72 protein-coding genes and 3 pseudogenes are annotated in these 86980 nt (G+C 45.2%); 34 read left to right on the top strand and 41 right to left on the bottom strand.

Annotated features, from left to right (window positions below):
• The 3 genes and pseudogenes from ftsY to ftsX all read left to right on the top strand — a co-directional run.
• Window positions 1–1186: pseudogene (gene ftsY / locus KUL49_RS15975) on the top strand (signal recognition particle-docking protein FtsY); the annotation flags it as partial.
• Between the two features lie 26 nt (window positions 1187–1212).
• A complete protein-coding gene (gene ftsE / locus KUL49_RS15970; RefSeq protein WP_131137920.1) occupies window positions 1213–1926 on the top strand; it encodes a cell division ATP-binding protein FtsE in 714 nt (237 codons plus the stop codon).
• Window positions 1923–2903 (top strand): permease-like cell division protein FtsX, encoded by a 981-nt coding sequence (gene ftsX, locus KUL49_RS15965; protein WP_061096014.1) that lies wholly within the window; start codon window positions 1923–1925, stop codon window positions 2901–2903. Before ftsE ends, ftsX begins: the two co-directional genes overlap by 4 nt.
• A 98-nt stretch (window positions 2904–3001) precedes the next feature.
• Here the strand turns inward: ftsX and KUL49_RS15960 are convergent, their stop codons facing one another.
• Window positions 3002–4237, bottom strand: a complete 1236-nt coding sequence (locus tag KUL49_RS15960) for an EAL and HDOD domain-containing protein (RefSeq protein WP_039226795.1) — start codon at window positions 4235–4237, stop codon at window positions 3002–3004.
• 196 nt (window positions 4238–4433) lie between these two features.
• Complete coding sequence (locus KUL49_RS15955; RefSeq protein ID WP_014950988.1) at window positions 4434–5660, bottom strand: EAL and HDOD domain-containing protein; 1227 nt, start codon at window positions 5658–5660, stop codon at window positions 4434–4436.
• A gap of 604 nt (window positions 5661–6264) precedes the next feature.
• Between KUL49_RS15955 and rpoH the strand changes: the two genes are divergently transcribed.
• Window positions 6265–7119, top strand: coding sequence for an RNA polymerase sigma factor RpoH (rpoH, locus tag KUL49_RS15950; protein WP_014950987.1), 855 nt, complete (start codon window positions 6265–6267; stop codon window positions 7117–7119).
• Window positions 7120–7248: 129 nt separating this feature from the next.
• Here the strand turns inward: rpoH and KUL49_RS15945 are convergent, their stop codons facing one another.
• The 3 genes from KUL49_RS15945 to pip form a co-directional block, all read right to left on the bottom strand.
• Entirely contained in the window at window positions 7249–8163 is a 915-nt protein-coding gene (locus KUL49_RS15945; protein ID WP_014950986.1) for a bifunctional GNAT family N-acetyltransferase/hotdog fold thioesterase, read from the bottom strand.
• 115 nt (window positions 8164–8278) lie between these two features.
• Window positions 8279–8716: a D-aminoacyl-tRNA deacylase gene (gene dtd / locus KUL49_RS15940; protein WP_039226792.1), complete on the bottom strand. Its 438-nt coding sequence runs from the start codon at window positions 8714–8716 to the stop codon at window positions 8279–8281.
• On the bottom strand, window positions 8713–9690 hold the full coding sequence (pip, locus tag KUL49_RS15935) for a prolyl aminopeptidase (protein ID WP_039226790.1): 978 nt from the start codon (window positions 9688–9690) through the stop codon (window positions 8713–8715). Before pip ends, dtd begins: the two co-directional genes overlap by 4 nt.
• A 188-nt stretch (window positions 9691–9878) precedes the next feature.
• Here pip and KUL49_RS15930 point away from each other — a divergent pair, with 188 nt between their 5' ends.
• Window positions 9879–10121, top strand: coding sequence for a hypothetical protein (locus KUL49_RS15930; protein ID WP_014950983.1), 243 nt, complete (start codon window positions 9879–9881; stop codon window positions 10119–10121).
• Window positions 10118–10756 carry a DUF2959 domain-containing protein gene (locus KUL49_RS15925; protein WP_014950982.1) on the top strand — a complete coding sequence of 213 codons (639 nt, stop codon included), beginning with the start codon at window positions 10118–10120 and terminating at the stop codon, window positions 10754–10756. The genes KUL49_RS15930 and KUL49_RS15925 overlap by 4 nt, the downstream gene beginning before the upstream one ends.
• A 68-nt stretch (window positions 10757–10824) precedes the next feature.
• On the opposite strand, the gene KUL49_RS15920 is transcribed toward KUL49_RS15925, so the two are convergent.
• Both KUL49_RS15920 and metF read right to left on the bottom strand, forming a co-directional pair.
• The gene (locus tag KUL49_RS15920) at window positions 10825–11709 is read right to left on the bottom strand and encodes a virulence factor BrkB family protein (RefSeq protein WP_014950981.1); all 885 of its coding nucleotides are present in this window, start codon (window positions 11707–11709) and stop codon (window positions 10825–10827) included.
• A 225-nt stretch (window positions 11710–11934) separates the two neighbouring features.
• Window positions 11935–12822 (bottom strand): methylenetetrahydrofolate reductase, encoded by an 888-nt coding sequence (gene metF / locus KUL49_RS15915; RefSeq protein WP_014950980.1) that lies wholly within the window; start codon window positions 12820–12822, stop codon window positions 11935–11937.
• Between the two features lie 161 nt (window positions 12823–12983).
• Between metF and metJ the strand changes: the two genes are divergently transcribed.
• Window positions 12984–13316, top strand: coding sequence for a met regulon transcriptional regulator MetJ (gene metJ, locus KUL49_RS15910; RefSeq protein ID WP_014950979.1), 333 nt, complete (start codon window positions 12984–12986; stop codon window positions 13314–13316).
• A gap of 163 nt (window positions 13317–13479) precedes the next feature.
• Here the strand turns inward: metJ and KUL49_RS15905 are convergent, their stop codons facing one another.
• Entirely contained in the window at window positions 13480–14715 is a 1236-nt protein-coding gene (locus KUL49_RS15905) for a malic enzyme-like NAD(P)-binding protein (protein WP_014950978.1), read from the bottom strand.
• A gap of 679 nt (window positions 14716–15394) precedes the next feature.
• Here KUL49_RS15905 and KUL49_RS15900 point away from each other — a divergent pair.
• Window positions 15395–15712: a hypothetical protein gene (locus KUL49_RS15900; protein ID WP_039226843.1), complete on the top strand. Its 318-nt coding sequence runs from the start codon at window positions 15395–15397 to the stop codon at window positions 15710–15712.
• Between the two features lie 205 nt (window positions 15713–15917).
• On the opposite strand, the gene rpmE is transcribed toward KUL49_RS15900, so the two are convergent.
• Complete coding sequence (rpmE, locus tag KUL49_RS15890) at window positions 15918–16130, bottom strand: 50S ribosomal protein L31 (protein ID WP_014977577.1); 213 nt, start codon at window positions 16128–16130, stop codon at window positions 15918–15920.
• 448 nt (window positions 16131–16578) lie between these two features.
• On the opposite strand from rpmE, the gene priA reads away from it, so the two are divergent.
• The 3 genes and pseudogenes from priA to KUL49_RS15875 all read left to right on the top strand — a co-directional run bounded on the left by priA (window position 16579) and on the right by KUL49_RS15875 (window position 20317).
• Window positions 16579–18768: a primosomal protein N' gene (gene priA, locus KUL49_RS15885; protein WP_131137918.1), complete on the top strand. Its 2190-nt coding sequence runs from the start codon at window positions 16579–16581 to the stop codon at window positions 18766–18768.
• A 131-nt stretch (window positions 18769–18899) separates the two neighbouring features.
• A pseudogene (locus tag KUL49_RS15880) lies at window positions 18900–19491 on the top strand (SPOR domain-containing protein).
• Window positions 19492–19576: 85 nt separating this feature from the next.
• On the top strand, window positions 19577–20317 hold the full coding sequence (locus KUL49_RS15875) for a hypothetical protein (RefSeq protein WP_131137917.1): 741 nt from the start codon (window positions 19577–19579) through the stop codon (window positions 20315–20317).
• Here the strand turns inward: KUL49_RS15875 and KUL49_RS15870 are convergent.
• On the bottom strand, window positions 20314–20934 hold the full coding sequence (locus tag KUL49_RS15870; protein ID WP_242633857.1) for a DUF1294 domain-containing protein: 621 nt from the start codon (window positions 20932–20934) through the stop codon (window positions 20314–20316). The two genes, KUL49_RS15875 and KUL49_RS15870, sit on opposite strands and share 4 nt — an antisense overlap.
• A 304-nt stretch (window positions 20935–21238) precedes the next feature.
• On the opposite strand from KUL49_RS15870, the gene hslV reads away from it, so the two are divergent.
• A complete protein-coding gene (gene hslV / locus KUL49_RS15865) occupies window positions 21239–21763 on the top strand; it encodes an ATP-dependent protease subunit HslV (RefSeq protein ID WP_014950969.1) in 525 nt (174 codons plus the stop codon).
• Between the two features lie 82 nt (window positions 21764–21845).
• Window positions 21846–23174, top strand: a complete 1329-nt coding sequence (gene hslU / locus KUL49_RS15860) for an HslU--HslV peptidase ATPase subunit (RefSeq protein WP_014950968.1) — start codon at window positions 21846–21848, stop codon at window positions 23172–23174.
• Window positions 23175–23269: 95 nt separating this feature from the next.
• On the opposite strand, the gene KUL49_RS21460 is transcribed toward hslU, so the two are convergent.
• The 7 genes and pseudogenes from KUL49_RS21460 to KUL49_RS15825 form a co-directional block, all read right to left on the bottom strand.
• The gene (locus tag KUL49_RS21460) at window positions 23270–23713 is read right to left on the bottom strand and encodes a DNA-binding transcriptional regulator (protein ID WP_014950967.1); all 444 of its coding nucleotides are present in this window, start codon (window positions 23711–23713) and stop codon (window positions 23270–23272) included.
• 30 nt (window positions 23714–23743) lie between these two features.
• Window positions 23744–23998: pseudogene (locus KUL49_RS21535) on the bottom strand (DUF4258 domain-containing protein); the annotation flags it as partial.
• 197 nt (window positions 23999–24195) lie between these two features.
• Window positions 24196–25197 (bottom strand): RimK family alpha-L-glutamate ligase, encoded by a 1002-nt coding sequence (locus KUL49_RS15845; RefSeq protein WP_131137916.1) that lies wholly within the window; start codon window positions 25195–25197, stop codon window positions 24196–24198.
• 110 nt (window positions 25198–25307) lie between these two features.
• Window positions 25308–25514, bottom strand: a complete 207-nt coding sequence (locus tag KUL49_RS15840) for a hypothetical protein (protein WP_014950964.1) — start codon at window positions 25512–25514, stop codon at window positions 25308–25310.
• A gap of 47 nt (window positions 25515–25561) precedes the next feature.
• On the bottom strand, window positions 25562–25873 hold the full coding sequence (locus KUL49_RS15835; protein ID WP_014950963.1) for a helix-turn-helix transcriptional regulator: 312 nt from the start codon (window positions 25871–25873) through the stop codon (window positions 25562–25564).
• Complete coding sequence (locus KUL49_RS15830) at window positions 25870–28137, bottom strand: peptidase domain-containing ABC transporter (RefSeq protein ID WP_131137915.1); 2268 nt, start codon at window positions 28135–28137, stop codon at window positions 25870–25872. The genes KUL49_RS15835 and KUL49_RS15830 overlap by 4 nt, the downstream gene beginning before the upstream one ends.
• Before the next feature lie 2 nt (window positions 28138–28139).
• The gene (locus tag KUL49_RS15825) at window positions 28140–29393 is read right to left on the bottom strand and encodes an HlyD family secretion protein (RefSeq protein WP_075177843.1); all 1254 of its coding nucleotides are present in this window, start codon (window positions 29391–29393) and stop codon (window positions 28140–28142) included.
• 418 nt (window positions 29394–29811) lie between these two features.
• Here KUL49_RS15825 and KUL49_RS15820 point away from each other — a divergent pair, with 418 nt between their 5' ends.
• Complete coding sequence (locus tag KUL49_RS15820) at window positions 29812–31356, top strand: hydroxymethylglutaryl-CoA reductase (RefSeq protein WP_039226763.1); 1545 nt, start codon at window positions 29812–29814, stop codon at window positions 31354–31356.
• Between the two features lie 38 nt (window positions 31357–31394).
• On the opposite strand, the gene KUL49_RS15815 is transcribed toward KUL49_RS15820, so the two are convergent.
• The 8 genes from KUL49_RS15815 to KUL49_RS15780 all read right to left on the bottom strand — a co-directional run bounded on the left by KUL49_RS15815 (window position 31395) and on the right by KUL49_RS15780 (window position 43232).
• Window positions 31395–32345 carry a VWA domain-containing protein gene (locus KUL49_RS15815; RefSeq protein ID WP_014977566.1) on the bottom strand — a complete coding sequence of 317 codons (951 nt, stop codon included), beginning with the start codon at window positions 32343–32345 and terminating at the stop codon, window positions 31395–31397.
• Window positions 32345–33403, bottom strand: coding sequence for a vWA domain-containing protein (locus tag KUL49_RS15810; protein ID WP_039234006.1), 1059 nt, complete (start codon window positions 33401–33403; stop codon window positions 32345–32347). Before KUL49_RS15810 ends, KUL49_RS15815 begins: the two co-directional genes overlap by 1 nt.
• A gap of 15 nt (window positions 33404–33418) precedes the next feature.
• The gene (locus KUL49_RS15805) at window positions 33419–34189 is read right to left on the bottom strand and encodes a MotA/TolQ/ExbB proton channel family protein (protein WP_014977564.1); all 771 of its coding nucleotides are present in this window, start codon (window positions 34187–34189) and stop codon (window positions 33419–33421) included.
• A 125-nt stretch (window positions 34190–34314) separates the two neighbouring features.
• Window positions 34315–36297: an SUMF1/EgtB/PvdO family nonheme iron enzyme gene (locus KUL49_RS15800; protein ID WP_131137914.1), complete on the bottom strand. Its 1983-nt coding sequence runs from the start codon at window positions 36295–36297 to the stop codon at window positions 34315–34317.
• 11 nt (window positions 36298–36308) lie between these two features.
• Window positions 36309–37757 (bottom strand): hypothetical protein, encoded by a 1449-nt coding sequence (locus KUL49_RS15795; RefSeq protein ID WP_131137913.1) that lies wholly within the window; start codon window positions 37755–37757, stop codon window positions 36309–36311.
• Between the two features lie 77 nt (window positions 37758–37834).
• Window positions 37835–39091, bottom strand: a complete 1257-nt coding sequence (locus KUL49_RS15790; RefSeq protein WP_014950954.1) for a hypothetical protein — start codon at window positions 39089–39091, stop codon at window positions 37835–37837.
• A gap of 22 nt (window positions 39092–39113) precedes the next feature.
• Window positions 39114–39659, bottom strand: a complete 546-nt coding sequence (locus KUL49_RS15785; RefSeq protein WP_039233996.1) for a hypothetical protein — start codon at window positions 39657–39659, stop codon at window positions 39114–39116.
• Between the two features lie 237 nt (window positions 39660–39896).
• Window positions 39897–43232, bottom strand: a complete 3336-nt coding sequence (locus KUL49_RS15780; protein WP_131137912.1) for an amidohydrolase family protein — start codon at window positions 43230–43232, stop codon at window positions 39897–39899.
• Window positions 43233–43402: 170 nt separating this feature from the next.
• Here KUL49_RS15780 and KUL49_RS15775 point away from each other — a divergent pair, with 170 nt between their 5' ends.
• The 3 genes from KUL49_RS15775 (at window position 43403) to KUL49_RS15765 (ending at window position 49117) form a co-directional block, all read left to right on the top strand.
• Window positions 43403–44533: a PepSY domain-containing protein gene (locus KUL49_RS15775; protein WP_131137911.1), complete on the top strand. Its 1131-nt coding sequence runs from the start codon at window positions 43403–43405 to the stop codon at window positions 44531–44533.
• Window positions 44534–44622: 89 nt separating this feature from the next.
• Window positions 44623–46740 carry a TonB-dependent receptor gene (locus tag KUL49_RS15770; protein ID WP_131137910.1) on the top strand — a complete coding sequence of 706 codons (2118 nt, stop codon included), beginning with the start codon at window positions 44623–44625 and terminating at the stop codon, window positions 46738–46740.
• Window positions 46741–46870: 130 nt separating this feature from the next.
• Window positions 46871–49117 carry a molybdopterin oxidoreductase family protein gene (locus tag KUL49_RS15765; RefSeq protein WP_131137909.1) on the top strand — a complete coding sequence of 749 codons (2247 nt, stop codon included), beginning with the start codon at window positions 46871–46873 and terminating at the stop codon, window positions 49115–49117.
• 76 nt (window positions 49118–49193) lie between these two features.
• Here the strand turns inward: KUL49_RS15765 and gorA are convergent, their stop codons facing one another.
• The 5 genes from gorA to KUL49_RS15740 all read right to left on the bottom strand — a co-directional run bounded on the left by gorA (window position 49194) and on the right by KUL49_RS15740 (window position 55252).
• Window positions 49194–50543, bottom strand: a complete 1350-nt coding sequence (gorA, locus tag KUL49_RS15760) for a glutathione-disulfide reductase (RefSeq protein WP_131137908.1) — start codon at window positions 50541–50543, stop codon at window positions 49194–49196.
• A 244-nt stretch (window positions 50544–50787) separates the two neighbouring features.
• Window positions 50788–52095: a response regulator gene (locus KUL49_RS15755; protein ID WP_014977555.1), complete on the bottom strand. Its 1308-nt coding sequence runs from the start codon at window positions 52093–52095 to the stop codon at window positions 50788–50790.
• Window positions 52096–52165: 70 nt separating this feature from the next.
• Window positions 52166–53833, bottom strand: a complete 1668-nt coding sequence (locus KUL49_RS15750) for an ATP-binding protein (RefSeq protein WP_014977554.1) — start codon at window positions 53831–53833, stop codon at window positions 52166–52168.
• A 10-nt stretch (window positions 53834–53843) separates the two neighbouring features.
• A complete protein-coding gene (locus KUL49_RS15745; protein WP_131137907.1) occupies window positions 53844–54668 on the bottom strand; it encodes a phosphate/phosphite/phosphonate ABC transporter substrate-binding protein in 825 nt (274 codons plus the stop codon).
• 23 nt (window positions 54669–54691) lie between these two features.
• Window positions 54692–55252, bottom strand: coding sequence for a response regulator (locus KUL49_RS15740; RefSeq protein WP_014977552.1), 561 nt, complete (start codon window positions 55250–55252; stop codon window positions 54692–54694).
• 316 nt (window positions 55253–55568) lie between these two features.
• Between KUL49_RS15740 and prlC the strand changes: the two genes are divergently transcribed.
• The 10 genes from prlC (at window position 55569) to KUL49_RS15690 (ending at window position 65554) form a co-directional block, all read left to right on the top strand.
• Complete coding sequence (gene prlC, locus KUL49_RS15735) at window positions 55569–57605, top strand: oligopeptidase A (protein WP_131137906.1); 2037 nt, start codon at window positions 55569–55571, stop codon at window positions 57603–57605.
• A gap of 6 nt (window positions 57606–57611) precedes the next feature.
• The gene (locus KUL49_RS15730) at window positions 57612–58313 is read left to right on the top strand and encodes a DNA-3-methyladenine glycosylase I (protein ID WP_101566075.1); all 702 of its coding nucleotides are present in this window, start codon (window positions 57612–57614) and stop codon (window positions 58311–58313) included.
• Between the two features lie 172 nt (window positions 58314–58485).
• Window positions 58486–59283, top strand: coding sequence for a bifunctional demethylmenaquinone methyltransferase/2-methoxy-6-polyprenyl-1,4-benzoquinol methylase UbiE (gene ubiE, locus KUL49_RS15725; protein ID WP_131137905.1), 798 nt, complete (start codon window positions 58486–58488; stop codon window positions 59281–59283).
• Complete coding sequence (locus tag KUL49_RS15720) at window positions 59283–59918, top strand: SCP2 domain-containing protein (RefSeq protein WP_131137904.1); 636 nt, start codon at window positions 59283–59285, stop codon at window positions 59916–59918. Before ubiE ends, KUL49_RS15720 begins: the two co-directional genes overlap by 1 nt.
• Window positions 59919–59941: 23 nt before the next feature.
• Complete coding sequence (gene ubiB, locus KUL49_RS15715) at window positions 59942–61570, top strand: ubiquinone biosynthesis regulatory protein kinase UbiB (protein WP_039226723.1); 1629 nt, start codon at window positions 59942–59944, stop codon at window positions 61568–61570.
• 293 nt (window positions 61571–61863) lie between these two features.
• Window positions 61864–62073 (top strand): cold-shock protein, encoded by a 210-nt coding sequence (locus KUL49_RS15710; RefSeq protein WP_012519905.1) that lies wholly within the window; start codon window positions 61864–61866, stop codon window positions 62071–62073.
• A gap of 395 nt (window positions 62074–62468) precedes the next feature.
• A complete protein-coding gene (locus KUL49_RS15705) occupies window positions 62469–63113 on the top strand; it encodes a hypothetical protein (protein WP_131137903.1) in 645 nt (214 codons plus the stop codon).
• Window positions 63114–63231: 118 nt separating this feature from the next.
• The gene (locus tag KUL49_RS15700) at window positions 63232–63714 is read left to right on the top strand and encodes an Lrp/AsnC family transcriptional regulator (RefSeq protein ID WP_080752387.1); all 483 of its coding nucleotides are present in this window, start codon (window positions 63232–63234) and stop codon (window positions 63712–63714) included.
• Between the two features lie 245 nt (window positions 63715–63959).
• Complete coding sequence (locus KUL49_RS20855) at window positions 63960–65228, top strand: methyl-accepting chemotaxis protein (RefSeq protein WP_131137902.1); 1269 nt, start codon at window positions 63960–63962, stop codon at window positions 65226–65228.
• Window positions 65228–65554, top strand: coding sequence for a hypothetical protein (locus KUL49_RS15690; RefSeq protein WP_131137901.1), 327 nt, complete (start codon window positions 65228–65230; stop codon window positions 65552–65554). The genes KUL49_RS20855 and KUL49_RS15690 overlap by 1 nt, the downstream gene beginning before the upstream one ends.
• 34 nt (window positions 65555–65588) lie before the next feature.
• On the opposite strand, the gene KUL49_RS20850 is transcribed toward KUL49_RS15690, so the two are convergent.
• The 4 genes from KUL49_RS20850 to KUL49_RS15675 form a co-directional block, all read right to left on the bottom strand.
• Entirely contained in the window at window positions 65589–65753 is a 165-nt protein-coding gene (locus tag KUL49_RS20850) for a hypothetical protein (RefSeq protein WP_014950935.1), read from the bottom strand.
• Between the two features lie 374 nt (window positions 65754–66127).
• Complete coding sequence (locus KUL49_RS15685; RefSeq protein ID WP_131137900.1) at window positions 66128–67135, bottom strand: cytochrome d ubiquinol oxidase subunit II; 1008 nt, start codon at window positions 67133–67135, stop codon at window positions 66128–66130.
• An 11-nt stretch (window positions 67136–67146) separates the two neighbouring features.
• Window positions 67147–68520, bottom strand: a complete 1374-nt coding sequence (locus tag KUL49_RS15680; protein ID WP_014980453.1) for a cytochrome ubiquinol oxidase subunit I — start codon at window positions 68518–68520, stop codon at window positions 67147–67149.
• A gap of 11 nt (window positions 68521–68531) precedes the next feature.
• Entirely contained in the window at window positions 68532–69089 is a 558-nt protein-coding gene (locus KUL49_RS15675) for a GbsR/MarR family transcriptional regulator (protein WP_014999724.1), read from the bottom strand.
• Window positions 69090–69315: 226 nt separating this feature from the next.
• Between KUL49_RS15675 and KUL49_RS15670 the strand changes: the two genes are divergently transcribed.
• On the top strand, window positions 69316–72039 hold the full coding sequence (locus KUL49_RS15670) for an ATP-binding protein (RefSeq protein WP_131137899.1): 2724 nt from the start codon (window positions 69316–69318) through the stop codon (window positions 72037–72039).
• A 234-nt stretch (window positions 72040–72273) separates the two neighbouring features.
• Here the strand turns inward: KUL49_RS15670 and KUL49_RS15665 are convergent, their stop codons facing one another.
• The 4 genes from KUL49_RS15665 to ubiD all read right to left on the bottom strand — a co-directional run bounded on the left by KUL49_RS15665 (window position 72274) and on the right by ubiD (window position 77456).
• Entirely contained in the window at window positions 72274–73299 is a 1026-nt protein-coding gene (locus tag KUL49_RS15665; protein ID WP_131137898.1) for an ABC transporter substrate-binding protein, read from the bottom strand.
• 280 nt (window positions 73300–73579) lie between these two features.
• Window positions 73580–74998, bottom strand: coding sequence for a M28 family metallopeptidase (locus KUL49_RS15660; protein WP_131137897.1), 1419 nt, complete (start codon window positions 74996–74998; stop codon window positions 73580–73582).
• A 197-nt stretch (window positions 74999–75195) separates the two neighbouring features.
• Window positions 75196–75891 carry an NAD(P)H-flavin reductase gene (fre, locus tag KUL49_RS15655; protein ID WP_049586742.1) on the bottom strand — a complete coding sequence of 232 codons (696 nt, stop codon included), beginning with the start codon at window positions 75889–75891 and terminating at the stop codon, window positions 75196–75198.
• Between the two features lie 98 nt (window positions 75892–75989).
• A complete protein-coding gene (gene ubiD / locus KUL49_RS15650; RefSeq protein ID WP_131137896.1) occupies window positions 75990–77456 on the bottom strand; it encodes a 4-hydroxy-3-polyprenylbenzoate decarboxylase in 1467 nt (488 codons plus the stop codon).
• Between the two features lie 294 nt (window positions 77457–77750).
• Here ubiD and KUL49_RS15645 point away from each other — a divergent pair, with 294 nt between their 5' ends.
• Entirely contained in the window at window positions 77751–78002 is a 252-nt protein-coding gene (locus tag KUL49_RS15645) for a TIGR02647 family protein (protein WP_014950925.1), read from the top strand.
• Between the two features lie 178 nt (window positions 78003–78180).
• Window positions 78181–78825: a tetratricopeptide repeat protein gene (locus KUL49_RS15640; RefSeq protein ID WP_131137895.1), complete on the top strand. Its 645-nt coding sequence runs from the start codon at window positions 78181–78183 to the stop codon at window positions 78823–78825.
• Between the two features lie 59 nt (window positions 78826–78884).
• Here the strand turns inward: KUL49_RS15640 and KUL49_RS15635 are convergent, their stop codons facing one another.
• Together KUL49_RS15635 and KUL49_RS15630 are read right to left on the bottom strand one after the other, a co-directional pair.
• The gene (locus tag KUL49_RS15635; RefSeq protein ID WP_131137894.1) at window positions 78885–79454 is read right to left on the bottom strand and encodes a cytochrome b/b6 domain-containing protein; all 570 of its coding nucleotides are present in this window, start codon (window positions 79452–79454) and stop codon (window positions 78885–78887) included.
• A 101-nt stretch (window positions 79455–79555) separates the two neighbouring features.
• Complete coding sequence (locus KUL49_RS15630; protein ID WP_014950922.1) at window positions 79556–79837, bottom strand: PepSY domain-containing protein; 282 nt, start codon at window positions 79835–79837, stop codon at window positions 79556–79558.
• Between the two features lie 312 nt (window positions 79838–80149).
• Here KUL49_RS15630 and KUL49_RS15625 point away from each other — a divergent pair, with 312 nt between their 5' ends.
• From KUL49_RS15625 to KUL49_RS15615, 3 genes are all read left to right on the top strand, one after another.
• Window positions 80150–82513 (top strand): TonB-dependent receptor, encoded by a 2364-nt coding sequence (locus KUL49_RS15625; RefSeq protein ID WP_131137893.1) that lies wholly within the window; start codon window positions 80150–80152, stop codon window positions 82511–82513.
• Between the two features lie 232 nt (window positions 82514–82745).
• Entirely contained in the window at window positions 82746–82994 is a 249-nt protein-coding gene (locus tag KUL49_RS15620) for a CopG family ribbon-helix-helix protein (protein WP_131137892.1), read from the top strand.
• Window positions 82975–83271: a type II toxin-antitoxin system RelE/ParE family toxin gene (locus KUL49_RS15615; protein WP_131137891.1), complete on the top strand. Its 297-nt coding sequence runs from the start codon at window positions 82975–82977 to the stop codon at window positions 83269–83271. The genes KUL49_RS15620 and KUL49_RS15615 overlap by 20 nt, the downstream gene beginning before the upstream one ends.
• A gap of 125 nt (window positions 83272–83396) precedes the next feature.
• Here the strand turns inward: KUL49_RS15615 and KUL49_RS15610 are convergent, their stop codons facing one another.
• Entirely contained in the window at window positions 83397–85115 is a 1719-nt protein-coding gene (locus tag KUL49_RS15610) for an alkaline phosphatase (RefSeq protein ID WP_131137890.1), read from the bottom strand.
• Window positions 85116–85422: 307 nt separating this feature from the next.
• On the opposite strand from KUL49_RS15610, the gene KUL49_RS15605 reads away from it, so the two are divergent.
• The coding region (locus KUL49_RS15605) for a ribonuclease R family protein (protein ID WP_131137889.1) at window positions 85423–86980 on the top strand (1558 nt) is incomplete at its 3' end.

Genomic DNA, 86980 nt, shown 5'->3' with positions numbered 1-86980 from the left:
CAAGCGGAAGAAGAAGCGCGTGCAAAGGCAAAGGCTGAAGCACAGGCGAAAGGCGCAAGCGGAAGAAGAGGCTCGCGCAAAGGCAGAAGCTGAAGCACAGGCGAAGGCTAAAGCGGAAGAAGAGGCTCGCGCTAAGGCAGAAGCTGAAGCGCAGGCGAAGGCTAAAGCGGAAGAAGAGGCTCGCGCTAAAGCAGAAGCACAGGCTAAAGCCAAAGCCGAAGAAAAGCCTAAAGAGAAAAAGTCGTTATTTGCACGTTTAAAAGAAAGCCTATCTCGTACAAAAGAAAACCTAGGCAGTGGTATTGTTAGCCTGTTTAAAGGCAAAACCATCGATGACGAGCTGTACGAAGATCTTGAAACACAACTGTTAGTTGCTGACGTGGGCATGGATACTACGCAAAAAATCATCGATCACCTAACCGATAGTGCTTCTCGAAAAGATTTAAAAGATGCCGAAGCCTTGCTGGAGATCATGAAGCAGCAAATGTCGGGCATGTTGTCTCAAGTGAATCAGCCTCTGTCAGAAGTGATGCAGGCCCATGATTCCAGTGAAGGTCCGTTCGTTATCTTAATGGTTGGCGTAAATGGCGTAGGTAAAACCACGACTATTGGTAAGCTGGCTAAGCAGTTCCAGCAAGAAGGTAAGAAAGTGATGCTTGCTGCGGGTGATACCTTTAGAGCGGCGGCGGTTGAACAGCTTCAAGTATGGGGCGAGCGCAACGATATTCCGGTTATCGCACAGCACACTGGCGCTGACAGTGCATCGGTACTTTACGATGCACTAGAAGCAGCAAAATCGCGCGGCACAGATATCCTTATTGCCGACACGGCAGGGCGTTTGCAAAATAAGAACAACTTGATGGAAGAGCTTAAGAAAGTGGTTCGCGTAATGAAGAAAATCAATCCGAATGCGCCTCACGAAGTTATGCTTACATTGGATGCAGGTACTGGGCAAAACGCTATTAGCCAAGCCAAGTTGTTTAACGAAGCCGTGGGCTTAACAGGCATCACACTAACCAAGTTAGACGGTACAGCGAAAGGCGGCGTTATATTCTCTATTGCCGATAAGTTTAAAATTCCTATAAGGTATATAGGTGTTGGCGAAAGTATCGATGATTTACGCCAGTTTGACGGACAAGAATTTATTGATGCGTTGTTTAGCGAAATGGACACACCTGAAAGCTAAAACCAGCAAAGCGGTAGGGAAAGATAATGATAAAGTTTGAGCAGGTAAGCAAAACCTATCCGGGCGGACAACGTGCGCTAAGCAAGGTGAATTTTCATATTGCGCCGGGTGAAATGGCCTTTTTAACAGGGCATTCTGGCGCAGGAAAAAGCACGCTACTTAAACTTATCAGCCTAATGGAGCGCCCAACAGTAGGGCGCGTTCTTATTAATGGCCACGACCTTAACGCTATTACCCGTCGAGATATTGCCTATATACGCCGCGATATCGGCATGATCTTCCAAAGTCACCAGCTGCTGATGGACAAGTCGGTTTTTGACAACGTGGCGTTACCGCTAGTCATTGAGGGTTACACCCACAAAGAAATTCGCAAGCGCGTAGAAGCTGCACTTGAAATGGTAGGCTTAAGAGACAAAGCGCGTTGCCTTCCCATTACGTTATCAGGGGGGGAGCAGCAGCGAGTAAATATTGCTCGAGCTGTCGTAAACAAGCCGCCGTTATTGCTGGCAGACGAACCGACCGGTAACCTCGACCCCAAGCTTTCCATGGAAATCATTCGCCTTTTTGAAGACTTCAATCAAGCGGGCGTGTCAGTACTTATTGCAACCCATGATTTAGGGCTGATTGCTCGCATGCGTTATCGCACGTTGACCCTCAAAAATGGTCAAATGATCACCGATGGCCTTACTGACGACCTTGATGGCACAAGTTCAGCCAGCAGTGAAGGAGACTGGTCATGAGCATTTTGTTTAAAGGACGTGCAAAAGGGGCGTCTTCTGCCAAAGTAGGCTTTGTCCAATCTATTGTGATGTTCTTTGTCAGCCATGTACGCCAAGCGCTGGCGAGTCTTGGAGAGCTGTGGCGTCAGCCGCTGGCATCTTTAATGACTATTGGGGTACTAGGCCTGAGTATTACGCTACCTAGTACGCTTTATATCATGGTGAAAAATACTGAGAAAATTACAGCAGGCTGGGATCAGGCGTCAGAAATATCTCTGTTTTTAAAGCCAGATATCAACGCGGCAAGTTCGCAACAGCTGGTGGCACGATTAAACAGCTGGTCTGAAATAGACAGCGTTGTTTATATTCCAGCGGATGATGCGCTTAAAGAATTTCAGCACTTGTCAGGGTTGGGCGATGCCATCGCCTATCTAGAGAAAAACCCACTGCCTGATGTAGTGCTAGTAACGCCAAACGAAAAACACGCGTCGCCGACGGCAGCGAAAGCACTACTAGATAAACTGCGACAGCAGCGTGAAGTTGATATAGGTAAACTGGATATCGAATGGTTAGAGCGTTTATATGCCGTTATCGATATTGCCAGAGACTTGGTTACGCTAATAGGATTACTACTTTTCATCGCCGTTGTACTAATTATTGGTAACACCATTCGTCTGAATATTTTGAACAAGTATGACGAAATCGTAGTGATGAAGCTGGTTGGCGCAACCGATGCGTTTATCCATCGCCCGTTTTTATATACAGGCTTCTGGTATGGCCTATTGGGCGGACTAATGGCGTGGTTTGCCGTTATTATCATACTATGGTGGATGGATAGCAGCATCACTACGTTTGCCGCTATGTATCAGAAGGATTTCAACATTACCGGATTAACCGGTTCGGCATTGCTGACTATGCTGGGACTATCGGTGCTGCTTGGTTTACTGGGCTCACTTATCTCTGTGCAGCGTCATGTAAGGGAAATAGAGCCCAAGTAGTCGTAGACGTGAGTATATTCACACGCCTACAGTGCGAAATATATAGGTGCACTGTATGACGTTATTGGCGGTAAGTAGGCGTGTTCTTAGTTTTGTACTTAAGCTATCGCACGGGGATAGTGTGAGGAGATAGCGCTGCGCACTCCATTGCCCCAAATGATGGCTTGGTTATACAGCATATGCAGCTGCTTCTGGTCAATATTAAGCACTTTAGCTTGTTTTATGACATTCATCCAAAGGGCGCTTTCAAAGGCGCGAACCAAAGTCATATAGCTGTTCATTTCTAAGTTCTTGCCAAGTAGTGCATCGTTAACCTCATCGGAAAGCGGCAGCTGCTTTACAATGTCTGTCATAGACTGATCAAGTAACCCTTCAAGAAGCGAAAATAAACCAACCAAAAAGGAGATGGGCGGATTATTTCTAAGACCTCTACGCTCAGCAAGTAAGTCGAAAAACTTAGCGCGAACTAAAGACATATGAATGATTTCAAGGGGCTTTTCATCGCCTAAGTTCGTTAAACTTAATAAAGCGATGAATTTCTTAATCTCTACTTCACCCATGTAATTAAGCGCGTGCTTTAGCGATGTAATTTTGTAACGCTTATTAATAGTGGGGTTATTGATAAACTTCAGCAATAAGAAGCTTAAGGTGGCGTCTCGCTCTATAATTTGGCTGATACGGTCTATGTCAAAGTCGCTGCTAGAGCTTTCGCCCATCAAATCAACAATGTTCATTTTAGACGCAGGAAGCTGTCGTAGAATACGTGCTTCCGGTTGCGAGAAAAAATAACCCTGGAAGAAGTCGAAACCCAAATCTACGCACGTTGAAAAATTATCTTGCGTATCAACCTGTTCCGCCACTAATTGCACGTTCGCATCGTGATAGCGCGGAATGTGCTTTTCAATGGTTTCAAAGCGGGTTTTTGTCACATCGACTTTCACAATATCGATAAGAGGAAATATGTCGTGTTTTGAACCCACCATCATAGGGTCATCGATAGCTAGCTTAAAGCCAAGTTGCTTTATGTGCTGGCATGCTTCGAATAGTCCGCTGGTGTTGTCGGATGGATCAGCCAGTTCAACCACTACCGACTCAGGGTTAAGCGATGTAGGAAAGCGCGAAATAATTGTATCTGACGAGAACGTGATAAAAGACGTTTTTTCGCCGCTGATATCATCAAGCCCAAGTGGATGGAAGTGCTCAGAAATATACTTAGCTTTCTCTTCGTTATGTTCCGGATAAGCACCAGACTTGCCATCTCTGAACAGAAGCTCATAGGCGAAAACACTTTTGCTTTTATCTAAAATAGGCTGGCGAGCTATAAACGCGAACATAATCTATTCCTGATACAACACGGTTAAGGTTATTTTTATTGTTATATTTAGAGGCTTAGCTAGCGCTACGTCACACGCTAAGGTTAGGTGTTCTTTAATGTGTAATCCAAAAGAACTGACCCTAGTCTATGATATGTAAGCGCAATCTAACAACTATTCAACGATTAATTTCACATCAACTGGCGTAATCGTAGGCTTAGTTGTCGTTCAAAGCGGCCTTATGAATGTGTTTAGCCCACTTTATCGCTTCGTTGTAATAACTATGCAGAAGACTCTGTTTAACACCATACTTTGTTGCGAATTGCTGAATGCCCGTCCATTTAGCTCTTTCAAAGAATTGTGACAGCGTCAGGCAGTTGCGAAGCACACCAGGGCTTCCGCACAGGGCATCTTTAACGTCGTCACTAATTGGAACCTTGCTGACCAAATCGTCAATTCGCTGTTCCATCATGGCATCAAGCAAAGAAAGCAGGCCAGTAAGAAAACCTTTTAACGGGTCATCGGCACCTTTAAGCTGGGTGTAGACCAGTTCACAGAACTTTGCGCGAACAAGCGCCATTTGCATTAGCTCAGTAGGCTGACCATCGCTTAGGTTTGCAAGAGCCAGCAGTGATATGAACTTCTTCACTTCTACTTCGCCCATAAAGGTTAACGCGTGTTTAAGTGACGTTATTTTATGTCGCTTGTTGACCAGAGGATTGTTGATAAACCGCAGCAGCAAGTAGGTAAGCGAGGGATCTCGTTCAATGATTTTGTTTACTTCATCGAAATTAAGCTTTGCCTGGCTACTTAGCGTAAGTAACTCCATCATAGTTAGGCTGCTGGGCCCTAACTTTCTGTGCCTTACGATTTCGGGTTTAGCTAGAAAGTATCCTTGGAAATAGTCGAAACCCATATCTTTGAATTTATTGAATTCTTCATAGGTCTCAATTTTTTCTGCAACCAACTGTATTTTGTTCGACTTGAAGCGTTCGACAAGGGCGGGAATTTTTTCGTGGGGGATCTCTGTAATGTCAATTTTGACTATGCTGGTAAATGGAATGAATGCTTCCCACTTCCCTTTCATGTCATAGTCGTCAAGAGCAATAGGATAGCCAAGACCTCGAATATGTTTGCAAGCGGCTACCAGCGCATCATCAACGTCAACGGTTTCTACAATCTCAATGACCACTTTGCTTGCATCCAGAGAGGTCGGAAAACGAAACATAAGTGTGTCGCGGTGAAAGTTGATGAAGGCTTTCTTATCTCCGGTTATCTCCTCAATACCTAAGCTTAAATGGGTAGAGGTAAGAATTTTCGAGGTAGCCTCGTCAGGAGGTATATCGGGAAAGCAGTTATCTTCTCCAACACGAAAAAGTAGTTCGTAGGCGTAAACTTCTCTGTTTACATTAAATATGGGCTGTCTAGCGACGTAAGCAAACATCAAGATCCTCTTTGCTTCACTTGCCTTACTCCTTTCCTTAAGTATTTCCCTTCCAGTCTTTTATAATTGTTGTCTGGAAAATGCTGTACAGCGGTTGTAGTGCAAAATCGATTAATTCAATCTATTATTTTCAGTTTCCAGCCAGAAAAGCAAGGTATAAGATGACATATACAAGGTTTATATACTGTATTGACGCGTAGGCACCTTGCTGCCTTATCTTAGAGATAGTGGAAATCTTATGTTTCGGGTAACTAGCGTGTAATAAATAAGCGTTGGATTTCATACCAGTGAGATTAGCCTTCACTTTGGTATGTGTAATTAAAGTATAATGATGTAGTGGTTAAATGACCGACCCAAAGGCACGACGCCAGAAAGTGCAGCGTGTCATTCGATGTGAAGTCGATAGTCTAGGCTTAGTGTTTGCGGTGAATGCATTCGTAAATGGACCGCAAGCTTTAAAGTTGAACTTTTTTTCTTAATTTAGGTCTTGATATTGTAGAAATAGTCACTATACCTACATATCGGTTAGACTTCATATCTTAATTAGGTCTCGCGCAGCTTCGGTTACTTTGCTAATATGAAGCGGCAATAAATGAGGTGAACAATGAGCAACAATTTGCAATCTATGGCCCTGTCAGTGCCACACAGCGGTAGCATTGAAGGCTACATCCAAGCTGTAAGCAGCATTGATATGCTTAGCGCTGAGGAAGAGCGCGAGTTGGCAGTGCGCCTTCGCGAAGACGAAGACTTACAAGCCGCTCGTAAGCTAGTAATGTCACATCTTCGTTTTGTAGTGCACATTGCAAAATCTTACTCAGGTTATGGCTTACCACAAGCCGACTTAATTCAAGAAGGTAATATCGGTCTGATGAAAGCCGTTAAGCGTTTCGACCCAACAGTGGGCGTACGTTTGGTTTCTTTCGCGGTACATTGGATCAAAGCAGAAATTCATGAGTTTGTACTTAAAAACTGGCGAATAGTGAAAGTTGCGACAACCAAAGCGCAGCGCAAACTGTTCTTTAACCTTCGTAAGGCGAAGAAGCGTCTTGGTTGGTTTACTCATGACGAAGTGCAAACAGTAGCGAACGAATTGGGTGTGAGTACAAAAGAAGTGCTTCAAATGGAAGCGCGTATGAGCTCTCAAGACCAAGCGTTCGATTTAACTGCGGACGAAGATGAAACAGGTAACTTTGCGCCAGTTCAGTATTTAGAAGACAAATCTTCAGATGTTGAAACTGACGTAATTAACAACGACTGGGATACAGCGGCGAGCAAGCGCTTGTACTCAGCGATTAAAACGCTAGACGAGCGTAGCCAAGATATCATCGAAACTCGTTGGTTAGCAGACAACAAGATTACTCTGCAAGACTTAGCTGATAAATATCAGGTTTCTGCAGAGCGTGTTCGTCAAATTGAAAAGAACGCGATGAAAAAGCTTCAAGCAGCTATGGTCGCGTAGTACACGCAGTGCATAGCTTACAAATAGCTTAACGACGAAAAAAGCGCCTTAACGGCGCTTTTTTTATGAGTGGATTTTTGTTCTTAGTGACGGCTCGTACGAATTAGTGATGATCGCTAATCCGTAACGCTACTCTTCTTCATTTTTAGAGGGAGGAAGTACGTAGAATACCCCTTCAAATTCCGCCACAGGGGTGTCGCCATCTAAAATTGCCACACTCAGCTCAAACCTTGCCTTGTTGTCGTTCTCTAGCGGCTTGAATTTTCCAGACAAGGTTTCAATATTACAGATTGCCCTTGGTTTCATCGTGATGGGTTTGTGGTAATGAATATCACCATCGCCCAATACAATGTCACCGTCTAATCCACGCTCTTTAAGCTGCAGGTAAATCATGCCCCAGCCAGTTAGTGTAGCTAAAGAAAAAATACTGCCAGCAAACATAGTGCCGTGAATATTGATGTTTTTGTTTAATGATGCACGGGTTTCAAGCGTGCGGCCTGTGTACTGGTAAAGCTTAATTCCCATGTGCTCGGTAATGGGAATGGTCTCAGACCATGTCTCTTGCAGCGATTTACACCACTTAGGGTGAAGTACCAATGTGTTGTTTTCAGTGAACTTCTTGACCATTTGTTGACGTTTAAGCATGCCTAGCTCGTTAGGCGCTTCACGCTCAACTTCAAAGCCACATGCGCTAAAAAAGTCGATAGATATTTCGCGGCTGTTCGTTACAGCGCGCTCGGCGCCCAAGTCTTTCGCAACGTTTTCGAGTGCGGCCATGATCATTTGGCCTAAGCCCTTGCGTTGATGGCCTGGGTGAACCGCAATATGACGAATTTGTGCCTCTTCGGCTGTGTTCAAATGCACACGGCCGCAAGCTACAATTTCGCCATTTCGGTTAGTAATAATACGGTGCTCTGCGACTTGTTCATATTCGTCTTTTTCAGAGCCTGGAGGGAAATTCCATGGCTGGCGTAAGTGTTCCCACCGAAAATGAAAATAGGCTTCAAACTCGGCATCGCTTTTTGGTGTGACTACCTTGTACACAATAAACCGGCCTTCTTAAATGAATGAACGAGTATTTAAACGTAAGAATACATGCGGTACAAGCTTAATTATGTAAGCAAGTTTGGGATGCTGACGAAGCGTACGATTTTACCCGCTAAACGCTAAATTGAAAGGTGACGGGGCCGTCATTAATTAGGCCTACTTGCATATCAGCGCCGAACTCGCCGGTGGCCACCACCATACCTTTATTTTTTAGAGACTGAACGAACTTTTCATAAATGGCTTGGCCGTGTTCTGGCGATGCACCGCGTGAAAAACCAGGACGATTACCTTTCTGCGTATCGGCTACGAGTGTGAACTGAGAGACCACCAGTATTTCGCCTCCCACTTGCTCAACATTTAGATTCATTTTTCCGTCTTCGTCACTGAACATGCGATATCGACAGAGCTTATTTGCTAGTTTCTCTATTTCCGCGTCACCGTCTTCTTTCTCAACACCCAAGAGCACCAACATGCCTTTACCAATTTCGCCGATAACATTACCGGCAACGGTGACATTGGCTTCCGATACGCGTTGAATTAGTCCTATCACTTCGACGACTCCTGAATAAAGCGAGACATGTCGCGGGTAGCACGGCAGAGCGCGTAACCTATACTAGGCTCGGAAGTACTGTGCCCCGCGTCGGGGATAATTTGTAGCTGACTTTGAGGCCACGCTTTGTGAAGTGCCTCCGCCGCTTCTGTTTTGCAGATCATGTCGTAACGACCATGTACAATTGTTCCAGGAATATGACTTATTTTGCTAATGTTTTCAAGAATATAGTTTTCATCTAGAAAACATTGATTAGATAGGAAATGGCATTCCAATGTGGCTAAACAGGTGACCAGCTGCATAGGGTAATTAGTTGTCGAGTCACCCACACCAGGTGGTAGCGTTATACGGGAAAGTCTCTCTTCCCATTGGTACCATCTTTTAAGCGCTGAATGTCTTAGTACATCATTGCTAGAACGCACCATTGCGCTATAGAAATCACAGACTGAATTAGAGGTCACAGGCTTAGGCACATCTTTTGTAAATTTCCGGTAATACTCGGGAAATAACTGAGCTGCACAGCCATTTGGCGATAAAAACCAATCCCTGTCTTCCTGTCGAGCTAAAAATACGCCACGTAGAATGAGTCCTGTCACTCGCGGCGTGTACTTTAACGCGTAGAGCAGGGCGAGTGTCGAACCCCACGAACCGCCAAACAAGAGAAATTTTGGAATTGAAAGGTGTGTACGCAATGCTTCGATATCTTCAACATTCGACCACGTGTCGTTATTTAGCGTGTCAGCTATAGGCGTAGAGCGGCCGCAACCACGTTGCTCATAGCCGATAATGCGATACTTATTGCTGTCAAAAAAGCATTTGTAATTAGGGGGTAAGCCTGCACCTGGACCTCCGTGAATAAAGAGTACGGGGATGCCGTTTGGATTACCACTTTGCTCGAAGTAAAGCGAATGCCCACTTCCCACTTCGATAAATCCATTTTCATAGTAGGTAACATCGGGGTAAAGTCGTTTCATTTTGTTTCTGCGCGTTGTGTGAGTGCCTGTTTTAGTTTAGTTTATTGTTATACAAACGGTTGCGTGCTGACTGCTTCAACGCTGTTTATGCTTGTAAAATAAGCGATAAATCTTAAGTGTATACTATAGAACAAGTGTCATTACGTGCTAGCTAATCATATTATAGTCATAAATGCGAGGATGTTTATATGGCAGGTCAAGGATCGGGCGGTAATGTAATCGCCGCAATTTGTAACTTCTTTATTCCTGGTTTAGGTCATTTGGTTCAAGGCAGAATACTGGGCGCGCTGTTCTATTTCATTACCGTAGGCGTGTGCTATGCCCTGGCTGCGACCGTCGTTCTTGCTATCGTATTCTGGCCATTAGGTGCCATTTTGCATCTAATCAGTATTATAAGCGCAGCGCGCTTTAGAGGTGGAGTAACCGCATGAAGCTACTTGCATCAGCATTTGTTGCTATGCTTGCCCTTAGTGGGTGTCAGTCTGCATATTACGCAGCATGGGAAAAGGTGGGCGTTGAAAAGCGTGATATCTTAGTAGACCGCGTTGAAAACGCGAAAGAATCACAAGAAGACGCTCAAGAGCAGTTTAATTCGGCGCTGGAGGCATTCAGCGCGGCCGTTGCATTTGATGGCGGTGAGCTTGAAGATGTTTACAATCGATTAAACGGTCAGTACGAAGATAGTGTTGCCGCCTCGGAAGAAGTGAGTTCACGTATAGACAAGGTGGAAAGTGTAGCTGAGGCTTTATTCGATGAATGGTCTGAAGAGCTAGAGAAGTATGAGAACGCATCGCTGAAGCGAGATAGTGCGGCGAAGCTTCGCGAAACTAAACGTCGTTACGCTTCACTAATGACGGCTATGCGCAAAGCGGAAAGTAAAATGCCGCCGGTATTAAGCGCGCTTCAAGATAATGTGCTGTACTTGAAGCACAATTTAAATGCCAGCGCGATAGGCGCGCTGCAGGGCGAGCTCTCTACTATCGAGAACAACGTCGCTCAGCTTATCAGACAAATGAATTCTGCTATTGCAGAGTCTGATGCGTTTATTTCTTCAATGAAAAACTAGCTTTTAAGCAGTAATATATAGAGAGGGAGCGAGAAGCTCCCTTTTTTATTTTAAACCTGAAGGGCTGGTTATTCTTGAGGTACCTTGCGGGGTTCGTTTTCTGCTTTTCGGTTTTCAAACGCTTCACCCAGGCTGCAGGTAAATTCAGCACCAAACAGCACAATTATCCACGACAAATATACCCATAAAAACAGAATAGGTACCACTGCAAGCGCGCCGTAAATAAGTTCGTACGAAGGAAAGTTCGTAACATATAGCGCAAAGCCTGACTTGGTAATTTCAAAAGCGATAGTAGCCACGATAGCGCCCACCAGTGCGTGACGAGCAAAGACCCTTCTATTAGGAACCACCATGTATAAAATGGTGAAAGCAAGCATGGCTGCGCCGCTTGGTACAAGGCTGAGTAAGAAAGTACCAAGACCTGGTGTGTATTCTTCGGTGAATGCCGCTAATCCAGTCAAATAAGAACTGACCACCACACTGGAGCCGATTAACATAGGACCAAGAGTGATCACCATCCAGTAAATAGCAAAGGTATACACAATCGGTCTGTCACTTTGCGTACGCCAAATTCTATTCAGGGTTTTATCTACGTTTGATATAAGCATTAACGCAACGACCAGCAGAGACAAAATACCAATAGCACTCATTTGTGAGGCATTGCCTACGAAATCGGTCATGTATTTATGCACCACATCACTGGCGGTAGGAACAAAGTTGCTAAAAACAAAATGTTCGAGCTTGCTTCTCACAGATGCAAAGGCAGGAAAAGCCGACATAATGGTAAAGGTCACCATGATAAATGGTACTAAAGATAACAACGTTACATAAGCTAAGTGCCCAGCAGAGATAGTAATATTGTCTTCTCTACAGCGCTTTATGAAGATGCTAAAGAGATCTCTAACCTGAGGAGTAACATTGTCATATAAGGCTTTAACCTTGTCTAAATCCACTCAATTTCTCCTGACGATACCGTGTAAATGGTAAACAGCGCGGTCTTATCTATGCGGACTGTTATAAAGCATCGATAGTTCATTACATGTTATATCAGATGGTAACTGCGGGCGGCCTTGGTGGCAAAGTTTAATGCAGGCTTTATACAATAAAGGCGCATTGACTGCGCCTTTTGTGGAGTACTTCGTTAAAAAACGTAAGCACGGTCCTGATTGTCGTATGTATTAAGCGCCTGAACGCACGCCGAGCATGTGGCAGATGGCGTAGCTTAATTCACTACGGTTCAACGTATAGAAATGGAAGTGTTTTACCCCTTCTTTAGCGAGTACTTTAACTTGGTCCATAGCAATGTTAGCGCCTATAAGATTACGGGTAGCTTGGTCGTCGGCATCAAGGCCGTCGAACATTTTGTGTAACCATCCCGGCACATGAACATTTGTGAACCCCGCAAATTTCACCAGTGTTTGGTAGTTGGTTACCGGCAAAATACCCGGAACGATATCTAAGTCGACACCCGCTGCGGCTGCACGGTCTCTAAATCGAAGGTACACACTCGTATCGAAAAAGAACTGGGTTATCGCTTCTGTGGCACCTGCTTCTGCTTTGCGCTTAAGGTTTAGTAAATCAAACTGCGCATTTGGTGCTTCAGGGTGCTTCTCTGGATAGGCAGCAACAGAAATATCAAAATCGGCAACGTCTTTTAGCAAGGCAACAAGATCAGAGGCATACATCTCTGTCTTTTCTACTCCTGGCGGTAAATCGCCACGAAGCGCAACAATACGGCGAATACCTGAGTCCCAGTAGTCTTTTGCAATTTGCTTAAGCTCATCACGGCTAGCATCAACACAGGTCAAGTGAGGAACCGCCGCGACACCGGTTTGCTGCTGAATGCGTTTTACTACGTCGTGGGTTCTGTCACGCTCACCGCTATTCGCGCCGTAGGTTACCGACATGTAGCTTGGCTTTAGTGGCGCTAGACGTTCAACTGACTTCCACAGGGTCTGTTCCATGGCTTCCGTTTTAGGCGGAAAGAATTCAAAAGATACATCAATATCACGCAGTTCCGACAGGGACTGGTTTAATGCATCGATACCTTGTGCGTAAGAAACCATGGCTTTTTCTCTCAAAAATGTATTCTTATAGACGTTTAGACGTCTAAATTAAAGAATATATGTCTAGACGTCAAGAGGTTTACACTGCTCAATTGACCTTTTCGTGAACTTGTTTAGAATTTCTCTTCATAACATAAAAAAGAGTAGACCGAGTTAGTACAATGGCAGAATGGAACGGTAAATATATTCACCCCTACGCAGAGCATGGCAAGAAGAGCGAACAGGTAAAGAAAGTCACTGTCTCTATACCTATTAATGTGCTTAAGGCGCTTACTGATGAGCGTACTCGCCGCCAAATCAATAATCTGCGTCACGCCACTAATTCAGAATTGTTGTGCGAAGCATTTTTGCATGCGTTTACCGGTCAACCATTGCCTAACGATGATGACCTGCGCAAAGACAATCCTAATCGCGTACCGGCTGAAGCAAGACGCATTATGGAAGAAATGGGCATTGATCCAAGCTTCGAAAACGATGTGTCGGAAGACGACTGATATTTGGTATTAAAGAGAAACGGCGCTTTGTTGTAAGTTATTGCTAGTTGATAACCTACAACACGGCGCCGTTTTTTATGTACTTGTATTCTCTAAGCGCACTTTTTAGCAAATAAAGGTTGAGCACTAGCCCCTCCATTTTTTTGCCTAATGCGCCAGAATTTTATTCTTCTGGGCTTTCAGGCACGCGTGCAACACCAGATTCAATCGCAGCCTTAGATACGGCGGTAGCAATACGCTCGCATAAACGCGGGTCCATAGGTTTAGGAATAATGTACTCCTTACCAAATGTCAGACTAGTACTCTTACTGGCAGCTAGTACTTCTTCTGGTACAGGCTCCTTCGTGATAGCACGAAGGGCTTCTACTGCCGCTACTTTCATTTCATCGTTAATGGCCGTTGCACGAACATCTAGTGCGCCACGGAAAATAAACGGGAAACACAGTACGTTGTTAACCTGGTTAGGGTAGTCCGAGCGTCCGGTAGCCATAATAAGATCTTTACGTACTTCGTGAGCAAGTTCAGGCTTTATCTCAGGGTCTGGGTTAGAACATGCAAATACAATTGGGTTTTCAGCCATCAAGGCCAGTGTTTCTGGTGGTAAAACATCCGGTCCAGACACACCAACAAAAATATCCGCACCTTCCATTACGTCTTCAAGCGTACGCTTGTCAGTATTGTTAGCAAATAGCTTTTTGTGCTCAGTTAAGTCTTCGCGACGAGTATGGATAACGCCTTTTCTGTCTAGCATATAAATACGCTCACGCTGGGCACCACACTTAATAAGCAGTTCCATACAAGCGACCGCTGCTGCACCGGCACCCATACACACAATTTTAGCGCTCTCTATGCTTTTACCCTGAATTTCCAGAGCATTAAGCATGCCCGCTGCAGTTACAATAGCGGTACCGTGCTGATCATCATGAAATACCGGAATCTTACAGCGCTTAATTAGCTCTTGTTCAATCTCAAAGCATTCAGGCGCTTTAATGTCTTCTAAGTTAATGCCGCCAAATGTGTCAGCGATATTCGCTACTGTATTAATGAACTCTTCGGTTGTACGATGCTTCACTTCAATGTCAATGGCATCCAGGCCAGCAAAGCGTTTAAACAGAAGGGCTTTACCTTCCATAACAGGTTTCGATGCCAGTGGGCCTAGGTTACCCAACCCTAAAATTGCGGTTCCGTTACTGATAACGGCAACCAGGTTTCCTTTACCCGTGTACTTATAGGCGTTATCTGCATCTTCAGCAATTTCTCTGACCGGCTCGGCAACGCCTGGGCTGTAGGCAAGAGCAAGGTCATCGACGCTGTCTGCTGGCTTAGATAACTCTACGCGGATTTTTCCAGGTGTGGGTTTGGCGTGATAGTCGAGTGCGCGTTGTCTAAAATCTGACATGTAAAAAGGTATCCTTAGATGTAGGGTTCATCGGTGTTTTCGTTCACGCTCTGTAGCTATTTTATTGTCGTTATAGTTATAGGTAGATAAACGTAAGCGCGTTACAACCAAGTAATGACAAAAGTGATTATAAATAGTTGTTAGCACTAGGGCTTGTTGATCTTTGTTTTACAGCAATCATCAATAGGCCCCAAGGTGGCATGTGGAAAAGCAGACTAGGCGTTAACCTTTACTGATTTTGTTCACATACCTTAATGGATACAAGCCTCTGGTTTATGTACCCAAAAGCGCCATAAGTCTTGAAAGCAATGCATTATTCACAGAATTAATGCTCACTATCAAAGTGCCGATCGCAACTCTAACACAGCCAATCACTGTGTACATATCTGATCAGAATTCTCATATACCAATGTAGGTTAGGCGTACTAATTAGACCAGTAAAATGGGGCTATAATTGCCATTCATGCTATTTATTTTGACTTGTCATAACATTCTGTAGGTCTATTGTGTGGAGGATAAAAACAAAGCTATCAAAGGGATCTACGTTCTCATAAATGCATTGGACAGAAACCCAAATCAGGAAAATAGAACGAAGGGAGACACCTCGTTAATTCTCCATCCAATATTTCTGATACAATCCTGTGAAAGCCCACTCAAAATTCGCGCTGAAGGCGAGGATATGACAGAAAGAAAACTAATAACCGTGCTAACCGATGTGTGCGAAAGCGTAAAATCTACCAATAATGGATTTGTTTGGCTAACTCACGTAGGGCATTGGAGAGCGCCGCAAGTGATTGCCGTGTTTAATACTGAGCAGGAGAAGCAGCGGGCGTTAACTAATGGTTGGGATATAGACTTCATAAACCAAGTGAATATTGCTTTAGCGTCAATTAAGTCAGCACCCGTTGGTATTTATTTTGATAGCGAAGAAGAGTGTAAGAAAGTGAGTGGCGGCAATTGGGATAGGCATTTATCTAATGTTAAAAACCTTCACTGAGTTCAGGTTACGCTGAATGTTGCAAATTAAGCTAAAAACGTTTTCAGAAAGGCGAGTTGCAGGGCTTGTTACACTGGCTAGGTACTGGCCTGACGTAGGATAACGGCGGTAAAGCGCTGTTTGGCACACCTTGTTTGTGTGAAGCGTGAATTTTAAGCAATAAAAAAGCGCCATAAAGGCGCTTTTTTCGAACTCGATATCAGGCTTACTTTTTGCCCAATGCACCGAAACGCTTCTTGAAGCGATCAACACGACCACCAGTGTCAACGTTACGTTGCTTACCAGTGTAGAATGGGTGACACGAAGAACATACGTCTAGGTTGATGTCTTTACCAAGCGTAGAGCGAATGTTCATTACGTTACCACATGAGCAAGTTGCTGTGATTGCTTCGTATTTTGGGTGGATATCTTGTTTCATTGGGTTACCTCACATAATAAGGCCGTATCGCTATACAACCCGAAGTCGCACACCATACGTTACTTAATTCAAATGATAAGTCGTTCAAAGAACAGCCTATCGCAAAAGAGCGGCGCATAATAAAGGATGGCAGGGCCTTGATCAAGCGGTTTTTGGCCAAATGCTAAACAAGAGAGCTAGACAAGGCAGCCGTATAAAAAGGTAGCCGTATAAAAAGGCCAAACAAAAAACATTCCTTTTATGCTTACCTGTAAAGTATGTTTAAATATTTGTCTTTCAAGACTGGGCCAGATGCTCTAGTGGCAAAATGTGTAGCTAGCTGTTAGCAGCTCAACTTGCTGTAACGTATAGGTCTGCAAGAAGCCTCAGTATAATTAGTTTCAACATAAGAAGCTTAGTAAGCGCATTACGCGCTGTAACAATCGTCAAATAAGGTAGAACCTTCGCAATGGCCTTTATCCAAGTTGCCGTGCCAGTGCCACTGCGCCAACTTTTCACGTATACCCACGATAACGCACTAAGTGCGGGTGTAAGAGTGGTTGTGCCTTTCGGTCCGCGCAAACTTGTGGGCGTAGTTGTTGAAACCCTACACAAACCTGAAAGCGACATTGAAAACTCCAACAAGCTAAAAGCCATTGAGTCGGTACTGGACGATAGCCCTATTATAGATGGGGTGTTGTTGAAAATGGCCCAATGGCTGTGGCAGTACTATCATCATGCGCCGGGTGAAGTGCTACACGCCATGCTGCCTGTCTTATTACGCAAAGGCGAGTCAGCAGCGCCAACACCCCAAGACATGTTAATGCTTACCGAAGAAGGTAAGCAAACGACTGCAGACACGTTATCGCGGGCGCCTAAACAACAAGCCTGTTTTACTGCACTGGCCGGTGGTGCCTTATTAGCGTCCCAAGCGCGCAAGCAGTATGGCGCACCTGCGGTCAAAGCACTTGTCGAAAAGTCATTGATAAGCATTGAAGAAGTCGCGCCTGAATTTAAGTCAGGCAGTTGGCTTGCCTCGTTATCGGTGTCTGAAAAGCCAATTCCAGATACTGAGCAGTCGGTTGCCATTGCCGCACTTAATCGTCAGCAGGGCAATTTCGCTGTAAGTTTGCTTGAAGGGGTTACCGGTAGCGGTAAAACGGAAGTGTACCTTCAAGCCATCGAACCCTTACTGCGCGACGGAAAACAAGTGCTTATACTTGTGCCAGAAATTGGGCTTACGCCGCAAACGGTGTCACGTTTTGAAAAGCGCTTTGGTATTGCAGTGGGCGTTTTACACTCTCAGCTTTCTGATAAAGAACGGCTACAGGTGTGGCAGCGAGCAAGAGCTGGTGAACTCGGGATAATCATCGGTACCCGCTCGGCTATTTTCACGCCGCTGCACAACCCCGGCATGCTGATTGTGGATGAAGAGCACGACGAGTCTTTTAAACAACAAGATGGACTTCGCTATCACGCCCGTGACCTAGCAGCCATGCGGGCTAAGCAGCACAATATTCCTCTTTTATTAGGCAGCGCCACGCCCGCACTCGAAACACTTAATAATGCGCTAAGCGGTCGCTATGCCCATTTGCAGTTAACTAAGCGAGCGGGAGGGGCGAAAAGCACGTATCAGCATGTGTTGGACGCGCGTGACCAACCCATTCACTACGGTATTTCGCAAGGCTTGCTAACGATAATGCGCCAGCATATCAACGCGGGAAATCAGGTATTGGTGTTTGTGAATCGCAGAGGCTATGCGCCAGCGCTGCTTTGCCATCACTGCGGCGAAACCGTCATGTGTAAGCGTTGTGACCGCCCGTATACGGTGCATAAAGCGCAGAACCGTTTGCAGTGTCATCACTGCGGCAGCATGCGCTCAATGCCATCAAACTGCGAAGCGTGCCATCACAATGAATTAGTTACGGCGGGTACGGGCACCGAGCAAGTCGAGCAAGGTCTTACAAGCTTATTTCCCGGTGTTAAGCAGGTACGAATAGACAGCGATACCGTGCGGGGCAAAGACAAACTGCACCAGACGCTAGAAGCAATAAACCGCCAAGAGTACCAGCTGCTGGTAGGTACCCAAATACTATCAAAAGGTCACCATTTTCCGCATGTAACCTTAGTGGCGGTGCTAGATTGTGATGGCGCACTTTTTAGTGCCGATTTTAGAGCACCAGAAAAGCTCGCTCAGCTTGTAACTCAGCTTGCAGGAAGAGCAGGGCGCGCTAGTAAACCCGGTGAAATGTGGCTGCAAACTCACAATCCCCACCATCCTTTGCTACAAGATTTAGTACATAACGGCTATGGGCATTTCGCCAGACACGCTTTAATGGAGCGAAAAGCGGCAGGGCTTCCCCCTTTTATTAGCCAGTTTGTCATTCGCGCAGAAGCGACCGACAGCAGTTTGGCCTATCGCTTTTTACAAGACAGCAAGCAAGTATTTCACCAGCAGCATGCTATTGCGTTAAATGGCCCGTTTCCTTGTTTGATTGAAAAGCGGCAAGGCAGGTTTCGGTTTATGCTGGTATGCAGTCATGAAAAGCGTGCGCCGCTTCACAATGCGCTGCGTTTGGCGCTGCCATTTTTACAGGCGTTGCCACAGGCAATGAAGGTAAGGTGGTCGATAGATATTGATCCTACCGATTTCAGTTAGCTTGTTGGGTAGCAATACGTTAAAATTTCTGCAGGATTGAAGTGCAGGAAAGCTGCTGCTTCATAAAGATTTGGTATATGACGTTTTCTTACGCATACAAACAACGATAACAAGTAGGAATATTGCCGACTATGGCTCAACGCGATTATGTCTCTCGTGGACGCTCTCCTCAAAAAAAGAAGCCTGCTGGTAAAGGTAGAAAAACCGGCCAGAAGCGCTCAATCAAATGCGCAATCTAACGCCCCGGTTTCTGGAAAACTTCCTATTGTGCGCCTTGTTGGCGTATTCGCATTGGTGATTGGCTTTGGTGCATTTTTGTGGTCAATAAAAGACAATGTAGAAGACGACGTGGATACACAAGCTTCACGACCTGTAGCTCCTACAGAAGAGACGTTACCTGAGCTTCCTGAAGAAGAATGGGAGTACATTAAGACCCTTCCAGGATATGAAGTAGAAGTTGAGGTCAAAGAGCAAGAAAAATCTGACAAACGCTATTTAATGCAGTGCGCCTCGTTTAGAACCCGCGCGCAGGCTGAAGAGATGAAAGCCAAAATTGCATTCCAAGGTTTAGAGGCGCTTATCAGACACAGCACTGGCAGCAACGGCGATTGGTTCCGCGTTATTCTGGGCCCTTACGAGTCTAAGCGTGATGCAGAAAAAGCCAAGCACAGTCTGCGTAAAGTGAACATTGCGACATGCCAAATTTGGTACTGGAATTTGTAGCAGTTTATTGTAGGTAACACTTAATGCGGTGCATATGGCGCTGAAATAGCGCGTAGAGAAAGAATGCGTTTACAAGGAAGTATCAATGAGTATTGCCATCACCGAACAACCAAATTACGCCGCTTATAGCATAGAAGAGCTTGAGGACGTTCTGGAAAATATTGATAAGCAGGCCTTTCCAGAACGCTATCAGGCAGCAAAAAATGAGCTCGCTGCTAAGCGGGCAACGCTGCCACCTGAGAATAATACGGATAGCGCCCTTCAAGAAGAGTATTTTACTCGACCTAAGTGGTCTGAGCTTCATCCAATAACACGTATCAGTAACGGTACTTTTTTAGTACTTATTGGCGCAATGTTCGTAAGTGTTTTAACCGATTTTATTGTGATCAATTCTTGGCTAGACAATTCGAATTGGGCCATCGTACTTCTCACTGTTGTTTATAGCGCCTTTTATTACCTCACTATTTTTGTTGATAAACGATACGCGCAGTATGTAACTAAAGATTTGCGTGGAAAAATGACGTTATTTGGCATGCCGCTATTAGCCTTTTTCTTGTGGTTTAGTTTTGTTGATACGGCATTGCCCTACACGCTTCACTTAGCGTCCGATAAACAAGAAACAGAAAGAAAATTTGCTTATGAAAAAGGAAGCGGCTCTAAGCACTGTCGACATCCACTTTTGCTAAAAGAGAACGGTCCCCTGTCTGATGGGCGATTATGCTTAAGGGAAAGTGAGCACAAACGCCTACCGAATAAAGGATGGGTGTATGTTAAGGGCTACGAAAGTGGTTTTGGTTTTTACATTGAAGGGTATCGATTTCGCTAAATTTCAACCATGAATGCCTGCGTATTAATCACTTCAAATGCAATTAGCCCAAGCAAAATGAGATTAACCAAAACCGTTACCCAATAAACTCTCATAAATGACGATTTACTACGCTTATGTTTAAAAATCTGTTGGGCTAGCAATGCACCAGGCCAACCTCCCAATAAGCTTAATATATGCAGTTTTGCCTCTGAAACTCGCCGTTTTTCCTTTTTTGCAGCCGATTTGTCTATGCCGTAAAACAGTATGGTAAGCAAACTTACCGCGCCATAAACGATAGATACTATAAACGGTAGCCGACCTGACAATGTAAATAACGCAAGTGCACCGGAGAAAATACTCAGTACGATAACATTACGTTTTCTTTGCGAGGTTGGCTTATTGGCGCGTAAACGTTTTGCTTTGTGATCCTTGAGTAAGCTGATGTTGCAGGCGCGGTGATTACCATTTCTATCCTGCTCAACTTCATAAACAATAATGTCGCCATTAACAGGGCGCCTAGAGCGTTGTTTAAACGCTTTGATATGAGTAAACGCGCGCGTGCCTCCACCGTTAGGCTCTACAAAACCATAACCTTTAGCATCATCCCACTGTTGAATTCTTCCCTGATACTTCACTACCACTCCTTTAAAAACCATAATGTAGCGTCTTCATTGCTGCTACTTTATCTGTGCTCTATCACCTAGGCATTATTTCACTTGGCCATAGAGTGTGTTGGCGAGAGTATGCACTCAATAAATGGTGTATTCAATACACTAGCGAACACGCTAAGCCCATATAGTAGGCAGCTCAGAGCGCACATTCTTTTGTATTACCCTTGAAATTAAAAAGCCTTCCCCCACTTATTTGTTATTGAATTTGAACGCTGCTGCCTTTGCTAGACGAAAAACGCAGCAGCGCCCAGCCAAACGGGGAATTAACGTGACAACGATTGTATCTGTACGACGTGGGAATCAAGTGGTAATGGCCGGTGACGGACAGGTATCACTGGGCAATACCGTAATGAAAGGTAATGCGCGCAAAGTGCGCCGTTTATACCACGACAAGATTTTAGCGGGCTTTGCTGGTGGCACGGCCGACGCATTTACGCTGTTTGAGCGCTTTGAAGCAAAGCTTGAAGCCCACCAAGGCCATTTGACCAAAGCGGCAGTAGAGCTCGCCAAAGATTGGCGGACTGACAGGGCGCTTCGCAAACTAGAGGCATTGCTTGCCGTAGCAGACGAAACCGCATCGTTTATCATTACCGGTAATGGTGATGTTGTACAGCCAGAACAAGATCTTATTGCGATTGGCTCTGGTGGTAACTACGCGCAAGCCGCAGCTACTGCACTACTTGAAAATACAGAACTAAGCGCGAAAGAAATTGCTGAAAAAGCGTTGACCATAGCGGGTGATATTTGCGTATTCACTAACCATAGCCAAACGGTTGATGTACTAGATTACTAAGTAATAGCTGAGTGCTGTTATCGGCTTGCTGTCGCTCGTATGAATTTGAGTACAGCAAGCGCTGTTAGAAAAGGGTTTATTCATGTCTGAAATGACACCAAGAGAAATTGTTCACGAGTTAGACCGACATATTATTGGTCAACAAGATGCCAAGCGCGCTGTATCTATTGCACTTCGAAATCGCTGGCGTCGTATGCAGCTTGAACCTGAGCTGCGCCAAGAAGTTACGCCAAAAAATATTTTGATGATTGGCCCTACGGGTGTGGGTAAAACTGAAATAGCCCGCCGTTTAGCAAAACTTGCCAACGCGCCGTTCATTAAAGTTGAAGCGACTAAGTTCACTGAAGTGGGCTATGTAGGTAAAGAAGTTGAGACCATCATTCGTGATCTTGCTGATATTGCGGTGAAGATGACGAAAGAAAATGAAATGAAAAAGGTGAAATTCCGCGCAGAAGAAGCAGCGGAAGAGCGCATTTTAGACGTTTTGCTGCCTCCACCAGAAGATGCATGGGGTAATAAGGAAAACGTTGAAGATCGCGGTACGCGCCAAGCGTTTCGTAAAAAGCTTCGTCAGGGCGACTTAGACGACAAAGAAATTGAAATTGATGTGGCACTTCCGCAGGTGGGCGTAGAAATTATGGCGCCTCCAGGTATGGAAGAAATGACCAATCAGCTTCAGGGCATGTTCCAGAACTTGTCGGGTTCGCAAAAGAAAAAGAAGAAGCTGAAAATTAAAGAAGCGTTCAAACTACTTATTGAAGAAGAGGCTGCACGCCTTGTGAATCAAGAAGATTTGAAAGAAAAAGCCATTGAGTCGGTAGAGCAGCACGGTATTGTGTTTATCGACGAAATTGACAAAATCTGTAAGCGTGAGGGCAACTCGTCGGCCGATGTGTCTCGCGAAGGTGTTCAGCGTGACTTGCTTCCACTTGTGGAAGGTTCAACGGTATCGACAAAACACGGCATGGTTAAAACTGACCATATCTTGTTTATCGCTTCGGGTGCATTCCAAATGAGCAAGCCGTCTGACCTTATTCCAGAGCTTCAGGGGCGTCTTCCAATTCGCGTTGAGCTATCTGCCCTTAAAGTCGGTGACTTCAAGCGCATTCTTACCGAGCCGAATGCGTCATTAACTCACCAGTACATTGCGCTAATGAAGACAGAAGGCGTGGATATTAGTTTCGACGATTCTGGTATTCAGCGTATAGCCGAAGCGGCATGGCAGGTGAATGAGCGCACTGAAAATATTGGTGCCCGCCGTTTGCACACCGTCCTAGAGCGCCTTATGGAAGACATCTCGTTTGACGCCTCTGAAAAGAGCGGTGAGTCGTTCGTGATTGATGCAGACTACGTTAACAGCCACCTAGAAACCTTGGTAGATAACGAAGATCTGTCGCGCTTTATCTTGTAATTTAGCGCTAAGTAGAAGTTTTCCCGTTAGTTGATATGTTCAACTAACCCTTCTACATGAACAAGAATTAAAAAGCCGACGTTAAGTCGGCTTTTTTACCATTCTACTTTTTCCCAATGGTCTTCGACTTCTTCAAGACGAATTATTTTTGCAGCTTCTTCCGCTTGGGTATTTGCTAGTAAATCAAGAAAGTAACTTACGGGATTATTCTTCTCTTGGCTTTCCATGTATAAGGCTCTTAAGGCAGCATCTGTTGTCCGTGGAATTTTTGTTTGACCTTTCTCATAACGCGCAATGGTCTGTTCATCAACACCAAAACGATTCGCCAGCATTTTTTGAGAAACATTTAGTTCTACACGTAAGAATTTAAACTCATCATGAGCAAGAGGCTTGTTGGTATTAACAATTGTCTGTGCTATCGCACTATGAAGACCGTTCATATCGTCAATGCTTGTATATTCTTCACCGTCTACAACTTCAACGGTAACACCGTTTTTCAGGTATACATTTGATAACCCGCTTTCAGTGTAATGGTACATTTTACCCTCTCTACTTATCCATACAGTAATTAGAAATGACATTGGACTATCATGATGATTTTTAAGTGCAACAGTGAGTTCGATAACTTTGCCCGCAGCTAAACCTTTCAAATTAAATTTCCAGTCTCCAGAAATATCAAGATATGGCCCCTCTCTAAATACTGAGTGCTTACTTTTTAATAAAGTGATCACCTGACCTGTAGTGATTCCTCGCTCATGCATGCGCTGTTTAACATGTTTAGTCCACCGAATCCGGTGAGTATAGTTTTCTGCGAGGTCATTCATTATTTTTCTGGCAGTTTCCTCTGTAAGAGGGAATTCATTAATTCCTTGGGGATTGTGATTAGCCATGAATGCCTTTTGAAATTCATCCTATCATATTGATAGGATGTTGGGGTATTGTCAATGATTGCGTAAAGGCTTCTAAACAATCGCAAATTTGTTTTGGAAACCCAATTAGCCTCTAAACGTCCTGCTTGCTACTACGAAGTCTTTACCAGCAGTGCTACCAATTTTTCTGTTATATCTAGACCGGTATCGTTCTCTACTTTTAGGAAGTAAGGGCTGGGGTTTGCCTCTAGAAAAAAGTATTTTCCCTTCGCACTTTTACGCCAGTCGATTGCACACCAGTGCATACCTAATGCTTTGCATATTTTGATAGCTAACTGCTTAACGTCGCTGGGCACTAGGGTCACCGATATGCTCGCATTGTCGTCATTCCTGTAATCTAATTCACTTGAGTCGATTTGTACGCTGAGTACGTCATTGCCAAGCACATAGCTTCGTACATTCACACCCGCTATATATTTTTGAAAGGTAACAGGGCGCTCACCTAAAAGCGTATTAAGTAGTGGGCGCATGTTTGGTTGTTTATTCACAAACTGTGCGGTACGACCGCCGCGTACGGGCTTGTAAATAACGTCTCGCATATTGCTACAAAACTGCGAAGCAACCTCGGGTGCATTGCCAACAAAGGTGTAGGGAATATGTGCTCCTAGTTTGCCAGCAATACGCGATTGATAAGGTTTACACTGGTGGCTTCGAACAGCGTCGATAGAGTTCACCCATTTAATGTCGCCATAGCTGAACCAGCAAAGTAGCGTACTTGCTCGCTCTTGCTCAACCCACCCTGCGTTTTCTAGCAAAGTAGATTCACCATCATGAGGTCTATCACCTTGTGTTTGAGCATCTGCACTGGCATCGTTTTTAGCATTATCACGAGGGGCTTTTAGCGGTATGCCAGGTAGGTACTCATGCCAATAAGCGGCCTGGGTATTCGAGAACGTAACTCTAGGTTGGTCGCAAAGTGAAGGCGAATTGAAATGAATTAGCCCGTCATCGAAGTCAGGGTCATAGCTGATCTTCCAAGTAGAACCAAAATGTTGCGTATTGGCGAAATAAAAGGGCGTGTTATTTTGGTGAAGTGCTTTGGCTATATGTTGAATTTGTGGGTCTTGCTCACTGCCTAGTAGTGCGACGTGCATTTGCGTTCCTTGCTAGCGTTGTAAGTGTTCAAAGAATCTAGTAGCCCTTAAAGCAACACATGGGATACTGCCTAAACCGTATCCATGTGTTGACTTTGATAAGCGGTAAGTTACGACAAAATATCAGGTAGTTTGCCGCCGCCTTCACCAATAGCCATGGTTATGTAAACGGGCTCTTTAGGTGTTGGACCGACTACCGGCACACTTTCACTTAGGCGAGCTCGTAGTCCGCCGGATACCTCAAATAGCTGAGATTCAGCAACGGTAGCAAGCTTAGAATTTGCTGGTTGGTTCTGAGTTAATGGATGGTTTTTCATAATGTACGCTCCTTGTAGTGGCGTGGTGAGTAATGAAGTGGACACGCTTACAGCGAAGCCACTTCTTGGTAAAGGGTTCTAAAACAGCAGGCAATAAGCACAGAACGGTTGCTAATGTTGAGCTTTTTGTAAATGTTGGCGCAGTGAAATTTGACGGTCCTTTCACTGATGAATAGCTCTGAGGCAATAACCTTATTTGAGCGTCCTTCCATTATTTTGTGTGCAACTTGTAGTTCGCGTTTTGATAAACAGTCAATGGGGATAACGCTGTTCCGAGCGGTAATGCCGTTCGCATCTATTTGCATGCGTTCAGCTGCTGTCATCAATACTGCGGGTTCTCTGATTTCATGTGTTTTCATAGTGTTTCTCCGTGTTTACCTGATGTTGCGCTTCCTGTTACTTCAGTGGGAGGGCATAGATGTAAGTTGCCGTTTTCCAGACGATAAACCTTGTCTGCCATGGCAATTGATTGAGGGCGATGTGCCACAATAATTCGCGTCATATTTAGAGACTTAAGGTGATGATTTATCTGAGCCTCGTTTTCCATATCTAGGTGACTGCTTGCTTCGTCTAAAAATAAAATGTCTGGCTCTTGGTAAAGCGCTCTTGCAAGAAGCAGACGCTGTTTTTGACCACCACTTAAGCTGCTACCCATATCACCGACCAAGGAGTGGTATTGCATAGGCATCTGCATGATGTCTTCATGGATACAGGCAAGCTGAGCGACGTAAACCATTTTCTTGAGGTCGGGAGCTTCTTCAAAACAACAGATATTTTGCGCGATGGTGCCGCTTAAACAGGTATCCTCCTGAAGCACTGACGCGATGACTGGGTTTGTAGAGCTTGGGTGTTCGATATTGCCTTCTGAAACAGGGTACAGTCCCATCAGGCACTTAAGCATTGTGCTTTTTCCACAGCCGCTATCGCCTGTGATTGCGACGATCTCTCCGCGATGTACCGAGAACATTAGATTTTTAAACACCCACGCATTGGTTTCACTGTAGCGATAACTGAGCGCCGTCGCTTTAAGCGCTACAGGGCGAGTTTTGGCATCAAGAAGCGAGGGCGTACTTGCGCCATCAGGCGTTAAAACGTTAGGTGCAAGTGAGTTGGACGTGGATGAGTTGGGGACGTCTGCATAACTAAAATGAACGTTTTGTTTTTCAAATGTATCGTCCTTAGCTTTTAACGACAGAGGCTTATGCTGTGATGGTGTAAGTAAAATGTCGCTTAAGCGGTTGAAGTGAACACCTAACATACTAAGCTCAATCAGCTTGTTAACCACGCCATCTAATGCGCTGACAAAGCGAGCTTTGTACGCCATAAATGCCAGCAGCATCCCTATCGAAAGGGTTCCTTCCATAACCAGGCTGGCACCAATATACACAACGACCAAATTTTCAGCGCCAAACAATAGCTGATTGGTCAGTGCGCTGCCTATGTTGATTTTTCCAAGAGTGATGTCTTTGTTTAGCGTGGCGACAAGCTTGTTTTGCCACTGCCCGTGGCGCTGTACTTCTTGGCTGTATACGCGAATAGGTAGGATAGCGCGTACGCTTTCCATAAAGTGACTTTGTTCTAATGCTGCAAGCGCAATGCGTTCAGTGGTAAGACGTTTAATAAACGGCAGCAGTCCAAGACGAACGGCGAGGTAGGCAAGCATGATTGCCACTACAACAAGCGTGAGTTTGTGAGAATATAAAATCATTACTGCTAGTGTGATCACTGCCATAAGCCCGTCTAACAGCGCAGTAACCAGGCCAGTGGTTAGGAACTCACGAATACTCGCCAGTGAGCCAAAGCGGGATACCACATCGCCAATATGTCGCTTGTCGAAGTAGTCCAACGGAAGCGATAATAAGTGCTTAAATACCGACGCCGACATTTGAAGCTGAAGGCGAGACGACACCGACAGAATAACGAACTTTCTTATCCCGCTAGTAAAAGTTTCTATTATTAGTAGCAGGGCAAACCCTATTGCCAGCGCTTTCAGTAATGCATCGTTGTTGTAAATCAATACATCATCTACGACTGTTTGCATGTAATAGGGTGAAGCAAGTGCAAATAACTGCAACACAATCGATAACGCGAAAAGGGTTAGAAGATTGCGCTTAAACCCTGTTGTTCGAGTGAAGAATTGACTAAGACCCAAACGTGGCGCGGACTTCTTGGGACTAAATGTGTCGCTAGGCGTGACCTCAAGTGCAATACCGGTAATGTACTTCGACGCCTCAGAATAAGTGAGTTTTCTTTCTCCAAGCGCGGGGTCGTGAATGGTAAGGGTTTTTCCCTTCACTTTAGTTAACACAACAAAGTGATTCATGTTCCAATGTAGAATTGCAGGGCAAGATAATTGCGCTAAGTGCTCCATTTCTATCTTGATGGCGCGGGTTTGGAAACCCAAATCACTGGCAATGCGCATTACGTCTTTTAACGTAGTGCCTCGTAGCGACACAGACACAGTCTGACGTAGAGCATTTAGATCACGTTTATCAGAATAGTACTGCGCAATCATAGTCATACAAGCAAGTCCACACTCAGCTGCTTCGCTTTGCAGTACAACGGGCACACGCTTTTTTGTATAAAGGATTTGCGTTGAAAGTGGGTGTGTAATGTTCATCATGATTACAGCTTCCCAGTAATGCTATACAGTGGTTCCATTAACCACTCCATCAACGTACGTTGACTTAAATCTACGTCTGCAGAAAATGTCATCCCAGCTTTCAGTGAAATATTGTTTCCATAAGCCAATATTTCTTTTGTATTTAGCGTTGCAGTAACAAGATAAGCGGGTTCACTAATAGAAATAGGGATGTCGGTAAGCTCACCAGGTAGCACCAACGAAGGTGAAATGTTCACTATCTCCCCTGACTGCACACCAAATTTTTGATAAGGAAATGCGTCGTATCGAATATGCAGGGCTTGGCCTTTGCGTAAAAATCCAGCAGACCGCACGGGAACTGCAATACGCGCTTGAATGTCGGCATTTTTAGGCAGTAAGGTAAGAAGCGGGCGAGAGCTATCGATGGTATATCCCGCCTTTACTTGAAGGCCGGATATCACGCCATTGTGAGGCGCATAAATCGTTTCTTCTGCGTTACTCTTGTGACTTACTATTTGCTGCGTGAGATCGCTCAAGGTGTTCTCCACGTTTGCCATTTCATTGGCCTGCTGTTGAGGCAAAGTGGCAAGTTCATGGTGGAGAGCAGCGATATTCGCCTTTTCGTCATTTTGGTCTTTTTGGGCCAACGTAAGCTGTTGTTCGGCGGTCAATCTTTGTAGCGTATGGTTTTCATAGTCTGCTTGGCTAATGTGCCCTTGATTAAGTAAGGTTTGCGCTTTCTCCCACTGCTTTAGTGCTAGTGCCCACTGGGTTTGCGACAATTCAACGATGGCGTCTAAAGCCGTTAATGCTCGTTTGGCTTGGCTCAGTTGTTCTTCTAAGCCTTGTCGCTGCGCTCTATGCAACACATCAAGACGTTGAATACTTTGACGTGTTCGATGCTGCTTTGCTTCAAGCTCAGCGAGCAACTGCGTGCTAACTTTATTACCTGATGCATCATCGCTACTGTAGTTGATCTTAATTAGCGGCGCGCCCTTACTCACTAATTGACCTTCACTGACCAATACATCAAGTACTTTGCCGCGCCTTGCATCGGCATAGAGCTTAAAAACGCCATGATTGGGTTCCAGCCATCCACTCACTGATGCCTTTCGTGCGTAGCTTCCCGTATTTAGATAAATAATCACTGCCAAAATCCAGACCACAAGCAGGCCAGCTATTGCAGAATAAACAGGTTTTGGGGTCATTAAAAAACGTCCATCAACAGCATTTGATTGCTCATCAATGACTTCCTTTCTAAACAGTCCTGTTCTCATCTCCATTCCTTTTTTGTTTATGCATTTGCGTTGCGGTGCTTATCTAACTTTGTTTGGGTCACGTTAAAGGTATCTGGCCGCCACTTCCGTTTAGGCTTTTTCTCCTTGGCATCACAGTCCTTGACGCCTCCGTTTTGTTACTACCAGATACCTTGTGGTCAACATTACTGCGGTGACGGTGTTCACTTTAGGTGGGTTGGGAACTTGATGAATTACTGCTAAGGTCTATATTTCAGTAGCACACGGTTTCACTGGTGTTGGCGCATTTTTGAAAGCGGCTGGCTCAAATTTAGAAGTGATTCAGACACAAATAATTGCCAGTAAAATACAAAGAAGTCATAGAACTGTATAAAGAATGTGCTATAAAAAACAAAGGAATATGAAAATAACACGGTAAGAACACACAGAAGGAAGCCTCATGTTTGTGCCCAGCATACTTTTAAAGCAACTCTATACACGCGCAAGTCTTACGAAGACAGATAAAGGCTTATCTTTTTCTCTGAAAAACAGATTGAAAGACGCAACCATTAAAGAAGTAAAGTGGATATCTCTTGATGGCGAAAAAATTCCAGAGCATAAAATTTCACTCCAGTTAACTCCCGACTCCAGTATTTCCGTAGAAGCATTAAATAAATCAGACGGAGAGCCCTTTGGCTTGCGTCAAACCATTACCGTGCATTTAGATATTGATGAAGCGCCGTGCCCAGAAAAGCGAAAACTGGGTATTTGCTTTTCTGCTTCGCCTTTTGGAAAGCTTAAATTTGAAGTGGAAGACAATATTACTGCGCCAGGACAACGCAGCGCTTTTATTCCTCGTGACGACATGGATGACTACGGCGAAAGTATTATTAAAACACGCCAAGAATATTTCGAAAGCGCCACCGGAAAGAAAATTGATCACGTAGGTAAGTACTCAATCGATCCGCAAGCACTTAAGGGGAATATTGAGCATTTTATTGGCGTGGCGCAGGTTCCTATCGGTATTGCAGGGCCGTTGAAGATAAACGGAGAGCATGCACAAGGGGAGTTTGTCGTGCCGTTAGCGACAACCGAAGGTACACTGGTGGCATCGTATAACCGAGGCATGAAGCTGCTTAACATGAGCGGTGGCGTAACGGCAACGGTCGTCGACGATGCTATGCAGCGAGCCCCTGTATTTATTTTTGAAAATGCACGGGGTGCTAGAGATTTCGTTAAATGGATTAAAGCAAACTTTGAAAAGATTAAGGAAGAAGCAGAAGCGACCTCAAGTATTGCTAAGCTGACGTATATCGACCATTTCCTATCGAATAAATTTGCGTTTTTGCGTTTTAACTTTAAGACCGGTGACGCAGCGGGTCAAAACATGGTTGGCCGTGCTACCTTCGCAGCATGCGGGTGGATACTTGATCATTATGAGGGGATAGAGAATTTCTACCTTGAGTCTAACTTTGCTACAGACAAAAAGGCCTCTCAAATAAACATTATGCGTACCCGTGGTAAACGGGTGACAGCTGAAGCCACTATTAAACGCGAACATTTATTAGAAGTAATGCGCGTAGACCCCAAACAGATAGATTATCACGGCCGTGTAGCTGGCGTAGGATCTTTCTTGTCTGGTGTGAATAACACGGGTCTGCATTCACCAAACGGTATTACTGCTATGTTTATCGCCACAGGGCAGGATGTTGCAAACGTATCTGAATCGTCGGCGGCAATGATGTATTCAGAATTAACAGACGACGGTGACCTGTACGTGTCTATTACCATTCCATCGCTCATCGTAGCGACGTATGGCGGTGGTACAGGAATAGGTACACAGCGCGAGTGCTTAGAGTTGCTGGATTGCTACGGGCGAGATCGCGTGTATAAATTTGCAGAAATTGTGGCGTCTGTGGTGTTGGCTGGAGAGATATCACTAGCATCAGCCATTAGTTCGTCAGACTGGGTGTCGTCACACGAACAGTATGGCCGAAACAGATAAAGCCTTGGCCAACGAGGCGATTCATCGGCCAATAGAGACTAAAAATATTGGCCGATGAAAGCGCCGCGGTTTCGCTTCGCTACCGCCTGCATAAATGCACTAAAGCGCTGTGCGTTTCCATTACTTCGGCTAAAGCCTACGCCGTGTATACGAATAACAGGCTGTCCATTGGCACCTTGGTTAGCTTGGGTAATCTGACTTACAATCTGATCTAAATTCGGCCTTTGATAATCATCACCAAACACATAAAGACTCACGCGCCCCTTGGTGTTTTTATACAGCTTGATGGCTTTAAGGATCCCCGCTTCAGGCTGACTCGCCCCTCCTTTAAAGCTCTTCATTTGGCTCATTGCGGTATCTCTCATTGTTTGTCTGTCATCTAGCCATTGCCCAGCTCTACTGGAAAACATAAAGCTTCCGTCAGCAGACATAATCTGAAAACCTTTCATTTTAGGATGGTTTTTTAAAATGTCGTTTACGATGGTGATCACGCGATTCCAACCACTGCCAGAGGACATGGAACCCGAGTTATCGATAGCAAAAATAACGTACTCAGCATCGGTGGGAATTCCACCAACATCATCGTCAGGGGTATCTGTCGGATTCGGCGTATTTAACATAGCGGTTGCTTGGCGTATTTCGTTACGCAGCGACGAAGCTTTGTCTTTCAGTTGATTAATGGTTTGTTGTGCGCGTGGTATCGATGAGTCTAAATTGTCTTTCTGTTCCGTGACGGAAGCAGTTTTGCTTTGTGCTGCTTTCAGTTCTTGTTGCTTATCTGACAACGCGCCTTTGAGCGTTTCCACATCTACTTGAGCCTGTAATACCTGGTCAATAAGAACGCTTACGTTACTAGGGCCGCGCTCGGTGTCTTCAGTGCCGTTTTTGGCCAGAAGCACCAGCATGACTACGGCGCCGAAAGCACAGGAAATTATGTCGAGAAAGGCAATGTTGAATACCTCAACGGGAGCTCGTTGAATTTTGCGCATTAAGGCCACTCCGGAGCAGGTGATAGGAAAGTGCCGCTTGTTGCGCGGGTCCATTCCCAGTACATAGGTGAAGCAAAAGGATCGCCCTCAATGGGCAGCAAAATCACATTGTAATGCACGCCTTTCTTAGCGCGCTTAACGGTTTCAACAAATAAGGTCTTACGGCAATCTGATGAAATTGACTTTTTACTGCTAATGAAGCTTTTGCAGCTCATAGGTAGTCCGTCACCCAAGGTAGGAAGGCCATCGGTGACAATATACACATCGGTGATGTTTGGGTTAGCCTTAAATAAAATGCTTAAACCTTCTTGAAGGTTTGTTCCTCCATTGGGGACGACAGCACCGAGGTCTTTAACTATTGCGTTCATCGAACCGCTGACTTTGGCACTATTTACATCACGAAGGCCTAGTGTGGTAGCGGTGTCTGAAAAAGTCACTACGGTGACTCTTGATTCTAAAGGAACACGCGCGAGCATCCATTGGGCTACCCGTTTGGTGCGTATCCACTTCGGCGTAGAGACTTTCTGGCTATCACTCAACGCTAACTTGCCTAAAATATCCACCAAGTTATCGCCCATCATTGACGCACTTTTGTCAATTAGCAGACCTATTTCTGGGCCTTCTATTTTCATGCCAGTGATGTAGTTCTGTTCGCCGGTACCTTGCATTTGAATGTTGGCTGACTTTTCTACTTCTTTAGACAATGCGGCTAGCTGGTTTTCAAGATCAGCCACTACTGCCATTTCTGTAGACATGTCTTGCAGTAGTTTTGACTGGTCTTGCGTTGTATCTGCTTGCGCTTGCTGAGCATCGTCTTGCTTCGCCGACTCAAGGGCAATTTTATCGTTTAACTCGTCAATCGACTTTTTGAGTTTTTGTTGTTCTTGCTCTGCGGCGGCGAGTTCCAGCTCTAATTTTTCTTTCTCTTCAGTTGGTGTAGGTGTAAACGCTTTAAAGTCGACCAGAATGAAAATAAGAATAACCGCGCCAAGGCCACAGGCCATAACGTCTAAAAACGCCAGGTTAAATCCGTCTTCGGCTTTACGCACTTTAGGCATTACTGTCTCGCCTAATTAGTTGTGAAGGTGTGACAGAAGGTGGTGTTCACAAGACTCTTGTGTGCGAATTACCATAGTGTCTTGGCGACCATTTAACAGGTGCATTAACAACATTAGAATAAGCGATATAAAAAGCGCGACGAGCGTAGAGTTGAACGCAACGCCTAGCGAAGCCGTCATTCCCGCTATATCACCATCTAGGGCTGCGTCTGCTTGCGCAAGGGCTGCGCCAATACCGCGAACAGTGCCAACGAAACCAATCGAAGGAATAGCCCAGATTATGTAGCGAATCACGTTATTACCACTTTCAAGCTGAGCAGCAATATTTTCTACCGAAGCGTGGATTGCATCGGCAGCATGCTGCACGTTCTGTGTGTTTTTAAAGCGTCTAATGCAGTTTATCCACGTGCTGTATGCGGGGGTGTCGCTATAAGATGAAGACGAAAGCTCATCTAACGCTTTATCTACATTTAGTGGCGTATCTTTGTTGTGCTCAGGCAGTAAGTCTCGTGAGTAAATCTCTTCTTCATCCAGCAGCTTCCAAAGTTTGTAAACCATTAGGAAAATGCAAAACAGCATCAGCGAGATACAAACCTGTTGCTCGATATCTTTAAGAATAACCCAGAAAGAGGATAGGGATGCTGTGCCAGCCGTTGCCATGACTTTTTCGGCTGCGGGGCGAATGACACCGGCAAATAGGAAATGTACCAAGGCAAATATAAATAGAAAGACCCCGCCACTTACAAGAAAGCTGGGGTTCATTGACAACGTATTCTCTTTATTCATCATCATTCCTTGATAGTTAAATGTTAGTTGGAAAGTCTTGCGGCGAATCTAACGATACAAAGTACGCACTTGCGGTGCCCGCAATGGCCAACAATACTGCAGCAATGATCAGTTTCTTTTTCATATTAATTCTCGTATCTCGCTATGCGAAAGCCTATATCGTCAGCAGGTTCAGTCTCACCGCTGCGCACGCTTGCGCGAATATTTTTAAGCCGACCCGTTTGAAACGACGCGCCTTTTACTACGTGTTTACCTTGTCCAACAGGGCCTAGGTAGTCGGCAAAAGTACCAGACTGGTTTGATGGTGAATTCTGGTAAACATCGTGGACCCACTCACGCACATTGCCATCTAAATCGTAGAATCCACCGCGTTCAGCTTTGAACGAACCAACAGGGGCTTTGTCGGCAAATCCGTCATCGTAGTCTTTTAAAATAAAGGTCTGTTTCCCAATTAGCGACGCATCAGCGAAGTTGCCTTGCTTATCGCGAAGCCTAAATTGATTACCCCAAACAAAGATTGTTGGTGATGCTCGGCGATTCATTTTTGCAACGAATTCCCACTCGGCTTCCGTAGGTAAACGATAGCCTTTCGAGGTTTTATCAATACCGGTTACTCTGCCATTTTGAACAACATAAAACGGTGTTAATCCTTCCTTCTCGCTTAGCCAATTTGTAAACGCAACCGCATCACTCCACGAAACATTCGTGATCGGTAGCTTGCTGCTAGGCCCTTTCCCTGCGAACGCGGCGAACTGCGCCTGAGTAACCTCGTGATTAGACATCCAGAATTTACGCGAAAAAGATACGTCTCTTTGCGTTTCATTACGCTGGCGATCCTTTTCGTTTGCAGGGGAGCCCATAGTGAAGGCTTTGGGTGTAACAAGCGAAAGTTGAATACCCAGTGTATTTGCAAAAAGCGGCTTACCTTCACGCCGTCTTGCTTCAAACTCTGTAAGCATATCAGCGTGTACTTTCACCGGCTTGTTTGCACTAGGTGTAATAGTCTTGGTAACACTGCGATATCCTTCACGTTCGAATGTTACTGTGTGCGGTAAAGCTTGAAGCGTTAAATTAAGCGGCGTTTGACCTTTAGACGAACCGTCGATGAAAACTTTTGCACTTAACGACGCGCTTATATTCACTTGTCCTCGCTCTTCTTGAAGGTTGAACGTAAGCGCTTTGTTCTCGCCGGGAGCTAGCGTGATCCGCTGGCTTTGTGAAATAAATCCGGTTTTTTCATACTTGACGATATGTGGCGTATTCGCATCCACACGAGATCTTGTATCAGTCGGTTTATTATTTACTGTAAGTACGCCGCCCTGAGGGTCTGTCGAAACTGTTATCTGTGCTTGAAGGGGTTGAAGGTTGTAGTTTCTTGTCGGGTTAGGGCGTTGGCTAGTGACTTCAATGGTGTCTTCCAATGGCTCTAGCCCTGACTTCGTCACGACAATTTCGTACTTACCGCCATTCATATTAATAGAAAGTGGCGTGACACCCATATCTTTACCGTCAAGGGAGACATTGGCACCAGAAGGGCTTGAGTTTATGCTAATTGCGCCCTTAACTGGAGAAAGTGAAATAACTTGTTCAATTTCCTGCGCGATATCTGCATCAAATTGGATCTCACCCGTTTCATAATGCGGATGACTGGCGCTCGCTCTGTAGCTGCCCTTTTTTAATTCCGTTACGTAGGTTCTCGATACCGCTACTTTCTCAGCGTTTAAATGCCAGGTTATTTCACTCAACGAAGGGGAGGTTGATAGGGTGACTTTTGCCGGTAAAGGAACGAGCGTAACATTAATAGTGCTTGGCGAGTTGTTGTTAATAACAACCGTGGCGTCTTGATATTTTGGGGCCGAAACCTGGACTTCAGCATGGCTACCAAACACGTAAAGCTTGTCACTAATGAACATCGCACTACCACTTAAAACAGCAAATTGCGGATTTTGTGCTGCACGTTCTGGAGAAACTGCAAAGGCATAACCTTTGGTAAGAAACAGCCAGCCAAAATAAACAACGAGAACGGCGGCCAGTCCTATTAATGAAGCTATAGCAACGCCCTTTCTTCGCTTCTTTCCTTTGGCAATGGCGTCATCAATACTGCTCACTAGATAGGTCCTTATACTTTTTCAGTACATACAACATGTACTGATAGGTTGGTGTCTGACGGTGAAACTACAATCTCTTGAATGGTTGAGCGATAACCCTCGCGGCTACCTTCAATGCGATATGTACCAGGTTTCAGCTGTATGGTTTTTGTTTTTACTTCCCCCACGAGGCCTACTCCAAGTACCTTAATATAGGTATCGTTATCCGACGTTATTGTTACGGAACGGGGCTGATTGATATTGTCGATCACTTGCTCAAGCGAAGATATTTGGGCACGCAGTTTTGCGCTCTTTTCTGCATGTGAACCTGCTCGCGCAATGTCTTTAAGGGCTAGATTTCTGACGTTGGTATCCGATAAACGTTCTGGCCGCCTTTGGTAAGCGCTCAAGCTTTTTTCTGCATCGAGTATGGCTTCGGCATTTTGTTTTGCCTCAAGTAAAGCAGGGCTGGCTGGAAAGCTAGCGAGGCCTTTATTAGCTAGCAGCTTTACGGTTTGCCATTCATCTGCGCTGACAAACAAGGCGACATGATTTTCAATTTTCTGCTGCTCTTGTGAAGCAATTAAAGACGCGAGCTTTTTACTAATGGTGGCAAGCTCACTGCTTGAAGCTTTTAGGCTCTTGGCGTCATTTAGGAATTCTGCGGCAGCAGGGTAGTCACCTTGCTCGATAGCTCGATTTGCCTGAGCTAGCAGCGTATCAAATCGGCTGTCTTGCAATTGCCGGTTAATAGCATCAAGTGCTTGCTGTGCGTCCTTACGGGCAGGATCTAACTGTACTATTTTTGCGTACGCTTCGCGCTGTTTGCTGATGTTGTTTTCGACCTTACCAATGCGTGCCTGCTCGTAGGCGTCTTGCACCTCGTCAAATACATCAATGCGTTGCTGCAAAATGTTAGCTTTTTCGAAATCAGGGTTTATCGTTAACGACGTTTTGTTTAGGTTAAACGCGCTTGAAATATTCCCGTTATTGAAGGCAAGGAGGGCGTCTTCATAAGGTTGAGTGTAGGCGTTTTCGTAGTCAGTATTTATTGTGTCAACTGAGCTCTTTATATCATCCAGTGCATTCATAACTGCGCTGTAGTTGGACGCGCCATATTCATTAAACGCGCTATTCAACTTGCGCTCAACTTCACTCGCTTTTTCTAGGAACATCTGGGAGTGTGAAACGCGACTAACCAAGTCGTTTACACTTTGTTTTGACTCGCTAAGCGCCATTTGAAGGGCTTTTCGTTCTTCTTCATTAACTTCCGCAACGGGTGTGGATTTTGCGGTTTGGGGTACTGCTGTTGTGTCATCCGTGGCGTCCGTAACGTTCGATGTGACAGTAGGCATATATGAGATAAGGAGCACGCCTGCGACGCCTATCAACATGACCAGTGAAAAACCGAGCAGTGACTTTTTTATGAGTGCCTTTTTCTTTGCTCTGCTTTGCTCTATTTGTTGCTCAACGCTTGGCATGCGTAACCCTTTACTCTCTAACTTAACAATAGAATAGATATCTTATTTAATGGTTTTGATAACACCAACGACTGGGCTTATAGCGCAGTCATTGGTGTGGATTCCATGTCATAGATATCTTTAAGGCGAGCGCGAAGCTGGTAGTATTGTTCGCTTGCTGTGCCTTGAAGCTCAATTCGTTGATTGTCTATTTCAACAATTTGATCGGCTACCTGAATATCAAGGTTTTGACCCATTTCATCGAATAGATCCCGTTGGGCGTGAAGCTCTTTGTTAGTTTTGATTGCTTCGCTCAGTGTACCAATTGCGGCAATACCAGCACCTGCAGCGGCTACTTGACCAGCCGTTGAGCTAGAGTTAGAGCCTAAAAGCACTGACGCGACTGCGAATAACCCTGCCGTGACTTGTTGTGTGGTGCGCTCTGCTTCAAGTTCTCTGATTTTCTTGGCTTCAGGAAGTGTCTCTTTCTGGTACTTACGGTATGGCTCTTCAGTGGTTACCCAAAAAGAATCATAGGTTTCTTGAAGGCTATCTATAAATTGTTCATCTTTTGCCTGTATGGCGCGCACGCGACGAAGCATTGGATCGCTATCTGAAGGCGCACTTACTAGCTCAATCTCACCTCTTCTGCCTTGAGTAAGGTATTGGCTAAACGACTCAGGGCTATACATTTGTGCGTAGCGCAGGTCTGACACCATTTGCACTTCTTGCTTGTAGGCATCGGATTTCTTTATAAGCAAATCATAAACGAATTTTGCAATTTGCTCGAAAACTGGGCCGTTAGGGTTTTCGCCGCGAGACATGGCATCGCGATACCAGCCTTCACTTACGCGGTATTCAAATTCTTCTTCACCCCATACTGTGTTTTTAGCGTCCATCACTTTCACGCCAATTTCTACAGTTTCAGTATCTGAGTAATTAATTTTGCCCAGCACGTAAACATCGGCAAGTGCAGAAGCATCTGGCGTTACGTTAATGCTGCCGAAAGATTTGGTTTCACCTAGGGCTTCTTTGGTTGCTATCGCAAAGCGGTTAGCTTCTAAGCGACGCACTTGAGGCCAAATCCCTTCCTCTTCTATTTCATCGTAATCGATAGTGCCATCACGTTCTGTTGGAAAGCCCGGGTCAAATACAGGTATGGCAACATCCATGTAAATTTCGGAGTTGTAGTTGTAGGTATTTTTTTGTGCGCCTAACGCCTGACCGCCTCCTGGGCCTACCATAGATGGTCCTACACTGGTGACATTAGTCTGCGTTGAGCCACATCCGCTCAAGAGTATAAACGATGCTGTTGCGACCACGGTAAATAGGGCCTTGGGTTTAAATGAAGACATATCCTTTCCTTCCTCTGATTTTTTATTTACAACCGTATTGCTCTTTTAATGCTTGGAAATGCGCCTTTTCAGACTCAGTTGTTGCTCCTTGCAAGCCGGCAATTACGGCGTCACATACCGCTGAACTTCCACCTTTCGCTTGTCCTCCAACAGACTGTTTTGAAGGATCTGAACTTGAAGTGGTTGTTTGTGTATTCGTCGATGATTCTTGAGACTCAGTGCTGCTTTGTGAGCTAGACTGCCCAGCGCCTGCCCCCGAAGATGATGTGCTCGAGGTATTACCCGCACCAGCGCCTTGCCCTGTACCTTGACCCGCCGCGCTAGCTACGCTTTGTGCGCTCGATTGCGCCGCTGCGTTCATGCATTCTTCGCTTTGGTTTAGCGCGCCAAATAAGGAGTCGTCTAACGCTTGTATTTTCTCCGCTTCTGTCATCGTAGATAGATCTTGTTCGCCAAAATCGAGAACAGCGCAATCTTGATAATAGGTAGGGGCTTCGCTCGTTTGAGCGCCAGCTGAAGCAAAAATGAGTGCGTTAAGCAGTAATGCTAGTGGCAAATAATACTGCATGGCGAATAAGTCCTTTTAATCTGATTTGGGGTGGTTCATATATTACCCTCCATCCTTAACGCAGTTATACCACTCTTTTACTTAAGACTAAACTCAGTTTTAAACATGCACAGGTAAGTTTTCATATTCAGAAAATAAAAAGCCGACGAAACAGGAAGCTTTCGTCGGCTTTAGCGTTGGGTTAATTAAGGCCTACTAGTTTATGTTATTTATTACTACAGGCCTTTGGACGCAGAATTAATGCTCCCAATGATAGTGGTGCGCTTTCGCTTCCACATCATCTGCCGTTTGTTGCGGCATAAAGGTGGCATTGTCTTGTTCAAAGAAGAACGGTTTGCGTTTTTTCTTACTGCCCACTTCGTTCATGGTGGCCGACTCGTATACGCGTCCATTTAGTACAGTGTATTCTACGAATTCACTCTTTCTAATGTCACTTAATACGTCGCCATCAATCACCACTAGGTCAGCAAGTTTACCTTTTTCGATACTGCCCAAATCTTTGCCCATACCTAGGTGTTTCGCGCCATCAATAGTACCGCCGCGTAGCGCTTCCCAAGGCGTAAAGCCGCCTTGTTCCATGATCCACAGCTCCCAGTGAGCAGCTAAGCCTTCACGCTGTCCGTGAGCACCAATATGTACACTGACCCCATTATCTCGGAGCTCTTTGGCGTAGCTTGCTACGTTTTGGTGGTTGTACTGATTTTCTGGCGCAGTAGGTCTGCGGATCGCACGGCTATCTAGAATAGTCGACGGCGTATAACGAAGAAGACGCGGGTTCTTCCAGACTTCAGTTTTGTCGTACCAGTACTCTTCACCCATCATGCCGCCGTACGACACAACAAAGGTCGGCGTATAGCCAAACTCAGTGGCTTTCCACAGTTGAGTGACGTCGCTGTAGCCTTTTTCCACAGGAATGCTGTGCTCAAGACCCGTATGGCCATCTACCAACATAGTCAGATTCTGCTGAAGCTTACCGCCTCCTTCAGGCACTACCATCATCTCTTGATTTTTTGCTGCCCACAGCACTTGCTGACGCTGGTCACGACGCGGCTGATTGTAGCTTTTCACTGAAATAGCACCGGCTTCTTTCAAGCGCTCTACGTGGAAATAGGCATCTTCATAATTGTTGATAATCGCTTTGTAACCTAGTCCTTCTGCACCGTATAAAATCGTGCCGGTGGAGTAGATACGTGGCGCAACAATATCGCCTTTACGCTGTAATTCTGCCGCAGCAAAAATTTCTGTCGTGTCGTTTGAAGGATCATGAATGGTTGTTACGCCGAACGACACATTCGAGTACTGACTCCAGTTTTGCTGAGGAATAATCTCATTGCGGCCCTGCGAGCCGTGAGCGTGCGCATCAACAAGCCCTGGGATAATGGTTTTCCCCGTGGTGTCTATTTTCATTGCATCATCAGGAATGGTCACATCACCACGTTTACCCACTGCTTCAATGCGGTTGTCTTTAATCAGCACAACGCCATCTTCGATCACCTCTTGGGTGTTGTCGGCATCGCGCATGGTTACCACTTTACCGCCAACCAAAGCTTTGTAACCAGATGGCTTGTCAGCTTTAGTGGTAAACGACAAATCCATACCTTCAGCTACCGGCTCAGGCAGCGTTTCCCTTGCGCCATCAACAAAGGCAAAGGCTTCATCGAGTGAACGGCTAAATAGCGTAGGGCCGTTAAACCAGCTAAGGGTTCTATTGTCAGGCGACCACGTTAAGTATTCACCTGCACGGCTTGAGAGCTGCGTTACCGGCAGTGAGGTCATGTTCGGGCCTATGGTGATGCGCTTGCCATTTTCGACAAACGGCGCCACGTACGTTTTGAACTGGTAAACAAACGCAACCCATTTCTTATCGTGTGAAAGTTTGTACTCACTTACTTTATCTGCACCGTAAAGGTGAGTTCGCTTGTCGTTACCCTTAAGGTTAACGCTTGAAAGCTGGGTTTCGTAGTAAGCTTCGCCGCCCGCTGATTCGGTGAAATACACTCGGTCGTCGTTACCCGCGAAATGCGCGTTGTAGCCGCCCTCAGAGACTTTTTCTACGGTGTCTTCTTCAAGATCTGCTACGTAAATTCCTGGCTCAACCGAGTATTTGGGGTCTAATAAGTAGCCGCCCGTAAACTTGCGGAAGACGACTTTCTCGCCATCGGCAGAGAACGACGGCTCAATGTAGTGACCTGGCTGCTGGGTAATAACCTTTCCTTTCCCGCCACGAGCAGAAACCACGCGAACGGTGCCTAGGTCTTGGTCATTCCATGTCGTATAAACAATCGACTTTCCGTCGTTAGAGAAGCGCGGATAGTATTCGTCATGGTCGTTTTGTTTCGTTAAACGCTTAATTTTGCCAGATTTAACGTCGCGTACATAAAGTTTACCTAACGCTTGGAAGAGTACGGATTTACCGTTGGGCGACATTTGAGACCAGCGGATCATGCGAACGTTAAATTCATCAGGTGCGACATCTACGTTAAAGCGTAACGCATCGGCAAATTTCACCGTGCCTTCAACGGTCACGTCCATGGTGCTGGTGGTTTTATCTTTCACGTTGATAGTGTGGAACTTACCGCCTGTCCAATATACGATTTCGCTGCTGTCTGGCATCCAGTCGAAGTAGGCAAAGTAACCTTCCGAACCAAAGCCTTCCTGCATATCTCGCTCTAGTTCTAACGTCAGTGGTGTTTCTACACCTGTCTTGATGTCTTTAATGAAAAGCGCGGTTCTATCTTTAACGCGACGCACAAAAGCGATGTATTTACCGTCAGGTGAAGGCGTAGGAACCACAGCGCCGCCCGTACCGCTAATATAGCGGCTCTCTTCGCCGGTTTCGCGGTCGTAGCGAGTGATAGCAAAAATGCCTTCTAACGGGTCGCGGTTATATTCAAAGCGGGCGCCCGGAACCGTATTTTCGGTAAAGTAAATATACTTGCCGTCATGAGAGAATACAGGGTCAGCAATGTTTTGTTGGTCGCGCTTTCCGCTGTTACGAGCTTTAATTTGTAGGCCGTCACCACCTGATTTGTGGTACATCCAAATCTCGCCCGCAGGAATACTACGGCTAGACATGATGCCTTTGGTTACCACTAGGTATTCGCCGTCTGGGCTCCATTTAGGAGAGTGGATAAGATTGCTTTTCTCTTTGGTTACCTGACGAAGATTACTACCGTCAATGTCCATAACCCATACGTTACTTAACCCATCTTTATCCGAGATAAATGCGATCTGTTTACCGTCTGGAGAAATTGAAGGGTGAATATTCCATGCGAAGTCTTGGGTCAGCGGGGTCGCATCGCCACCACTCATGCTCACTTTGTACAAGTCACCCAGCATGTCAAAAACCATAAACTCGCCGTTTGGTGCAACGTCTAAGCTAGACCACGTGGTTTCGTTTGTTTTGATAGTGACTTCGTTTAATGCATAAGGTGGGTTGCTGACTTCCCACGTTTCAAGCTCGGATTCTGTTGTTTCTTCACTGTCGTTTTGGGCGTATAAAGTAGGTGCGACGCCCAAGCCCAGGGCGCTTACTAGCGTGATGGCCAGTAAACTTTTCTTTGTCGTTATCATAATTGTGTTTCCAACCGCTTGTTATTTATTTTCTGTCTACATCAGAGTACATGACTTAACATGAAGATACGTACTCTTGAATTGTAAAACTAAGGTTAATCTTACTGCAAAGTAGGATAGATTCATTTAGCTTATGCGATTGTAAGCACGATTTTAGCGTTTAACTTTCATTGACCAATTTTCGAGAATCGTTACTATTCGCGTTTATTTCGCAATTTGTGAGCGCTGTTTTGAAACTTTGGGTACGACGACTGCACCTTCTATTAGCGCTGGTATGTGGGTTATTTATTATTTGCCTTAGCATCACCGGTGCATTGCTAATTTATGCAAAAGATATCCAAACCTTTGTCCAACCAGAGAAGTGGACCATAGAATCTCACGAATCGCCCTTACCCCTTTCTTACATAGTGAATGCGCTGGAAGACGAGACGGGTCAGAAAGTCGAGCTTTTAATGCCCGAGTCAGACCCTGAGCTCGCTTGGCAAGGGAAGCTCAACAATGGCGAATACGTAAGCGTAAACCCCAACTCTGCCGAAATACTTCATAGATACGATTATTACAGTACGTTTTATGGGTTCACCATGGCTATCCATCGATGGCTGTTGTATCAAGATGGTGACAACGAAAAGCCACTTAGAAATTGGGTGTCTGTTAGTGCCTTAGTTCTACTTCTTGAAGTAATTGTGGGTTTTTACCTTTGGGTAAAGCCAAAAAATAGAATAAAACGCCTTGCGATTAAACGCCGCGCCAAGTTTCGAATTCTCATGTATCAACTTCATACAGTGCTGGGCGTTTATTTGGCTATACCACTAATACTCATCGCTTTTAGTGGCATGGCGTTTAATTGGAAAAGCGCTACGCAGCAGGTGGTGGAAACCGTTACTTTTTCAAAAGTTGAGAAAAGGCCAGTACCTGAACCGTTATCCCCCGATGCTAGTAGTGCTTCAGTGGCTATCGATACATCTTATCAAAACGCCATAGCGGTGTTTCCCAATGCGTCACTATTTCGCATTTACTTCCCAAAAAATTCAGGCGAACACTTAGGTTTCAGAATGCAAAACCCCGGCGAGTCTCACGCCTACAGCTGGGTTTGGACAAACCCTCAAAATGGAGAAATAACGGGTTATTACGATGCATCAAAAGCGAACGTAGCGACGCAGATTTGGAACTTCAAATACAAGTTTCACATTGGTGATTTCGCGGGCCCATTGCTTGAATTTATCTGGTTATTTATCGCATTACTCCCAGCGTTTTTTACGATAACAGGGTTTTACTTTTGGTATAAACGCCATTTTAGATAATGAGAATAATTTTCATTATCTTTACATTGCTCTTCTACACCTTTAGTATAACGCGCCTTTCGTAACTTTATTTTCTTAAAAGAGTTTTCATGTTTAGACCATCGCTCACGCTCATTGCCTTAGCCGTTAGTGCGCCTTCTTTTGCTAATGATGCCCAAAAGGATATGGAACGTATTATCGTTTCTGGAAGCCGTGTTATTGAAAGTATTGATGAAGTACCAGCGTCAATCACCGTTATTTCAAGAAAGCAGATTGAAGATCACCTGAAGGTAAACCCCGAGTTACAGAGCTTGTTAGCGCAGATGGTGCCGGGCTTAGCTCCAGATACAGGTAGTTCGAGCAATACTGGCCAGTCTTTGCGCGGACGAGCTCCGCTTGTGATGATTGACGGTGTGCCTCAGTCCACGCCACTTAGAAATGGCTCGTTAGGTGTGAAAACGATTGACCCTAGCGCGCTTGCTAGAATTGAGGTAATCAAGGGCGCCACGTCTGTTTATGGTAACGGAGCGTCGGGCGGAATTATCAACTACATTACCAAACAAGCAACAGCGCAAGACACGCATGAGGGCCAAGTGAGTTTGTCTTCACGTTTTAGCGCAGTGAAGCTTGAAGAGTCAGCCGGTGCGCGTATTTCAGCTGCGATTAACGGCAAGGTGGAGAATTTCGATTACCTTGTTACCGCCAGTTACGAGGGAAACGGCGTTCAGCGCGATGCAGAAGGCGACATCTTAGGTTTGCAGTACGGCCTGTCAGACGCTGAAACACAGAATTACTTTACCAAATTAGGTTACGATTTCGATCAAGAGAAACGCCTTCAATTTAGCTACAACTACTTTAGCTCTCAACAAAAAACTGATTTGGGAGATGTTCCCGGAGACATCAACGAAGGCGTGAAAACCTACGCTATTCACGTACCTGAAGCGTTGCAAAAACGCGGGAAACCTCAGGGGCCTGATGGAAATGAGAACATCACCCTGAAATACACAGACAGTAATATCTTTGCAAACAGTGAAATGACGCTTGATGTGTACTCGCAAGATATTGAGAACGTATTCTTCTTTTCGCCTAACTTAGCGAATCCGGATGAAGGCTACGACGGCGGCCAGTCTATTATTCGCTCTGAAAAGCGCGGCGCTCGCGCGACGTTTAATACTGCCATTGATTTCGATGGCGTAGAAGCCACGTTTATCTATGGTATCGACGCGCTAAAAGACACTACCTCACAGCCGCTGGTTGATGGGCGCGTGTGGGTTCCTGAAATGGAAATGGACAGCTTAGCTGGCTTTTTACAAACAAAGTGGGTAATTCAAGACGACGTTATTGTAAAGGCAGGTGTGAGAAGGGAAAGTATCGATTTATCGGTTGATGACTACGAAACACTGAAGCTCTGTCGCTCTGAAACTCAATGCTCTGTTCCTCTTCAAGTTAAGGGGGACACTATAGATTATGACGCAACCACTTATAACATTGCAATTAAGTATAACTGGAGCGACAGCTTTAGCCCGTTTTTCAATTACTCGCAAGGTTCAGATATCGCTGACATTGGCCGCCTACTGCGCGCTGCAACGGTAGATGATATTGGTCTTATTCAAACGGAAGCTTCTATCATCGATAACTACGAAGTGGGTTTCACTTCTCTTTTCGACCAGGTACGCCTTGAAGTTGCGGCTTACAGAAGTACATCTGAACTTGGTACGACCAATAGTTTCAACGAAGTGACAGGTGTGTATGAGCCTGTACGCGCACCACAGGAAATTTGGGGTTATGAAGGCTTAGTAGACTATCGAATCTCTGAAACGCTCAACGTGGTAGCCACATATAGTTACGTTGAAGGGAAAAATACCGAAGCTGATGTGTACCTTGGCTCTCGCCAAATTAGTCCACCCAAAGCAACGGCAAACGTAAACTGGAAGCCATCAGACACTTTATCGTTAACAGTTAGCTATCTGTATGTGGGTGATCGTAAACGCTTCTCGCCAAATGCTGACGGCGACTATGTGGGCGATCAAGGACCTATATCGAGCTACAATATTGTTAACCTAAGTGGACAATACCAGTTCGCTGAAAACTGGAATGCGTTTATGGGTGTCGAGAACCTGTTTAACAGCGACTACTATCCTGCGCGCGCTCAGTCGTATACTTACGGTGGCTACAATATTAAAGGATTAGGCACCACAGCAACCCTTGGTGTGACTTACTCTTTCTAACCAATAGCACCTCGTCTAATTGTGGCGAGGTGCCTTCTCTTTATCATCACTTTCAGTGATGCTTGTCTATTACAGCAATAATCGCTAATTTCGTAACAACTCATTAACAATGAATTGTGTAGGAATTACCGTGAGCAACGCTGAACAACAATTGCATTATTCTACTTGTACGCTTTGTGAAGCAATGTGTGGTATTGAGGTAGCGACGAAAGGCCGTCAGATACTGTCAATAAAAGGGGATAAAGAAAACTCATTTAGCCAAGGTCATATCTGCCCGAAAGCGAGTGCGTTAAAAGACTTGTACGACGATCCTGACCGCTTGAAGCGCCCGGTAAAAAGGGTACGAATTGACGGCGAGGCGAGTGCATCGGAAGACTGCACCTGGGAAGACAGCGCATGGGAAGAGATAGGGTGGGATGAAGCCTTTGATTTGGTCGCAAGCAAGTTACACCACATCCAGCAGGCACACGGCAATAATGCGGTAGGTGTGTATTTAGGAAATCCTAATGCGCACAATATGGGCTCAATATTATTCGGACCGTATTTCTATCGTGCCCTCAAGTCGCACAACCGCTATTCCGCTACCTCAGTTGACCAGTTGCCCCATCATATTGTTAGTCGACGACTTTTTGGTCATATCTCCCAAATTCCCATTCCTGACATTGATCACACGCAGCACTTTATGATCATCGGCGGGAATCCGCTGGCCTCTAATGGCAGCATTATGACCGTGCCAAACGTGAAAAAGCGTTTAAAGGGCATTCAAAAACGTGGAGGAAAGGTCGTCGTCATCGACCCTAAACGCAGCGAAACTGCCGATATCAGCTGTGAACATCACTTTATTCGTCCAGGCAGTGACGCGCTGTTACTGCTAGCTATGCTGCATGTATTGTTTGAAAAGCAGTTATACAAGGCGGATGAAATTTTACCTTATGCCGAGGATATAAAAGCGGTCGAAAAATACGTTCGCGACTATTCACCACAAAAGGTGAGCGAGCTTACTGGTATTACAGCTTCACAAATCACTCAGCTTGTTTTGGACTTCTGCTATGCTGAGTCTGCAGTTTGTTATGGAAGGATGGGGGCTAGCGTACAAGCGTTTGGTACGCTCACTCAGTATCTCATCATGCTGTTTAATATGCTCACCGGAAACCTAGATAAGCGGGGTGGCATGATGTTTACTCAGCCAGCCGCTGACGTATTACCTGTATCAGGCAAGGGCAGCATGGGCGGATTTACCTCTCGCGTAAGAGGGCTTCCGGCGTTTGCTGGTGAGTATCCGGTAGCGTGTTTAGCCGAGGAAATCTTAACCCCGGGAGAAGGACAAATTAAGGCCATGGTAATTGGTGCAGGTAATCCTGTGGTCACTACGCCAAATGCAGAACAGCTTGATAAAGCATTTTCTCAACTCGATTTTATGGTTGCGGTGGACTTTTACGTTACCGAAACCTCCCGTCATGCTGATGTGATCCTTCCTCCGGTAACCGCGCTAGAACGCGACCATTACGACATTGTTTTTCACAACTTTGCCGTGCGAAATTTTGCTAAGTACTCCGAAGCGGTGGTAGACATTGACGAAGACCAGCTTAGCGACTGGCAAATATATCTTTCGTTAGCCGAAAGGCTCGATGCGCTAAACGGAAAAAACACCGCACACTATGCTGCGCTTTGGGACAAGCAGCCTAAAGGTGTGGTCGATGATTTGTTGCAAGCAGGTCTTTATGGTCGAGCAGCAAGTAAAAGCGAAAAAGTTGAGGCAAAATTAAGCGAAACTCCAACCGCTATTCCGGAAGGCGGATTGTCGATTGATACGCTTAAAGCACACCCACACGGTATCGACTTGGGGCCGCTACAGCCGTCTTTGCCTCATGCCTTGTTTCATGAAGATAAGAAGATTCACTTAGATTTTGATTACTTCATGGCTGATTTAGACAGGGTTAACGCGCATTTCTTTGGAAAAGCGAACCGTGTTGCGCCGCAAAATCAGTTCGTTGTTTTGATAGGGCGCCGACATATTAAAACCAATAATTCGTGGCTGCATAACAGCCCTCGTATGGTGAAAGGCAACAACCGATGTACGCTGCAGCTTCACCCTGATGACGGGTCAAAATACGGCATTACAGATGGCGATGAGGTAAGTGTGAAATCGCGGGTTGGCCGGCTAACCATAGAGGCTGAAATCACAGATGCAATTATGCCCGGCGTGGTATCTATTCCCCATGGATGGGGGCACAACAAAAAAGGCATAAAGTTGTCTGTGGCAAGTCAGCACCCTGGGGTAAACACCAATATTCTTACTGACGATTTACAGGTAGACGAATTATCGGGAAATGCGGTGCTAAATGGCGTGCCCGTGGAGCTAGAAAAAGTAAGTTAAACACATAAAAAAGCCGACATTAACTAATAAGCTAATGCCGGCTTTTGTGAGAAAGCGCTCAATTGAGCGCGTCTCTCTAGGTCATCGTAACAAACTCTTCTGCACTGGTAGGGTGAATAGCTACACACGCATCAAAGTCAGCTTTAGTCGCGCCCATTTTTATGGCAACGGCGAAGCCTTGCAGAATTTCATCCATGCCGTGCCCAATACCGTGAAGGCCTACCACTTTTTCGTCTTTACCCGCACATACCAGCTTCATCTTTGTCATTTGGCGGTGGCGGGTTACCGCGGTGTACATAGACGCAAAACTAGAGGTGTACACTTTAACGTTATCTTCACCGTATTCTTCAATGGCTTCTGGCTCGGTTAAGCCAATAGTGCCAATGGGTGGATGACTAAACACAACGGTTGGAATAAGCGAGTAATCCATATGGGCGTCTTTTTGGCCGTTGAATAAGCGTTCGCTTAGCAAGCGACCCGCTTTAACTGCCACCGGAGTAAGCTCTGCTTCACCGGTAATATCACCAACCGCGTAGACATTCTTTGCCGTGGTGTTTTGATATTTATCTACTTTAACCGTGCCGTTGTCGTTCAGTTCAACGTCGGTATTTTCAATATCAATTTTGTCGGTAGAGGGTTTACGGCCAATAGCCCAAATCAGGCAGTCAGCTTTTAACACTTCACCATTGGTTAAGTGTACTGATAGCTCGCCATCGTCAGCTTTTTCCACTTTCTCTACGCTTGCATGGTCGTGCAATTTGCAGCCTTCAGCGTGGATCATGTCAACCAAAGTTTCGTGAATAAGCGGGTCGAAGTTTCTAAGCGGCGCGTGTTTGCGAACTACCAGGTGCGATTCTGTGCCAAGGGCGTGAAGAACGCCTGCCAGTTCAACCCCAATGTAGCCTGCGCCAACCACGACAGCGCGCTTCGGCTGCTCTTTTAAGGCAAAGAAACCATCAGAATCAATACCGTACTCAGCACCTTCAATATCTGGGATGATTGGGCGGCCGCCTACAGCAATCGTAATATGATCAGCCGTGTACTTTTCGCCGTTGACTTCTACCGTGTTGTTATCAATAAACTTCGCAAAACCGCGAATTAAGGTAACGTCGTTTGCAGTAAGCACGCGGTCGTACGAGGCATGAATACGCTCAATATAGGCCTGGCGGCTGGCAATCAGGCTGTCCCAGCTAAAGTGATTTACCGACAAATCGAACCCGTATTCAGGTGCGTAGCGGTGCACAGCTTCAGCAATTTGGGCTCCGTACCACATGGCTTTTTTAGGCACGCAGCCAACGTTCACGCACGTACCGCCAATATCTTTCGCTTCAATGATAGCGGCCTTCTTTCCGTGTTTAGCTGCACGGTTTGCGGATGCGATACCACCGCTGCCACCGCCAATACAAATATAATCAAAATGTGTCATTAAAAAAGCCTTTTTTGTCGGTTAGGCGAACGCAAGCGATAAGCACAAATGCCTTCGACAGGTTCGCACAGCAAATCATTCTCTATCGGTCTCGTCATAAAGAGTAATCAAAAGACCGAGATTTGCTTAAGGGAATTTCATTTAGTTTATCAATGGGGACAGTGCAGCCTAATTAAAAGGCTAAGGTAAAGCGAGGCATATTCATGCATCGCCCGTCCTGTTTTCAGTACGATACCTTTAAAGCTTATTCACTTATAGTAGCAGAAAGCTCTTCTGGTTCTATTTGAATACTAAACGCTTTTCCACGCTCTTCTTCAAAGTGTACGAGTTTTTGAATGGTGGCATCACTAAACACATGTCCCTCGGGAAGGATAAGGATGTGACTATCGTTATACAAATTTTGGGCGAGGACCATGCCTGCTTTGAGCTGCGAGGCTTTCAATGATGTAGAAAGCAGTTTAGATGTCGTTACATCTTCTGCTTCGAGCAACAGGTCCAAGAATTCACCGTCATAGCGGGTGTTTCTGTGCTTTTTCATTTCTAGTTTGGCATCGCGAGGGCTCATTTCGATGCCGCTCATTCTGCCAGTTACTAAGCGCCAGTAATCTCGGGCAATGGCCAAGATGCGCGCGCCAGCAGGAATTTCTTTTGCAACTTTGTTATACAAGCCTGAGCCATTATAGTGCTCGAACTGAAATTCAATAATGTCAGAAACTTGATGTAGTTCATGAGCCGGAGCAAGTATTAACGCAGCCTGCTTGGTTTGCGATAGATAGTTTTGCTGCTGTTGATATTTAAGCTTTGAAAATGGCGCCTTAAAATCTTCGCTTTCAAGCCCTAGTAACCCAAGCTCGCAGATAAGGCCAGCATAACGCACCTGTTTGATTTCTTCTTTCTCTAACCGAGCAATACGCGCCAGCTTTGATGCCAACTCGCTAACCTCAATGGCAAACTTACCATTAATGTCAGGGTTAATGCTTATCACGTTGAACAGCACCTGCTCCATTGCAAGGTTGTGTTTTTCGATTTTATTTAGCGCCGCTTTTATTTGGCGCGTGCGCTTTTGAACCACTTGTTCTAGTGAGGCATTTACGTCGCGTAGCTTTTTATTTTGCAGTCGTGTTAGTTTTTGTAGACGAAGGTTTTCCGCCTTTAACTTAACGCGCTCTAAGCCTTCTTCTACAACAGCGATAAGCTCTTGGTTGTCCCATGGCTTTTGCAGGTAACGGTGTATCTTGCCTTGGTTTACAGCTTTAATTGTTGACTCAATGTCGGCATAGCCGGTGAGCACAACTCTAAATGTCTCGGGATAATTGATAGCGACCTGCTCGAGTAATTCCGCACCTGACATCTGCGGCATTTTCATGTCAGAAATAACTACGTGAACATCGTGTTTACTCATTAAATCTAACGCTTTGGCACCACTATCAGCAAGCAGTAAGGTGATGTCCATAGTGAACAGCGCACGCTTAATAGCGCGAAGGATATTCGGCTCGTCGTCGACAAATAGAACCGTGTAGGTCGTGGCTTGTTCTGTAGTAGGCTCTGTCATAAATTATTATCCTTATAAGCGACGTTACAACTATTACACGCAATGCTGCTTGATAACACTATTAGTTGATTCATCCTTCGCTCTCTAATGTTTTGTCTGATTGTGAAACAAGGGGGAGCGCTAACGTAAATATGCTTCCTTCTCCCTCTTTACTGGTGGCTGAGAGCGTGCCGCCATGCTCCTGAGCAATGCCAAACGAAATTGAAAGACCTAAGCCAGTGCCTTGCCCTTCAGGTTTAGTTGTAAAAAATGGATTGAAGAGTTTGTCTAAATGACTTGATGGAATACCGCAGCCAGTGTCTTCTACACGAAGCTCGACAAACTTGCCCGCAGTACATGTGGTAATAGTTATCTTACCGTTCTTACCCGTGCTCTCTATCGCTTGACCCGCGTTAATGAGTAAGTTGGTAACAACTTGAGAAACCTTGCCTACATTCATGGCAACGTCAGGGACTTTGCCTAAATGCGTTTCAACAGTGCAAATATACTTTAATTGGTTGTTCACCATGGCAAGGGTAGTGCGTACACAATCATTAATGTTGTGCTGCTGCATGTGGTCACTGTCTACACGAGAGAATAGCTTTAACCCTTTTACAATTTCAGCAACCCGACTTAAACCGTCTCTCGAATCGCTGAGAAGGTCGGTGATATCTTCATTGATAAACGCCATATCCTGATTAGCTAACATTTTTTCTAGTTCTGACAAGGCAGAAGCACGCTTACCCTCGTCTTGCTCATTAAGGACCGCGTTAATTTGTGAAAATATCATTTGGTAGGTAGCAACGTACTCGCTTAAGGTGGATATGTTGCTGCTGACAAAACCGACAGGATTGTTAATTTCATGGGCGACACCCGCTGCTAGCTGGCCAACTGACGCCATCTTCTCAGCTTGAAGTAGTTGTACCTGGGTCTCTTTTAGATCTTTATTGGCCTCTTGGAGTTGATAGTTTTTCTGATGCAGCAATGCGGTTCTATCCTGAACCTTTTCTTCAAGTAGCGTGTTAAGCTCTTTAAGCTCATCTTGCGCGTATTGACGCTGCGCATGTTCTTCTTTCAAACGCTCAACCAGTTGATTAAATGCCTCTGCCAGTTCGCTTAACTCATCAGTGCCGCGCACGGGAACAAAAACATCTTGATAGCTGTTGTTTTTCACTGCATCACCTAAACGTTTAGCGCCTTCGTGTAATTGATGAAGTTGCGACATCAGGTAAGAGCCAAGTAAGTAAGAGCACAATCCGACCAAAATAAATTCTAGAAAAGCCAGTGTAACTGTCCAGTTTCTCACCCTCGATACTGATTCAGTTACTGAAGCAATGTTAAGCCCAATCTCTACATAGCCGTACAAAGTCCTGTTCACCATGATGGGGGCTCGGGTGTCGTAAATACCATCATCAGCGTCTGAAACACTTGTGTCGGCAGTAAAAGGGCGGTTTAGTGCGTTGGTGTTACCCTTTTCTACGAAAACTCTGCCTAATTTGTCTTTAACTTTGACGTAAGCAATATTGGGGTTGGTAAGGATTTCTGACACGTCGGCATCAAGAGCTGCAAGGTCGTAGCTTAAAAAGGCATTTTTTGTCGTCGAAACAAAAAGGGCAACCGTGGTGTCGGCTGACTTCTTTATGTTACTGTCGACAAGGTCATTAAGTAGCTGAAACACCGTCACAATGAGCACTAGCAGCAAAAGCGCTGCTATTGATGCGATGCCTGTTATTGTTTTTATACGCAACGACAGTTTCATACGAGTCTACTCATAAATGCGGCCTCGATAGGGATGCTATTCCCAATGCTCTCACGTCGTCCCAATCACTGTCGTTTGACGCTATAAAGCCGTTAAACCCAATACCTTTTAAAATCCAAGACTTACTTGTGTCATTCGACAAAGCAAGTAATGCATTAAGAATAGCTTGTCTGTCAGCGAGCGCCATATTTGGATGGGTTGCGATAGCATGAGGCGTATAACCCTTGCTCTTCCATAGGATGCGTAATTCTTGTTTAACGTCATCAGGTGAACTGTTGAGCGTACGGACAATGCCACCCCCAGCATTGAAAAATCCCCGTTGTACTGCGAGGTATACAGAGTCATGAGAATTGACGTAGCGTGGTACAAAAGCAATTTTTTTCATCCGTAAGTGAGCGCTTGTGATAATTGTGGCAGCAAACGCAGCAGGCGCTGGGAAGGCTACTTCAGTACCGCTTAAGTCATCAAGAGAGCGTATGGGGCTGTCTTTATGTACAACAAGTAAGCCGCGAATTTCTTTATCGCGCTGGCGCGCAAGCGCGCGGTAGTCTGCAGATTCATTAAAAACCACAAAGTGGTAGGGGTTCATATAGGCAATATCATATTTGCCGTCGGCGAGATTCGCCTCAAAAGTAGGAATGTCTTTTGCGGTTTTAAAATCAATCTCAAAACCGGTGTAATTGCTCACATAGTCGATTAAGGGTTGCCATGTTTCAGCCATTTTCTTGGCAGACTGTTGAGGTACAACAGCAAAAGTAAGGGGGTTAGCATTTGTCGGTAATGCGAAAACACCTACAAGCAAACTTAAAAGAGCGAATCGCGATAACCAAGCCATAATGTCACTCCCTTTAAATCGATTTACATCGACATAAACTGCTCAAGGACCATTGTTAAGTCATGGTTTGAGAACGGCTTTTGTAAGGTGGCATCAGCCCCTATCTCAAGCGCGCGCTCCAGGCTAATTTCATCGAGTGCCGATATGACCACAATTTTGAGATCTTTATATTTACTTTGATCTCGCGTGAATTCGATAACGCTGTAACCGTCCATGCCTGGCATACTTAAATCAAGGGTCATGACTTTGGGCTCGTATTGGCTCAGCATAATCCCCGCTTGGAAGCCGCCTGTAGCGATATACGACTCATAACCCGCCCGTCTGGCCACGCGCTGAATAGACTTGGCAACTGGCATTTCATCGTCAACAATTAATATTGAGGGCGTGGCAATGCCTTTCAATGAATCGGGAATTGGCATGTCGTGTCGTTCAAGAAAGGCGACAAAATCTTCTACTAATACTCTGTTGTTTCCACGCCCAGGAAGTTTGAAGCCTTTCAGCTTACCGCTTTCGATCCATCGAATTACGGTGCGCAGATTTACATCGCAATACGAGGCTATTTCGCCTGAGGTCAACGTTTTCATATCTATGCCTTGTAGATTTATTAATCGAAATTATAGACGCTGAACAGCGAAGGGACAAAGTAGACAAAAGGATGAAATGTGACATTTGTGACAGCGCTTGGCGGAGCTGACTGTGTTGTTCAGGTTTTATGAGGGGCATTAAGAAAAACGGTGCAGCGGCATTCATTGAATTCGTAAATATAGGCAACAATCATGATCCATGCACGTTGACGGCAAGTAAGTTCAAAATAGGTCAACAGTGGCTAAAACAATAGCTTGCTTTTAATCAGCGAAGCCCCATCATTATTCTATCAAAGTGTTAAGAGTGAAAAAGATTATGACAACCCCTGCAATTGAAATGGTAGATGGTCTACCAATTTTTTCTGCTATTGAACCTGCCTCTATCAAGCCTGCAATTGAAAAAGCCATTGCGGCGTGCAAAAGCGAAATAGATGAGGTCGTGGCGTCGAAAGATTACTCTTACCAGAATTTAGTGCTGCGCCTTGAAGAGGCCGATGATCGTTTAAGTAAAATATTTTCACCCGTTTCTCATATGAATAGCGTGGTGAGCAGCGATGAATTGCGTGAAGCCCACGATGCGTGTTTACCATTATTATCTGAATACGGAACTTGGGTAGGCCAGCACGAAGGCCTTTACAATGCTTACGCTTCCCTCAAAGCGTCTGACGAATTTGCGACTCTAAGCGAAGAGCAGCAGAAAGTGATTGAAAACGCCGTTCGCGATTTCACATTGTCAGGTGTAGCGCTTCCCGCAGAGCAAAAGAAGCGTTTTGCAGAGATTCAGGCAAAGCTTAGCGAGCTATCATCAACCTTTTCCAATAATGTGATGGACGCCACTATGGGCTGGACTAAACACATTACCGATGAAGCTGAACTTGCCGGTATGCCAGAGTCAGCCCTTGAAGCAGCGGCGCAAGCTGCGCACCAAAAAGACTTACAAGGCTGGTTGTTTACGTTAGACATTCCGTCTTATTTGCCAGTCATGCTTTACGCCGATAATCGCGAACTTCGCGAAGAAATGTATCGCGCCTATGCAACAAAAGCGTCTGATCAAGGCCCTAATGCGGGTAAGTGGGATAACACCGATATAATCAAAGAAACCTTAACGCTGCGTACTGAACTGGCTGAATTGTTAGGTTTTTCAAGTTATGCAGAGCGTTCACTAGCGACTAAAATGGCAGACTCTACCGATCAGGTCATCGGTTTCTTACGTGATTTGGCGGCTAAGTCTAAGCCTCAGGCAGAGAAAGAGCTTGAAGAAGTACGAGCGTACGCGAAAGACAAGCATGGTGTCAGCGAGCTAGCGGCATGGGATTTACCGTATTACAGCGAGAAACTGAAACAGGAAAAGTACACGATTTCTGATGAAATGCTTCGGCCTTATTTCCCTGAAGATAAAGTGCTGTCTGGTTTATTCGAAGTTGTACATCGCCTGTACGGCTTAAAAATTATTGAGCAGCCTGGCATTGATACGTGGCATAAAGATGTACGTTACTTCACCATTACTGACGATGCTGATGTGATGCGCGGCAGCTTTTACCTAGACTTGTATGCACGCGCGAAAAAACGTGGCGGCGCTTGGATGGATGAATGTCGAGTTCGTCGTGAAAAAATGGATGGCGAATTACAGCTGCCCGTGGCGTACCTTACCTGTAACTTCAACGCACCTGTAGGTGATAAGCCAGCGTTATTTACCCACGATGAAGTGGTAACCATGTTCCATGAGTTTGGTCATGGGATCCATCACATGCTTACTAAAATGCGCGTAGCGGGTGTATCCGGTATTAACGGTGTGCCATGGGATGCGGTTGAACTGCCAAGTCAGTTTTTAGAAAACTGGTGCTGGGAAGAAGACGCACTTAACTTTATCTCTGGTCACTATGAAACTGGCGAACCGCTTCCTGCTGATTTACTGGAGCGTATGCTTGCTGCACGGGATTACCAGTCAGCGATGCAGATGGTACGCCAGCTTGAATTCAGTCTTTTCGACTTCTTACTGCATAGCGAAAAAGGCAGTGAGGTAGACGTACAGGGCACATTGGATAAAGTGCGTGAAGAGGTGGCCGTGGTCATTCCTCCATCGTTTAACCGTTTCCAAAACGGCTTTGGTCACATATTTGCTGGTGGATACGCAGCGGGCTATTACAGCTATAAGTGGGCAGAGGTGCTTTCTGCCGACGCGTACAGCAAGTTTGAAGAGGATGGCATTTTTAACCGCGATACGGGCAAAGCGTTCTTAGAAAACATTTTAGAAATGGGCGGCAGTAAGCCTCCTATGGACTTGTTTGTTGCTTTTAGAGGGCGCGAGCCGCAAGTTGACGCTTTGCTTCGTCACAGCGGTATTAAAGGCTAAGCACACATGAAAGAGTCTAAGTTAGAGTCTTTTCAATCTATCTACCGCCGAGCGTGCGAGCGCAAAGGCGGTGAAAGGGTGCTTGAAGCCATGCTCCAAGCACCACTTTCTAAAGCGCAAATTGAAACAATTCCTGACGACCGTTTTTTAGCGGCGATGACCAAAAAAGTGTTCCAGTCGGGCTTCGTGTGGCGAGTTATCGAGCAAAAATGGCCCGACTTTGAAACCGTATTTTTCGGGTTCGACATTGATAAAGTGTTGTTGATGCCCGATGAAATGCTAGAGCAAAAAGCGTCAGATAAGCGCATTGTTCGCAACTATAAAAAAGTGATGACAGTGCGTGACAATGCCATGATGATCAAAGACGTAGCCCTGGAGCACGGCAGCTTTGGTAAGTTCGTAGCAGGCTTTGAAAAAGACAATATCACTGAGCTTTGGGCGTTTTTGAAAAAACGCGGTGCGCGATTAGGTGGCAACACCGGCCCCTACATGCTTCGTGCGCTAGGTATAGACACGTTTTTATTCTCTCGTGACGTGGAAGATTACTTGCGAAAGAATGAAATTATCGACGGTGGCTTAACCTCGAAAAAGTCGCTGTCGGCGGCCAATGCGGCATTTGCGCAATGGCATGAGGAAAGCGGCCGTTCTTTGCAAGAGATCAGTGCCATTGTTGCCTATAGTTGGGGCACAAACAATCAGGTAGCGTAGAGCAAGCTGCTCTAGTCTTCTAAACAAGCGAGCTTGTGCCTTGCAGGCTCCGCTTTTGTAAAGGTCAAAGGCTTGATTTACATCAGGAGACAGTCAGGCATAAAGCTTTTGCTTGAGCACACAATCCTATACACTTCGGCATTAATAAAAATATTCAAATTACAGGACTGTCATGAGCGACAATCAAACTCCCGCTACGCAAGCAGACTCTGCAATCGACAATGCTACTGAGCATACAACGCACTTTGGTTTCAAACAGGTGGATAAAGGGCAAAAAGCCTCTTTAGTTGCTAATGTTTTTGACTCTGTTGCAGCAAAGTACGACGTAATGAACGATCTTATGTCGATGGGAGTGCATCGTTTATGGAAGCGTTTCACAATAGACTGCAGCGGTGTTCGCGCGGGAAATAAAGTATTGGATATTGCCGGTGGTACTGGCGACCTAACCGCTAAGTTCTCTCGCTTGGTAGGTCCTGCAGGGCGCGTAACCCTTGCTGATATCAACTTGTCTATGCTGAAAGTAGGCCGTGATAAGCTTCGCGATCGCGGCTTGGTAAGCAACATCGATTATGTGCAAGCTGACGCGGAAGCACTGCCTTTCCCCGACAACCATTTTGATGTGGTGACCATGGCATTCGGCCTTCGCAACGTAACGGAAAAGCAAAACGCGCTTAATTCTATTTTTCGCGTGTTAAAACCAGGCGGCCGTTTACTGGTATTAGAATTTTCTAAGCCTACGTCAGAGCAGCTCAGCAAACTTTACGATATGTACTCGTTTCACATTTTGCCAAAAATGGGTCAGCTAGTGGCGAACGATGCAGAAAGCTACCAATACCTTGCGGAAAGTATACGTATGCACCCAGATCAAGAAACCTTGAAGGGGATGTTCGAGCAGGCTGGCTTTGAGCAATGTGATTACCAAAACCTGACTGGCGGTATTGTAGCGCTACATAGAGGTTATAAGTTTTAATGCCTACTTCTGCGCTGGTTACCGCAACGGCTGAATTGGTTTTAAACAAGTTGCTGTCTTTAGACGAAGACAGCGAAGTAAGGCTAAAAGCGCTTGCTGGCGCCAGGCTTACCGCGTTCATTTCGCCGCTTCCTCATGGTATTACGCTGTCGTTTTCTGACCGTATTGACGTACTCAGCGAACAAGGCTCGTTTGAAGACGCCGTCGCGTCCCTTGGGCCGAAAGACTGTTGTATTAAAACGTCGCTACAAACCTTGCCAGAGTTAAAAGAAACCAGCCAGTTGACTCGTCTTATTCAGCAAAAGGCCCTCTTTTTGGAAGGAGAGCTCAATGTTGCTCAGCAGGTCAGTGCCTTGTTTCAGCAGCTCGATATCGACATTGAAGAGTTGCTGGCACAAAAGACCAACGATGTTATTGCCCATCAGACCGTGAAAACGGTGAAAACCGTGCATGAGAAGTCGATGTCAGCGCTAGCGTCCATGGCGAAGGTATTCGGCAACGCCGTAGTAGAAGAAAAGCAGCTTGCTGCACACAAGCTGGCGGTTATGCACTTTAGTGACGAAGTTAATGCGCTTCGCGATCGAGCAGAAAGTGCCGATGCGAGACTGCGCCGCCTAGAAGAAAAATTTAAGTAAGATTGAGAGAAACAGGCTCATAAATGCGTATTGTTAGGTTATACCGAATTAACAAGGTATTGTTGGAACACGGCTTAGACGAACTTATTCCAGCAAAGTGGTTACCCTGGTACGCGCGGGCTATGCGTCATACCATTTTTTGGGTGCGAAACAAGCACAAGGGCAAGTCAGCCGGCGAGCGTATTACCCTTGCACTACAAAATCTTGGGCCTGTTTTTATTAAATTCGGCCAGATGCTCTCTACCCGCCGAGACTTGCTTCCCCCTGCCATTGCTAACGAACTTGCCCGTTTACAAGACAAAGTTCCGCCGTTTTCATCTGACGCTGCACAAGACATTATCAAGCAAGCGTTGGGACTTTCTGACTTAAGCGAATTATTCAGTGAATTTGAAAAGGCGCCGCTGGCGTCTGCCTCTATCGCCCAAGTTCACGCGGCAAAGTTAAAGCTTAACAATGAAGACGTTGTGGTAAAGGTGTTGCGCCCAGATATTCGCGATACCATCGTGGCGGACATGGAGCTATTGTTTAGCTTGGCTAACGTGCTTCAACGCTGGCTTCCTGATGGCAAACGACTGCGTCCTGTCGAAGTGGTTGTGGAATACCGCAAGACCATTGTTGATGAGCTGGATTTACTGCGTGAATCTGCAAACGGTATTCAGTTAGGGCGTAATTTTGAAGGTTCAGACGCGCTTTATGTACCTAAAATTTACAGTGACTATTGCCGCAGTAATGTGTTGGTTATGGAGCGTATTTACGGTCTGCCAATCTCAAATATAGACGCATTACTTACCCAAAATACCAATATGAAAAAATTGGCCGAGCGCGGTGTGGAAGTATTCTTCACTCAGGTATTTCGCGACAGTTTTTTCCATGCAGACATGCACCCTGGCAATATATTTGTATCTACCGAACACCCTGAAAACCCCAAATATATCGCCATCGATTTTGGCATTGTGGGTACGCTCAACCGTGAAGACAAGCGCTATTTGGCTGAGAACTTTATTGCCTTCTTCAACCGCGACTATCGCAAAGTCGCGCAGCTTCACGCCGACTCAGGTTGGGTACCGCAGGATACCAATATCGATGAATTCGAGATGGCCATCCGCACGGTATGTGAACCTATATTCCAAAAGCCACTAGCTGAAATATCCTTTGGTAACGTGCTGCTGCAGCTATTTAATACGGCACGACGATTCAATATGGTCGTGCAGCCACAGCTTGTGCTACTGCAAAAAACATTGCTGTATATCGAAGGCTTAGGCCGTCAGTTGTATCCTCAGCTCGACCTTTGGAAAACCGCTAAGCCGTTTCTTGAAAACTGGATGAAAGAGCAGATTGGCTTTACCGCCATGATGGGGAAGGTGAAAGACAACTTACCTTTCTGGTCTGAAAAACTACCTGAAATGCCAGATCTGCTGTACGACAGTTTGCAGCAAATGAAGCGCTTGCCATTGCAACAACAAAGGGCCCATTTGGCACTGCTCCAAGAGCAAAAGAAAACAACTCAGACCACTCATTTAAGCGTAGTGGGCGCCACCTTTGTGTTAATGACAGCAATACTGCCAATGTACGATTTATCTTGGTATTTCCCTGCAAGTACAGGCGTAATTGGCGCAATTTGCTGGTATTTAGCCTGGCGGAAAGGGCATTAATTTTTGTTACGCTGCGGTGAAATATTTATGAAATCCGTAGTTTATCAATTAATTTGTATATTAATCGTCCCGAAGAGTGTTATAGTGGCTTTGGCTTTTAGCCAAAGTCTTTAAAGAGACGCGATTTTGTATTATTTGCTATATGTTAAACCACTCGAGTTACCCGGTAATTTGTTGTAAGTTGTTTGTCCATTCGTAAGTAAGACCCAATACTCCGCCAATTTAAAGACTCTAAAGAACTTAGTTACACGCGCTTATGCGCAATTTAATACGATATTTGAGGTCTATACGACATGTCTAAAGTTACAGGCACAGTTAAGTGGTTCAACGCTGATAAAGGTTACGGTTTTCTAACTCAAGATAACGGCGGTAAGGACGTATTCGTTCATTTCCGTGCGATCATCTCTGACGGTTACAAAACGCTTCCAGAAGGTCAGCGAGTAGAATTTGAAGTTGAAGAAGGTCAAAAAGGTCTTCAAGCTGCTAACGTGCAAGCTATCTAAGAATTCAAAAACGGCGGTCATTTGACCGCCGTTTTTCTTTCTATTGTCTGCATTTCCACACTCACGCTAAACGCGCGACGAAGCTTTTAGTCCATACCGCTTTTGGTATATATCATTTTTAACGAATAACGCTTTCATCAATAGCTAGTCTACTACGTCGCTATCGTCATCCTCTCTCGGCTACACCACATAAGCACTCGTTCACCCCAATAAATTTGAAGCTCGCAGCATATTCCTAATATCAGTACGCCACGGTATTGCGTAGTCATAGCGTTTAATGCTTTACTCATTACAACGCCCATTTGGGTAATACTAGTCCGCACAGTTAATTACCCACTCAGCGAGACTCAAAGTGTTCGTAATCGCGGCGATAATACGTCTACAGGGAGTGCTAAATGCGCATGACATCAACTATTCGATCTTCATTGGCCACCGCGCTACTTATTCTAAGTTCAAACCTTGCTTATGCTGCTCAGGCAAATGGACAAGTCGATGAGCAGGGTGTTTTAGCAATGGTGCTTAATACTGAAATCCGTATGGCAGACGTCGTGCCTAGTGAAGAAGAACGTAAAAACTTGAAGCAGCAAGCGAAAGACAATTACGCAGGTATGCTTAATTATGTGGTCCGTGTAAATGCGTCTAACAGAATTTATGAGCTTGTTTTAGAGGACTATGCAAAACAAAAAGGCATAACGGTTAATCAAACACTGGTAAGCAAGTTTATCGAGAAATTTGAAGGTCAGGTTTCAAGTGAAACGGCAACGAAACCCATTAAAGAGATAGCGGCCAAGCAGGTTATACAGTTTCAAACAGAAAAAGCGATGTATGAAGAGTTTGGAGGGCGTGTTATCTTTCGCCAGTCTAACCCGCAAATGCCGATTGACGCTTACAATACACTGCTATCTCGCTATCGCGATGCAGGCAAACTTAGCATAATAGATGAAGACTTGCGTGATGCATTTTGGGATGTTTTTACGCCTCCCTTTCAATACGAAATAGCACCGACAAATGTGGACTTTACTCAGCCTTGGTGGCTTTAAATGGTGGCTTCCTTTATTGGCATTAAAAAGAGGCTTCAAACAACACCCTTAAAAGTAAAGCGCCTGACGTAATTCGCTGCAAAACTAAGAACATGGAAATAAAGGGCAACATCTCACTATGCGTAGTGAAAAAATAAGCGGTATAGACACAATAGATAAAGCCATTTTGGCCATGCTACAGAATAACGCTGACACGCCTGTCGCAGAAATCGCTGAGCAAGTTGGGCTTACGGTAACGCCCTGCTGGCGGCGTATTCAAAAGCTAGAAGAGAAGGGCATAATCTCTAGGCGAGTAGCGCTGTTGCAAGCAAAACACCTGGGGCTGGCCATGACCGTTTTCGTGCAAGTAAAAGCGGGCAGACATGATGGAAAGTGGCTGGCAAGTTTCGCCAAGCACGCCGCGTCGTTTGATGAAGTTGTTGAATGTTATCGTATGTCTGGCGAATACGATTACCTACTAAAAGTCCTTGTTACCGATATGGATTGCTTTGATCATTTTTATAAGCGATTGGTTAACGGTATAGAATTTTCCGACGTCACTTCAAGCTTTGCAATGGAGCAGATTAAGTACACAACCTCGGTACCGCTTAACCATATTTAACTATTTTAAAAAGAATCTAACTTTATTTGTCTTTTTCTAGCAATAAATTCTCCAGTTTGTGTTATTAAAAAGGAGATGAAAATCAATCAAATCATGCAATAAAAATTTGAAATAAAAAGTCTGACAGAGTGGTCTATATTTATTCAACAGTGGAATATCTTTATTTATATTTCACAAAGTCTAAAAAAAGGGCGCTAGAAAATGCGGCAAGAGTATGACGTGCCCCTCAAAAATAAGGGGAAGTCATGTTTAAAACTATCAAGCAAAGGATTCTATTAGGCTACCTACTCGTTGTCGTAGTTGCAGTGATAGCTGCGGTCGTACTGACAAAAAATAACGCCAATGTAGAAAGCTTAGTTGAAGCTTACATCTCTGAAACCCTCCCTTCATTAAGTGCTATTGATGACATACAAGCCCAGAGCAAAGAGTTGGTGCTCATGGCTTACTCGTTGTATGGGACTACGATAAATAGTAGTGAATATACGACACAAAAAGAGCAGTTAATTGACGCGACGGTCGTTAGGTTTTCCCAATTCAGTCATTCGGGAAGCAATGCCGCTAAAGATAAATTCGATGAATTAGTTGTGTTAACTGAAGCGTTACAGCGCACCATGTCTGCAGCATCAGTCGATTGGGATACAGCGCGAGTCAATCTTCAAGATATCACCGAGGCTGCATCTGAGCTAAATGGTCTATTAGCTTCTTTGCGTTCAAATGTTGAGCGCGCAGCAAACTCTCGTACCATGTCTATCTTTGATGAACTGAACGTTAGCCAGCTCACAGTTTTTATTTTGATCATCTTACTGCTCGTTGTATCTGCTATGGGCTATGTACTTGCTAAAGCAAATATCGCCAACCCCATCGAAGATATGGCTAATAAACTTAACGAAATTTCGAAAACACGTAATCTAAATTCAAGCCTTCCAAATCAAAATCTAAAAGAACTCAATGCTATTACGCAAAGCGTTCAAGGCTTACTAAGCGTATTTCATAAAGGTATGACTGACCTTCAACAAGCAGTGAATGACCTGAACCACTCATCACAAACGCTCAACAGTGCTACGTCACACTCTTCAACGGCCATTTTAAGCTTTCAAGGAGACATCAAGCAGTTAGTGTCTGTCATGGATAGCCTGTCTCATGAAATGGAACAAAGCCTTACTCTATCTATAAAAGCTGCGGAACAAGCGAAAGGTAGTGCCCACCAGATAGCGCAAGGTAAGGTGGATGTGGAAACCACAGCGCGCGCCATCTCTGATTTAACCCTGAACATTGATAGAACTGCTACTACGTTAGATAAGCTGCAAAGCGATGGAAAAAACGTATCGAGTGTGGTGAAAACCATTGCTGAGATTGCTGATCAAACTAACCTTTTGGCACTTAATGCTGCAATAGAAGCGGCAAGAGCAGGAGAGTCGGGTAGAGGTTTCGCGGTGGTGGCGGATGAAGTGCGTACGCTAGCATCAAGAACTCATCAATCGACAGTTGAAATTAATGCCATGTTAGAAAAATAGTGCAGTCAATTCGTGATTCTGTTCAAACTATGACTTTGAATAAAGACAAGGCACACAACGCATTGGGGCTTGCCAATGAGCTGGTGATTACGTTGGAAGACGGACGCAAAAGTATTTTATCTTTAGTTGAGGTGAGCAATGAGGCTTCGGCTCTTGTACAACACGCTAAAGATCAGGTGCAAGTTGCACGCGAAGGGGCACTAGATTTTCAAATGCTGGGCGATCAAGTAAAAGCCGCGAATAACAATGTGAATAGTGAAGCGAAAAGCTTATTCAGTCTGGCTGAGAACCTTCAGGAAAACGTTAATAGATTTAAATTGAGCTAAAAAAATGGGGCCGGTTTGACGGGCCCCATATAAATTAATGATTTTGGTCTTCAACGTGCTGGTCGGCGAATATCTTGGATTTCTTTTTGATTTTACATCCTAAGATACGCTGCGCATTTTTACGGCCGATATAGTGAGCGACTGTGTAGGGGTGCGCGCGCTTGAAGAACCGTGAGAACGAATGGAATACATTTTCCATGGTATTGGCTCCTTCTATTAAAAATTGCCCCAAATAAAATATAGTAATATTACAGTTTGATGTCAACAAAATATTTAACGATAAGTAACGTTTAAATTTTGATCACACCTTAAGGGTAGACTAGCTAACACTAAACATCCTCTAGTCATTGGTATACATTGTTCGAGGGAAAGGATCATCTTTTGATCGCAGGTTTTCAGATCGAGTTCGTGAATTGGGGATACTGGTCGCCGCAAATGCGTCGGGAACCGCAAGAAACTCGCAATGTACAGCGTTTAGTATAGCGCTGAATAGAAAGTGAACACCATTGAATTTCAATGATGTTCACTATTGTTTCAAGTAATTGGGATCTGCTGCGATCCCATTAACAAAGGCTAGTAGTAAGAAAGCTTCTCTGATTTACCAGAGAATATCTTATATACCATGGCCGTATAAGCCAAAATAATAGGTACTACAATAACTACGCCAACAAGCAAGAAGCGCAGAGAGCTTGCATCACTAAGCGCATCCATCACCGTCATCTGTCCAGGGATGATAAACGGATAGTAGCTTATGCCAAATGCGGTGAAACAAAGTAAAAATACCAGAAGGGCAATAAAGAACGGAAGCCATTCGCCTTTCCCTTGTGCATCAGGCAGTTTTTTAAGCAACACACCACATAGTGCTAAGAGCGCAAAACACGCTACTGGAATAGCGAAAAGCACATAGCCCCAAGGAGCTGACAACCATAAATCTCGCACGTCATCGTGTAAGGTTAGGTTTGCGATACTTACCGCGACAATCCCTACTGCCAGTACCCCTAAACCTCTTCTGGCCCAGTAATACGCTTTTTGTTGAAGCTCACCTTCGCTTTTAAGTATTAACCAGCACGAGCCAATAAACGCATAAGCAGCCGTCACGCCAAATGCAGCGAGAAGTGCAAAGCCTTGCGCCCAAATATCTGTGCGAAGCCCCGTCACGTATATACCCAACATATACCCTTGGGTTAATGTGGTTAAAAGCGAACCGTATTTAAATACCATGTCCCACTTACGCTTTTTCACCTGCACAACCTTGGCGCGAAAATCGAACGCTACGCCCCGCAGAATAAGCCCCAATAACATAAAGGTGGCAGGCAAGTACAAGGTTTGTAAAAACTCACTATGGGCTTCAGGGAAAGCAATAAGCAGTAGACCTATGGCTAGCACAAGCCACGTCTCATTAGCATCCCAGTAAGGGCCTATGGAGGCTATCATGTCATCGCGAAACGCTTCTGTTCTTGGCGGAATAAGTACACCCACACCCAAGTCGTAGCCATCTAAAATGGCGTACAGCAATACAGATAGACCAAGTAAACCCACATAAATATTTCCGAGCATTTCTGCTGATACATTTTCAAGCATGTTTGCTCTCCTTAAACCGTGCTTGGGTCTGGGTCAGTAGGTTGCATTTTTGCCTTGGCAACTTCGCGCTCTTCCGTCGTTATCTCTTCAATTTCAACGGCTCTTCTGCACATCAACATAAGTGTTCCCATGTATGCGATTAGAAGCACCGTATAGATAACAAGATAAAGCGTGAAAGACAGAGCAATATTCGCCGGTGGCAATTGGGTAACGGCATCAGCGGTTCTTAACACACCGCTTACCAAATAGGGCTGACGGCCTATTTCCGTTACGTACCAGCCTGCTAACGTAGCAATCCAGCCGCTAAACGCCATGCCTGCAAACGTGCGTTTAAGCCAAATTGGGAAGTCTTTGTTACGCATAAGATAAAGACTGCCAAGCCATGACACAGCGAGCATCAACATGCCCATACCCACCATAACCCTAAAACCGAAGAAAACAGGAGCAACGGGCGGATGCTCTCCTTCAAACTCATTTAACCCTTTAATCTCGCCCTTAAGTTCGTGAGTAAGAATTAAACTTGCGCCATAGGGAATGGGAATTTCAAAATGATTCTCTTTGCTTTCTTCGTCAGGAATTGCAAAAAGTAACAAAGGTGCACCTTCAGTGGTTTCCCAAAGTCCTTCCATCGCCGCTACTTTCTGAGGCTGATGTTCAAGCGTATTTAAACCATGCATGTCGCCAGCAAAAATTTGTAGCGGGATTAACACTGCCGCCGTATAGGTGGCGGTTTTAAGCGCGAGCTTAGGCGCAAGCTTGTCGTCGCCTTTAAGCATGCGGTAGGCTGAAAGCCCAGCAATCAGGAAGCTGGCCGTCAGTCCAGACGCTAACATCATATGTACAAAGCGGTAAGGGAAAGACGGGTTAAAGATAATTTCTTTCCAGTTTGTGGCATACACAACGCCGTCGACCACTTCAAAACCCTGTGGGGTTTGCATCCAGCTATTTAAAGCTAGTATCCAGAATGCAGAAGTAGTGGTGCCAAGTGCAACAATAAGGGTTGAAGCCGTATGCAGCCAGTTCGGAACACGGCGTATGCCAAACAGCATGATGCCTAAAAACGTAGCTTCTAAGAAAAAGGCGGTAAGTACCTCATAACCGAGTAGTGGCCCCGCCACATTACCTACTTTCTCCATAAATCCAGGCCAGTTAGTACCAAACTGAAATGACATGGTGACGCCGCTTACTACACCCAAGGCGAAGCTTAGGGCAAAGACACGTACCCAAAAGCGATACATACGCATCCACACAGGGTGACCTGAAATATTAGAGCGCAGCTTAAAGTAAAATAGAAACCAGCCCATCGCCATGGTGATGGTTGGAAACAAAATATGAAAACTAATATTTAACGCAAATTGTAAACGAGACAGCAAGAATGCATCCACAGAAGGCCCCCTTAGTTAACGCTGTTTTTCCCCGGAAGTAGCTTGTCCTTAAGCTCAAGCATTCGGCCCACGCCAGAACCCAACTTCATCAACGTGTTTAACTTTTCAGGCCCAAGATTTTGAAGCTCTTCAGACCATGCCGTAATTGATTCGAGTAAATCGTGAATTTCGTTCAGTTTATGTTGTGCATTTGCCTCTTTTTCATTGGCAGGTGCGTCAAGCAACAAATCACGCAGTAGACTCATGGTTGGGTCTATCTCGCGCTTTCTTCGTTCTTCAAATACTCTATTGGCCAGTGTCCAAATATCGCCAGCCGGAATAAAAAACTCTTTTCTCTCACCAGGAACAAGATGCTGTTTAACTAAGCGCCATGACTGAAGCTCTTTTAAACCCATGCTGGTATTGCCTCTGGATATGTTGAGCGCATCTGCAATTTCCTGCGCCGAAATGGGCTCTTCGTTTAAAACAATAAGCGCAAGAATTTGCCCAACTGTTCTGTTGAAACCCCAACGACTTCCCATTTCGCCAAAGTGCATAACCGCAGATGTAATTAAAGGCGTCATTTTCATTTTTACCTTCCAGAAGTTTCAGAAATTACTGAAAGTTTATTGCGTAGGATCAAGAAACACAAGTTTTATTCGTGATATCACGTACGAATTTTTGAAAATTTAATGTTCTCAGCTAATGATCTAGACGTCGATATAACATGCTTTCTCAGCTATAAGTTGTTATCGTGTGGGTTACTCTACGGAACACACGACGAAAGCTCGCTTTCTTGATACTTGGCGCAAAGTAATGCAAACAATTGACAATACCCCTACAACGCTTCAAAACTGTGAAGATGAAGCTATCCACTTGATTGAAAGCGTACAAAGTTTTGGGTATGTCATTGCCATCAATCCAAGTACTAAAAAAATTCAGGTGGTAAGCGAGAACATCAATGACATGTTCAACGTAGACGTCGTTCCCGGTGAAACACTTATCACTGAACTGATTGACATTCCCTCTCCTGAAGCGCGCACATTCCAGACTATTCACGATGCTGTAAAAGGCGGAAATGTACGCCACGCCTACCAGTGGAAGTTTGCTGAAAATGCGCTCCATCTCAAAGATTGGGAGAAAGAGGGCAGTGGTGTTGCCTTCGATTCTAATGGCCTGTTGGTTATAGAGCTTGAGCCAACCCCTCAACTAAGCTTTGAGGCGGCGCAGCAATGGGTGCCAATGGATGTAGATATTCGCGCATTGTTACCCAATGTCGATGACCGCGACTCCATAGGGGATGTTGCCGATGCTATCGCTCAGGTATTTAAGCAATACATAGGTTTCGACTCGGTCATGGTTTATCAGTTTGACAAAACCTACTGTGGTGAAGTGATTGGTGAAGCCGCAAGTGCAGATTCTCGTTCATTCAAAGGGTTGAAGTTTCCCGCTTCGGATATCCCCAGTCAGGCCCGTGAACTGTATCTAAAAAATCGAGTGCGCTGTGTCTACGATGTAGAAGAGCAAGTTATAGGCCTTAAGCCTTCGGTTAAAGAGGCCGAACGTCCGCCATTGGATTTATCAATGTCGATGGTTCGCTCTGTTTCGCCTATGCACATTGCCTACCTTAAAAACATGGGGATCCGCTCTTCATTTTCAGTTTCACTTGTTTTTGAGGGTAAACTGTGGGGATTGTTAGCATGCCACAACAGTGAACCGGCTTACATCGACCAGAAGAAACGTTTAGTTTGCGAATCATTAGGTCACCTTTATGCCTGGCAGCTTCACACGAAAGCACTGCATAAAAAGAAAGAGCAATTTCAAATTCGCCAACGCAAGCTGAACTATATTGTTCACCAGCTTACTTCATACACGAACCCGCTTGAGGCCATCACGCAGAAAGAAGGAGACTTACTGGATGTTGCTGATTCGTGCGGTATGGCGGTGGTTACCCCTACGGGCAACTATCTGGTTGGTAAGACTCCCACAGAGAAAACCTTGGCAAAATTACTCGAAAAATTTGCCATTAGCGACTCTGAGCAGTCCATTGCCATAAACCGATTAACAAATGAAATTTTAGATAGCGGCGACCTAAACGGCATTCGAGGCATGTATGTTTCCTGCGTGTCTTCAAAACTGGGCTACTACACGGTTTGGTTTAGAGAGCAGAAAGACAAGACCATTCGTTGGGCGGGGCGCGATGCAGCCAGAAAAGATATTGGAAAGTCTCTTACCCCTCGTAATTCGTTTGATATGTATTTGCAAAGTGTCGCTGATGAATCGGTAGAGTGGACCGAAGATGATCAACTAATCATTGAAGGTTTTGACCATCTGTTTATACCTTACGCGCTAAGCTTAAAAGCGTCCCTCGATAAGCAAATTAGTAAATTAGAAGAGCTGGATAAAGCGAAAGATCAGTTTCTTGCCAGCATTTCTCACGAGCTGCGTTCACCACTTAACTCTATTGTGGGGTGGACCGATTTAGCGCTTATGGATGTCGGCAATGTGGACAGAATGACTGACGCCCTTGGGGTGATAAAGCGCGCGGCATCAACTCAAGCAGCACTGATCAACGATATTCTCGATTTATCCCGTATTATTTCAGGCACGATGAAGTTAAGCACCCATTCGCTTAATATTGCAGAGTCTATATCTGAAGTAGCAAAATCTTTCGAAGCAGGGTTTGCGAGCAAGAATATACAGCTATCGATAAATTGCGAAGATGATCATACGCAGATTCTTGGTGACAACCTACGTATAAAGCAGGTTATTAATAACCTATTGAGCAATGCGCTTAAGTTTACATCTAAAGGTGGAACCGTGCATATAAGAGGGCGAAGAGAACATTCAAACTACCTTTTCCGCGTTAAAGACAACGGCAAAGGTATGACGCGCGAGCAGCTATCTCATGTTTTCGAACGTTTTTATCAAGGCAAAAACGAGCACAACAAACATGGGTTGGGCTTAGGCCTGTCTATTGTGAAAAGTTTAGTAGAGATGCACGGTGGTGAAATTTATGCTGAAAGCGACGGACCTAATACGGGAACAACGTTTTACGTAACGCTGCCTATTGCGCCGCTTAATTTGCACGACGACATTATTGAAACTAAGAACTCTGAAATTAGCGACCTGACCGAGTCATTGCGCTTAAACGGCTTACGGATTTTAGTCGCAGAAGATGAGCAAGACGCCCGTGATTTCATAAAGCTGTTTCTAGAATCTAACGGCGCGCGAGTTAATGTTGTGAAGAACGGCCTGTTGGCATGGAAGGAAATTAACGATATGCCAGAAGCCTTCGATCTTCTGCTATCGGATATTGGTATGCCGGAAATGGACGGGCTGGGTTTAGTTTTAAAAATAAGAGCCAGTGAAATACCAGAAATTGCAAAGCTTAATGCCGTAGCACTGACCGCTTATGCCTATACATCTGATCGCGTTAAAGCACTTAAAGCTGGCTTTAACAACTATGTGTCAAAGCCGGTCGATGGCGAAGAATTGCTGACTATTCTGGAAATGTACTTGCCAGAAACGTCACACTAACGCTGACGACTCCCCGTCTTTTTTGCAACCTTTGATCAGCAGAATTGCGAAGATAGAGCGCGAAGATAGAACGTTAACAAGGCTGACGCATACCTTTGAATAGTCCGTTTAGTTTAAGCAACGACAGGTATGCTTTGTAGTGTAGAAGTCGCGTAGTCGACTTCGTGTTTCTCTACCTAATTTAATGCCTTTCAACGCTCATTGCTTTCAAAGTTCACCGAAGTCAAAATTCATCTACCAGCGGCGGAGTAATAGCTGGTAGGTGGTTTTATCTAACAGCGACTCGCGGGGCGACGAACTTTCTGCATCGGGAAGGGCTGCACGCGCTTCCTCAAGCGATGCATATCTATCCCCGTCAATATAAAACGCGCTGGCTTCAGATGTAGGTTTACCGTCAAGGGAATAGGCGGTGTTTAACAAGTCTGACGTGGTAGTTATGTTGCTGTGCCCGATAAAGTCGGCAACGCCATCGCCATTCACATCTTTGGTGAGCCAAGCTAAATCAAGTGGCTGATTCAATTCCCCCGAATTCTGCATTGTCGACACAGCTTGATTGAATTGCGCAACAATCCTTTCAGCGTTAGCAACATTTTTGCTGATAGCTATTTGAAATCCGGTTTTTGCTAACGGTTTTGCTGAAAAGTGCAGGGTTTCTTCATTATCGTTAGCCAGCAGTATGTTTAGCTCTCGCGCAAGCAGCTGGGTGGTAATTAAGTAAGGCGCTCTATCGTCGGCAAGTTGGCGAAATGCATCAAACGTAGTGGGGTTGCGTGACCACTTTATATCTTTCAGCAGTCTGAATGAGGGCGTATTCGCAAAGCGATTTTCAATAGCGACCCGGTTGTCTTTTAAATGAGGAAAAAGCTTTATTGCCTCAACGTCCGCCTCTTTACTTACCGCGTAAAGGTAAATAGGTAAGTAGATATCGGATAGTACATAGTTGCTGCTAGCCTCGCCCAAATTAACGTAGGCAAATTCACCGTCTAGCTTACCTGTCAGTACAGAACTGCCCAAAAAAGCTTGTCGCATAACCTGAAGCTGAATATTCAACTCTGCTTTTTTAAACACCTTTTCAAGTAATGCGTTAATCCGAGCAGGCTCCCCATCATCGCTTATGTAGGTCTCGAAGGAAGCTGCACCTAAACTGGTAGGGGCGGCATGTAATTGCGAAACATTTAAACAACAAAGGGCTAGGCTTATGCCTAACAAAGAAAGACGTTGAGTGAAAATAGAGAGCGAGAACGCGCTGAATCTTACCAAAGGTGAACTCCGAACTGCCGTCATACATTTACTACACTGTAATGCAGTTAGTCGCTTAATTCCAATAAACACGTACTGGCTAAAATTAACAAAATGTAAGCGACATCAATATATTGAGTGTAGTGTCCACGTTTATATTAGCTTTTATTAAGTAAAGTCATTCGCGACGATAAGCCGGTTTCACTACCAGCTTAACGTCACGAACTTGATTGCATGCGTAATTGGGGGGCGCAATTGGATGCGTATAAGCGCGCTCAATATAGGCGCTCAACATAAACGCTTATTCTCCAAAGCTTCCCGCAGGACCTGGATAAACCACTACGCTTTCAACACCGTCCTTGTTAACGCTGGCTACGCCAAAGAAGTAGTTGTCGATAACGACGTTCTCAAGCATGGCCTCGGTGACGTTACCCACATATTTACTGTATTCCCATTGCGGAGCATCAGTATGACGCCAGTATACTTTGTACCCTTTAAGTTGAGGGTTCTCTTGAGCGTCTAGTGCATCCCACTTTAAAAATGTTGAAGGTTGAACTGCACCGGCAATTTCTACATTTGCAGGTGGATTCGGTGCCCACGCCATTGCAGCAAGAGAAACAGCATTAAGGCCAGTAAGTTTGGCAGCGTAATCAAAGTCGACGCCATCCAAGGTGTCACCATAGGCAATACCGTCTTCTACGCGAAGGTCTTGGTGCTGGCGGGTGTAGTTTTCGTTAGTTTCCATAATACGAATACCCGGGTAGCCCAAGTCGTTGAACGGGCGGTGATGGCCGCCACGACCAAAACGGTCCAAACGATAAATCACCATCGTGTCTAGGTTCTCAATATACTGATCGGCAATTTTATCGATGTAACGGGCAAGGTTACGGCTTGGTGAGTCAACTTCACCCCCGGTGAAACGTCGCATGCGTGCTTCTTTATCCGTTTCGGTTACGCGTGTACCTTCAGCAAACAAGCGAGCGGTGGTGTTGTTAATCACACCGTTAACCCCTTCGATATTGCCTATCATGTCATTATTGAGCACGGCTTTAATTCGCCAGCCGTCTTCCTTGGCTTGGTTTGCCATAATACGCCCGCCGAAAAGCCCTTGCTCTTCACCAGATAAAGCAGCATACACGATACTGCCGTTAAACTTGTATTTGGATAGTACTCGCGCAGCTTCAAGGGTACCGGCAACACCAGAGGCGTTGTCGTTTGCCCCTGGTGAGTCAGAGGTGAAGTCCATTACATCAGACACCCGTGAATCGATGTCGCCTGACATGATGACGTAACGGTCTGGATCGGTGGTACCACGTTGTATCGCGATAACGCTAACCACTTCTACTGGGTCGGGAATACGTTTTTCTCCGCTGATGACTTCCGACTGGTAGTACACTTCTAAGCAGCCACCACACTCGGCTGAAATTTTATCAAATTCAGATTTAATCCAACGTCGCGCAGCACCGATACCACGAGTATCAGACTCGGTTTCAGAAAGGGTATGGCGTGTACCAAAGTTCACCAGCATAGTAATGTCTTTTTCAATGTTTTCAGCGGAGACATTTTTGGCAATATCGTAAAGTGTTTGCTGCTGCTCGCTTTGTGCGTGAGCGGCGAATGACACTGTGCTACTTACCAATACAGCTGATGCCAGTACTTTCGTTAATTCAGTTCTTATTTTTGCACTTATACTAGCTAGTGCGGGTCGGTTTTTTATCATTGTTATCTCCTGTTTTATTTTTTCACCATAACGAATACGTGGCAAAGCTACAATTAGAGTAAACGTGTTTAATGGTTGGTCATCGCAAGGCATCGCGATTGAAAAACGGAGTAAGACGCTGGGAATGAAAAATGACTCTAAAAAAAATAAAAAAGCCGGCATTCGCCGGCTTTCAGAATATGGGTTTACGCTAGCGCTTAAATAAACGCAAACGCGTCGCCAAACAGGTTCTCAACTTTTAAGCCGCGTTGTGTAAAATCATCGCGTACAACTTTGGCCATTTCAAAGCGACCTGCTACGTAAACCTGAATATTGGCAAAGTCAGCGTGGTCTGCCATTACCGCATGGTGTACCCAACCCGTTCTGCCTTTCCATTCGTCGCATGCAAACTCTACAACCGGCACAAAAGTGAAGTGTTCGTTAGCTTCAGCGAGCTCAGTTAGCTTGTCAGCTAAATACAAATCAGCCGCGTGTTTTCCACCCCAATAAAGGGTAAGTGGTGTCTTATCACCGCTGTTAAGATGCTCTTGCAGAATAGAGTAGGTATATGAGAAGCCAGTACCACCAGCAATAAGCACCATAGGCAGGCCATTACTTTGCAAAAAGGCATTGCCATTACCTACGTTTACGGTAATTTCGCCATCCGCACGCATGCGCTCTAGCACTTCACCAGCATAGCTATTGCCAGGCTCTGCGCCAATGTGTAATTCAATGCGGCTATTATCAAATGCGGCATTGGCAATAGAAAATGGACGCATATCTTTTTCGCCCATTACCACCATGGCGTACTGACCCGCCTTAAACTCAACAGGGCTTTCTGGCGTTAATTCAACTTTTTGAACCACTTCGGTTAAAGGCGTGATGCTTGCAACCTTACACTTAATTTCTGACATGTATTCTCTTCTAACCTTCTTGCTTAGCGTGTCGCCTTTTCATGCGCTTAAGAAAAGCGCATGTTTCAATACAAAATAAATAGCGCTAAAAATAGTCGCTACATAATACCAAGACTGTCCCAAATATCATCAACGCGTTTCTTAACGTCTTCGTCCATCACAATAGGTACGCCCCATTCTCGGTCGGTCTCGCCCGGCATTTTATTGGTGGCGTCCATTCCCATTTTAGAACCTAGCCCTGAAACGGGGGACGCAAAATCCAAGTAGTCGATAGGCGTATTTTCTATCATTACCGTGTCGCGGGCTGGGTCCATACGGGTAGTGATGGCCCAAATAACATCGTTCCAGTCACGCGCGTTGACGTCGTCATCGCACACTATCACAAATTTGGTGTACATGAACTGGCGTAAGAACGACCATACGCCCATCATCACTCGTTTGGCGTGACCTGGGTACTGTTTCTTCATGGTAACTACCGCCATACGATAAGAACAACCTTCTGGCGGCAAGTAGAAGTCCACAATTTCAGGGAATTGCTTTTGCAAAATAGGCACAAACACTTCGTTTAGCGCAACACCTAAAATCGCAGGCTCATCTGGTGGACGGCCTGTATAGGTTGAATGATAGATAGGATCTTTACGATGGGTAATATGCGTTACCGTAAACACTGGGAAGTCATCGACTTCATTGTAATAACCGGTATGATCGCCGTATGGACCTTCAGGTGCAGTTTCATCTTGTGCAATATAGCCTTCAAGCACAATCTCGGCACTGGCAGGTACTTGTAAGTCGTTACTAATAGACTTAACTACTTCGGTTTTATCACCGCGTAGTAAGCCTGCAAAAGCATACTCGGAAAGGGTATCTGGTACAGGAGTAACTGCACCTAAAATGGTCGCGGGATCTGCGCCAAGAGCCACTGATACAGGATAGGGTTCGCCCGGATGCGTTTGACACCACTCTCGAAAATCAAGGGCGCCCCCACGGTGTGACAACCAGCGCATAATAAGTTTGTTTTTGCCAATAACCTGCTGACGGTAAATCCCCAAATTCTGGCGCTTCTTATGCGGTCCTTTTGTAACACTCAACCCCCAGGTTACCAAAGGCGCAGCGTCACCCGGCCAACAGCGCTGTACCGGAATTTTTGACAAGTCTACATCGTCACCGGTAAGCACCACTTCCTGACAAGGGGCTTTTTTAAGGACTTTGGCAGGCATATTAAGCACCTGCTTAAATACTGGCAGCTTCTCCCAAAGATCTTTCAGCCCTTTAGGCGGCTCAGGCTCTTTCAAATAAGCCAGTAGCTTGCCTACTTCACGCAGTGCTTCAACAGAGTCTTGTCCCATGCCCATGGCTACGCGTTCTGGCGTACCAAACAAATTAGCCAAAACGGGCATGTCGTGGTTTTTAGGATTCTCAAACAACAGCGCTGGGCCGCCGGCACGCAACGTCCTGTCGGCAATTTCCGTCATTTCAAGGTCGGTATCAATGGGCTGGGTAATGCGTACCAATTCACCTTTAGCTTCTAGCTGGCGAATAAAGTCGCGTAAATCTTTGTACTTCATCAGTGTAGGTGCATCCACAAACTCAATTTATGGCAAGAATATACTATTTAGCGGCAAAGTCCGATCAGTAAGCGCTGTGTTTACACGATTAAACGTTTTACAGATAAATTACGCTTTACAGAGGTGCCATTTGGGTGTGATATAAGAAAGCGTTAAAAATATTAACAAATCTAGGGCTAATAGTGCTTTGGTGTGTGTGCTTCGGTATAGGTTATTATCATAGTGCTTTGCTGAAGAGTTTTGCAGTAGCCAGCGTGCTAAATCCCTTATAACCCTTTTGCCTAAGGTGGTTACATGAGTTCATTCGATCAGGACATGCTAGACGAATTAAATTTGTTACTGAAGTTTCCCACAGACAGCCTGCTTCAAGGTTTGAAAATTCATCATGACGCGAGTCAAAGTATGGTGAATGCAGCGTCCAGACTCTACTCGAAAGGCCTAATCACCCAGCCTGACGGCGGTTATCTAACTGATTTAGGTATTGACCTAGCCGATCATGCCCGCCATATCCAATCGGCGATGTGCCCACGAAAAAGTAGCCACTAAAAGCAAGATGCTGGCGTACGTTTAAATGCATGTGGTCAGCATAAAGTTGAAAGCAGATATTAGCTGGCCGCAGACGCTCATGTGTCCATTCGTAAAGAAAAGCATGTCTTGGTTAAGATAATCTATAATTAGTCGATACCTTAACTAAGACATTGTAATCAACACATACTCTTTTGCTATGAAACGTATTCTACACACAGCCTTATTTATCTGCGCGACTGTCACGGGCTTTTCCGCTCATTCTCTTGAAGGGGAAACGATTGAAGAGCTTCGCGCAGTTCAGCTTTACAGCCAAGATGCCTTAATCGATATGATTAATGCTAATACGCATTTAGACAAAGTAGTTGCTGATCGATGCCAATTAGTACAAGACATTGAAGCGCGTGCCAACGTATTGAAAGTACCGGCCTACCAGTTTTTATGGGGAGACATGTTAGCGTGGGGCGTGTGCGTAGATGCTGAACCTGCTCGTGGGATTGGCTATATGGAGGACGCCGCGAATCAAGGTTTGCCAGCAGCACTAGAGCAACTCGGGCGATACTACGCAAAAGGTACGCTTGTGCAGCAAGATAAATCTCGCGCCGTGGTGTATTTGCGAGAAGCGGCTGCGCTTAAAAACCTAAAAGCGCAAATTCATTTGGTAGAGCTGTTTTTGGAAGGTTACGGCAGCCCTTATGACTATGAAGATGCCTACCACTGGCTGTATAACTCTGTAACCAACGATAAAAAGCAGCATCAGAAAATAGCGTCGTATCTTGCTCGCTTAGAAAAGCTTATGCATCCCAAAGCTGTGCGTGAAGCAAAGCGTCCTTTAGATAGCTAAATATTACCAGTACGTAATCGATAGCAAGCGCCTAAATGATTAAGATAGTTTGCGGAGGCTTAGCGCTTCCGCCAGCCTGTGAGCATAGGGCGAACTAACTGAATATTTCCCATATATTGCACAGCAAACACTGCAGCAACATGCACTAGCACACATGCGTAAAGCACATCGGCCATAATGCTGTGTATCCATTCCAGCGTACTATTGCCAAACATGGCATCTATTTCTTCCATCATAAAACCGGTAACACCTAAACCCAGCAGTAGCGTGATAACGCCCATTATCATTAGCCAGCCGAAAGGGTTGTGGCCATGGTGAGTAGGAATTTTCTTTTGTTTTACGTGCTGAATATGTTCAGCGAAGGCTTGTTGACGTAATGATACTTTAGAAAAGCTTGCGTATGCAGTAGCAACCCTTTTACTTCCTTCGAATTTGGTGGATAAAATGCCCCAGCCAATCCTTATAGATATAAGCGCTACCGCCATATAACCAGCTATTTCATGATAAAGGCGACCTGGCTCCACAATAAAATAATTGGTCACAAAGGTAGCAACAAGGCCCCAGTGGCATAGGCGCACTACCCAATCCCAAATATAAATATCCGAAGGCGTATCTTTAGGTCTGTACATTACATAACTTTCTTAAGGTAAAACAAAAACGCTGCAATAGTTTGCAGCGTTTTTATCAAGTGTTAAAGCAAACGAACGATGAATCGTTCGTTAAAACACACTTAGTGCATTTCTTTCTTAACAATGCTGCCATCAACAGGGTTAAAGTAAATTTCTACTTTGTTTTCTTCTTTGTCGAAGCCGTAGATTTCGTAACAGTTGCCGCCGGTTACTTTGAACTCGTTAATTTTGTAACCTTGCGCTAATAGCTGAGCCTGAAACGCATCTTGGTTCTGCCATTCAGCTTCAGGTGCAGTCGTACACTGCGTAGTGCCATGCTCTGCACTACATGCACTTAATAGGGTTGCAGCGCCAATAGCCGTAGCCATCATTAGTTTTTTCATTGCAGTCTCCATTTCGCTTTTTAGTTAAACGTTATTTCTGTCCCACGTAGATTGAGTGTACTTAGTTTGCTCTTTGATTCAAAGGGGTGTTTTTTGTTATGCCATTTATCGCGGCGTAGACTTTTCAAATGGGCATATATCTGTCACAAAATTGCCTTTCATTTGTAACCTATACTTCATCGAACCGTCTCAAAAGCGCTCTACATTCTTGTGCTTCGATAATTCTAAAAGGTAAGCAATGTCGCCAATCTATCGGCGAAATGCTTATAAAAATACACAAACACCCAATAAGCACACAAAAGGAATGATTTGATGCGTCCTCTGTATCTACGTCCGGTTTGTTCACGCTCTTTGCTTGCCACAACAATTGCGTTTGCACTATCTACCGCTGCAATTGCACAAGAAGTAGCGCCCGACACTGAAAGCGAAAATGACTATATAGAAGAGATTACGGTAACCGCCCAAATGCGAGAGCAGTCTGTAATGGATGTGCCCGTTACTATGGATGTTATAGGCAGCGAGTTTCTTGAGCGCACCAATATTATGGAGCTTGATGAGCTATCTCGTATTTTGCCTAACGTTCAAATTCAGGAACAAGCCGTAAGCTTACCTTCTTTTAATATTCGCGGTGTCACCGATGATGTGTCGTCAGTGTCGGCAACGCCTCGCATATCGGTATATCAAGATGGCTTTGATATTAGTAAGAAAACCGTAGCCAGTGTGGCGCTTTACGATATTGCCCGCGTAGAGGTTTTAAAAGGCCCACAGCCAACCCTATTTGGTGTGGCGGCAGCCAATGGTGCGGTAAGTATTCATTCTAATCTTCCCACCTTCGAACAAGAAGGCAAGGTACAGGTTGGCTATAACTCAGAGCAAGGGCAAGAACTTGAATTCATGTATAACCAGCCTATTAACGACAACCACAGTTTTCGTATAGCAGGTCTTTATCGCGAAATGGATGGCATTGTAGAGAACAATGCCTGTAGCGCTGACTCCTATTACGGTAATGCAAATATGTACAACCATCTTGGTGAAGAAGTGCCGTGCAATAGCGAAGATCTTCAGGGGGTATCGGTGCAAGCGCTACGGGCAACATGGCTTGCGAATTACGAGCAACTTGAAATCATTGCGCGTGCAGCAATGGAGTATAACGACCAGCCGGGCATTGCCTTCAAATCAGGCTCTATCGCCCCCAATGGCGGAGATACTAGCCCTTTTACTGATGCCGAATTTAGTTTAGGTAGTGAACTAGGCATTGAACGAACGCTTCAAGCTTATGATTTAACCGTAAACTACGATTTCAACCAAATGCTTAGCCTACACGCCGATGCCTACTATAAAGATGTAGAGGTGAGCGAAGGATTTGACGCCGACGGTTCTGCTTTGCGTATTCAAGATGCCTATTTCGATAACGACGCTACGCTTAAAGGTGCGTCAATGCGTTTAGTGTATGACTCGGGTGATAAGTTGGCCGCGTTTGTAGGCGCGTCTATTACTCAAGACGATTCTATTTTGCCTTACTATGTGATGGTAGACCCATTTATACGCGGTACGTTTGATGCAGTAAAAGCACAGCTTGAGGCCACCTCAAACATTCCGCTAAATCAGAATATCGCTACCGGCGCATCGTTAGAAGAAATAGAAGCACTGCGTGCGATGTTAGTGTCGCAACTGTTTAATGAAGATGGCTCTCCTATTTCTAATCCTGCATTGCCGCCTATTCTGATACAAGGGCCGTTTATATTTGAAGCTGAACTTGATATAGCGTCTTATGTTGCTGAGGTGTCGTATTTTGTTACCGATGACATCAACATTACTGCTGGCGTGCGCTATATCGACGAAACACGTTATACCCGTAATACTTATACTACTGCAGACGGTGCATTTACGTTCGATGCCGAGCGCGACTTTGACGATACCCTGCCGCGCTTTGCCGTAAGCTATGATGTTAATAACAGCTGGAACGTATACGCGAACTACGCTAGGGGACGACGTTCACCAGTTGTGGATGCTAACGCAGGTGGCGTTAATGTGACTAAACCTGAAATAGTAGACAGTTACGATTTAGGTATTAAATACCAAAGCGCCAACTTCCTGTTCTCAGGTGCTATTTTCACCTACGAATACAGCGATTATCAGCAAAGCTTTACCGACGCAGAAACCTTACAGTCTATTACTGTAACGGTAGGCGACTCGACCATGTCGGGTATTGAAGGCATGGCGACCTATAACTACAGCGAGACGCTGACGCTAACAGCAAGCCTTGGTTTCCTTGACGCTGAATTTGCAGACAATACTGCTGATGGATCTGAGTTCCAATACGGTGGCAATAAGTTCCGCTTAGCGCCAGAAGTTAGCGGCGCAATAAACATCAACAAAGTATTCAATATGGACAGTTTTGACATTGATGTTAACTGGCTTACCAGCTTCCAGTCAGAAGTGTTTTTTGAAAGCAGCAATTACCCTGGTCTTTCTCAAGATACTTACTCACTGACTGATGTATCGGTGAAGCTGCTTCAAGACAACAGCAAGTTTGCCTATGAGTTTTACGTGAACAACCTGTTTGATAAAGAATTCTTGATTGATGCTGGTAATACAGGCGGTGGATTGGGTATTCCTACCTTCGTACGCGGCATGCCACGCATTGATGGTGTGCGTGTTTATTACGAGTTCTAGAGGTAAAGAATAAGAGATTACCTATTCCCGTCAACATGCGCTTGCTTTGATGGGAATAGGACGTAATTAAAATTATATGGGTTACGGGAAGGAGTATCAGAGACACTTATTTTAGTTGGAGCGATTTAACTGTAATGTCTTGCACTCTGTCTTTGTTGATAAAAAGCAAAAGAAGACATTTAACGCTAGCGCGGTTACAATAAAGATTCTCAAAGAATCTCGGAGAATCTGCATGCCTTTAAAAGCTACCTCAGTAAGATTAGATGATGAAACACTTGCTCGTGTAGGCGAAATGGCTAAAGCGATGGACAGGCCCAGGGCTTGGCTGATGGCCGAAGCTATCAAGCAGTTTGTTGCTCGCGAAGAGTGGTTTATCCAAGAGGTGGAAAAAGGAGTGAAGTCCGCTGATGAGGGACGTTTGACCGACCATACTGATGTCAAAGCTAAATGGGAGGCTAAGCGTGCAGCTCAAATGGACTGATCTTGCAGGTACCGATTTAGAGAAAATTGAAGCTCATATTGCGCAAGAAAATAGCCCCTCTGTAGCTATCGACGTTATAATGAATATTATTGATAGTTCGCACCTAGTCTTATCAGAACATCCTAGAGCGGGCCGTCATGGCCGATTGAAGAATACGCGGGAACTTGTGATTAATGGCCTGCCGTATATCGTTATATATCGAGAAAACATCATTACAAATTGCATCGAAATACTACGAGTTCTTCATGATGCTCAGCAATGGCCGAGCGCAGATTAAAAACAATCTGTTTGTGGAGAGAATTGTGCTTGTAGTGCGACTCGCCACATAGCGTTTGTAGCCTCTAACTTTATAAATAACGTGCATAGACTAGCGCCTATACACGCTTATAAACTTGTAGAAAGCTATGCCTTAATCTCAAAGCTATGCGTGTTAACCACTTTGCCCGCTTTGGTCAAAATCGCATCCACATAGTGCCACGTGGCTTTTGCGCTGCCTTCGCTGACGGTCAATGTCATAAAGCCACGCTGGTGGAGGTTACAGTACTGCAAATCTTCTATAAGAAGCGGTAGGTCGTCTGCAAGGGTTTTAGCTTTTTCATCCCCCATGCTTAGGTAATGTTCCATACCGGGTGACGTCACGCCTGGTGTGGCAAGTTCAACCCCTACCTCTGTACCATCTTTAAGGGTTAATTTGTTGTGCCATGCGTTATGTGTATCGCCTGCAAGGGCAATAACTGGCTTGCCGACAGATTTAAGCTGCATCAGAACCTGTTCCCGTTCAATAGGGTAGCCGTCCCATGCGTCTAAGTTGTAAGGCATTACGGTATTGATAAGCGCAAGCTCTTGCTCACTAAGTGCGCCACCTTGCTTTTGTTTGCGTTTGATATTCGCGAGCCTATGTACATGAGCAGGAATTTCTTTTCGTTCAACGCCGTTAAATATCGATACAGGGAAAAGCATGCGACCTATTAATAGCTGTTGGCCTAACACCTGCCATTTAGCCTGACTTTGCTGCATAGATGAATGTAGCCAGTTACGTTGGGTTTCACCTAAAAGCCCACGACTAGGATTACTGATATCTTTCATAAAACCAGCTTGGTCAAACGCTTTTGTTTCAGCATCGCGATAGTCGCCGTACTCAAGCTGTTTGTCGCGAGCAAGAACGCGGGTGTCGAGCATGTATAAGTCAAGAAGCTTACCAAAGGTAAACTGGCGATAAATCTCTAAACGTTCAGTACCAAATGGTGGGCGAATGGGTAACCACTCATAATAGGCTTGAACGGCCGCCGCACGACGTTCATAAAAATCGCCTTCATCCGCTTGGTGATTCTCAGCACCGTCTTTATAGGTGTCGTTAGTAATTTCATGATCATCCCACACAACAATAAACGGCTTATTTTGATGTAACGACAGCAAGCCTTCATCCGTGCGATATAGCGCATAGCGGTTGCGATAGTCAGTGAGAGTGTAAAGCTCGGTGTCGTTATCAGGCGCATAGGTCCTGCCAATTTCCTTGGCGTGCTCAGTTGCGTAACCTTCGCCATCGTACTCATAAATGTAGTCACCAAGGTGTAATACATAGTCAATGTTGTCGTCTTTCGCTGCTTCCATATAAGGCGTGAAAAAGCCAGCGGGGTAGTTGGAACAAGAAAATATGCCGAACGTGACGTTAGAAACATCGACTTCAGGTAGCGTACGGGTTTCTCCAACAGGGCTTGTATTATTAGCGCTTTTGAAGCGGTAAAAATAACGACGAGCTGGACTTAGACCTGCTACGTCCACTTTTACGGTAAAATCATGGATTGCTTTGGCTTCAACAATACCGCTACTTATCACATTGGCAAAATCAGCATCGCTTGCCATTTCCCATAAAATATCGGCCTTTGCTAAACCTGACTTTGAGCCCGAACCTGAGCCCAAATTTGCTGTGGGCACGGCGCGCGTCCAAATAATCACGGCGTCTTTTAATGGGTCTCCACTCGCCACACCATGGGTAAAGGTAGCGTTGGTTTGTGGTTGGCTGTTTGCTGAAGTGCTAACGGTACAGCCTGCTAGCCCTGTAGACACTGCTACGCTCGCGCCTGCGAGTGACGACAGCTTTATAAACGATCTTCTATCCATATGCCTGCTCTTTATAAGGTTTGTAAGGTATTCGGTGATGTCATTGTTTTGTTGAACGCTCATGCAACAAAAACGAAAACCCATTTTTATACTGAGTGTTTGTGACATAGAGATGTCAGGCTGAGAATCCATAATAACAGTCAATGTTTTACTGCAAATACTGTTATACTGTGCAGCAAATAACCACATGAACCAAAAATGGTTTGTGTGTCTAAACAATCATATTTATGTTTTCTGCAGGGCTTTGAAGAACTAAGCCACAAACGAAAACACGTTGAACAAAATACGAAAGGTAAATTTAAAATACATGAGTGATGATCCGCATTATCAGCGTGAGAAAGAGAAGTACGAAAATCCGGTAGCCAGCCGCGAATATTTGATGAGCTTATTAAAAGAACACGACAAGCCGTTGTCGTTTCTTGATATCTGCAACTTGGTGAACGCCTTCGACGAAGAAGCGCGAATTGGAATTCAGCGCCGACTACGTGCCATGGAGCGCGAAGGTCAGGTGCAATTTACCAAGCAGAAAAAATACATTCTCCAAAACCGTGATGAACTCATTAAAGGCAGAATTATTGGTCACCGTGATGGCTACGGCTTTTTGCGTCCTGAAGATAAAAGCGGTGATTTATTTATCAGTGCTGGGCAGATGAACCTGTTCCTTCACGACGATGTGGTAGAAGCGCGCATTAGCGGAACCGATCGCCGCGGAAGAAAAGAAGCGTTTGTGACGCAAGTCATTGAGCCACGCAGCGAGCCTATTGTTGGCCGCTACTTTGTTGAACAAGGTTTTGGCATGGTTGTGCCAGATGACAGCAGGTTGCAGCACGAAATTGTTATTCCACCAGAAAGCACTAACGGTGCTCGAATGGGGCAGGTGGTAGTGGTAGAGCTTACCCAGCGTCCACGCCGTAAAATGAGTCCGGTGGGCAAAATTGTTGAAGTACTTGGTGAACATATGGCGCCAGGTATGGAAATAGAAATGGCACTTCGCACGTTTGATATTCCGCACCAGTGGCCAAATGGCGTAACCAAACAAGTGGAAAAGCTAACCGATCAGGTGCCCGATGAAGCCAAAGAAGGTCGCATCGATTTACGCCAGCTTCCGCTGGTCACCATCGATGGTGAAGACGCCCGCGACTTTGATGACGCAGTATATTGTGAACCGCTAGACGATGGCGGCTGGCAGCTGTGGGTAGCCATTGCCGATGTTAGTCACTATGTAAGAACAGGCTCAGCTCTTGATGATGAAGCGCAGCAGCGCGGTAACTCGGTTTACTTCCCTGACCAAGTAATTCCTATGTTGCCAGAAGTACTGTCAAACGGCTTGTGTTCACTCAACCCTGAAGTCGACCGCCTTTGTATGGTGTGTGAAATGACCATCAGTGCAAATGGCAAACTAGAAGAATTCCAGTTTTACGAAGCAGTCATGAACTCACACGCCCGTTTAACCTACACTAAAGTGTGGAATATTCTGCAGGGCGACAAAGAACTTCATCAGCGTTACGAGCCTCATGTACCTCATTTACGTAATCTTCACGACTTGTACCGCGCGCTCAAAAAAGCCCGTGCTAAGCGTGGGGCGATTGAATTTGAAACCCAAGAAGTGAAGTTTGTATTCAACGCCCAGCGCAAGATTGAAAATATTGTGCCGCTGGTGCGTAACGACGCGCACAAGCTTATTGAAGAGTGCATGATCATGGCAAACGTGAGTGCGGCTCTTATGCTTGAAAAGCATGAAGCGCCAGCGCTATATCGTGTGCACGACAAACCAGACGCCGACAGGCTTACTGCATTTACCAGCTACTTAAGTGAAATTGGTATTCCTCATCGCATTGTTGAAGATGCCGAGCCTGCCGCGTTTA

This window comes from Alteromonas sp. KUL17, from assembly GCF_006538305.1.
Classification (GTDB): domain Bacteria; phylum Pseudomonadota; class Gammaproteobacteria; order Enterobacterales; family Alteromonadaceae; genus Alteromonas; species Alteromonas macleodii.
This window is presented reverse-complemented; position numbering and strand designations above follow the sequence as displayed.

Bases quoted from the DNA above. Each gene is read 5' to 3' on its own strand.
- gorA (WP_131137908.1), bottom strand. From the start codon at position 50,543: ATGACACATTTTGATTATATTTGTATTGGCGGTGGCAGCGGTGGTATC.
- KUL49_RS15830 (WP_131137915.1), bottom strand. From the start codon at position 28,137: ATGATGAACATTACACACCCACTTTCAACGCAAATCCTTTATACAAAA.
- KUL49_RS15790 (WP_014950954.1), bottom strand. From the start codon at position 39,091: ATGTCTTCATTTAAACCCAAGGCCCTATTTACCGTGGTCGCAACAGCA.
- KUL49_RS15635 (WP_131137894.1), bottom strand. From the start codon at position 79,454: ATGTACAGACCTAAAGATACGCCTTCGGATATTTATATTTGGGATTGG.
- KUL49_RS15795 (WP_131137913.1), bottom strand. From the start codon at position 37,757: ATGCCAAGCGTTGAGCAACAAATAGAGCAAAGCAGAGCAAAGAAAAAG.
- hslU (WP_014950968.1), top strand. From the start codon at position 21,846: ATGTCTGAAATGACACCAAGAGAAATTGTTCACGAGTTAGACCGACAT.
- KUL49_RS15785 (WP_039233996.1), bottom strand. From the start codon at position 39,659: ATGCAGTATTATTTGCCACTAGCATTACTGCTTAACGCACTCATTTTT.
- KUL49_RS15835 (WP_014950963.1), bottom strand. From the start codon at position 25,873: ATGAAAACACATGAAATCAGAGAACCCGCAGTATTGATGACAGCAGCT.
- KUL49_RS15620 (WP_131137892.1), top strand. From the start codon at position 82,746: ATGCCTTTAAAAGCTACCTCAGTAAGATTAGATGATGAAACACTTGCT.
- KUL49_RS15625 (WP_131137893.1), top strand. From the start codon at position 80,150: ATGCGTCCTCTGTATCTACGTCCGGTTTGTTCACGCTCTTTGCTTGCC.
- KUL49_RS15720 (WP_131137904.1), top strand. From the start codon at position 59,283: ATGCCTACTTCTGCGCTGGTTACCGCAACGGCTGAATTGGTTTTAAAC.
- KUL49_RS15930 (WP_014950983.1), top strand. From the start codon at position 9,879: ATGGCAGGTCAAGGATCGGGCGGTAATGTAATCGCCGCAATTTGTAAC.
- ftsE (WP_131137920.1), top strand. From the start codon at position 1,213: ATGATAAAGTTTGAGCAGGTAAGCAAAACCTATCCGGGCGGACAACGT.
- fre (WP_049586742.1), bottom strand. From the start codon at position 75,891: ATGTCAGAAATTAAGTGTAAGGTTGCAAGCATCACGCCTTTAACCGAA.
- pip (WP_039226790.1), bottom strand. From the start codon at position 9,690: ATGAAACGACTTTACCCCGATGTTACCTACTATGAAAATGGATTTATC.
- KUL49_RS15755 (WP_014977555.1), bottom strand. From the start codon at position 52,095: ATGACAGAGCCTACTACAGAACAAGCCACGACCTACACGGTTCTATTT.
- priA (WP_131137918.1), top strand. From the start codon at position 16,579: ATGGCCTTTATCCAAGTTGCCGTGCCAGTGCCACTGCGCCAACTTTTC.
- KUL49_RS15705 (WP_131137903.1), top strand. From the start codon at position 62,469: ATGCGCATGACATCAACTATTCGATCTTCATTGGCCACCGCGCTACTT.
- KUL49_RS15750 (WP_014977554.1), bottom strand. From the start codon at position 53,833: ATGAAACTGTCGTTGCGTATAAAAACAATAACAGGCATCGCATCAATA.
- KUL49_RS15745 (WP_131137907.1), bottom strand. From the start codon at position 54,668: ATGGCTTGGTTATCGCGATTCGCTCTTTTAAGTTTGCTTGTAGGTGTT.
- KUL49_RS15900 (WP_039226843.1), top strand. From the start codon at position 15,395: ATGACAGAAAGAAAACTAATAACCGTGCTAACCGATGTGTGCGAAAGC.
- KUL49_RS15810 (WP_039234006.1), bottom strand. From the start codon at position 33,403: ATGCCTAAAGTGCGTAAAGCCGAAGACGGATTTAACCTGGCGTTTTTA.
- KUL49_RS15740 (WP_014977552.1), bottom strand. From the start codon at position 55,252: ATGAAAACGTTGACCTCAGGCGAAATAGCCTCGTATTGCGATGTAAAT.
- KUL49_RS15875 (WP_131137917.1), top strand. From the start codon at position 19,577: ATGAGTATTGCCATCACCGAACAACCAAATTACGCCGCTTATAGCATA.
- KUL49_RS15770 (WP_131137910.1), top strand. From the start codon at position 44,623: ATGTTTAGACCATCGCTCACGCTCATTGCCTTAGCCGTTAGTGCGCCT.
- KUL49_RS15610 (WP_131137890.1), bottom strand. From the start codon at position 85,115: ATGGATAGAAGATCGTTTATAAAGCTGTCGTCACTCGCAGGCGCGAGC.
- ftsX (WP_061096014.1), top strand. From the start codon at position 1,923: ATGAGCATTTTGTTTAAAGGACGTGCAAAAGGGGCGTCTTCTGCCAAA.
- KUL49_RS15825 (WP_075177843.1), bottom strand. From the start codon at position 29,393: ATGAGAACAGGACTGTTTAGAAAGGAAGTCATTGATGAGCAATCAAAT.
- rpoH (WP_014950987.1), top strand. From the start codon at position 6,265: ATGAGCAACAATTTGCAATCTATGGCCCTGTCAGTGCCACACAGCGGT.
- KUL49_RS15925 (WP_014950982.1), top strand. From the start codon at position 10,118: ATGAAGCTACTTGCATCAGCATTTGTTGCTATGCTTGCCCTTAGTGGG.
- KUL49_RS15960 (WP_039226795.1), bottom strand. From the start codon at position 4,237: ATGTTCGCGTTTATAGCTCGCCAGCCTATTTTAGATAAAAGCAAAAGT.
- metJ (WP_014950979.1), top strand. From the start codon at position 12,984: ATGGCAGAATGGAACGGTAAATATATTCACCCCTACGCAGAGCATGGC.
- metF (WP_014950980.1), bottom strand. From the start codon at position 12,822: ATGGTTTCTTACGCACAAGGTATCGATGCATTAAACCAGTCCCTGTCG.
- KUL49_RS15670 (WP_131137899.1), top strand. From the start codon at position 69,316: ATGCAAACAATTGACAATACCCCTACAACGCTTCAAAACTGTGAAGAT.
- KUL49_RS15955 (WP_014950988.1), bottom strand. From the start codon at position 5,660: ATGTTTGCTTACGTCGCTAGACAGCCCATATTTAATGTAAACAGAGAA.
- KUL49_RS15660 (WP_131137897.1), bottom strand. From the start codon at position 74,998: ATGATAAAAAACCGACCCGCACTAGCTAGTATAAGTGCAAAAATAAGA.
- KUL49_RS15675 (WP_014999724.1), bottom strand. From the start codon at position 69,089: ATGAAAATGACGCCTTTAATTACATCTGCGGTTATGCACTTTGGCGAA.
- KUL49_RS15700 (WP_080752387.1), top strand. From the start codon at position 63,232: ATGCGTAGTGAAAAAATAAGCGGTATAGACACAATAGATAAAGCCATT.
- KUL49_RS15815 (WP_014977566.1), bottom strand. From the start codon at position 32,345: ATGCGCAAAATTCAACGAGCTCCCGTTGAGGTATTCAACATTGCCTTT.
- KUL49_RS15645 (WP_014950925.1), top strand. From the start codon at position 77,751: ATGAGTTCATTCGATCAGGACATGCTAGACGAATTAAATTTGTTACTG.
- KUL49_RS15905 (WP_014950978.1), bottom strand. From the start codon at position 14,715: ATGTCAGATTTTAGACAACGCGCACTCGACTATCACGCCAAACCCACA.
- ubiE (WP_131137905.1), top strand. From the start codon at position 58,486: ATGAGCGACAATCAAACTCCCGCTACGCAAGCAGACTCTGCAATCGAC.
- KUL49_RS15640 (WP_131137895.1), top strand. From the start codon at position 78,181: ATGAAACGTATTCTACACACAGCCTTATTTATCTGCGCGACTGTCACG.
- KUL49_RS20850 (WP_014950935.1), bottom strand. From the start codon at position 65,753: ATGGAAAATGTATTCCATTCGTTCTCACGGTTCTTCAAGCGCGCGCAC.
- ubiB (WP_039226723.1), top strand. From the start codon at position 59,942: ATGCGTATTGTTAGGTTATACCGAATTAACAAGGTATTGTTGGAACAC.
- KUL49_RS15710 (WP_012519905.1), top strand. From the start codon at position 61,864: ATGTCTAAAGTTACAGGCACAGTTAAGTGGTTCAACGCTGATAAAGGT.
- ubiD (WP_131137896.1), bottom strand. From the start codon at position 77,456: ATGAAGTACAAAGATTTACGCGACTTTATTCGCCAGCTAGAAGCTAAA.
- KUL49_RS20855 (WP_131137902.1), top strand. From the start codon at position 63,960: ATGTTTAAAACTATCAAGCAAAGGATTCTATTAGGCTACCTACTCGTT.
- KUL49_RS15630 (WP_014950922.1), bottom strand. From the start codon at position 79,837: ATGAAAAAACTAATGATGGCTACGGCTATTGGCGCTGCAACCCTATTA.
- KUL49_RS15805 (WP_014977564.1), bottom strand. From the start codon at position 34,189: ATGAATAAAGAGAATACGTTGTCAATGAACCCCAGCTTTCTTGTAAGT.
- prlC (WP_131137906.1), top strand. From the start codon at position 55,569: ATGACAACCCCTGCAATTGAAATGGTAGATGGTCTACCAATTTTTTCT.
- KUL49_RS15840 (WP_014950964.1), bottom strand. From the start codon at position 25,514: ATGAAAAACCATCCATTAACTCAGAACCAACCAGCAAATTCTAAGCTT.
- KUL49_RS21460 (WP_014950967.1), bottom strand. From the start codon at position 23,713: ATGTACCATTACACTGAAAGCGGGTTATCAAATGTATACCTGAAAAAC.
- KUL49_RS15685 (WP_131137900.1), bottom strand. From the start codon at position 67,135: ATGCTTGAAAATGTATCAGCAGAAATGCTCGGAAATATTTATGTGGGT.
- KUL49_RS15820 (WP_039226763.1), top strand. From the start codon at position 29,812: ATGTTTGTGCCCAGCATACTTTTAAAGCAACTCTATACACGCGCAAGT.
- KUL49_RS15845 (WP_131137916.1), bottom strand. From the start codon at position 25,197: ATGCACGTCGCACTACTAGGCAGTGAGCAAGACCCACAAATTCAACAT.
- rpmE (WP_014977577.1), bottom strand. From the start codon at position 16,130: ATGAAACAAGATATCCACCCAAAATACGAAGCAATCACAGCAACTTGC.
- KUL49_RS15780 (WP_131137912.1), bottom strand. From the start codon at position 43,232: ATGATAACGACAAAGAAAAGTTTACTGGCCATCACGCTAGTAAGCGCC.
- KUL49_RS15730 (WP_101566075.1), top strand. From the start codon at position 57,612: ATGAAAGAGTCTAAGTTAGAGTCTTTTCAATCTATCTACCGCCGAGCG.